This is a genomic window from Acidimicrobiales bacterium (assembly GCA_035540975.1).
Lineage (GTDB): Bacteria > Actinomycetota > Acidimicrobiia > Acidimicrobiales.
This window is the reverse complement of record DATLFN010000146.1, coordinates 1-85589: the sequence shown is the minus strand read 5'-3', so window position 1 is coordinate 85589 and position 85589 is coordinate 1. Positions and strand designations below refer to the sequence as shown.

Genomic DNA, 85589 nt, shown 5'->3' with positions numbered 1-85589 from the left:
CGTAGCCATCGAGCGAAAGGCTGCGTCAACGTGGCTACGTCGCAGGGGATGGTCACCGGCCCCGGACCAGGACATTCCCTCGGACCTGCTCCTTCGCGGTGGGCGCTGAGGGACTCGAACCCCCGACCCCTTCCTTGTAAGGGAAGTGCTCTCGCCATCTGAGCTAAGCGCCCGAGCGTCGCAGGACGCGACGGCCGACCGGTGCCAAGTTACCGGGGTTCCGGCTCGCGGCCTCCGCCCGACCGGCCCTCCACGTCCTCCTCGGAGCACACCGCCACGCCCGCCTCCCGCAGTGCACGGGCGGCCACACCGTCGCCCTTCACCCGTGTCCGGGTGAACGTCCCGTCGTAGACCTCCCCGCAACCGCAGGACGGGGAGCGGGCCTTGAGGACCGCCCGAGTGGCGCCGAACGCCCGGGCCGCAGCCAGGGCGGCGGCCGCGCCTCGCCGGTACTGCTCGGTGACGTCGTTCCCCGACCCGGTGCGGACGGTCCCGTCAGCCTGGACCTCGGCCGCCGGGCGTGGGACGGGCAGGCCACCGGCCACCTCGGGGCAGACCGGCACCAGGTCGGCGCCCGCGGCGAGGCGGGTGACGGCCGCCGACGGGCTGGCGCGGCCCAGGTGGTTGCACGGCACGCCGACCAGGCAGGCGGATACCAGGATCGCGGGCCGGGGGGCGTTACCCTCGGGCACGCGCCCACACTACGGGCCACGTGAGGGGACGACGGATGGCAGGGCGTGGTGACAGGAACGCCGACGACCTCCTCAGGAGGTACCTGGCCGAGATCGGCAGGTTCCCGCTGCTCACGGCCGACGACGAGGTGCGGCTGGCCGCCGACATGGCCGACGGGCGCGCCGCCGAGGCGGCCCTCGGCACGGCGCGCTCGGCGGCGCAGAAGACGGAGCTCCGCCGGCGGATGGCCGCCGGCGACGAGGCCCGCCGCCGGTTCATCTCCTCCAACCTGCGCCTCGTCGTCTCCATCGCCAAGCGCCATCACCGCGCCGGCCTGCCCCTCCTCGACCTCGTGCAGGAGGGCAACCTCGGGCTGATCCGGGCGGTGGAGAAGTTCGACGCCGGCCGCGGCTGCCGGTTCTCCACCTACGCCACATGGTGGATCCGACAGGCCATCGCCCGCGGTGTGGCGGAGAAGGGGCGCACCATTCGCGTGCCGCACCACGTGCTCGACACCGTCCGGGACGTGCACCGCTCGGCCGACCGCCTGAACGAGGCGCTGGGCCGCTCCCCCACCGTCGAGGAGCTGGCGCTCGAGCTCGGCCTTCCCCTGGGCGCGGTCGTCGACGCCCAGCGGCTCATCCCCGACTCCGTGTCGCTGCAGACCCCGGTCGGCCGGTGGGGCGACGAGGGCGAGCTGGCGGACCTGGTCGAGGACCCCGACGGGGAGACCGGCTTCGAGCAGGCGTTCGTCTCGATGCGGAACGAGGCCGTGCGCTCCGCCCTGGACGGCCTCAGCGAGCGCGAGCAACGGGTGCTCACCCTGCGGTTCGGGCTGGCCGGCACCCCTCCCCAGACCCTGGAGGAGGTGGGCCGCGACTTCCGGCTCACCCGCGAGCGCATCCGCCAGATCGAGGCGAAGGCGCTGTCCCGCCTCCGCCACCCGGCGTCGGTCTCGGCCGCCGCCGCCGAGGGGACGACGGACGGCGGCGGCCGGACCTCGGGCGGCCGGTCCGGGGACGGTGGGCGCCGTCCCCGGCCGGCCGGTGCTCAGGCCGTGAGCTGAGCCGAAGCGTTCTTCGGCGGCCGTCCCCGCTTGCGCTTGAACGGCAGGATCTTGCCGTTCAGGAACAGCTGACCGCCCCACACGCCCCACGGCTCCCGGCGGGCGAGGGCGCCTGCCAGGCACGGCTCGCGCACCGGGCACCCGGCGCAGATGCCCTTGGCGCGCGCGATGTCGTCCAGCTGCTCGGAGAAGAACAGCTCCACCAAGGCCCCGGCGCCGGCACGGCACCGGGCCAGCGCCCAGTCGACGGCGGGCCCCTCCTCAGCCTCCAGTCCTGCGATCCACTCGGCGAGCATCTCGCCTCTCCCCTCGTTCGTTCTGCACCCGATCCCTGAGAAACACAAAGGCCGCCGGGAGATCCCGGCGGCCTTTGGGCCCTTCCTTCAGGAGGGAAACCGTCTATCCGGTCTCATCTCCCTCGGGGCCCTCCAGCCGCCCGTCGATGCCGACGGTGACGAACCACGTGCCCTGCTCCGTCACCGCGGACTGCGCGTACTTGCACACCGACGAGTGCAGGGCGGCGCGACGGAGTCGGGCAGGCGCGTGAGCACCGTTGGCGCCCACCGGCTTGCTGTCCATCCGACACATGCCTGCCACCACGACGCTCCTCCTCGGGTCCCGGCGCGTAGCCGGGCGCCTGCAATGGCACCATGGGCCGGCGGAGCGCGTCAACTGGTTTTCCGTCACAGACCGAACGAGGACCGAACTTCCGTCAGCTCCGCATGGAGCTCGGGCGTGGCGGCGGCCACCGGGGTGCGCCGGTCGGTGTGGCCACGGGCCTCCAGCGGCCGGCCCTCGAGGTCGGTGACGACGGCTCCGGCCTCGCGGCAGACGAGCATCCCGCCCAGGTAGTCCCACGGCCCGTGCACGCTGTCGTTGCAGTCGACGTAGGCGTCGACGACGCCGTCGGCGACGGCGCACAGGTCGAGCGCGGCGGCGCCCAGGGCCCGGAACTGGCGCCACCCGAGGTGGCGGGGCGGCAGGCCGGACAGGGCAACGAGGGCGGTGGCGAGCGAGGTGCAGGCGGGAGCGCCCAGCGTGCGCCCGTCGCACCGCGCCCCGCCGCCCCGGACGGCTTCGTAGCGAACGCCGCTGGCCTGGTTGACGACCACCGCCGCACGCGCCCCGTCGGCGTCGAGGACGCAGATGCTGGTGGCGTACCAGGGGATCCGCCGCGACGCGTTGGTGGACCCGTCGACGGGGTCGAGCACCGCCAGCAGCGGGCGGTCCGGGTGGTGGAGGCCGCTCTCCTCGCTGAGCGCCCCGAGCCCCGCCTTCTCGAGCACCTCGACGGCCGCCGCGTCGGCCGCCAGGTCGCTCAGGTACTGGCCGGGCCGGGTACCCGCCGGCCCCCAGTCGTCGAGCGTGCCGAGCACGGCGCGCACGGCGCTCGCCGCATCGTGGAGCACCGCCAGCAGGGTGTCGTCGTCCATCGCCGAGGAACCTACCGGGACCTCCGGCGTCGCCGCCTCCTAGGCTCGTCCCGTGGCCGTCATCGATGTCCCCGGGTTCGTCGCCGACCTCAAGGGCCACGCCGTCGACCACGGCTTCCACGTGCACGACGAGCGCCACTTCGTGGAGACCTATTCGCTCCGCCAGGCGTGGGAGGTCGACCTGCACCCCGAAGAGGGGTGTGGCATGCCCGTCGACCTGCACCTCGCCCTCGAGGTCGACCCCCGGGTCCTGCTCTCCTTCGAGGACCTCGTCGTCGACCTCCCCGAGGACACCGAGCCGCCCGACGACTTCCACTTCCCCATCACCTTCACGTGGGCCCTGCCGCCGCTTCCTTCGGGGCCCGACCTGCTCCAGCTGCACCTCGACCTGGCCGGCGTGGCCGGGCTGGACCTCCCCCTCGAGGTGTCCGCCATCGACTCGTTCCCCTCGGCCACGGACGCCCCCGAGCGCAGCCTCACGATCATCGCCCGCCAGCGCGTCTCGCTGGCCCGCGTCCTGGCCGGCGACGAGCTGCTCTGCGAGACCCTCGACCGGTGCCTGGCGGTCAGCCAGCACCTGCTGGAGGCGGCGCCCCGCTGGATGTCCGAGTCGGGGTGAACCGCCTCAGGCGGCGGTCGGCGCCTCCTCGTAGGTGACCCGGTTCCAGTCCCGCAGCGAGTCCCGGTACAGGCCCCGGACGACCCACAGGAAGTAGAGGCCGGCGGGGATGGAGAGCAGGTCGATGACCAGCCCGTGACCGTCGGCGTGGTACGTGCCCCGCAGGTCGTAGACGATCCACACGGCGTGCATCAGCGCGCAGGTGGGGAACACGCCGGTGAGCGACAGCCCGGACACCGACCACCCCCGGACGACCTTGCGGTTGCGCAGCTGGGTGCACAGCAGGAACCAGCCGATGGCCAGGTAGATCACGACGAGGACGGCGTTGGCCGCGGCCATCAGGCTGAAGCGCAGCCCCAGGCCCGGACCGACGAGCACCCCGGCGACGAGGACGGTGAGGTACATCCCGGCCACCGTCGGCACCGCGCTCAGCCACAGCGGCGTCCCCGGGACGAAGCGGTCCCCACGACCGCCGGCGAACGCCTCGATCCTCAAGTAGAGCCACAGGACGCCGACCGGGAGCCCGACGACCACGGACAGCAGGTCGAGGACACCCCCGTCGCGGCCCTCGAGGCCGACGTGGACGCCGTGGGCCAGGTGGTGCGGCCCGCAGGTGAAGGCCATCAGGATCCACGCCGCGCCGAAGTGGCTGAACCCGAGGGTGCGCCAGTCCCGCTTCATCTCGACCGCGGTCAACACGCCGTAGCAGGTGTACGCCATGCCCAGGACCAGGTTCACGACTGCGACGGCGGCCGTCATCGCTCCCTCCTCGTCGGTACGCCGATCTGGCGCATGAACTCCCGGACGATCGACGACTCCCCGACGCCCGGGACGGGGACGAAGGGCGCCGGCCGAGCCCCCCGGCTGCTGCGGGGCAGCAGGACGGTGAAGGTCGACCCCTTGCCCGGCGCGCTCTTGACGCTCACCCGGCCGCCCATGGACTCCACCAGGGAGCGGACGCTGGACAGGCCGATCCCGGTCCCTCCCCGCCGGTAGGGGGCGCCCGACTCCGACTGCCAGAACTGCTCGAAGCAGCGGGCCACCTCGTCGGCGGTCATGCCGATCCCGAAATCGGCCACGCTGAAGCGGACCCAGCGCCGGCCGGCGCCGGCCGACACCACCACCGGCCGGTCGGGCGGCGAGAACGTCACGGCGTTGTCCAACAGCTGGTCGACGACGGTCGCCACCGCCCGGGTGGCGCCCTCGGCCAGGGGCCGGCCGGGCGGCAGCTGGAGCAGGAACGGCCGGTCGGCCCGCTCCCGCGCCTTCTCGGTCCGCTCGACCAGCACCGCCCGCACGTCCACCGTGGTCGCGGCCTCGTCGGGCGACCTCCGCCACCGGCGGATCTCGTCGCGCGGCCGCGCCGCGCTCCACAAGAACCCTTGGCCGCGGTCGCACCCGAGGGCTCGGAGCACCACCAGCTGCTCCTCCGTCTCGACGCCCTCGGCCACGACGACGAGCCCGAGGGCGTGGGCCAGGTTGACCACGGCGGCCACGATCGCCTCGGCCGCCGGGTCCGTCCCCAGGCCGGCCACGAACGAGCGGTCGACCTTCACGACGTCGACGGGGAAGCGCCGGAGGTAGCTGAGCGAGGAGTAGCCGGTCCCGAAGTCGTCGATGGCGAGCTGCACCCCGAGGGCCCGGAGACCGAGCAGGGCCTCCACCGAGGTCGACACGTCCTCCAGCAGGACGCTCTCGGTGATCTCCAGCCGCAGGCGGGACGCGTCCATCCCCGTCTCGGTCACGAGCTGCCAGACGGTGTCGATGACCCCGGGCTCGACCAGCTGGCGGGCGGAGAGGTTGACGGACACGGTGAGGGACCCGGGGGCGAGCACGGAGAGCGACTCCAGGTCCCGGCACGCCGTGCGCAGCACCTCGGCACCCAGGGGCACGACGAGCCCCGTCTCCTCGGCCACGGCGATGAAGTCGCCCGGGCCGACCAGCCCGTGGTCGGGGTGCTGCCAGCGCGCCAGGGCCTCGACCCCGCACACCGTCTCGTCGCTCAGCCGGATCTCGGGCTGGTAGTGGACCCGGAGCTCACCGTTCTTGAGTGCCCGGTCGAGGGCCGCGGCCTGCTCGATGCGGGCCAGCACGTTGGCCCGCATGTCGTTGTCGAACACCTCGATGCGGTTCCGGCCGCGGTCCTTGGCCTCGTACATGGCCGAGTCGGCGTGGCTGAGGACGTCGTCCGCCGTGCCGTCGCCCCGGCCGGCGAGAGCCACCCCGATGCTGGCGGAGACGAAGGTCTGGCGGCCGTCGTCCAGGACGACGGGCGCGTCGAGGGTCGCCAGCAGCCGCTCGGCGATCTCCACGACGGAGACCTCGTCGACGACGTCGGCGCACAGCACGGTGAACTCGTCGCCGGCGTAGCGGGCGAGCGTGTCCCCGGGCCGCAACGCCGCCCCGAGCCTCCGGGCGACCGTCACCAGGACGTGGTCGCCGGCGCCGTGCCCGAAGCTGTCGTTGACCAGCTTGAAGCGGTCCAGGTCCACGAACAGCACGGCGGCGCGGCCGCCCCGCCGGCCCAGTTGCCGGATGGCCTGCTCCAGCCGGTCGATGAACAGCACCCGGTTGGGCAGGCCGGTGAGCGAGTCGTGGAGCGCCAGCTGCTGGAGGGCCTGCTCGGACGCATGCCGGTCGGTCACGTCCTGGGCCGTCCCCAGGCAGAGGGACCGCCCACCGGCGTCCACCGCGACCTTGCCCCGGCCGTGCACCCAGCGCTCCTCCCCATCGGGCAGCACGATCCGGTGCTCGACGGAGAACGGGCGACCGGACACCAGGGCGTCGGCGACCACCGCGTCCACCCCCTCGCGGTCGTCGGGGTGGAGCATTCTGGACAACAGCTCGAGGGTGGGCTCGGTGCCGGGCGGGACGCCGAAGACGGTGAACATGCCCGCCGACCAGCGCAGGGCGCCCGAGTCGACGTCCCACTGCCAGTGACCCATGCGGGCCAGGCTCTGCGTCTCCACCAGCTGGTGCTCCCGCCTGATCAGCTCGGCCTCCGCCCGCCGGCGGGCCGCCAGCGCGCCCAGTGCCCGGCGGCGGCGCCTGGTCGGGGCCCCCGTGCGAGGCGCGCCGGCCGAGGGCGTGGTCGCCGCGGGCGCGCCGGCGGCGTCCACCGGGGTGACGACGGTCGGCGCCAGCCGGGCGGCAGGCGTCTCGGACGGCTGAGCCACCCGCCCACGACGGCGGGCCGTCGACCGGGCGCCCTCGAGGGGCGCCGGGCGTGTGGCCATTCGGGCCCTCCTGGCGGCGTTCGGCTGCGGACCTGTCCGAGGAGACCTTCGGCATCTCGGCCCCGTTCGTTAGGAACTGCGACCGCCGCCTCCGGGCGTGCGACCATCGCCGGATGGGAGACCCCCGCCCGCCCTTCTCGGAACTGGCGGCGCTGGTGGGCACGGAACACGTCCTGACCGACCCCGACGTGGTCGCCGGCTGGTGCGTCGACTGGACGGGCCGGTTCCGCGGGGCGACGCCCGCCGTCGTGCGGCCGGGCTCGACGGAGGAGGTGGCCGCCGTCGTGGCGTGGTGCCGTCGTCACGGCGTGGCCGTCGTGCCCCAGGGCGGCAACACGGGGCTGGTGGGCGGCGGCGTCCCCCTGGCCGGCGAGGTGGTGCTGAGCCTGCGGCGACTGGCGGCGGTCACCGACGGCGACGCCTTCGCCGGCCAGCTCACCGCCGGCGCGGGCGTGACGCTGGCCGGGCTCCACCGGGTGGCGGCAGCGCTGGGGTGGGCGTACGGCGTCGACATGGGGAGCCGCGACGCCGCCACCGTCGGCGGTTCGGTCGCCACCAACGCCGGGGGGACGCGCGTCCTGCGCCACGGCGACACCCGGGCGCAGCTCCTAGGGCTCGAGGCGGTCCTCGGCGACGGCTCGGTCGTGTCGCACCTGGGCGGCCTGGTGAAGGACAACACCGGCTACCACCTGCCGTCGCTCCTGTGCGGCAGCGAGGGCACGCTGGCGGTGGTCACCGCCGCCCGCCTGCGCCTGGTGCCCCGCACCGACGAGCGGGTCACCGCCCTCCTGGCCTTCGACGGCCTCGACGCGGCGGTGACCGCCGCAGCGGCCCTACGCCGGGCCGTGCCCTCGCTCGACGCGGCGGAGCTGTTCCTCGACGACGGCCTGGCCCTGGTGTGCGCCGTCACCGGCCAGGCCCGGCCGTTCCCGTCCGCCCACCGGGCCTACCTCCTGGTGGAGGCGGCCGGCGTCACCAGCCCGCTCGACGAGCTGGGCGCCGCCGTGGAGTCCGTGGACGGGGTGGCCGACGTGGCGGTGGCCGTCGGCTCGGTCCGGTCGGGCGAGCTGTGGCGCTACCGGGAGGCGCACACCGAGGTGATCGCCACCCTCGGCGCCCCCCACAAGCTGGATGTCACCGTGCCGGCGGGTGCCCTGGCCGGCTTCCTGGAGGACGTTCCCTCCGTCGTCGCCTCCGTGGAACCGGCGGCACGGACGTGGCTGTTCGGCCACGTCTGCGACGGGAACGTCCACGTCAACGTCACGGGGGTGGCCCCCGACGACCCGGCCGTGGACGACGCCGTGCTCCGCCACGTCGCCCGCCTCGGCGGCAGCATCAGCGCCGAGCACGGGATCGGCACCGCCAAGCGGGCGTGGCTCTCCCTCGGCCGCAGCGCCGCCGAGATCGCCGCCTTCCGCGCCGTGAAGAACGCCTTCGACCCCGACGGCATCCTCAACCCCAACGTCCTCCTACCCCCGACCTGACCGTTCCGTGGACGGAGATCGCCGCATACCGGCGCCCGACGTCCAGAGAACCGTTCGGACGGCGATCAGAGGAACTCGACGCCCTGGGCCAGCGGGAGGTCGTCCGAATAGTTGACCGTGGTGGTCTGGCGACGCATGTACGCCTTCCAGGAGTCCGAGCCCGCCTCGCGGCCGCCTCCCGTCTCCTTCTCGCCGCCGAAGGCGCCGCCGATCTCGGCCCCCGAGGGACCGATGTTGACGTTGGCGATCCCGCAGTCGGAGCCGGCGGCCGACACGAAGCGCTCGGCCTCCCGCACGTCGGTCGTGAAGACCGACGAGGACAGCCCGTGGCTCGCCGCGTTGTGCAGGGCCACCGCCTCGTCCCAGTCGTCGTAGGCCAGGACGTGGAGCAGGGGGGCGAAGGTCTCCTGGAGGACCACGGCCGACTGCTGCGGCAGGCACGAGATGGCGGGCCGGACGTAGAACGCCTCGGGGGCCTCGTCCTCCAGCTCCCGCTCGCCCCCGGAGACGACGGTGCCGCCCTCCTCGGCGACGCGGGCGAGCGCCGACACCATCGCCGCGTACGCGGCACCGTCGACCAGCGGGCCGACGAGCGTGGCCTCGTCCAGGGGGCTCCCCACCGGGAGGGTGCGGTAGGCGGCGATCAGCCGCTCGACCAGCTCGTCGTGGCGCGACCGGTGGACGATGAGGCGGCGCAGCGTCGTGCAGCGCTGGCCGGCGGTGCCGGCGGCGGCGAACGCCACCGCCCGCACGGCCAGGTCGAGGTCGGCGGACGGGGCGACGACGGCACCGTTGTTCCCGCTCAGCTCCAGCAGGCACCGCCCGAAGCGGGCCGCCACCCGGGGCGCCACGGCCCGGCCCATGCGGGTGGAACCGGTGGCGGAGACGAGCGGGACGGAGGGCGACGAGGCCAGCCGCTCCCCCACCTCGGGCCCGCCGAGCAGGACCTGGCACAGGCCCTCGGGAGCGCCGGCGGCGACAGCCGCCCGGTCGACCAGCGCGGCGCACGCCAGCGCGGTGAGCGCCGTCTTCTCGGACGGCTTCCACACCACCGGGTCGCCGCAGACCAGGGCGATCGCCGCGTTCCACGCCCACACCGCCACCGGGAAGTTGAACGACGTGATGACCCCGCACACGCCGAGCGGGTGCCACACCTCCGCCATCCGGTGGCCCGGCCGCTCGGACGGCATGGTGAGCCCGTACAGCTGGCGGGAGAGACCGACGGCGAAGTCGCACATGTCGATCATCTCCTGGACCTCGCCCCGCGCCTCGGAGCGGATCTTGCCCGCCTCCAGGGTCACCAGCTCGGCGAGCGGGCCGTGGTGGCGGCGCAGCTGCTCGCCCAGGAGGCGCACGACCTCGCCGCGCCGCGGGGCGGGGACCGCCCGCCACTCGGCGGAGACCTCCGCCGCCCGCTGCACCGCGGTGTCGACGTCGTCGGGCGTCGCGGCGGGAAGGCGGGCGAGCGCTCCGCCGGTGACGGGCGTGCGGGCGACGACGGCCACGACGGCGCCCGCACCGCGCCCATCGGGCCACGGGACGCCCAGCTGGCCGAACGCGGCCCGAGCCGCTTCCACCAGCTCGTCGGTCGGGGGTGGCGCGGCTGGCGGCCCGGCAGAGCGTGCGCCGACGGCCATCGCCCTCCATGATGGCAGTCCCGCCGTCGTCCGGGCCCCCGTGCCGTGGGAACGGCTGCTCGCGTCAGGGGAGGCGGGCACCCGTACCATGGCCGACGTGGGCACGGTGCTCGACCGGGTGGTGGTGATCGGGCTCGGGATAGTCGGCGAGCTGCTCGCGCGCCTCCTGCACGGCGCCGGCCACGGCGTCACCGGCGCCGACCAGTCGCCCCGTCCCGGCATGCCGTTCCCCGTCACGGCGCTCGACGTGGACGACCCCGTGGCCGTGCGCACCGCGCTGGCCGGCGCCGACGCCGTCGTCGCCGCCCTGCCCTACCGGCTCAACCTGCCCGTCGCCCGGGCGGCGGCCGACGTGGGCGCCCACTACTTCGACCTCTCGGAGGACACCACCAGCGCCTCGCGGGTGGCGGAGCTGGCCGACGGGGCCGGCACGGCGTTCGCGCCCTCGTGTGGGCTGGCCCCCGGGCTCATCGCCATCGTGGGCGCCTCGCTGGCCCGTGGCCTGGACCGGGCCCACTCGCTGGAGATGAAGGTGGGCGCCCTTCCCCGCCACCCGAGCGGCCTGCTGGGTTACGCCTTCAACTGGTCGCCCGAGGGCGTGGTGAACGAGTACCTGAACGACTGCGAGGTGATCCGCGACGGAGCCGTCCGACTGGTCCCCGCCATGAGCGACCTGGAGACGGTGTGGATCGGAGGCACCCAGCTGGAGGCGTTCGCCACGTCGGGAGGGCTCGGGACGATGTGCCGCACCTTCGAGGGGCGGGTCGACCACATGGACTACAAGACGCTCCGCTATCCGGGCCACTGCCAGCTCATGCGGTTCTTCTTCGACGAGCTGCACCTGCGCAAGGACCGGGCGCTGGCGGGCCGGATCCTGGTCGACGCCAAGCCGCCCGTCGACGACGACGTCGTCTACCTCTACGTGGCGGCCGAGGGCACGCGGGACGGCCGGTTCGTCCGCGAGCAGTTCGTGCGCTCCTTCGAGCCGCTGACGATCGACGGCCGGCGCTGGCGTGCGATCTCGTGGACGACGGCCGCCTCGGCATGCGCGGTGGTCGAGCTGGTGGCGGCGGGGAAGCTCCCGGCGGCCGGCCTGATCCGCCAGGAGGATGTCGACTACGGCGACTTCCTCGCCACCTCCACCGGCCGGCTCTTCGACGCCTCGGCGATGGCGGCGTGAGCGAGATGGACGGCTCCGCCCTCCACGCGCTGGTCGCCGCCTCGATCGGCGACGACCGGGCGACCGGGCTCCTGCGGGGCATGGTGCTCCACCCCGTCCTCCTCGTCCCACCGGAGGAGGACGGCGCCGTGCCCCGGGTGGTCGTCGCCCAGGCCCTCGCCGTGCTGCTGATGGACGACCTGCTGCACGCCGTCCCCACCGGAGCCGCCTACGTGCACGACAAGCTGGCGGCGCACGACAAGGTGTTCCTGGACCACGGCGCCGTGCGGACGGTGCGTGGTGTCGCATGCGGCGACCTGCCGGAGGGGCAGGAGAGCGTCACCCGGGCCCTCGCCGCCCTGGGCTATGCCCACAGGGACACCTACGAGCTGAACGCCCTGCGCATGACGGGTCGGTCGTGGTGCCACCTCGACCTGCCCGAGGACGTCCCGCAGTACTTCGTCAGCGAGCTGCACGCCGACCGGTTCTCCGCCCCGTTCCAGGAGGCGGCCGCCCGGGTGCTCGCCACGTCGCATGACCCGCTCACCGACGACGACGCGGCCGACCTCGCCGCCCTCGCCACCGACGGTTCGCTGGGCCTCGACCGCGCCCGGGCCCTGCTGCCCTTCCTCCTGGCGTGCTTCCGTCGCCAGCACCGGGCGCCCGCCGTGGCGGACTACGAGCTGCTGCTCGGCGAGTCGGCGGAGATGGCGTGGATCGCCACCGAGGGGACGGTGTTCAACCACGCCACCGACCGGGTGCCCGACGTGGTGGCGCTGGCCGACGCCGAGCGCCGGGCCGGCCGTCCCGTCAAGGACGACGTGGAGGTGTCCCGGTCGGGACGCATCCTCCAGACGGCCCACCGGGCCGCCATCGTCGAGCGGGAGCTCCGGGGTGACGACGGCGCGCCCGTCGTCCGCCACGTACCCGGGTCCTTCTTCGAGTTCATCACCCGCCTGCCGCTGCCCGACGGGTCGGGCGTCGACCTGGCGTTCGACGCCGCCAACGCCCAGCACATCTTCGCCATGACCCGCCGGGCCGAGTCGTAAGCGGCCTGCGCACGCCGATCGTGCGCCGGGCCGGTCCGCCCGGCGTGCGACCCGGCGGTGGTCAACCGCCGTGGCGGTGGATCCGACGGCCGGTGATCTCGCGGGCGACGATGCGGACCCAGTGCGGCTTGGCGTCGGAGGCCCACGAGCGCAGCGGCAGGGCGGCGACCTGCGACCGCTCTTCCGGCGCCGTGACCTCCACCGCCCGGCCCTTCACGAGCACGCTCCAGCCGGTGCAGTCGTCGAGGTTGATCCCGTCGGCCTCGAAGCACACGGCCGGCGTGAGCGCCAGCCCGCGGAGCTTGTTGCCGGCGTCGGTCCGGAAGACGACCGACTGCCGGTCGACCACGTGGTTCACGGGGTAGATCTCCGGCACGCTGTCGACGATGACGCCGACCCGGCCGACGGGGTGCAGCGACAGCAGCTTCCAGCACTCCGCCGGGCCCAGGTACTCGATCCACGGAGGTCGATCGAGGTCCGCCACGGGCATCCCGTCACCCGACCGGGTAGCCCGAGCCGAGCTCGCGGAGTGCGACGAGGTACGGCGAGAGCGACGGGGCTGCCGCCGCCGAGTACCGGCGGTCGACCTCGGCGTCGAGGCGGCGGGCGGCCTGCTCCAGGAAGGCGGTCAGGGACCGGCCGGCCACCCTGCGGCCGGCCAGGCCGTCGCCGAAGCCGCCCAGCGGCCCGAGGGGCACCGTGTACGTCCCCCGCAGCACCAGGGCGGCGGCCTCGCCCTCCTTGCGGGCCTCGAGCACCCCGGCGAACGCCGGGAACATGCGCTCCCAGCCGGCGGCGTGCCAGCGCACGGCGATGGTGGTCCGGTCGACGTCCGCTCGGGCGGTGCCCATCTCGACGACCACCCGCGCTTCGAGCCGGCCGGCGGGACCGAGGTCGATGCCGAGCGTCGTGTTCAGGCGGCGCAGGCGCCGCTCGTCGGGCGTGCTGTCGTCGGTGACCACGCTGGCCGGCTCGGCGACCAGCACCTCGCCAGCGCGGGCCATGGGTGCCCGAAGTCCTGTCGACAGCTCCACCGTCCGTCTCACGAACGCAATCGTGCCCGTCCCGCACCCCCGCCTCCCAGTGCCGAACGTCCCGACGTGGGCGGGCCCGCGCACGGCCGACTCGGGACCTTCGGCCCGCCGGCACCCGGCCGACGCCGCCGAGTGGCCGGATCGGGACGTACGGCCCGGCCCGTCCGGACCAACGGCACTCGAACCGGGCCGCGCTGCGCCCCAGGATGGAGGTGACGAGACGGAGGGGGCGTACCGCCATGAACCCATCGGGCAGGAAGGCGCCGCCCGTCCCCGTCCGCGGGGCGCCGGTCAGACGTTTCGGGCCACCTGTCCCGACCCGTCGACCCGGCGTGCCCCGCTCACGGCGCCGGCCGATGAGCGCCCCGGGTGCCATTGCCCCTGGCACCCCCGCTGCGCTCCGGCCGTCGCCGTGACCGTCGCCGGGCGCGCCGGCGCGCACGCGGGGCCGGCACCGCCGGCGAGGGTGCTGCGGGCGCGGCCCGGGCGCCGGGAGGACCGGCCCGTGGCCGGTTCAGCTCACGAGGCGGCGACGGCGAAGTCGGCGGCGTCCGGGACGTCGACGGGGTGGCCCCCGACCAGGAGTACCGGCACCATGCTGTCCCGGGCCAGTTCCGAAGCCGCGCTGCCGAGGATGGCCTTGGTGATCCCGGCGCCGCGCCTGCCCACGGCGACCAGCTGGTAGCCGTTCTCCACCGCGCATCGGGCGAGAGCGGTCGAGGGATGGCCGTGGAGGATCTCCAGCTCCGGCGCCCGTTGCGGGTTGCGGCGGGCCAGCCGGCGCAGGCGGTCGGTCGCGTCCGTCTCCTGGTCCCTGGCGCCCCCGTACGGCACCACGGTGGCCACCGTCAGTCGGCCGATGCGGTCGCCGAGGAGGGCGACCGCGGCGTCGAGGGCGGCCACCGAGGCCGACGAAGCCGACGAGGCCGACGAGGCCGACGAGGCCGACGAGGCCGGAGAGGCCGACGAGGCCGACGAGGCGTCGTAGCCGACGAGGACGTCGACCGGTCCCGAGCCGGCGGTGCCGGGCTCGCCCACGTGGACGGGCCCGTGCTCGAAGTCCTCGCCGTGGCGCCGGGCGTCGAGGGCGAGCACCACGGCGAGCGGGCCCAGGACCGAGCCGAGCACGAACCAGCCGAAGCTGTTGTGCCCGCGCCGGCCCATGGCGACGGAGAGCGCGACGCCGACGGCGAACCACGTCGCGGCGAGGAACATCAGGTAGCCGAGGCTGTCGGACATGCGAAGCTCCTTTTCCGCCAACGATTCTGTGCCCCCGATGCGGAGGCGGCCCAGTGCCGAAGGTCCTGTGCCGAGCCGACGGAGGGCCCTGGGAGGAAGATCGCAGGCGCGGAACACTTGGTCCGTGGACACCAACCCCCGAATGCTCGCCGGACGGATCGGGCCTTGTCCCACGTGCGGCAACGGCCGACTGTCACCCACCTTCGACGGCGAGGAGACCAACCTGCTCTGCCGCGACTGCGGCTCCTGCTGGCACCTGGCGCTCGGCTGGATCGACCGGGTGAACCCGGCGACCTGCCCGGGCTGCCCGTCGCGGTCGACCTGCGAGCGGGCGCCTACCCGACCGAGCCTGCGACTGGGGACCCCGCGCTGACAGCCGGCCGCCGCGGCGGCCGCCCGACCGTCGCCGGGGCGCCGGCGGCCGGACCGCCTCCCGGGACCCCTCCCTGTCGGACGGCGTCGTGCGACGGCGTCCGCGGCATTCGCGGCATCCATCCACTTGGATAGGGCGTGACCGCAATGTCGACTTGTGTCGTTCAAACCGCCTTGGTACGGTCGCCATTGTCGCAATCCGCCGCCCATTCGCCCCCGGACGCTGGTGGACAGATGAGCGCTGCTCTGGTCCGCGCCAGGGCCGACACGGAAGGTCTCGATGCCGAGAGCCCTGGACGACGCGAGAGGTGCGCCCCGAGCCCGCTCCGACCTCGACCACCGACTTCAGGCGCGGGCCCTCGCCCTGGCGCTGCGGCCCGATGTCAGCGCCGACCTCGCCGCCGACTCACTGGTTGCCATGGCGGGCGCCACGCCGGCCGCCCCCATCGCCGTGCGCCGGGCGCTGGAGCGCCTGGAGACGGCCAACGGCGTTCGCCCGAACGACCTCACGGGTCGGGCGGTCGAGGCGCTCGCCATCGCCCTCGGCCGCGTCGGCAGTCGCCGGCCGCGCCTGGCGGCAGGCGACGCGGCATCTTCCTGAGACGAGGGCGCGAACACCGTCACGCCGGCGGGCGACGCCCAAGCCTCCAGCTACGAGGAGCGACCGATGCCGGCCCGGCGCAGGACGGCGGGCGGCACGCCCGCCGCCCGCCACGCTGAATAGGTGATCCCCCGACGGGCCCCGTAGCCCGGCGCCGCCTTCACGAACGCGTCCTCGAGGGCGCCCAGATCGACGCCGTCGCCGGTCATCCCCGAGAGCTCCTCCTGGAGGTCGATGCGCTCCTGGATGAGATGGAGCCGCCCCAACGGCTCGGCGGCAGCCAGCTGCTCCTCCACCGCGGCCAGGCGCCGCTCCACCGATTCCCGCGTCCGCTTGCGTCCCCGCTTCGGGCGGTTCTGCTCGAGCGCCTCGAGATAACGCCGCACGGCGCGCCCCTGCTCGCGTCCCTCCGCGAGCGCCGCCTTGTGCCGGTCGCTCATACCCGTCCGTCGTGCCGCCGCCTTTGCCGGTGCAGCCTTCTTCGCCATTGTGGTCGCGTGTCCTTGTGGTCGTGGTCGGTCGGTTCCGCGGTCACCCCCGGAATGGGGGAAGTAAACAACTTCGGCAGGACAATACAACGACCGGTTGCCCGGGGGAGGGACATGCAACCCCCCGTTGCCTCACACCTCCATTGTCGCACGCGGCCCGACGCCGTCGCGGGGTTTCCTCGCCAGGGGGATTGTCGCGGCGCCGGTTCCGAGGGACGATGGGCACAGGTCCGCGAGCAGGGAGGTCCGCCCATGAACGTCGTCGGCATCCTCGAGGCGAAGGGCGGCTCGGTCGAGACGATCCGGCCCGACGCGCCGGTCGGGCTCGCCATCCACCGGCTGAGCGACAAGCGCATCGGCGCCCTCGTCGTCTCGCCCGACGGGCGGCGGGTCGACGGCGTCCTCGCCGAGCGTGACGTCGTCCGTGCCCTCGCCCACCACGGCCCCCGGCTGATCGAGATGCCCGTGGCCAAGGTCATGTCCCCGGCGGTGACCTGCCGCCCGGACAGCTCGATCCGTGACGCCATGGCGACGATGACGCGCACCCGTCACCGCCACCTCCCCGTCGTCGACGGGGAGCATCTCGTCGGCCTGGTCAGCATCGGCGACCTGTTGAAGCACCGGCTCGAGGAGATGGAGCTGGAGGCATCGGTGCTCCGCAACGCCTACATCGCCGGCCGCTGACGTCCGCTGACCACGACGACCGGGTCACGAGGCGGGCCCGGCTGGGATCGAACCAGCGACCGAGGGATCATGAGTCCGATCTGAGCCGCTGCGAGCGCTCCTCGCCGCTCCCCTGGTGTCGCAGAACCCATGTGGGAAAAGGACATTGTGAGATTCCACCAGAGAGGTCAAGGACGTTGGCGGACATCGCCGGACGAGTTTGTTGGGCCGGATGTTGGGACACGCGCCGGTGTCGTCCTGAGCGAAGGCCACCACCCCGCAGCCCGGGGGGTCGGAATCCCTAGCTCACCGACCCAGCCGGCCAAGAGGGCTCGAAGTCGGCTCTGCCAGAGCGCGAGCAAGTAGTTGTGGCGGGTGAAGAAGTCGCTGATGTCCAAGGACCATGGAGTAGCTCACGCTCGGCTGTTCTTGCCCCCCGAGAGAATGGTTCCACGATGCCACGCTGATCGAGCACCTTGATGGGGCGGGGAGTGAAGACCCCCGGCTCGTGATCCGTCGACGCCCTGACTGGCGCATCGTTCGACGATGACGACGTCGATCCCCGCCAACGCCAGCTCGCACGCCAACATCAGCCCGGTCGGGCCGCCTCCTGCGATCACCACCGCATGCCGGTCACTGCCCCTCCCCCGCGAACGCTGCATCGGACTGGACGGGTAGGTCGAGCTACAGCCACGGCGCTCGACCGCCGCGGGGCTTGGCCACGCCTCCGACAGTCATGGCCGGGCCGGCGCCAGATGGCGGCTCCTCCGGGGTCATCACCCCTGGTCCGCTCCGGGAACGTCGTTCCCGTCACCGCTGCTGAGGTTCCCTCATGAGGGCTCGACCTCCACCTGCTCGTCGGCCTGCTCGCGGTCCGTGTGGCCGTGCGCCCTTCTCCCGAGGCCCCAGCGGTCGTCAGCAGTGGCGCCGGAGGGGTTCGTGGGATCCGGTCGCGACAGAGCCGACGGGGCCGGTGCCGGCTGGAGGTGGGCCCGGCGACGGTGCCGGGAGACCAGCGTCAGGGCGATCAAGCCGGCCACGAGGATCGCCGCGACGCCGACTGCTGTTCGCGGCGACGATTTAGCGACGGCCGGAGCCCGCTGACCGGTCGATCCCGATGCGGCGGACACGTAGATGGGGATGGTCAGCTCGCGAGGGCGGCCGTCGGTCCCGGTGCCCTTGACCCGGAAGAGGTGCCAGCCTTGCTCGGCATCGCGGGGGATGCGCACCCACACCGCGAAGTGGCCCTGCTGGTCCACGGTCGCGGTGGCCAGCAGCACCGGGACCGACTCGAAGTAGATCGACACCGTGCTCCCCGGCATGAAGCCGTCTCCGGCGACCTGGACCTCCTGACCAGGCTCAGGGGAGGCGTCGGTCACGGTCAGCTGCTGGTCCGACGGCGGGTACTGGGCGGCAGCCGGGGACGCGAGCATCAGCACCGCAGCGAGGCCAACCAGCGTGGTGAGCACTCGGCGAGCAGTCATCGGCCGTCCTTCGCGGTGAGCACCGTGTCGGCGTCGAGCCGCAGGAGTTCGTCGATGATCATGGGACCTCCGTCTGGGGTGGGCCGGGAGGAACTCCCGGTGGGTCTGGAGCGCACCTCGACCTTTACGCGGTCGGGCTCCACCATCGGCTGGCGGAGGATGTCGAGGCGGTAGGGGCCGGGGGCCACCTCGCCTTCCAGCGTGATGCGCACCGCCAGCGTGGCGCCCGGCGGAACGGTGACGTATGCCGAGTACACGTTGCGGCCCCGCTCCCTCCCGACCTCGAGCGGGACGACCTGCCCGTCGGCGGTGGCGGCGCGTGCGCGCAGTGGTGTGTACACCGACAGGTAGACGCGGTTGTCGCCGGGCGGGCCGGGGCCGGCGCCGGGCCCTCCCAGCACGTAGGCGGGGAGGCCGCTGGCCGGCGCCCGGTTCTCGAGGTGAATGTCGGCCACTGCGTCCATCTGGCCGCTGGTCGGGTCGAAGCGGGCACGGTACGAGATCGAGCGCCGGAGGAACCAGTCGACCTTGTTAGCGCCTGCGTTCTGGGTCACCAGGCCGAAGGCGTCGCTCCGCACGGGCTGCAGGGCGCCGGCCGCGCCCAGGCGGCTCAGGGCCCGCTGCTCGGCGGGGCGGGTGCTGTGGAGCAGGATGTGCTTGCCGGCCACCGCAGGGGCCAGGCCGCTGACGACGACAGGCATGGGGGGCATGTCGGCGGCGGCCAGACGAGACCACACCGCCTCGGCGGCGATGCCAAGGAACCTGACGCGTTCGTCGCCCTCGAAGCGGAGGTAGTGGTCGTGGAGCAGGACCGAAACGGCGTTGGCGGCGCTGAGCGGCTCGGGCCAGCCGGGCACCGCCACCGGCCCGGTGAGGGCGAGGAGGGCGGCCAAGCCGGCGGGGTCGACGCTCACCACGCCGTCGACCACCCCGCCGCCCTGGCGACGATAGAGACCCTCGGCCGCCTCGGCCACCGACGGGAAGTGGGGCGACATCGTCACGTTCTGCCACACCCGCTCAGGGGCGAAGCGGGCGTAGCGGGCCCGGAAGTCCGCCGGCCCCTCGAGTGTGGGCTCGGCCGCCGAGGCGGCATCGTTGAGCTCCGAGGTGCGACCGAACCGTTCGATACGCAGGCGGCCGTTCTCCGCCACCAGCACGCCGTAGTTGCCGATGATGCCTCCCGCAGCACGGGCTTCGGCGGGGTTCTGAACGGCCAGGAACCAACGGCGTGGGCCATGCCCACCGAGCAGCGCAGAAGCCAGCTGAGCGGCCCCGGCGGCCCGGTCCGCGTCACGATGGGCCGAGGCCAGGCGAGCCTCGGTCCGGTCGACAGCATTGGCCAGGGGAGGCAGCAGCCACGGCGAGCGAGCCGCGCCCACCCGGGCGTGCTCACGTCCGAGGGTGGCGGCTAGGGCGGCCAGAGGCGCCTCGACCGCTTTGACGCGGTCGAGGTCGAGACGCCCGGCCTGGACCCGGATGCCGGCGGCATCGGCCCCGGCGACGACCCGGGCCTCGGCTGCGGTCTCCTGTCCGGCTCTGGCCACCGCCCGTGCCGCCCGCAGCTGCTGGGCGACGACGGGAACGGCCAGCGCCGGCCGGGCGTACCAGGCATCCAGGGCAACCCGGCCACGCCCGAAGGCCGCTTCGGCGGCACCCAGCGCCTGCTCGGCACCCTCCCGGTCGCCCGACCTGGCGGCGGCCAGCCCCGCTTCGGCGGCCCCGGCGGCGGTGGCAAGGGACGGGCGCGCCGACCACAGGGCCTTGCCGGCACCGGCAGCGGCCAGCGTGGCCGACGCGGTGACCAGTAGGAGGGCCCACACCAGGCGGGCACGGGCGCGTCGGCGACGGGGAGCGGGGCGCGGAAGGGGCGGTGCGGTCATCAAGGGAGGGGCGGCCGCCTGAACGGGGCGCAGAGGTGTTTATCGGTGCGTACCTCGCCGCTCTTGAGTCGTATGCAGGCTTCGCCCGTCTCTGCTGTCATGCTCGGATCGAGAAGTGTGCCGCTGTTGTTCAAGTTGATTTAGGCAGCCTCCGATGCGTAGGTCATGCCCCCCGCCGCTCTGCCTCTTGCCCCGCGCTCCGCCGAGCGGCGTGGCATGCCCCGCGGCAGTCGGCTCGGGGACCACACCAACCGCTCCCGGGCAATTGGAGGCGACCGGCGGCTGGGCCTGGCGGCCAAGCGCGTCTTCGACGTGGTCGTCGCCACCGTCGTCCTCGTCGCTGCCGTACCGCTCCTGCTCCTCATCGCTCTGTTCGTCTGCATCGACAGTCCTGGCGCGGTTCTCTACCGGCAGCGCAGGGTCGGCCTCGACGGGCGGGTGTTCGTGATCCTCAAGTTCCGTTCCATGGTCGTGGGCGCCGACGCCCTACGGGACCTGCTGCAGCCGGCCAACGAGGCTGACGGGCCGCTGTTCAAGCTCGAGAACGACCCCCGGGTGACCGGAGTCGGGCGCTGGCTGCGCAAACTCAGCCTGGACGAGCTGCCCCAGTTGCTCAACGTGGTGGCGGGTGACATGAGCCTGGTCGGGCCCCGTCCGGCCCTGCCGTCGGAGGTGGCCACCTACGACGCGCGCACCGCCGGGCGCCTGTCGGCCAAGCCGGGCATCACCGGCCCCTGGCAGGTGTCCGGCCGCCACAGCTCCTCGTTCGAGGACTACGTGTCGCTGGACCTCGACTACGTCGAAAACCGGTCGTTCGGCGGGGACCTGGTCCTGCTCGCTTGTACCGTCCCCGTCGTCCTCCAGCGCACGGGGGCGTGAGCGGGCGGATACCAGAGGAAGTGCGTGGGCGCCCGAGGCCGTGTCTGTCAGACAGCTGCAGTCACAATCTTCAGGTCCCGGCTGGGCCCCTCTGGTTTCGGCCGGATCGATCGTACGAGTGGCGGCTCATCATGGCCCACTCCATGGGGCCTGGACGGTGCTCGTTCAAAACCCGCCTAGTCGAGACAGTCAGTTCGGCATAGTCATTCGCGCAACGATCTGCTGTGCGCTGGATGCGGCAATCGTGCGTAGCGCCGAAGCGGCGCAGAAGCGTCGGCTTGATCGTCGGATCGATGAAGTCGTGCAGTTCCACGAGATGGTCGGCGTCGAGCAGCCGCGGCTCGAGGTCCGGGTCGAGTAACGCAAGTTCTCCGCCCTCGATGTCCATGATGACCAGCGTCCGACCAGCCGGTATGAGCTTGAGCTCAGCGAGGGTGAACTCCCCGCGGACCTCCACCGTCACCCCGTTCAGCAAAGCCAGCTCGGCGCAGAGAACCCGTCCCTTCTCACTGATCTCGTAGGCGATGACATTGGCTGCGGGTACCCGCCAGGCGAGCCCGACGGCGTAATAACCCTCGGCTGCACCTACGTTGACGATGTTGTCGTACCCAACCGCGATCAACTGCTCGATTGTCGGGTGAAGCTCCTGCTCGTAGGAACCAAGAATCTTCGCGCCAAGATCACCATATGCCTCGACGTAGCGAAGCCCCTTGAACGGGCCGCGCTGCACCCTCCATACGGCAGCCTCCGCGACGGCGCGGCTCGCCGCCAGGTCGAGCCGGTGTTGTCGGCGAGCGCGTACAGCACTCCGTCGCCACCTGTACGCCATCCGCGCCCCAGCGTAGGCCGGCGGGGGCAGCTTGGCTCGGAGCACTTTCTCGAGGTCCACCGTCCTAGCCTGCCAGAACCAGCACCCGAGCGGGCGTGCTTGACCTGGTTATGGTTGACCAAGAGCGCCTTGACGCGGTCCCACCAGGACCTGAAAAAGACCCCCGTCCGATCCGGTGTCGCCCCGCGCGTTAATGGGCCTCCGTGGCAGATGCGGATCGATTTGGGCCTCTCGAGCGGTGCGCACCGAGTGGGCGTCGATCTCTGCCTGTCGCCGGCGCCGTGAATGGTCGGCCGTGCGGGTTGGACATCCGCCGTGGGCCCGCTCGTTCAAGACAGCGCGATGTGCCAGCCAAGGAAGCGGGCTCTTTCAATCTGGCCGGAGCCTCTCAGTCACCCAGTCCTCAACGACCGGGTGCCGAGGGAGGACCCCTTGAACGTCTCGGTGGCCACCTTCCCGCGTCAGTCGAACACTAGCGGTCAGCGTCTTCTTGTGCAGGTCGATAGCCGCTTATCTCTTACCCCCAGGTGCAGCTGCCTCGTTGCCGGTAACCGCATCCTTCTTTGGCCATCACGGCCGCTTTGAGTTGTGTGAACCTCGTCATTCAAGACAGGCTGCTACATCCCGATTCGTGGATCCTCATGGTCGAATTGAAACGCGAGGATCTGAGTGGCGACCTCGACGCAGGAGGTAGCGTCCTGTCGCACGCAGCGTGTAGCGGGGGTTGAGCCGGAGCGCCTCGCTCCATCGGCGCACGAACAGGCCCGCTTCATGGTCGCCGAGGGCCCCACGCGCCTGGTCGAATGCGGACGCGCCCCAGCCCAGTTGGGCCGCCCGGCGCGCCGCTCGAACCGATCTTTCCAGCACCTTGTCGCCACGCCGACGGGCGAGCTCCTCGTGCTGGCGCAGGACGGAGTCGACCCCGGCCGCCATGAGGACAGCATTCCCCGACACGTTGCCGCCGTGCCGACGATACCGGGCGAGTGGGTTGTCGTCGTAGGCGAAGCCTCCGAGCATGCTCAGGCGAAGCCAGAGGTCGAGGTCCTCGGCCGTCCGCTGGAACACGTTCCACCCACCCGCCTCGATCAGGCTGGCTCGGCGCACCATCGCGCTGGAGACCGCGACCCCGTTCCCGAGGAAGAGGTCGGCGTAGCCATCGATCCTGCGTGCGTACGGCCAGCGGCCGATGACACCGCTACGGCTGTCGATGAGCTCGGCGCCGGTATGGCACAGCACGGAACTGGGCTCCGCCTCCAACACCGCCACCTGACGAGCCAGCTTGTCCTCCCTCCAGGCGTCATCTGCATCGAGGAAGGCGACATACCTGCCAGCGGTGGCCGCGACTCCGGCGTTCCTCGCCGCGGCCGGGCCCCGGTTGGGTCGGGAAAGGCGGCAGATCCGCGGGTCCTCCCGGTCCACCCACGAGAGGTCCTCGGAGGAACCGTCATCGACGACCACGCATTCCCAGGCCTGGTAGTCCTGCGCAACCACGGAACGGAGCGCTTCAGCGAGGAAGGGACCGGGGTTGTACGCGGGTATGACCGCCGCGACGACGGGTTCCATCGGGGTCACCCGAACTACCGTGCCTGCGCCGCGTGCCTGGCGAAGCCCAGTCCGCTCGTCCCACCTGCTGTCGACAGCGCCAGCGGTCCGGTCATCGGCGGCGTACGGCCACGCAGTCGAGTTCGATCACCGACAGGTCAGGATTGACCGCAACAGGAAAGAAACCTGACACGGCGAATCCGAGGCTGGCCACTACGGCGAGCGACTCGGTGAAATCCGGCATGCCCTCGTAGACCGGCTGCAGGGACACCTCCGTCTGCATCGACCGCACGAAGGGCATCAGCGTCGCCGCGCCCTCCAGCACTTCGAGGTCGAAGCCCTGCGTGTCCAGCTTCAGATGGATGCGACGGTCTCGCAGGGCAGGCTCCCGCTCGAAGATCTCGTCCAGGGTGGCCACTCGCACGTTCTCGGTTCTCGCCCGGGCTACCGCTCGCAGATGAGGGGCGGACAGTGCCATCTCGGTCGGCGAGAGGAACGAGCTGAAGTCCGAACCCATGGCGACGTTGATGGAGGCCTCTCCAGCCTCGGCTCCGAGCGCCAGGTTGAACACCCGCCAGAGCGGGTCGGAGGCAGCCTTCTCCGCCAATACCTCGTGGCTGATGCTGACCGGCTCAAACGACCAGATCTCACCCCTGTAGCCCATGTCGCGGAGCGACACCGCGTAACGACCGATCTGGGCGCCGACGTCGAGGACGTGGTCGATCTTCTCCTGAGCGAATAGCCGGGACAGGTGCAGCGGCAACAGGGACGCCCGCTCGGCCGCCACGACCTCGATGCCGCGCGCCCTCAGCGCTCGGCGTCCGAGCGCCATCAGCCGGGCTCGTCGCCTCATGAGTCAGCCTCGGCACCATGCAGGGCGAGCGAGAACGTTGCCACCGCTCCGACACGAGACCATGGGGGCCGGGGCAGGCGCGACCGGGCGTACCTGGACCGGCCCAGCGGTACAACGATCGCTCGAGCGCAGCATGGGTGCCCCCTCGGCGGGCACCGCTCGGGCGCCGACGCGAGGGTATGGAACGGCGAAATAGCGACTTCGTCGTGTCTGGTCCTCACGATCCCAAGATCTCCTGATACACCTGCAGGTGGGCTCTCGCGGCCGTGGCCCAGTCGAAGGCCATGGCTCGCTCGCGTCCCGGTGCCGCCAGCCGGTCTGCCTCGTCGGGGTCCGAGAGTACGTCGTCGAGTCCCTCGGCCAGGCCTTCGCCGGTCGGCTCGACGAGGCGGGCCGCCTCCCCGCACACCTCGGGCAGTGCCCCGGCCCTGGCCGCCACGACCGGAGCGCCGGCGGCCATCCCCTCCAGGGCCGGTAGGCCGAAGCCCTCGTAGGTGCTGGGCACCGCCACTGCCGCGGCGCCAGCCATGAGACCTGCAACGGTAAGGGGCGGAAGCCTGCCGGGCATGGCGACCCGAGGCAGCGCCGAAAACAGATCTGTACGGCGACGGTCGGGCGGCCCGCAGAGAACCAGCATCACATCCGGATGTCGTGACGCGAGCATCCGCCATGCGTCGGCGAGCGCGGCGAGGTTCTTGCGTGTGGTCGCACCCGCGGCGTGGACGACGTAGCGTCCGGTGACGCCGAGCCCGGCCAGCTCTGCCTCCGCCAGCGGTGACGGACGACGGAATTCCTCGCTCAGCCCGTAGGGGATCACCCATATCCGCTCGACACCGCAGAGCTGGCGGATCTCCTCCTCGGCGAACCGCGACGGGCAGATCACCCCCGCCGCCCGGCGGGCGCTCCGGATTGCGAACCGCGGGAGGGAACCCTCGTCGGCGAACCTGGCCGGCGGCAGGTCGTGCACGGTGACGACCTCGGGTAGACGCCCCGGCGGTACCCGCAGGTCGAAGCGGTGCATCAGATCCGCCCGTGGGTACAGGGCCCGCCCAGCCAAGGCGGCCACCCCCGCCGGAGCCCGACTGACAAGCCGCATCGGGAGGCGTACGTCAACATTCATCTCGGCGCGGAGCGAGGCGACCGTGGTGCCGGCGAAGTGCCATCCATCCGACGCCAACCGGCGCATCGCCTCTTGGATCTTGCTCTCGTAGTGCTGCTGGCCCATCGGGCTCGAGGTGGCCAGCGACGCCCAGTGGACGCTGGGGCTCATCGGACCCACCGGCTCGGCTCTGCCCGAGCCGGGTCGCGTCGACACCGCTTCGCAGCGTTGCCGAATCGGGGGAACGTCGACGTGTGCCCGTAGGCCGCAGATGCGGCCATCGCCGGTGTCACACCCTCGTCGGGGACGGGGAGACAGGGTCAGCCACCGTAGGCCACCAGCAGCTCCTGGGCCGTCCGGTCCCAGGAATAGCGTTTCGCGGTCTCGCTTTCGCAACCCATTGGCGCGTCGATGGCCGCCAGGATCGCGGCTCGGATCTCCTTCGGGCTGTCGGGGTCCACCACTCGGGCGCAGTCTGCGAAGTACTCCTCCACGCACGGCCCCCTGCCGATCACGACCGGCGTGCCCGCAGCGAGCGCCTCAGCCGTGCTGAGCCCCGTCGTCTCGTAGTGGGACGCCAGCACGTGGACGTCCGCCGCGGCGTAGACGTCGGCCAGCTGCCCCGGCGACAGGTTCGGTATGTGGACCAATGACGGCAGCGCGTGCCGGCAGGCGTCCAGAAACGCCCCGTTGCCGGGTAATACCTCCCCGACGAGGACCAGGCGGCGGGGTACGCCCCGCATGGCGTGGCTGAGAGCCAGCTGGTTCTTTATGGGCTCGGGGCGCCCGACACAGAGCACGAAGGCCCCATGGCCGACCAGGGCGCGCCCCCTCTCGGCCGACCCACCGAAGAAAACCGGTTCGACGCCGCTGTGGACGACCGCCACCGGCGGGACGGGGGTTCCGGGGGTGTAGCGGCCGAGGTCGTCGGAGAGAAGGCGCCCTTCGGCGACGCTGTTGACCACGAGGAGGTCGGCCGTGGCGATCGCCCGTAGCGAGTCGCGAAACCGCTCCCATTGGCTAGCCCGTAGCTTTGGGTGGCGGACCCGGCTCAGCCCATGGTAAAGACGGTTCACGATTGATGCGCCCCTGCCCACCCTGCGCCTGACCGGCCCGAGCCGGACCGTCGCCGGAAAGTAGACCGGGCTCACCACCAGGCGCCCGCGGGGACGTCCCAGGCGAGTCAACTCGGTGGGGTCACCGAAGAAGTGCACGACATCGAATGGTTGTGTGGTCGCCAGGCCGGCACCGCCGATCACCACGTGGACGCCGGTCCGCCGCAACGCCGCCGCCGTTCGCAATTGCTGGGTCTTGTGGCCGCCCTGATGGGTCCACGTGTCCCCGTAGGGGACGATACAGACTTTCATCAGCCGCGGTAGACGTTGGTAATCGGATCACCGATCTTGCGGAACAGCACTATGAGGCTCTCACCTAGTGCACCCGTTCGGAACCGGGAGGAGCGTAGGAGCACCCGGCCGTAGATCTTGGGCACCGGAAGACGTCCGACGTTGTAGGTCACGGCCTCGATGGCCAGCCCAGCCCGCTCGCCGATTCTGCGCAGTTCAGTGAGGCTGACGGGACTGATGTGGCCGTTAGACCTGTAGTCGTTCTCCGAAAATCCCTTGGGGTACCCGCGCGCAAGGTAGCTCAGCCGGGAAGCCACATGCAGAATGTTGGGCGTGGTCACGACCAACCATCCCTGGTTGCGAAGGCACCGGGCTGCTTCGCGGACGAGCAGCAACGGGCGCTCCATGTGCTCGATTATCTCGATGGCGACGACGCCATCGGCTGTTCCCGATGCGAATGGCAGGCACACGTCTAGGTCGCAGATCACGTGTGGAGCCCGGTCGCACCAGAAATTTCCGAGCTTGAACTCGGCCGCTACGGCCCGATAGCCGCCGATCACCAGGCGATCAGTAAAGGAGCCGTGGCCGGCGCCCGCGTCGATTACATAGTGGTCACCGGGCGGGTCGATGAGTTGCGCCACCCGGAGATGCGTGTCAACTCCGGCGCTTGCATCTGGATCGAGGATCTTCGGTGGCAATTGTCTTTCCACGGGTTCAGTGGCCAACCAGCGACGTCAAACGAGCCGCCGCTGATCAACATGCGAGACGCCGCTGAAACTCGCTAGGCGCGTGAAGTCCGGAACGTTGGCAACGAGGTGATCGAACGATCCCATTCCGGCGACCTTGCCGTGTTCCAGGAACAGGATCTGATCGCAGCCGCGCACCGTCGTGAGGCGATGAGCGATGATCACCTTGGTGATGGATCGGTCGAGGGACTCGAGTGTCTCGGCGATGGCGGCCTCCGTCACGAGGTCGAGGGATGAGGTCGCCTCGTCGAGGACGAGCAACGACGGGCGCCGGTAGAGCGCCCGGGCGATGCCGATGCGCTGCCGTTGGCCTCCTGACATGCGGGCGCCCCTCTCGCCGATCATGGTGTCGAGGCCTGCCGGCAGTGAGCGCACGAAGGTGGCGAGCTGAGCCTGCTCCAACGCGCTCCACACCTCGTCGTCGTCGACGGCGAGGCCACGCCCGCCGAAGACAACGTTGTCGCGAATCGAGCCGTCGAGCATGAAGACGTCCTGGGGGACATAGCCGATGATCCGGCGCCAGGCGAGCATGTTCGCCCGATCGAGGGCGACCCCGTCCACCTCGATCGTGCCGTCAGTCGGCTCGAGCAGTCCGAGCAGGAGGTCGACCAGGGTCGTCTTGCCTGCGCCTGAACTCCCCACGATGCCGAGGGACGACCCAAACAGCACCCGCACGGTCACGGCGTCCAGTGCCGGGACATCGGCGGCGCCATAGCTGAAGGACACGGAGCAGAACTCGATTTGCCGCTCGAAGGCCAACGGTGCCTGGCTCACGCCGTCTTCGTGCGTGGTGGGCTGGTGGAGCTCGTCCTGGATCTTCCGCAAACTTACCGAGGCCGAGCGGACGCCGTTAAGGGTGCTCAGGAGCCGGCTCAGCGACGGGAGCGAGCGAAAGGCGATGGCGACGACGAGGCCGAGGGTGGCGATCGCCTCCCCGCTGCGCTGGAGGGTGAAGAGCCCGGCGGCGAGGAGGCCGATCCCAAGCGTCACCGACGTCTCGAGGATCTGACGGCTCGTCGCGGCAAGAAAGACCTTCCGTTGGCGCGCCGATGCGAGCTGGGCCCGGTGGCGGGCGTGCTCGCCGGAGACGACGTCGGTGGCGACGGCCACCTGGAAAGCCTTCACCCCGTGCAATCCCTCCATCATCGCCCGAGTGGTGAAGATGTTCGCTTCCTGCTCGTCGTCGGCGGCCCGGCGGACAGCCGGGGCCAGCCCCATGAGGAGCACGCCGGCGACGAGCCCGAAGTACACGATCATGGCGAGCGCAACGAGCGGCTGCAGGAGGGTCAGCGTAGAGGCGAGAGCGACCAGCATGAGTATGTCGACCGAAGCCAGTGCCGCAGCGCCGACGACATTGGCAGACACGTCGGCCGTGCACCAGCCGAGGACGGAGATGAGTTCTGCCGAGCTGCGCCGGAGGTGCGCGGCGTACGGGTAACGGAGGGCACGCTCGAAAACCCGCGTGGACAGCCATGCATCACTCTCCGCATGCAGGCGCGCCTGCATCTTCGCGGCGAGGAAGCCGAGCCCGCTTCTCAGAAGGAGGAGGAAGAACACAGCCGACGCCGCTCTGACCGTGAACTGGTCCCGGTTCGACGCGGAGACCAGGCCGCTCCAACTCGGTTGCTGTGCTCGATCGTCGACGAGCACGGCTATGACGCTGAAGAGACCACCGATCGCCGCCGCCTCGACGACCGCCAACACGACGGACAGCGCGACGGCAAAGGCCAGCCTGCGGCGGATCGTGCCGGGCAGGAGCCTGATGGCGTCGCGAACGACCGAAGGGATAGAAACAGTCGGGACGGTCATCACCGGCGCCAGCGCCGCGCGAGCGACCGTTCCCGAAGGTGATCCGCCGCCCGCCGGTAGACCTCGTCGTACTCCAGGGCTATGTCCGACCAGTCGACCCGCTCGGCTCGCGCCCGCCCGGCTTCCCCGAGCCTCCGCGCAAGGTCCCGGTCACCGGCGAGCGTTACCAGCGCGGCGGACAACTGGGCGGTGTCACCCGGTGGCACCAGGAGCCCGTTCTCGCCGTCGCCGACCAGTTCGGGGACGCCGCCGACCCGTGTCGCCACCACCGCCCGCCGAGCAGCCATCGCTTCGAGGTTTACGATGCCCATGGGCTCGTGGAGCGACGGCAGCACGAAGAACTCTGACCCCGTGAAGAGCGCGGGGACGTCCTCTCGGCTGGTCGCGCCGAGGAAGGCAACCCTCTTCCGCACGCCAAGATCGCTGACCAGCGCCTGGAGGCTCGCTCGCTCCGAACCGTCCCCGGCCAGGACGAGGTCATACGGGAACCCGTCACGGACGGCGGACGCGAAGGCCCGCACCAGGACATCGAAGCCCTTCTGCGGGACCAGGCGGCCAATCGCGAAGACGTAGGGACGACCGGTGGGCGACCCCGCGGGATGCACGTCGAAGTCGTCGAGCGACACGCCGTTGTAGACCACGCTTCCCCGCCCGCCCAGGTCGATGCCCGACCACTCCTGTGCTTCGGCCAGCGTGGCGGCGGAGCAGGCGGTGACCGCGTCGGCGTCGCGCAGCAGCTCACGCAGCAGTCCGGGGAGCACCCGGGACCACTCGTACACCCTGGAGGCGTCCATGGTGAGCTCGCCCTGAAGGGTGACCACGAGGGGAAGTGCGAGACGGCGGGCGGCGCGGAGTGCGTACCAGCCGTTGATACCCACGCACTGGACATGCACGACCGACGCATCGTGGGATCGGATGTCGGCGGTGACCCGGCGGGCGATGGCGCCGCGGGTCAGCACCGCTCCCAGGAACTGCTTCGGGGGCCGCTCGGCCCCCCGGAACAAGTGCCGGCGGACCTCTATGCCGTCCACCAGGTCGGTCGGCGGCAGGCTCTTGGGCCACCGCATCGTCACCACGAGAGGGCTGGCACCTGAGGCGCGCTGACGCAGCGCCAGCTGCCGGACGGCCTCCTCCACGCCGCCCATGTGCGGGTAGAAGTTGCTCGCCACGATCGCCGGCCTCGGCGACGCAGGCGCCGGTCGCACGTCGCGGGGTGCGGGCGAAGGCTTGTGAGAGCTCACCGACATCAGGCGGCCCCCAAAGGCTCGGACAGGGAAGGGTCGGCATGGCCGAGTGCCGCCCCGTAGGCCTCCATGGTCAGGCGCACCATGCGCTCGACGGAGAATTCCTCCTCCGCTCGCCGGCGGGCGGCCTCACCCATGGCCAGGGTGGCTTCCGGGTCGCCGGCCAGCCGGACCAGCGCGGCTGCGACGGCATCCGGCACCGGCTCGACCAGCAGGCCGGTGCGCTCGTGATCGACCAGGTCGAGCAGGCCGCCGCGGGCCACGGCCACGACGGGCAGGCCGGACGCCATGGCCTCGAGAGCGGCCATCCCGAACGCCTCCGTGGCCGGAGCCAGGTAGGCCCCAGCCCGGCCCAGCTCTGGCGTCACGTCGGCCACCCGGCCGGTGAAGCGGACGCGGTCGCCCATGCCCAGGTCGCGGGCGAGCGCCTCCACCCGGACCCGCTCGGTGCCCTCCCCGACGATGGTCAGCTCGGCGCCCGGAGGAAGCCCCGGAAGGGCGGTGGCGAACCCCCGCAGCGCCAACTCGTGGCCCCGGCTCCGGGAGTCGGCTGCCAGGCGACCCACGGTCACGAACCGCCCGATGGCGTCGGGGCCCCGGAGAGCGACGGAGGAAGGGCGGGCACCATGGGGCACGAGGACGCCCTTCCTCCCTACCCTGGCCAGCACGGCCCGGGACGGGCCGAGCGTACGGGTGACTCCGGCGTCGATGATGCACCGGCGGGCCCGGCCGGCCAGGCGCCGGCAGGAGCCGCGGCCCTCGTGGGCCAGGTCGAGGAAGTGGAACGTCTCGACCACGGGCCGGCGGGCCAGAGCGCCCGCCGCCACCGAGGCGGCAGTGGCATGGGTGAGGTGGGCGTGGAGGAGGTGGAACCGGCGGCTGAGCCTGGCCAGGCGCAGCACCGACCGGGCCGCCGCCCAATCGGTGAGTCGGAGGTGATGGACGGGAACGCCCCGCCCGGCGAGCACGTCGTCGAGCCCCTCCCCGCCCGCCTCGCACACCACCTCAGCCTCGACTCCGGCCGACCGAAGGCCGGCGGCCAGCTCCACCACGTGGCGCTCGGTGCCGGCCAGGCGGGAGGAGGAGACGACGAGCAGCGCTCTCAAGGGGGTCCCCGCGACGGGGCTCATCCTGCCCGCTCCGGCACCGGTTGCTCGCCGATGTGGCGGACCACCCGGGCCGGCGCCCCGACGGCGACGGCCCCGGCGGGGACCTCGCCCCGAACCAGGGCGTGGGCGCCGATGACGGCCCGCCCGCCGATGGTGGACCCCTTCAGGACCGTGACCTTGGAAGCCAGCCACACGTCCGGCCCGATCGTCACCGGCGCCACCCTGGTGGCCCCGGCCGAGGGTGGGAAAGCGGGGTCGTGATCGTGGTCGCGTACCGAGACGAGCTCGGCCAGGAACGTCCCCCGGCCGATGCTGACCGAGCGTCGGCTCGCGATCGTGCAGTGGTGGCCGAGGAAGCACGAGCTCCCGAGGTCGAGGGTGGCGCCGCCGTACACGGCCAGGGTCGTCCCGTCGTCGACCTCGCACCCGTCGCCGATGCTCAGCCGGGCGCCGGGCTCGAGGACGAGGCGGCACCACCTGCCGACCACCGCCCTGCGCCCCACTGTCACGCCTCGCCACCGCATCGCCCACACACGGGCGCGCACCCGCCCAATGACTCTCCGGCGCCGCCGCGCCAGGCTCACCAGCTCGCCACCTTCCCGAGATGCGGCTGCGAGACGGAATGGCTGTGGCGAGTGCCGGCGCCGGCGCGCCTCGGGGCACTGAGCAGGTCGTCGTAGGCGGCCGATGTCGCGGCGGCCACGCGCTCGGGCGAGAAGGCCGCCGCCGTGACCCTGGCCGCCGAGCCCAGGCGGGCCCTTAGCCGGGGGTCCGCCGCCAGCTCGGCCAGGGCCGCGGCCAGGGCGGCGACGTCGCCCGGCGCGAACAGCCTCCCGTCCACCCCGTCGGTCACGACCTCGAGCGGCCCGCCGGCGGCGGCGGCCACGACGGGCAGCCCGGCGGCCATGCCCTCCACCACCACCAGGCCGAACGGCTCGGGCAGGACGGAGGCGTGCACCAGCAGGTCGAGGCGGGCCAGCTCGGCGGGCACGTCGTCGACGAACCCGGTGAACTCGACCCTCCCGCCGATGCCCAGGTGATCGACCGCCGTGCGGAGCTCCTCCTCGTACGAATCCTCGCCGAACAGCGGCGCGCCGATGAGCACCGCGCGATGCTCACCGCCGGGGAAGGCACGGGCGAACGCGTCCAGGAAGAGGTGCTGGCCCTTCCAGCGCGCCAACCGCCCGACCATCCCGACGCGAAGGGCCCGGGTCGGGCGGTGCCCGTTCAGGGAGCGGGAGGGCGCACGGTTCACCATCACGGGGCTCGGCACCACCACGCCGGGCCGGCGGCGGGCGCCGAGGGCAGCCAGCGTGGCCCGGGAGTTGGCGATCACCATGTTGGGTGCCACCCGCAGGACGACGCGTACCACCCGGGCGGCGGTGCCCGGGAGGTAGTCGTCGGCGATCCGGTCACGGACGTGGCACACGACCGGTATGCCGGCCAAGCGGGCGGCCATGCTCCCGTACAGCGCGGCCTTGAGGGAGTTGGTGTGCACGAGGTCGGGACGGAGCTGTCGCAGGCGGGCTCGTACGGCGAGGACGTAGGCGGCGGTGTCCCACAGGCTCAGGAGGGGCACGGCGCCCGGCCGGACCAGGCGGCGGGGAAGCGAGCGGGCCCTCTCCGCCATGGGGAGCACCTCCACGCTGACGGCGGCGGCGCGCAACCTGGCCACCAGCGGTCCGTCCTGGGCCAGGATGACGTGCGCCTCCACCCCCTCCAAGGCCAGCAGCAGGCGCAGCAGCGCCAGCTCCCCGCCGGACAGCTGGGCGCAGTGGTCGAGGTAGACGACGCGCCGGCGCGACGGCTGCCGGTCGTGGCGGGCTCTGCGGGCCTGCTCCAGAGCAACGGCGAAGGCGCCGGCGCGCTGGTCCCACGTCGGGACGTCGGTTGCGGGCAAGCCCGAAGGCGGGTCTTCGAGGGCACGCCGGACCTCGGCGGCGAACGTCTCGGCCGGGCTGGTGCGCACCGGCTCCCCCAGGTCGCCGAAGGCGACCAGCGGGGTGGCGACGGTGGGCGTCCCAATGGCCAGGCACTCGTAGGCCTTGATCGGGTCGAGGCTCTCGGTGAAGGGCGTGACCAGGTGGGGAACGATGACCACGTCGGCGTGCTGCAGGTAGGCGGGGACGGCGTCGTGCGGACGGGCGCCGAGCAGATGGACGTTCGGGACCGCCGCCAGCTGGGCGGTGGAACCGGCGGTCATGGCGTTGGGGCCGACCAGCACCACCTGCAGGTCGGCCAGTTCGGCGGCGAGCTGCTCCACCAGGGACACGTCGAGGCGCTGATCGTGGAGGCTGCCCACGTACACGGCGGTCCGCCCGGCGGGCAGGTCGGCGGGCCGGGGCCGAGGCGACCGGAACCGCTCCACGTCCACGGCGTTGGGCACCAGCACCACCTCGCGGATCGCGCCCCTCGATTCGCGCAGGGCGGGTGAGCAGACCACCACCACGCCGGCCTCGGACAGGAGCTGGCGCTCGTCGTGCTCCCGTCGTCGGCGCTCCCGGGGCCCGACCTCCTCCAGCAACCAGTCGTCGGTGACGTCGTAGAGGCTGGGCCAGCCGGTCTCCCGGCCCAGGGAGGCGTAGGTCGAGTCGTTCACCCACAGCGTGGGCGTGGCGAGGCCCAGGCGTCGGGCTGCACTGCGGACCTGGCGGCGAAGGGACCGGTCGGCGAAGGGGCCGAGCGCCCGGGGCAGGACCTTCACCGGCCGCAGGGCCAGCACCCGGCCGGCGTCGTCCACCCGTCGCAGCCGCGGTCCGCCGGCTCGGGGCCACCTGCCATGGAGCAGATGAGCGGCGACATCGTGGGCCGGTTCCACGAACAGCACCCGCAGGCCGGGATCCCGCGCCAGCAGCTCCCGGACCAGAAACTGGTTCCGCCGCCAGGTTTCGTCCCAGGCCTCGAGCGAGCACACCACCAGCTCGGAACCGGGCGGGCCCGGCGATCGGGATCCTGCCGTGTCGCGGTGGACCCGGGTGGGGTGGCGGGACAGCACGCGGGCCAGGCGGGCGACGATCCGCGCCCGTTCCCGCTTCACGGGCGCCCCCCACCTGCCGGCGGCCAGGAGGGCAACCAGGCGCAGGAGCGAGCCGGTGAGCAGGGCCAGGCGGTAGCCGACGAGGGCGGGGGCGCCAGAGTGCTTGGCCACGAAGTGCTCGGTGCCCCGGCAAAAGTGCTCGAAGACGAGCTCGGGCGCCGCCTCGCCGCTGGCGCCCCCCACGTGCTCGGCCACGGCACCGGCCACGAGGGCCACCTCCCAGCCGGCATCGCGCACCCGCCGGCACAGGTCGGCCTCCTCGCCGTAGAGCCAGAAGCGCTCGTCGAAGCCGCCGAGCTGCTCGAAGACGTCCCGGCGGACGAGGAGGCAGGCGCCGACCACGAAGCCCTCGCGGTGCCGGTCCAGCCGGCCGCCCCCCAGCCGCAGCAGGCCCAGCGCCTCCGCCCACGCCCTCGGTGCCGACGGGAAGGGCCACCACGCCCGCTGCTCCCGCCCATCGGGCGCCACCAGCCGGGGCCCCACGACGGCCCGGGCGGGAGCGGCCCCGAGGTGCTCGATGAGCTCCTCCAGATCCCGGGCCACGATGCTGGCGTCGGGGTTGAGGAACAGGATCAGCTCGCCGTCTCCACGGGCCGCGCCCTGGTTGGCGGCCCGGGCGAAGCCGAGGTTCGCGGTGTTGCGGATCACCGTGGCTCCCTGGGAAGCGGCCACCTCCGCGCTGGCGTCGGTGGAGGCGTTGTCGACCACCACCACCTCGACAGACGGCGGCAGGGCGTCGAGGCAGCGAGGGAGCAGCACGGCCGACTGGTGGGTGACCACGACGACGTCGACCCTCATCCCGACGCTCATGCCACCACCTCGCGGTAGAGCTGGCGGTGGTCCTCGGCGACGGCCGCCCAGGAGTACTGCTGGGCCCGGGCCCGGGCCCGTTCGGCCAGGTTGTTGCGCAGAAAAGGATCGGCGGCGAGGGAGCGGAGGGCCGCCCGGAGGGCAGCCGGGTCGCCGGGAGGGACGATCAGCCCGCCGTCGCCCACCACCTCGGGCAGCGCGCCCGAACGCGACGCCACGACAGGGACCCCCGACGCCATTGCCTCGACGGCCACCCGGCAGAACTGCTCCGTCCAGTCCGTCGTGGGGAGCGACGGGATGACGACCACGTCGAACCGTGGGTAGATGCCCGCCAGAACGGCGTTGGAGGCGAAGCCCGAGAACCGGACGCGGGCCGACAGGCCGAGCTGACCTGCGCGAGCTTCGAGGGCCGGGCGGTAGGGCCCGTCGCCCACTACCTCGAGTGCCATCGAAGGCTCGGTCGACACCGCGTCCAGGATCACCTGGACCCCCTTTCGGTGGTCGAGGCGTCCCACGTACCCCACCACGATCCCGGCCCCCTCATCGGCGGGTGGCGCGACCGCGGCCGGCGCGAACCGGTCGACGTCGACCCCCAGCCCGAGGTGGCGGACGATCCCGCGGAAGCCCTTTCGCCGCAGGACGTGGCCGGCCTCCTGGTTGGCCACGTACACGGCGTCCGCCTCGGCCAGCGCCCGGCGCTCGAACCAGCGGAAGGGGAACGGGTAGCGCTTGTGGATGTTCTCGGCCGAGTACAAGAGCAGGGAGGCGGACCGGCGGTAGCGGCGGCGGAGGAGCCGGAGCTCGGCCACGGCCAGGCTGGCCGGTTCCTCGTGCACGTCGATCACGTCGAAGGCCGTCTGGCGGAGCAGGCGTCGCAGAGGCCTCGGGTCGTAGAGGAAGCGGAAAGGGTGCCGGCCCATCGTCCCGACGGGAACGACGAAGTCGTCGTCGCTCACGTCGAGCGTCACGTCCCTCCCACCCTCGTTCCAGCGGCGCGGGCTGACGACGTGCAGCTCCACCCCCCGGCGGCGCAGCTCGCGGTCGCGCTCCCGCCAGCCCGTGACCACCGCGCTGTGGTAGATGCGCAGGACCCGGAGGCGGCGCTCATGACGGGGGTCAGCGCGCCGCTCCCCCACTCAGCCGGCGTTCCTGGTCGTGCGGAAGAACCGGGAGCGCTCATCCTCACGTACGGAATGGCGCCCACGCGCCTCGCCGTAGCCGTAGCCGTAGCCATAGGTGCCGGAGGCCTCGAAGGTGCCGGGGTCGGCGGCGTTGACGACCACGCCCACCACGGTGGCGCCGGCCTGGGCCAGGCGGGCCCGCAGCTCGTCGAGCAGGCCGGTGCTCACCATCTCGGGGCGCACCACGACGACGATCGCATCGGCTCGGGTGCTCAACACTCCTGCATCGGCAAGGGGCAGGACGGGAGGGCTGTCGACGATCACCAGGTGGCTCTGGCGCAGCGACCCCAGGGCAGCCTCCATCGCCGGCCCGGACAGCGTGCTGGTCGGCTGAGCTTGGGAGGGCCCGGCCGTGAGGCAGCCCAGGGAGCCGCTCAGATGGGCGGTGTCCACCACCCCGGCGACCTCAGCGGGGTGGAGGCGCTGGTCGAGCACGGTGGTCAGGCCCCGCTCGTTGGGCAGGCCCAGCATCCGGTGCAGGCGGGGGCGGCGCAGGTCGGCGTCGACGAGCATGGTGTCGACACCGCTCTCGGCGAAGGCGATGGCCAGGTTGACGGCGACCGTCGACTTCCCCTCGCCGGCCAGGGCGCTGGTCACCAGCAGCACCCGCTGGTCCTCGCCCACCCCGGCGACCGCCAGGTTGGATCGCACGATCCGGTACGCCTCGGCCACCTGGGAGTCGGGCCGGTCGAGCACCGCCAACGGGTCGCGGCGGGCCCTGCGGCCGCCCAATCGCGGCACGACAGCAAGGACCGGGGAGCGCAGGGCGCCCTCCACCTCGCCTGCCGTGCGGACGTGGGCGACGAGGTGCTCCCGGGCCAGGGCCAGGCCGAAGCCGGCGAGCAGGCCCACCAGGCCGGCGATCGCCGCGGCGCGCGCCGGGCGCGGTGACACCGGCGAGCCGGGCACACCGGCGGGGACGAGGATCGAGGTCTCCCAGGCGGGGCTGGCCGCGGTGAGGCGCAGCTCGTGCAGGCGGGCCTTCTGCACGGCCTGGTCGCCGATGACCAGGTCCCGCCGCGACCGCAGTGCCTCGGCCTCGGCGTCCTGACCGGCCGCCTCGGCGGCGGCCAGCTCCCCCACCAGGCGGTCGAGGTCGCCGGTCAACTCGCCGAGGCGGGCGGTGACGGCCGCCGTCTGGCGGGACACGTCCTCCTCGGCCCGCTGGCGGCCGATGTCAAGATAGGCGGTGGCAACGGCGGCGGCCAGGCGCCGGGCCCGGCCGGGGGACCCGTCCCTGGCGGTGATGCGCAGCACGCCCAGGTCCTCCACCTGGCCAGCGCGCACCGCACCGGCCAGGGACGGGCCGGTGGCGCCGCCACCCACGGCCCGGGCCGCCTCGGCCAGCACGGCCGGGCTGGTGGCGATACGCGCCTCGGTGCGCACGCCGACCCCGCTGGCGGCGTCCTCCCCGCCGGTCGTTCTGGCCGAGAACAGCAGGTCGGTGGACGACTGGTACACGGGCGTCTGGCGCTGGGTGACGGCGCTGGCCACGCTCACGGCGACGGCGACGGGTACGAGCAGGGCAAGCTTGCGGCGCCAGAGGAAGCGCAGGTACTGGGCCAGCGAGGACGGCTGGGTGGCGGCAGACGTGATCATGGGGCGCTCGTCATCGTGAGTCGGGGTGGACGGGGGGAAGAGGTGGCGTCACCGTGGCGATGGGCCCACAGCACCAGGCCAGCGCCCATGAACGTGGCCAGCGCGACCCCCCGGGTCCAGAAGATGTCGAACTGGGCATGGGCGAGCGCGGCCACGAAGATGCCCGCTCCGGCCAGGCTGGCGAGATGGGCCTGCCCACCCGCGGCCCACCGGCCCGAGTTCCGTGTCGCCAGCCTCAAGGTGCCCACCACTATGCCGCCCAGCAGTACGACGCCGAACACGCCCGTCTCGGCCCAGGTGAGGAGGAGCAGGTTGTTGGGGTCGCCCTGGCTCCCCCGGCCCTTCACGACGGCCAGGAAATTGCCGGCGCCCACTCCGAGCGCCGGCTGGCGGCGGATTGTGGCCAGTCCGCTCGACCAGGTGAGCACCCGGGTGCCGGCGCTGGTGTCGGGGTCGGGTTCGTGGACGCCCGAGAACACGTTGCCGGGCACGGCGACCAGCACCAGGGCCACGGCCACGGCCGCCACCGAACCGGCCGGCCACGCCAGCGAGGGACGGTTCAATGCGGCGAGCAGTGCCAGAGCGGCGAGGGTCCCGACCCACGCGCCGCGCGACCCGGAGAGCACCAGGCCGGAGGCGATCGACACGGCGGCGGCGGCCATCAGGCCCCGTGGGCGGCGGTGGTCCGTCAGTGCCATGGCAACCACGGCGACGAGCCCGAACGACAGGACGAAGCCGATCCAGTTCTTGTGCATCCCGAGCGCGTAGACGGCGAACCACCGCCCCTGGATGGCGCCGGTGATAGTGGTGGCCGCTCCGAGCGCAGCGGACCCGGCGACGAGTCCCACCACGGCCCGGCGCACCGCCCGGCCGTCGGCCGGCATCGCATGGACGACGGCGACGCCCAGCAGCACCAGGGCGGCCCGCTGGGAAGTCTCCACCAGGACCCGCCCGGGATCGGCGGCCCACGCCGCCGACGCCGCCGTCCACACCACGAACCCCACGGCCGGAACCGCCAAAGGCCCCAGTAGCGGGCCGGGCTGGCGGCCGACGGCCCAGTCCACCAGGAGGACGGCGCCGACCACGAGGAGTAGCCCGTCGCTCAGGCTCACCAGCAGGCCCCCGGCGTTGAGCGCGTACGGCAGTAGGCACAGCGGCAGGAGCAGGGCGGTGGCGGCCGGGCGGTCCCTCGTGGCGGCTACCACCGCCACCAAGGCGGCACCGGCAACAACGGCGATCGGCCCCAACTCGACGCTGGCCAGCGCGCTGATGACGCCGCCGAGGACGCCGGCCGCCACGAAGAGCGCCGGCCGCATCAATGTGCCTCCGCCGTCTCTTGGGCGCCGGCCGCGTCGCCATAGCGGTCGAGGACGGCCTGCATGGGGTAGGGCCCGAGCCCCTCGCCGCCGCAGCGGCGGCACCAGCCCGGAAAGTGCTCCACGAGCAGGCGGAGCTTCCGAGCGAAGGCCTCCTCGGACCAGCCGTCGGCGTGGCGCTGCAGGGCGTCGGCGTCCCACGCCCGCCCGGCGGCAGCGGCCAGGGCCTCGGCCAGGGTGCCGGCGTCGGCGGTGTCCACCAACAGGCCCGTCTCGCCCGGGACCACGGTCTCGAGGGCGCCGCCGCGGGCCAGGCAGACGGCCGGCCGGCCGGCCGAGTTGGCCTCGATGGGCACCAGGCCAAGGTCCTCGTCGCCCGGCATGACCAGGGCTACGCAACGGGCGTACAGGTCGTCGAGCTCGGCGTCGACGACCCGCTCCCGGAACTCGACGCCCGACCCGGCCAGCGCGTGCAGCCGCCCACTGTCGGGCCCCCGGCCGACGACCACCAGCCGGGCCCCGAGCAGCCCGGCGGCCCCGATAGCCGCGTCGATGCCCTTGGAAGGGAGCAGCCGGGACACGACGAGGAAGAAGTCGCCCTGTTCGGCCACCGCCGGCCGCCGGCGAACCGGCGGGGGCAGCACCTCGGCCCAGCGGCCGTAGGTGTCGTAGATCTTGCCCGCGGCGTTGGCCGAACAGGTGACGAACAGGTGCGGGGTGGCGGCCGCCGCCAGGTCGAGTGTCCGCATGCGCCCGAGCAGACGCTTGGCGAGGACGGCCGATCTGGACGCGCCGACGTAGCGGGCCGTGTCCCACAGCCAGTGGGGTGGGCTGTAGAGGTACCCGATGTGACAGCCCTGGGAGCGCATCCCGTGGGCGAACGAGGTGCTCGACGACACCAACACGTCGGCGTCCACAGGGCCCAGCCGGCGCACCGCCCACGGGTACAGCGGCAGGCCGGCCCGGAAGTGGCGCCGGAGGGGGCGCACCCGCTGGAGCGGGCTGGTGCGCACCTCGTGGTCGGCGAACTCGGGGTAGGTGGCCGACGGCTCGTACAGCGTGGTCAGGATGGGGCTCTCCGGGAAGGCACGGGCCATGGCCAGGAACACCCGCTCGGCTCCCCCGCGCTGGGTGAGGAAGTCATGGGCCAGGGCCACCCGTGGTGCACTCACGCTGCCTCCCGAAGGAGGATCGCGGTGAACCTGAGAGCGACCGGGGCGCCGGCCCCGGCGAGCATACGGATGGGAACGATCTCACCGCCTCCGAGCGCTGCGCTGTCGGTGACATGGGAATGACGCAGCCGTGCTCCCGCTCTCTCATTCGCTGCGGGAGACCACCGGATCACTCTGCATGGGGGCCGAACGGCTACGAACCACCTGGGCATGAATGGCGCTCCTCTTCCATTTCGAGACTTGCGCCACCGGGTCCGGGGTAGCTCACCGACCAAGGTGTGCGGTTCGTGCCGACGCTCACACGTCAACCTGGCTAATCCAGCATACTACCCCTTCACGGCGATGAGCTCGAAATAGTCCGGACTTCGTACGGTGGAGATAAGTCAGCGCGCTCACGACGAGCGTTATCCCGCGTCGAAGGGGCAGCCGGCGTCGGCTGCCCCGGGAACCCCTGCGGACGAAACCCCTCTCGGCAGGCCGCTCTCTTCCGCCTGGCCCGCTCGTCGGCTTTCCGGCATTTCTTGCGACCCATACTCATGCGAGCTCCTGCGGTGCGACCGCCCGGTAACACTCAGCGCTCCGACCTGGCCGTCGACCATCCGAGATCGCCCCTGCTCGCCGCCCAGCGTGCCGAGAGCTACCGGTCGGTACTGGTGGTGCTCTGAGGACCGTGCCGAGGCCCGAACCGCTCACTGCCCGGCGCTGATTGGCAAACTGGAACGCGTCGAGCCGAATTCGGCCACACGCCGCAAGCTGCTGTGCCGCTCAGCGCCGGACTTGCTGATGTCGCCGCAACCGTCGTCGACACGGGAGCAGGTCGAAGGCATCGAAGTGTGTGGTCGCAAGTCAGGCTGGGATCGTCGGAGGCGGACTGGCGTCCAGCCGTCCGGCGATGGCAACGAGGCCGAGAAGCAGCTCGTGTCGTGTTTGGTCCCGATCGGCGCGGCCACAAGCAGGCCGGTGTCGACGACGAGCAACTCAGCCGCGCCCGAATCCTTCAGTCAGCATCCCATCGGCATGGGCAGCTCCGCGGCGGGAACCGGAGGCGTCCACGCCGGCAAAGGTGAGCCGCCGGCGGCGGGCCCGGAACTGCCGGGCGAGCACCTCGCCGGTGAGATCGCTCGGGCGCGACACCCTGCTCGGCCGCGGCTTGCACGACCCGTTCAGCCACCTGCTCGTCGATCTCGATCGTCCATCTGGTCATGATCCACCACCGTACGAACAGAGATCCCCCGCGTCGTCGACGAACCACCCCGCGTCAACAACCGACCCGACACAGACTTGCCGTTATCGCAAAGCGACAACGGCGCTGAGCGCTCGCGCGTGTCAACGACGCCCGTCGCGCTTTCGACTGGCATCCAGCACGTGGATACCGGGACACCGACGGACGACAGCGCCACCACGCCAAGCCGCCGTGTCCGGACGCACGAGACAACACGAAGGATGGAACATGCCGATCTCCAGGGACAAGCACAACGCACCGCTCGTGAGCGTCGAGGAGGCGGCTGACATCCTCGGCCAGAGCCGCTCGGCGCTCTACCGGGCCATCGAGCGGGATGACGTCCCCGTGCCCGTGTTCACCATCAACGGCCGCTACCGGATCGCTCGGCGCTCGCTCGAGCGGCTCATCGCCGGTGACCTCCATGGTGGAGCAGACGACAACCCGGAGCCCGCTACGGCCGGAAGCGGACCGCCGAGCGCCGGAGCGGTTCACCACCGTCCGCTGACTCACCCAGCGCCTCGCCGATGTGCTCGGCGGCTCGGCGGTCCTCCTCGGTGATGGCATCGGTGTAGTGGCGGGACATGTGCACGCTGGCCCAACCCATCCGCGCCTGCTTCTGGGCCTCGGAGATGACCGTGTCGAGCCTGGTCGACTGGAAGTGACGGAGCGAGTGGAGGTGAACGTCCGAGGCGACGCCGGCCAGGTCGCGGCAACGGGTGAACGCATGGGTGAAGCTGTCGGGGTTGGGAGGGGCCTCGCCCGAGGGCTCAGTGGAGAAGACGAAGCCCTCGGCCACCACCTCCACTCCGCACGCCTCGGCCACCACGCCGCGTTCGTCCCTGAGCTCGCGCAGCTCGTCAAGGGTGGCCGCGTCGAGCGCCACCACCCGCACGCTGGACCGGTTCTTAGGGCTCTTCACAATGACCCCACCGTCGTCGGCGACGACGGCCTCGTCGATCCGCACCGAAAACCGGTCCCAGTCGACGTCGGACCACCGCAGCGCGCACACTTCGCCACGTCGGGCTCCCGAGGCGGCGACCACGCGGATGAAGGCGGCCACGCGCCGGTCGTAGCCACGAGCGGCGGCGAGCACGGCCCGGACCTCGCCGAGCTCCGGCGCCCGCACATGCTCGGCCTTCTCCGGGAGCGCCCACTCCGGCAGGTCGGTGTCGGCCACCGGGTTCGGGAGGCGGTTGCCGCTCCACTTGCGGGCGAGGCGGCAGGCTCGGTGGAGGATGGCACGGATCTGGTGGACGCTCGACTCGCTCTGGCCCGCCCGCTTGAGCTTTCGCAGGTAGCACTCCACGTCGTACGGGCCGAGCGCCCGGATCTTGCGGCGGCCGATGTCGTCCTTGACGTGGACCTTCCAGATGCTGCGGTACCGCCGGACCGTGCTCGGGCTGAGGTCGTCCCACCCGTTCCGCTGCCAGCCGACGACGGCGTCGTTGATCGTCGTCTCCGGCCCCCAGTCCGGGACGAATGTCGCCGTCGCCGGCGTCCAACTCGGCGACCAGGCGGGCCAGCTCCCGTTCGGCCTGGCGTTTCCCGCCGCGGAAGCGGGCGTGCTTGTGTCGCACCTTGCCGGCCGCATCGCGGCCCAGGTAGACCCGAAGCTCCCACACTCCCGGGCTCTTCTCCCGCAGGCTCCCGGCCACCGCACCCTCCAACACTTGTTGGGCTGCTGTTGGGTTCGAGGGTAGCTCGGCCGAAGCGGCAACACCGGATAGCGCCCTGACCTGCGTTTTCCGGTGGGCCCGGCTGGGATCGAACCAGCGACCGAGGGATTATGAGTCCCCTGCTCTGACCACTGAGCTACGAGCCCGTGCGCCGTCAGCGTGCCGCGATGGGCCGAGGCTACAACCGGCCCGCTACCAGAGGTGCGGGCGTCCCCGGACCTGGGCCTGGAGCCAGCCGACGACGCCGAGGAGCACCAGGGCGATCAGCCCCGCCGCGATCGACGCCATCAGCGTGACGGGGTCCTGCGAGCCGCCCTCACCGCCGCCGAGCTCGGTGTGCAGCCCGGCCGCCTGGATCTGCTCGTCCTCGGCTGTGAACGGCAGGGTCCCCTCGAAGCCGCCCTCCCGGTCCCCACCCTCCACGTCCTCGACGACTGGCGGCGTCGACGCGGCGATCGAGCGCTGGAGCGTGGTGGTGGTGACCCGGCTCCGAGTGCGGGGCGGGACCGGGAGCGTGTTGAAGGTCGTGGTGCGGGTCGTCTTCGGCGCCGGCAGGAGGGTCGGCCCGGGCGAGCCGGGGGCGGCGGTGGGCAGGGGGAGCAGCGCCGTCGTCTCCGTCCCGGGTGCGGTGGACGGGGGGGCCAGCTGCTCGAGGGGCGGCAGCAGTGTCGAGTCCGGCGACGCCGTCGACGGCGGGGCGGTGCTCGACGAGCTCGGGAGCAGCTCGGGGAGCTGCGCCTGCACCGGCGCCGGGCCGTACAGGGCGACGCCCACGACGCCGGCCACGGCCGCCGCGCCGATCCGCCGCGCCCAACGTGACAGGGCGTTCGCGCCCGCGATCGAGGACTGGAGGGTTTCCCGCGTGTCCGCCACGACCGGTCAGTGTACGGGGAACCGCTGCTCGGGAACAGACGGGGGCGGAGCGCGTCAATCCCGGCGAAGGGCCCGAACGGTGGCGACGAGGACGTCGACGGGCGGCCGGTCGGCCGGTCCCGTCGATCGGTGGGCGTAGGCGACGCACCCCTCGGCGTCGACCACGAAGTCGCCGCCGAGCTGCAGCGTGTCCTCCACCGGGCGCCGCGCCCGCTGCCCCCGGCGGAGCAGCCGCAGGTAGGCCCGCCACGTCGCCGGGCCCCAGACGCGCCACCACGGCCCCCGGCCGAGCCCGTAGGCGCGATAGGCCACCCGCTGTTCGTCGGCCAGGACGACGTACGGCAGGGCCAGGCGCCCACGGTAGCCCCGGAGGTTGCGCTGGAGCGTGAACGTGACCAGGGCGACGGTCGCCCCCTCCAGCTCGTCGAGCCGGTCGCGCACGGCGACGGCGTGCTCCTGGCACGGGAGTCAGGCGAGGTGGCGGTGGAACAGCAGCACCACGGCGGCACCCCGGTGGTCGGACAACCGCCACCGGTCGCCGACGGAGTCGGGCAGGTCGATCTCCGGGGCGCGATCCCCGACGTCCACCGGCCCGGCCACGGACCGCCCAGATCGCACGTGTCGCCGGAACGCCATGCGCCCACTCTTCCACCGACGAAGGCGAGTGCCAGACTCCCCGGGTGAGCGACTTCGACGCCTTCGAGGCGGCCGGGTGGGAGGAGCGGGCGCACGCGTACCACCGCTTCTTCTCGCCGGTCACCGGGCAGGTGGCCGGCGCCCTGCTCGACGCCGCCCGGGTCGGTGCCGGCCATCGCCTGCTCGACGTGGGCTCCGGGCCGGGAGTCGTCGCCGGTGCCGCCGTCGCTCGCGGCGCCACGGTCGTCGGCGTCGATCTCGCCGAGCAGATGCTGGCCCTGGCCCGCCGCTCGCATCCCGCGGTCGAGTTCCGCCGGGCCGACGCCCACGACCTCCCCTTCCCGGACGGGTCGTTCGATGCCGCCGTCGCCAACTTCGTCGTCCTCCACCTGGGCCGCCCGGAGGACGCGGCGGGCGAGTTGTTCCGCGTGGTCGTCCCGGGTGGGCACACCGCGCTGTCCGCCTGGGATTCCCCCGAGCGTGGGCGCCTTCCGGGCCTCTTCGCCGAAGCCGTGTCCGCAGCCGGCGCCTCGCCGCCGCCTGGCGTCCCCGACGGCCCGCCGTTCTTCCGCTTCTCCGACGACGCCGAGTTCACGGCGCTGCTGGCCGGGGCGGGCTTCACCGAGGTGTCCGTCGCCACGCACTCGTTCGCGCACCGGGTGCCGAGCCCCGACGACCTGTGGCACGGCGTGCTCGAGGGAACGGTGCGGACCCGGGCGACCGTGCTCGGCCAACCCGAGGAGGTGCGTACGCGGGTGCGGGCGGAGTTCGACCGCCTCGTCGCCTGCTACGCCGACGGCGACGGGTACGCGATCCCGGTCGCCGTCAAGGTGGCGTCGGGCGCCAGGCCGGTCTGAAGCGACCGGCCTACCGACCGCCCTCGACGATGCGCCGCAGGGCGGCCAGCTGCGTCTCGGTGCCGATGGCGATGAGCACCTCGCCGGCGGCCATGACGTCGGACGGGTCGGGGTTGGTCCGGAACTCGCCGTCGGCGCTTCGCAGCGCCAGCACGAGGGCACCCGTGGCGTCACGCAGGTGCGAGTCCCGCAGCGACTGGCCGACGACCGGCGAGTGGGCCGCCACCGAGAGCTCGGCCAGGCGGAACTCGAGGCCGGCGTTGTGCATGGCGACGTCGAGGAAGTCCGCCACGTGGGGCTGCTCCACCAACGCCGCCATGCGCGAGCCTCCCAGGGCCTGCGGGTTCACCACCCGGTTGGCGCCCGCCTGCATGAGCAGGGGCTCCGCCGCCTCGGTGTGCGCCCTCGCCACGATGAACAGGTCGGGCCGCACCCGCCGGGCGGACAGGGTGACGTAGACGTTGTCGGCGTCCTCCGGCAGGGCGACGACCAGCGCCCGGCAGCGGTCGACGCCGGCTCGGCGCAGCACCCCGTCGTCGGTCGCGTCGCCGTCGACGAACAACCGGGGCACGGCGCCGGCCAGGACGGCGTCCCGCTCGATCACCACGACGGGGGTCCCGTCTCCTCGGGCGAGCGCCGCGCCGATCGCCTGCCCCACCCGCCCCCAGCCGCACACCACGACGTGGTCTCGGAGCTCGGCCAGCTCACGTTCCATCCGTCTCCTTTCGAACTGCTCCGAGATCCGTCCCTCGACCAGCGCCTCGAACAGCACCCCCAGGGCGTAGAGCACCGTGCCGACCCCGACCAGGAGGAGCACGATGGTGAACCAGCGGAACGCCGCCGTCGGCTCGCCCACTTCCCGGAACCCCACCGTCAGCACGGTCGTGACGGACTGGTAGAGGGCGTCCAGGGGCGACAGGCCGAGGGCGAGGTAACCACCCGTGCCCACGGCCAGCACGCCGGACAGGAGGGCCACCGCTCGCAGCACGTTGGTCCACCGCGGGTCGGCCGGGCGACCGCGATGGCGGCGGAACCCCAGGGTCAACCGGACACCCGCTCGCTCACTGGCGGGCGAGCGTAGCGGGGGCGGCCCAGCGTCCTCGCTTCGCGGAAGGGCATCCGGTCGCCATTTCCCTGAAAACAGCCCCTCCATCGCGCCGAAAGGTCCGAACCCACCAGGGTGAGGGGCGCCCCCGAGAAGCAAATCCCCCTCTGCTCCGCCGACACGCAGAAGATGTCGCGAACACGTATTGCGCGCCGGCTGGGCGAACGGTACCGTTCGCGGCAACTGGCGGAACACGTACGGCGGACCAGCAACGCGAGACCGGGGAGGGCGTGCGGCAAAAGCCGCTCGCGACGTCGACTCGCCTCGCGCCAATGCAACGGGCCCGTCCGTACCGGAACGACCCATGTGCGCGCGCACGGGTCCTCGAAAGGAGCAACATGGCGGGACAGAAGACGAGGCGGCGGCTGCTCGCCGCCACCGCACTGGGCGTGAGCCTCCTCGGGCTCGGCGCCGGGCCGACGGCGGCGACGCTGTACCTGCCCGGTGGTACCACCGTGGCCAAGGTCCTGGGGACCGCCTCGGTGGACACCAGGACGGTCTGCAAGACGGTGTACGTAATCGGCGCCACCACGCCGACCGTGAAGGTCACCCTCGGCGGCAAGACCCACACGATCGACGTGAGCGCCTTCGCCAAGGCCGCGGTCAAGGTCTGCGTCGACATCGGCGTGGATGCCGCCGTCGTGGTGAACGCCAGCGTCGACACCCACGACGTGCTGTGCCCGGTCGTCAGGGGCAACGTGTTCGTCGGTGCCTCGGTGAGCTCCGGCCGGATCTTCGTTTCGGTCTCCGGGGTCGACCACCACGGCCTCCCCCACAAGGTCGACACCGACGCGCTGCACCTGCTGCCCGCCGGCACCTCGGTCGACGTGCCGCTGCTGCTCGTCGTCTGCGACCCGTGATCCGCACGCAGTAGGGCATCCCTCGGCGAGCGGCCGGGCCGGCGGGCCCGGCCGCTCCCGCGTCCGCCTCAGGGGTTCCTCGGGTTCGAGGGAGGGGGCGAGCGCCGCCGTGCCGCTCGCCCCCCCCGGTCAGCGCAGGGCGAGGCCCCAGGCCGTCGTGTGACGCTCGCCCGGGTCCAGGACGACCAGGCCGTCGCCCGAGTTCAGCGCGTCGGGAGCGCACGTCATCGGCTCGAGGGCGAGCGTCGTGCGCCTCCACCACTCGGGCAGGGCGTCGCCCGTGAACACCTGCCACCACCGCACCGACTCGTCCCCCCAGACCACCGCCGTCCTCCCGTCGCGCCCCTTCACCGTCGCCTCCACCCGCCCACCCCCACCGCGGCCGAGGTCGGTGAAGGCGGTGTCGGCGCGCCGGGAGCCCACCGGCGCGTCGTCGACGAAGTCGAACGGCGTGCCTCTCGTCGGCCGGCGGGCGACCGGGATCAGCCGGTCGTCGGTCTCCAGCCACGTCGCCGCCTCGAGGTGGAGGACGGCGTCGTCCACCCCTCCGCCGGACAGCGCCAGGTAGGGGTGGAAGGCGGCGCCGTAGGGGCACGGCTCCCGGCCGATGTTGGTGGCCGTCAACGCGCACGACAGGCCGTCGGCATCGAGGGCGTACCGCATGGAGGCGAGGATCGGGAACGGCCAGCCCGGGTGCGCCAGCAGGAGGACCTCCAGCGCCAGGCGGTCGGCGTGGTGCTCGACGACGCTCCACGTGAGCGACCGCACCAGGCCGTGGAGCGCGTGCCCGCGTTCGGGCTCGGTGAGCGACAGCTGCCGGGTGTCGCCCCGCCACGTCCAGCGGCCGTCGGCCACCCGGTTGGGCCACGGTGCCAGGACCTCTCCCTGGCACCCGACGACGGGCGCCTCCGGCCGGTCGAACGGCTCCACCACCGCCCGCCCACCCACCTCGTAGCACCGCAGCGTCGCGCCCGACTCGGTGACGACCACCCGCTGGTCCCCGGACGAGATCTCCATGGCCCGCCCCGGCGGGGCCAGGCGGTCGAAGGCTATCCGCCACGTTGGCACAGGCCCGTCGGCGACGAGGCGCCGTCAGATCTCCACGATCAGGGTCACCGGGCCGTCGTTGACCAGCTCCACCTCCATGGCCGCCCCGAACACGCCCGTCTCCACGTGCAGGCCGACCGCCCGGAGCCCGTCGACGACCGCGTCCACCAGCGGCTCGGCCACCGGTCCGGGTGCCGCCGCCGACCAGGAGGGACGCCGGCCCCGCCCGGCCTCCCCGTAGAGGGTGAACTGGCTCACGACCAGGACCGAGCCACCCACCTCGACGACCGACCGGTTCATCCCGCCGGCGTCGTCGCCGAACAACCGGACCGCAGCCAGCTTGGCCGCCATCCGTGCGGCCGCCGCCGCCGTGTCGTCGTGGGTGACGCCGACCAGCACGCACAGACCGGGCCCGATCCGGCCGACCACCGCCCCGCCGACCCGCACCCGGGCCGAGGTGACCCGCTGGACGACGGCTCGCACGGCCGCATTCCACCAGACGTCCTGGTAGGAACGCGGGAGGAAATCCTCGCCGGATGTCGATCGGGGCGGTGCCCGTTCGTCGTGGTGGTGAGGGACCGGCACGGGGCCGGCCGTCGAGAGGGGAGATCGAGATGACGCAGTACCTGCTTTCCGTGCACATCGACGAGAGCGCCGAGCCGCCGCCGCCGGAGGTCATGGAGAAGGCGTACAAGGACGTGGACGCCATCAACCAGCAGCTCAAGGACGCCGGCGCCTGGGTGTTCGCGGGGGGCCTCCACCCCTCGAGCACCGCCACCACCGTGCGGGTGCGCGGCGGCGAGGTCGTCACCACCGACGGCCCCTTCGCCGAGACGAAGGAACAGCTGGGCGGGTTCTGGGTCCTCGACCTGCCCGACCTCGACGCCGCCCTGGAGTGGGCCCGCAGGTGCACCGTCGCCTGCCTGGCCCCCGTCGAGGTCCGGCCCTTCCAGGACGACGCCGGGTAGCCGCGCCGGTGCCCGAGGTCGAGACGTCGGCCGTCGGCGAGGTCTTCCGGCGGGAGTCGGGCCGCGCCGTCGCCACCCTGGTCCGCCTCTTCGGCGACATCGACATCGCCGAGGAGGCGGTCCAGGAGGCGTTCGCGGTGGCGGTGGAGCGGTGGCCGAGGTCCGGCCTGCCCCCCAACCCGGGGGCGTGGATCACGGCCACTGCTCGCAACCGCGCCATCGACCGGCTCCGGCGCGAGTCGTCGCGCCCCGACCGCCATGCCCAGGCCGCACTGCTGCACGCCGAGCGGGAACCGCTACTCGAGGTGGGACCGGTGACCGACGACCGGCTCCGGCTCATCTTCACCTGTTGCCACCCGGCACTGGCCCCCGCGGCGCGAGTGGCCCTCACGCTGCGCCTGCTCGGCGGCCTCGAGACCCCCGAGATCGCCCGCGCCTTCCTGGTCCCCGAGGCGACCATGGCCCAGCGCCTGGTCCGGGCCAAGCGCAAGATCGCCGCCGCCCGGATCCCCTACCGCGTGCCCCGACAGGCCGAGCTGCCCGACCGCCTGCACTCCGTGCTCGCCGTCGTCTACCTGGTGTTCAACGAGGGGTACGCGGCGGCAGCGGGCGACGACCTCGTCCGCCGCGAGCTGTGCGACGAGGCCGTCCGACTGGCCCGCCTGCTCGCCTCGCTCATGCCCGACGAGCCCGAGGTCGCGGGCCTGCTCGGCCTGCTCCTGCTGACCGACGCCCGCCGCCCCGCCCGCACGGCGCCCGACGGGTCGCTGGTCCTCCTCGCCGACCAGGACCGGTCGCTCTGGGACCGCGAGCTGATCGCCGAGGGGCACGCGCTGGTGCGGGCCTGCCTGCGGCGCAACCAGCCCGGCCCGTACCAGGTCCAGGCCGCCGTCGCCGCCGTGCACTGCGACGCCGCCGTCGCCGCGGACACGGACTGGTGCCAGATCGTGGCGCTCTACGACCAGCTCCTGGCGCTGGCGCCCACGCCCGTGGTGGCGCTGAACCGGGCGGTGGCGGCGGCCGAGGCCGACGGGCCGGCCGCCGCGCTGGCCGCCGTCGACGAGCTCGGCGGCGACCTCGCCCGCTACCACCTCTTCCACGCCACCCGGGCCGACCTGCTGCGCCGGCTCGGCCGCGACGCCTCAGCGGACGAGGCCTACGCCGCGGCGATCTCGCTGGCGACCAACGCCGCCGAGCGCTCGTTCCTCGAGCGGCGACGGACGGCGCTCGCCGGCTGAAGCGCCCGTCACGCAGGCCGCGCCTCAGATCGGGAAGCGCTCCCGCAACCAGTCGGCCAGGAGGGGGTCGACCACGCGCAGGCCGGCGTCGGTGTCCACCAGGTCGCCGCTGTCGAGAAGGGCCCGCCGGGCGTGGGTGGCCGTGCCCGTCGAGAGCTCGAGCAGCCCCGCCTCGGCGCCGTAGATGCTGCCGCCCCGCGCCACGGCCCGCAGCACCGATCGCTCGCCCCGCTCGAACCCCGAGTACAGCCGCTCCATGCCCTCGGCGGTGGACCGGCGCACCTCGTCGAGGGCCGCGCTCCACGTCGTCGGGCCGGCGGTGCCGCCGGGCGGTGTGTGGCGCCAGCAGGCGTCGGCCAGCTGCATCGTCCGCTGGGGGTGCCCGGCGGTGAACGAGGCGATGAGGCCTGCGACATGGCCGGCGTCGCGCCCGGTGGCCGCGAACCCCGAGCCCACGATCCCGGACACGGCCGCGGCGTCCAGGGCGCCGATCTCCACCAGGTCGGCCTGGCCGTAGAAGGGCTCGGCCCGCGACGTGAACAGCGTCCGCATCATCGAGGGGTGCGAGCCGGCGAAGACGATGCCCAGCTCCCGGTAGTGGTGCTGCACGGCGGTCCGCAGGGCGCCCGCCGCGCCTTTCACCCGGGCGATCGAGGAGAACTCGTCGACCACGAGGAGCGTGGGCTCCTCGGCCGCGGTCGCCACCAGGACGTCCAGCAGGCGGTGGAAGGTGAGGTCGGCGTCGGGCCGGCTGCGGGCCGGGCCGGTGAGCTCGACCTTGACGGCGCCGAGGTTGAGGGCCAGCCCGGCCGACACGTGGCGGGCGGCCCTCGCGAACCGCCCGGTGGTGGCGGCCAGGGCGTCGTCGAAGCGCACCGCCACATCGGGCATGGACGTCACCTCGTACAGGTCGACCCACACCGTCGTCGTCCCGGTCAGCTCGGCGGCCACCCGGCGCAGGACGCTCGTCTTCCCGTAGCGCCGGGGGCCGAGGAGGGCGGTCACCCGGCGGCTCCCGACCCGCTCGATCAGGTCGCTGACAAGTTCGTCGCGGCCCTGGACCTGGGCCGGCTCGAGGGGGCCGTGGTACGGGAACGGCGAAGGCGCCACACCCCAGAGGCTACTGTAAAGCGGAGGGTTTTTCCTTCTGGCCTACAGAACCTCTTGCCCGGGGCGGCGCCCCCGTGCCGGCCCGGCGGCCCAACTCCGCCGGCCCCGACAACTCCCGACACCAGCGTCGAAGTGCTCCTTGACATGACTAGTCACCGTCTCCACACTCGGGGCGGCGGCGCTCTTGCAAGCCTGGAGAGCGCTACGGCGTTCAGCGATTCGGCGGCTGGTCGTGGGGGATGGATCGGGGTTCCGGCCCGCTACTTCTCGCGCCTCGTCTCGCCGCGAGGAGGAATGACCATGGCAAGGACGAGGAGCAGGCGTCTGCTGGCGGCCACCGTCGCGTTGGCGGCACTGGGCTCGGTGCTCGCGGCCGGCCCGGCCGGGGCCAAGAAGCCGGGAACGGGCGGCGGCGGCACCACCACGGTGGGCACCCCGAACGGCACGTTCAGCTGCCGCGCCGCGCTGGCCCGCCTGGAGGGTGCCGGCCTCCTCGACGGCGTCGACGCCGAGCTGTTCACGGCCAACGCCGCCCAGGACCCGTGCCAGACGGACTTCGCCGGCATCCTCGCCAAGCTCAACGTGTCGGCCAACCTGTACGACCGGCACCTGCTGACGACGCCGCTTCTCCGCGCCGATCTCAAGGTGCTCTACGGCGGCACGCAACTGCTCGAGGACTTCAAGGTGTCCCCGGCGCTCGCCCGCAAGGCGACGGCCGAGGCGGGCGTCGCCCGGCTCGACATCGCCGTGCTGGGCAACCGCATCGAGGTCGCGGTCCTGACCTCCAACGCCAAGGCGAAGTGCTCCACCTCGGCCACCCCGTACCTCGACGGGCACTCGCAGGTCGTCGGCCTCCGTGTGAACGGGCTCGTCGTCGAGCTGGTCCCCGGTCACGAGCACGTGTCGCTCTACGCCACCGTGCAGGCGTCGCTCGAGGTCAAGGCGTTGTTCAAGGGGCTCGTGCTGGACGCGGACCTCGACGTCCTGCTGCGGGAGGCGCTGACGCTCCACCTCAACCACCAGAGCGTCTCCACCGGTCCCGGGTACGGCGTGCTTACCCAGCGGGCGCTGTGGCTGGAGAGCCGCCTGCTCGGGAACGTCATCGTCGCCGAGTCGATCGCCGACTACCACGGCAACCCGTGCACCACGACCACGGGGCCGCCCCCGCCCCCGCCGCCGCCGTCGCCGGCCAAGGGCTGGATGACCGGGGGCGGGCGCATAACCCCCGCCGCCGGCGCGGTGACCCACGGCTTCCGCCTCGAGTGCACCCCCTCCAACGGGCCGAACAACCTCCAGGTGAACTGGGGCCCGGGTCAGAGCTTCCACCTCGAGTCGGTGATCTCGGCCTCGTGCAGCGACAACCGCAAGCTCGACCCCGGCAACCCGACGGCCGGCTTCGACACCCTGGTGGGCTCGGCGACGGGCCGCTGCAACAACGGCGGCAGTGCGACGGCGACGTACACGCTCACCGATGACGGGGAGCCGGGCTCGGGTGACCTGCTGAAGATCTCCATCAGCGGCGACTGCAACCTGGCGCAGTCGACCGGCCATCTGGACCGGGGCAACCACCAGGCCCACGGGCGCTTCTGACCCGAGGGGCACCGCTCCCAGGCGGACCGTGCCGGCAGTCGCCGAGCACGGTCCGCCTCAGGCGCGTCCCGCCCGATCTGCGTACACTCACCGGCGGGATCCCCCTCCTCCGGGCGACCTGGGACGGGGGCGTTGGGGCGCAAGGCCGCGGGAGGGGACGATGCCCAACTTCAACAGCGACGTCGTCATCGAGGCGCACGACCTCCGCCTCGTCGACGCCAACGGGGACGAGGTGGCGCGCCTCGACCAGGACGGCAACCTGGTGGTGCGACGGGAGTTCCTCGGCGCGCTGCACGCCATCCTCGACTTCGCCGGCTCGGCGGCCCAGCTGTCGGTCGGGGCGGCGGCGGTACCGGGGATCGTGCGTGTGCTCAGCAGCGCCGGCGAGGCGATCGTGCTGCGCGCCAGCGACGCCACGGTCATGCTGGGCGGCGGCGGCGAGGCGGGCGACCTCGTCGTGAACGACGCCACGGGGCAGCCGGTCGTCACCGCTCATGCCGCCAGCGCGACGGTCAACGTCGGCACCTTCGGCAACGACGGCGACGTCAGCGTCAACGACTCCGCCGGGCGGGCCGTGATCCGGCTGCGGAGCGCCAACGCCGCCATCTACGCCGGCGCCAGCGGCAACGAGGGCGACGTCATCGTCGTCGACACGGGCGGCCGTGAGGTCATCCACGCCGACGGCGGCAGTGCGGCGCTGTACGTCGGCACCGAGGGCAACGAGGGCGACATCATCGTCCGCGACGGCCGGGGCAGCGACGTCATGCACATGGACGGCAACAACGCCGCCCTCTACCTCGGCGCCAGCGGCAACGAGGGCGACCTGTTCGTCCGCGACAGCGGAGGGCGGCAGGTCTTCCACCTCGACGGCCACAGCGCCGCCCTCTACATCGGGGCCAACGGCAACGAGGGCGACGTCCGGGTCCGGGACAGCGGCGGCCGGGACGTGTTCACCATGGACGGCGCCACGGCGGCGGCGTACCTCGGCGCCGACGGCAACGAGGGCGACCTGTTCGTCCGCGACGGCGACGGCCGCAACGTCATCCACCTCAACGGCAGCAACGCCGCGCTGTACGTCGGTGCCAGCGGCAACGAGGGCGACGTGATCGTGCGCAACTCCGCCGGCACCGACACCATCCACCTCGACGGCAACTCCGGGGACATCCGGTTGATGGGCGCCGACCTGGCCGAGGAGTTCGCGGCCACCACCGAGATCGAAGCCGGCTCGGTCCTCGTGGCGGTGGGCCCCGACGAGGTCGAGGTGTCCCACACGGCTCGCGACCGGCGCGTCATCGGCGTCGCCTCCGGCGCCGGGGGCCTGCGGCCCGCCCTTCGCCTGGCCAGCCGCCCCGGGGCACCGCCCGTTCCCGGTGAGCCCCGCGTGCCGGTCGCCATGGTCGGCCGGGTGTACTGCAAGGCCGACGCCGCGCACGGCGCCATCGCCGCCGGCGACCTCCTCACCAGCTCCGACGTCGCCGGCCACGCCATGCGGGTCCAGGATCCCGCCGCCGCCGCCGGGGCGATCATGGGCAAGGCGCTCGGTCCACTGGAGAGCGGTCGAGGGCTCATCCCCGTCGTGCTCACCCTGCAGTAGCCCGACGATGGCCACGCTCAGCGTCCGCCAGATCGCCCAGAGCTGCTTGGGCAGGACCGGCGACCTGTCGGTCAACAGCGACGTGTACGGCTACATCTTCCGCGACACCGACGGGTCGGTCTTCGGCACCCTCGGCGGCAACGACACCCTGCCCGGCAGCGGCCAGCCGACCACGCGGTCGCTGCGCCGCCATCTCGAGACCATCTCCGGCGACGCCACCGACCTCGTCATCATCCTCGTCGGCCACGAGAACGACTTCTCGGGGTCCGTCAGCGTCGACGACGTGACCAAGGTGCAGTACTGCATCCAGGTCACCCGTGACCTGTACGCCCAGGTCGACGTGGGCGTGCGCCGGCTCAACTGGCAGCGCATCCCGTCCGCCGACGCCGGTGGCTACGTCAACATCAGCGACGGCTCGGAGGCGGAGGACCTGACCGACGACTGGAACGGCCCGAACGGCGGCATCGACGTGTTCTGGGTGCAGAGCATCGGCGACGCCGGCGGGTGGTCCAACGTGCAGGGACCGTGCGACAAGGACTCGAAGGACGGTCGCACGGGCGCCGTCCTCGAGCTCTCGGGCTCCCGCCGGTTCACCGGCGTGCTGCTCGGACACGAGGTCGGCCACTACCTCGGGCTGAGCCACACCAACTCGACTGCCAACATGATGGGCGACGACTCCGACGGCGACGGCATCGGCTCCATCAACAGCAACAGCACCGCCATCTCCGCCGCCGAGGGCACGACGATGCGTGGCCACTGCTCCGTGCACGGGCCGTGCTGAGGAGTGGACATGCCTAGCCGCGGCCGACCGAGACTGACCCCGAAGGTCGCTGCGCTGGTCGCCACCGACCGGCTGCGCCGTCCTCCCCTCGGCCGGCTCACGCCCGCCCAGGCCGCCCAGCTGCTCGAGGTCGCCCGCGGCGGGGAGTTCGACGAGCCGGTGAGCGTCCCCCGGGCGATCGTCGCCCTCGCCGCGGGGCGGCCGGAGACCGCCATGCCGCTGCTGGAGGAGGTGTCGGGCGACGCCGCCCGCCCCGCCGCCCACCGGCGGGCGGCGGCCGAGGGGCTCGGCCACGTGGCGTCGCCCGAGGCCCAGCGCCTGCTCCTCAGCATCGTGCGCGACGGCGATCCGCGGGTCCAGCAGGCGGCGTTCAAGGCCCTCGGCCTCTTCGGGGGCCCCGAGGTCGCGCGCGAGCTCGCCAAGGTCCAGGCCCGTGACGCCCACGCACGCCGCCAGCTCGACTTCGCGCAGTCGCTGGTGGCGCACCGCCACGGGCTGCCCGACGGGCCGTTCCTGCCCGAGCCGCCGCCCGGGCGGACCCGGCTCACGGCGCGCTCGCGCACGACCGACCTCTCGCTGACCGAGATGTCACCGCAGGAGACGAGCGACGAGCGGGCCCGGTTGCACGGCCCCACGTACGGCATCTCGCCGGCGGAACGGGGCCTGGCACTGCGGTGCGGGCGCAACGAGTGGACGGTGTTCCTCAACGACGAGCTGGGGCCGACGTTCCGGGCGCTGACCAGGCTCGCCGACAGGCCGTGGATCGCCGCGCTGCTGGCGCTGCGCTACCCGGTCGGTCTCCGGGCGGCGACGCAGTACGCCGTCCTGGCGCGGCCCGATGCCGGCGGCGTGCACCTCGACGTCGTGCGCGCCGACGGCGAGGCCGTCTACACCGGCCGGGCGACGGTCGAACGGGCGGTGACCAGCTTCTCCATCTCCGAGGTGGACCGGCCCGGGACCGCTCCGGTGCGACTCGCCGGGCGCATCAGCGCCAAGGGCATCGAGCTCGACTTGGCCCGTGCCGCGCCTCGCCGGATCGGCACCCCGACCACGGCCGACGCCGCTCGCTGACCACAGGGTCGCCGCTGCGACCGCGAGCAACGCGATGCCACTGCGAATCGGCCTACTCGGTCGAGGGACGCAAAGGAGGTATAGATGACGATCCCCTTGACATCGTCCTGGCCCTCTGCGAGCCTCAAGACGACCAGCAAACCTCGAATTTGTCGGCTCGGGGCCGGCGATGACGGTGTTCGGGAGATGTGCCATGTGCGGTCGGCGTGTAGCACAAGAGAGTGCTGACGCGGTCGACGCCCGGCGTGTCGCTTGCCGCACCGGCCCCGGCTCGACAGCCCTCGGACCGCTCGGCGAAGCCGAGCGCAGCTTCCGGCGGACCAAGGGCAGCAAGGAGATTCCCACCCTCGTCGCGCTGTTCGCCTCTGGGCCGGCGGGCGCACGGCGAGAACCGACGAACGTTGCCGTCACGCGCCAGCGGTACCACCAGGTGACCTGAAGGGAACTGCGCCCCGTCACCCCGATTCCCAAAACGGGCGGGACGTCGTCTGCGGATGTCCATGTATCACCAGGGGTCGGCCACGGCTCTTCGTCGTTGCCGAACGTCGCCCGTGCCGGCGCAACCCCGCCTAGAGCAAAGGGGCCATAGGGATGTCGGAACGCTATGTCATCACCCACCGCACCGCGGTCGACAGACCGATCGTCGAAGCCGACGTCGTCGGCGTCGGCGTCGTGAGTGCGCTGGACCGCGGCTTCGTCGTCGACGCCGATGAGTCTCAGGTCGAGCGCCTCGAGAATGCGGGGTGGCGTGTCAAAGCCGTGCGCGACCCGCACACCATCCGGCTCTTCACCTACGAGATCGACACCGCCGAAGGGGGACTCCCCCCGACGCCGCCCGGCTTCGCAGGTGTCGAAGCCGCCGACGGCGTGAACCACCTGATCCAGCTCGTCGGCCCGGTTCAGGAGTCGTGGCTCGCGACACTCGCCGAGCGGGGCATCCGGCTCGTCGAAGCGGTCAGCCCGCACGCGTACTACGTGCGCGCCGACGCCGAGACGGTGGCATCCGCCACCACGCTCCCCTTCGTCGAGTGGACGGGCCCGCTGGCGCCGGCCCTCAAGGTCAACCCGGAGCTGCTGAGCGGTGATCCGGAGGCCGGCACCGATCTCGGCCTCGGGCCCATCGAGGCGGTAGACATCGGCGTATTCGCCGAGGGCGACGTCGACGGTGTTGCGACGCTCGTGATCACGCTCGGCGGGAACGTGCTGGCCGTCGCACCCGAGTCGCTCGACGCGTTCCGGAGCGTCACCGCGCAGGTGCCCACCGAGGCGCTGCCGACGCTCGCCGCCCATGACGACGTGCGCTGGATCGACGCCGTGCATGCGCCCGTGCTCGAGGACGAGCGCAGTTCGCAGATCGTCATGGAAGACCTCGACGCCGCGGCGGCGCCCAACACGCTGCCGAACACGGGGTACGCCGCCAACCTGACGGCGCTCGGAGTCAACGGGAACGGCGTCACGGTCGCGGTGTGCGACACCGGCATCGACACCAACGATCCCATGACGGTCCACGCCGATCTCGCCGGCCGGCTCGCGTTCGTCGTCGACTCCGCAGGCGCGGCTGTCGTCGGCGCCGACACGGACGGGCACGGCACCCATGTCGCCGGCATCGTCGCGGGCGACGGCGACTCGAGCGACGTCGACCCGCAGGGGTTCCTGCTCGGGCAGGGTGTGGCGCCCAGCGCCGATGTGGGGCTCATCGCGCTGGGTGGAACGGTCGCCGCGCGGGTGCAGCAGGCGGCGCTCCAGGGTGCCGACGTCATGAACAACTCGTGGGCGATGAACGGCCCGAACTACTCCGCCGACGATCGCACCGTCGACCTGGGCGTCCGCGACGCCGACCCGACCGCCACCGACCAGACGCCGCTCGTCATCGTCTTCTCCGCCGGGAACAGCGGCTCGGGCCCCGGCACGGTCACGAAGAACCCGAAGAACGCGATCCTCGTGGGCAACTCGCTGAACGGGCGCCCGGGCGAGATGAACCCGAACGACGACATCCGCGGGCTCGCGACGGGCTCGTCGCGTGGTCCTGCGACCGATGGCCGGATGCTGCCGACCGTCGTCGCACCGGGGACCGACATCATCTCGACCTACAGCCCCGTGGGGTTCCGCAGCGGGCCCTACACCGACACGGGCGGCACGCTGCACCCGGTCCACGCGCCCATGTCGGGGACGTCGATGGCGTCACCGCACGTGGCGGGCAGTGCCGCGCTGCTGATCGACTGGTGGCGCCAGACCCGCAACGGCAAGACGCCGAGCCCCGCGCTACTCAAGGCGTTGATGGTCTCGAGCACCGAGCCGGTCGCCGGGGGCACGGACGGCGCCGGCGGGGCGATCGCCGCCGGTCCGAACAACAACGTCGGCTGGGGTCGCGTCTCGGTCGAGAACGCGCTGCTCCAGGCGCCCGCCGCCGACCGTGGGCCCAAGATCTTCGTCGATCAGCGGCAGGCGTTCTCGGCGACGGGCCAGGAGTACACGATCCGCGTGGCCGCCGCCGATGCCACGCTCCCCCTGCGCGTCGCGCTGTCGTGGTCGGATGCCGCGGGCGCCGTCGGCGCAAACCCCGCGCTCGTGAACGACCTCGATCTCGAGGTCCGTCACGTCGACACGGGCCAGCTGTTCCGCGGCAACGTGTTCGCGGGCGCGTTCTCGACGACCGGCGGAGTCGCCGACGACCTCAACAACACCGAGGTCGCCGTCATCCAGAACCCCACTGGGGTGTACGAGGTCACCGTCGTCGCGGCCAACGTCGCAGCATCCGCTCGTACCGACATCGCCGGAACCTGGCAGGACTTCGCCCTGGTGATCGACAACGCCGAGGTGCCTGCGGCCGACCCGGTCAGCGTCGTAACCGTGCTCGACCGGTCGGGCTCGATGCAGGTCTTCGGATACGTCGACGTCACGAGGCAGACGTCTCGGCAGTTCATCGACCTCATGGGCGTCGACGACTCCATCGGGGTGGTGAGCTTCGGTGACTCGGGCGATGAGGAGTATCCAGGAACGGGCGCTCCCCAGCAGATCGTGGACCAGTCGACGAGGGATGCCGCCACCGCCGCGGTCGACGGCATCGGGTTCGGCGGTTGCACCTTCATGGGCGCTGGCATCCAGGAGGCGGGCGGCATGCTCGCCGGCGCCGGCTCCCGCCGGGCCTTGGTGCTCCTTTCCGACGGGTACGACAACAAGGGCTGCGACGAGGGCAACCCGGCCAAGCCGTGGGCGGTCGACGCCGCGGCGGCGCTCCCCGCGGACCTGCCGATCTACAGCTGCGCAATGGGCCCGGCATCGGACCAGACCCTGCTCGCACAGCTGGCAGACGACACCGACGGCCGGTACTACTTCATGCCGACGATCGACGATCTGTTCGAGATCTACAACTACATCCGAGGCCAGGTGACGGGTGACGGCGTCATCGTCAACGAGTCGTCGGCGGCGTCGGTGTCGCACGTGTCGGGCTGGGTCGACGGATGCGCCGAGTCGGTGCTGTTCACCGTCGCGTGGCACGACCGGTCACTGCGGTACGTCCCACGGGCTCCGAAGGGCGCGGGCGAGATCGGGGTGCGGCTGCGCTCGCCCGGCGGCCGTTGGCTGCCTCGGTCGGCGACCGAGTTCGTGCGCAATGCCGGCGACGGCTATGTCAGCTTCACGATCCAGGACCCTGAGCCGGGACTGTGGACGATCGAAGTCGCCACCGACCGTCATCAGCACACGCCCTACACCGTCGGCGGCTTCGTCCGCTCGCCGCTCAAGCTGGTGCTCGACGTTCCGACGCTCGTCCGCGTCGGCGACGTCATCGGCGTGAAGACGTCGGTCGGCGACCGTCGCGGCGGCATCGACGGCGCCAAGGTCCGGGCCGCGGTTGCCGCTCCCGTCGCGTCGAGTGCAGACCTCATCGACAAGTACCGTGGGAGGCTTTCGCGCATCAAGCTGCCACGGGACTTCGTCGCCGATGGCAAACCCGACAAGGCACGCATGCACCTCGCTCAGCTCGTACTGCTGCGGGATCAGCTGGTGGCCGCCAAGGGCGACGACATCCTCGCGCCGCGGATCGACGAGCTCGCACTCGGTGCCACGACGCTCAAGCCGACGCGTCTGCCCAAATTCGCCGCGACGCCCTCGGGGCTCGCGCCGCGACTCGAAGCGTCGACGGTCGCCGGCGGCGGCCGGATTCCGGGCCCCGTCGTGGGCGGGGGCGGCTCGGGCGCCAGCACCGGCACGCCGATCGGCGGCGGAGCGGGCGGGGCGACCGGCGTGGGCCCCGGCCGCGTCGCGGTGATCGACCCACGGCTCGTGCTGCGTCCCAGGCAGGTCGGCGTCCTGACCGGTCGCTACGCGCGGACGAAGGTCCCCGGCAGCTACTCCGTCACCGTGACGGCGACCGGTTTCAGCCCTACCTGCAACACCCGGTTCGTTCGCAAGGACTTCGCGAGCGTCGCGGTGGTCGACAAGGAGTAGGGCTGTCGACGTGCGAGCCGAGCTCCGTTCGCTCAGGAACTTGCGACCACGTCGCGGATGATCTCGCTGTAGGGGGAGGCGAGTGCCACTCGCACAGGCTGTCGCGAGGCCTCCGCGTCGCGCAGGCTCCGGAGGAGCTGGTCGAAGCCCGGACAGTCGTTCGGGAGCCGGTAGATGCGCGCCGACTCCAGGAAGAGGACCTCGACGTGGTCGGCGCCGTCCCGTGTCCGGATTCGGGCGACAGTCAGATCGCGGTCGGCTGGCCCCTCGTGTTGATGCGGCTCGGCTCGTTCCATCGCGTCCGTTGCCTCACGGGCATGTCGTCAGGTTCTGATAGTTCGTCAAGGTGGTGTGCGTCTGAGCGTACGTGGGGTCCGTGGCGAAGAGCGTGCCTGCGTAGTTCGCCGGCGTGTAGGCGGAGCCGGGCTGGACCGAGTACATCGACAGGTTCGCGTTGCTGGCACACGCGGTGTACTCCTGGGCCGACAGCCAGGTGCTGAGCAGCACCGGCTTGTCGAACATGCCCGGGTCGATGACCATCGCCAGCGTGAGCTCGAACGTCCCGAACGGGAGCTTGATCCTGACCCGGACGCGGACGAGCGGGGCGACGTGGTACCACCACGTGACGCAGCAGCCTCCCCACTTGCCAGCCCTGACGGCGAGGGTGTCGTTGTCCTGGTTGGCGAAGCTGAAGACCTTCTCGCAGCAGAACCGGTACTGCTCTTCGATGATCTGCCGCATCTTGTGGGCACGGGCGTAGCAGCCGTCCCGAACGTACTGGAACGGGATGCAGTGCGAGATGGCCGGCGGCCCCGGCAGGTGGCAGGACTGCGCCGCGCAGAAGCCGAAGATCTCCCTGGCGACCTTGTAGCTCGGAATGGTGCGGCGACAGAGCTTGAACGCGGGGAAGTCCAGGTAGTAGTCGACGATGTTGAACGTCGTCGGGTCGACGGACGGGACGTGGATGCGTCTGGCCCGGTCGGGGTTGTCGAGGAGCGGGCGCGCCGCGTGGAACTCCCGCCGCTCTCCCTCGTCAGGCGGTTCGGCCCGCTCGACGACCCCCCTCCGAGGGTTCAGCACCGCCCGCACAGGAGCGCCGCGGTCGAGTGCCTCCCGCAGAGCATCGACCACGGCGTCGCGCCGCTTCGCCTGCCCGGTGACCGAGAAGATCTGCTGGCGCTCGTTGAAGAGGCACTCGATCGCCTGGCTGCCCTCCCGTGGCTCGCGGACGGCCGCGACCGTGAGAACCTCGATCTCCTTGGTGGGTCGCATCGCCTCTGTCGGCCTCCTTCGGACCGCCCGAACGTGATCCCTCGATGAGGATCGCGCGCCGGCTCGAGGGCATTATTGCTCTGGAGAACGGGCCGTGCCGCCCGGTCCTCCCGTCGGGCGGCGATCCCAGGAGCAGGGTCAAACCTGTGGCCGACCGGCCTTCCGACGCGAAGGGTCCGCATCGTCGAGCCGTGGGCGATCTCGGCCTGGACTGGCGGCACCTGCGACCGGTGCAGCCATCTGCCTCAGTCCGGATCTCCCGCCGGCGCTGAGTCACGGCGACGCAGGAGTGGACACGAGCTCCTCCAGCAGGGCTCGGACCCGGGCGTCGATCTCGTCGATGATGGGCCGCACCGCGTCGACGCTGCGCCCGGCGGGGTCGTCGAGCTGCCAGTCGAGGTACCGCTTGCCGGGATAGATGGGGCAGGCGTCGCCACAGCCCATCGTCACCACCACGTCGGCCGCCCGTACGACCTCGTCGGTCAAGGGCTTGGGGTACTCGGTGGCGATGTCGATGCCGCGCTCGGCCAGGACGGCCACCACCGCCTCGTTCACCTTCTCCCCCGGGGCCGAGCCGGCGGAGCGGACGTGGACGCGGCCCTGGGCGTGGTGGTCGAGCAGGGCCATGGCCGCCTGCGAGCGGCCGGCATTGTGGACGCAGACGAACAGGACCTCGGGCACGTCCTTCATGAACGATCCTTCCAGCTGTCCGAGCGCCCGGAGGCGCTCACGGGCGAACTTGCGGGTGAGAACACTGAGGTAGGTGTGGACGTTGGAGGTGCGGGCGAGATCGCGGTAGCTCTGGAACACGAACCGCTCGACCGTCTGGGCGCTGAACACACCGCGGAACTCGGCGCACATCTCTCCGGCGATGGCTGACAACGCTTCGCTCGGTTCGCGGGTCTCGGTCACGACGACGGACCTCCTCGGGTGGAACGTGCGGGCGGCGGCGCACCACCGTTGGCCCGCCCGCCAGTTCCGGATGGCTGGTCGACACCGGGCACCACCACATCGGTGGCCACGGCGGCGAGGCCGGGGTACAGCGCTCGCACCGTCAACACGGCCACCGCACCGCCGACGAGCTGGAAGGCGACGAAGGCCGGCACCGAGGACGGGGCGATGCCGGCGAACGTGTCGGTGAACATGCGCCCGACGGACACCGCCGGGTTGGCGAAGCTGGTCGAGGCGGTGAAGAAGTACGCAGCGCCGATGTAGGCGCCCACGGCGAATGGCGCCGCGCCCACCCGCCCCGAGCGCACCACGCCGAAGATCACGACCAGCAGCCCGAGGGTGGCCACCACTTCGGCCAGCCACAACCCGGAGCCGGACCGACCGGTGGTCGACCACTCCACCGCCGGCAGCTCGAACATCAGGTTCGCCACCATCGACCCGCTGACGGCGCCGGCCAGCTGGGCGGCGAGGTAGGAGGCGACCTCGCGACGCGCCAGGCCGCCGAAGGCGGCGTCGGCGATCGACACCACCGGGTTGAAGTGGGCTCCGGACACCGGCCCGAGGGCCACGATCAGGGCCGCGAGGGCAGCGGCGGTGGCGGCCGCGTTCTCGAACAGCTGCAGTCCGACATCGGAAGGGCTCAGCCTCTGGGCGGCGATGCCGGAGCCGACCACCACGGCGACCAGGAAGCCGGTGCCGACGTACTCGGCCAGCAGGCGCCGCCAGAGGTCCGGGCGGGCCTGCGTCATCTCAACAGCACGGCCGACGGCGCTCACCGGGCGCAGGCGGCGGCGAGACCAGGCGCTCCAGGCGGTCCCGGAGGGGCGCCAGCGCGCCGGGGCGCAGGCGGTAGTAGGTCCAGTAGCGGTAGCGCTCCGTATCGACCAGCCCGGCGTCGCGCAGGACGCGCAGGTGGTGGCTCACCAAAGGCTGCGCCACCTCCAGCTCCTCGACGATGTGGCACACGCACAGCTCCTCGACGGCCAGCAGCTCGACGATCCGCCACCGCAGGGGCTCGCTCAGCGCCCGCAGGGCGGCCACGGCCTCGATCTCCGTATCAACCGTCATCTACATGGAGCTTTGCTGATCCAGTCCCCGCCAGTCAAGACGCAGCACCTCGGGGCCGCCGCGGTCGGGCATGCTGCCTACAGGGCACCCCGGGCCCACGGACCGCGGATGGCCACCGTCATCCCGCTGCCGGCCGTGCCGTCGCCGAAGATGTTCACGAACAGGGTCCTGCCGTCGGGTGAGAAGCAGGCACCGGCCAGCTCGCTGTCGTTGAAGCGGTTGACGGCGAACTCGAAGGCCTCGCCCGAGCGGGTGAGGCCCACCAGGCGGTTGACGTCGGCGATGCCGGGGGCGAGCGGGTGGGTGTCGCCGTCGCTGGAGGCGTCGTCCTCGCACAACAACAGCCCGCCGCGGGGGGTGACGACCAGGTTGTCGGGCGAGTCGAGGACGTCGGCCCCGGGCGACTGGTAGAGCAGCACCAGCTGGCCGGACCGGGGCCGGAACTCCCAGATCTGGCCGTAGCCCTCGCGGTACCCGTCGGAGTTGGGTGCCTCCGGGCTCTTGGCGTCGCCGCCGCTGGTGGAAGCGAAGAAGATGCTGCCGTCGCCGTACCAGATGCCCTCCAGGCGGTTGAACTTGGCGCCCCCCTTGGCGTAGCCCTCGGCGAAGGGGCCGCTGGTGCCCGAGGCCAGGCCGTCGGCGTTGGTGGCGGTCAGCGGGTTGGCGTCCGGAGCCTCGATCTCGACCCAGGTGACGGCCATGGCGGCACCGGGCGACTCGCCGTCGCGCAGGTCCGCCTTGGGCCGGCCGGTCACGGCCAGCATCTGGAGTCGGCCGCCGGCCAGCAGGTCGGTGGGGCTGTCGGGCAGGTAGCGATAGAAGCCGCTGCCCCGTCCCGAGCCGGCGTCCTCGGTCTGGTAGACGATCCCCGACGCCGGATCGGTGGCCACCGCCTCGTGGGCGAAGCGACCCATGGCCACGAGGGGCTGGGTGAGCGCCGGGCCGCTGCGGGCGAGGGGGACCTCGAAGTTGTAGCCGTGCTTCCTGCCCCCGATGGTGGTGATGATCTCCTCGCCGGTGATCCAGCTGCGATCGCCCAGGCCCTTGCCGCCCGCGCAGTTGACGACCGTGCCGTTCAGGCTCACGAAGTCGCGCACCAGCTGCCGCCGGTGCGGGTCGTAGTCGAGGGTGGTGGTGCCGCCGCCGGCGGCGGCGTCGTAGCGGGTCCCCACCGGCCCGCCCACCTGCACCTGGCCGGCGGAACGGATCTCGTGGTTGCGGATGAGGCGCACCGTCCCACCGGGGCCGGAGAAGGCGGCCATGCCGTCGAGCTGGGCGGGCGTCACGTTCCCGTCGCTCATGGGATCGCCGATGCGCGACAGCACCACGTAGCCGAACCCGTCGGGAAGCGCCAGGTGGGCAAAGCCTCCCCGCTCGTTCTCGGCCGCCACCGGCCGCAGCCGCCCGTAGCCGCCCTTCCTCTCCTGGCCCGGGGCGGCGCCGGGGGTGGCGCCCGCCAGTCGGGCGGTGAGGGTCTGCAGCGAGCCCGACGCCAGCAGGCTTCCTCCGGCCAAAGCCGCGCCGCGGCTCAGAAACGACCGCCGGTCCATCCCTGTCATCACGCCTCCGTCTGCATCGGGTCCGATCGATCCGGACCCTACGGAGCGCGGGTAGCGGAGAATCGACGCCGCGACGTACCGGTGGTGAACTTCCGGACAATTGGGGGATGGCGCGCCGCCACGCGGACGAACCCCGGGAAGTCCAGCCGTCGCCGTGGCCGGGGCAGCCCGGCGGATCGCTGTCGCGCATGGCCGACCGAGGAGGGCACCGGTGAAACCAACCCGGTGCCCTCCTCGACGACCGTCAGCGCGAGGTCACAGCCGGGCGCACTGGTCCTCCTTGTTGCCCTGCACGACGTTGCCCCCACCCGTGGGCGGCGGTGAGTTCTCCTTGCACTGGAGGTTGCCGTCGACGCGATTGCCGCTGATGGCGAGCCCACCGGTGTTCTTGAACGCCTGCACGTTGCCTCCGACCACATTGCGGTCGGCCCGCAGGGCGCTCCGGTTCTCGTCGTAGAGGATGTCGCCGTCGACGCGCGTATCCGTCACGGTGGCGGCCCGGCCCTGCTTGACCTGGACGCTGCCGCCGACCGTCGATCCTCCTGCGACACCGACCGATACCGCGTTCTCGCCCTGCACGTTGCCCACGACGCGGACGCCCTCGGCCCGCAGGGTGGCGTCGCGCTCCACCTTGACCGTTCCCTTGACGTAGGTACCGTTGAGGCTGCACGTCGCTCCCTCGGGCACCCGGAGGTTGTCCACCGTCACCTGGCCGAGGCTGCCTCGGCAGGTGGTCTCCTCGGCCGCCGCCGGGCCCGCTCCCAAGCCGGCCACCGCGGATCCCGCCGCGGCCAGCGCCAGCAATGCCATTCCTGGTCTCATGCCATCTCCTTTGTAGGACGTGGGTGCATCGCCGCAGTTCTGCGCTGCTGTCGTTGGCGGGCGATGAGACCGGGATGAGACTTCCTTCATCCCATGTCCCGGCACGGCCCAAGGCGGTGGGCCACCGGGATGAGAGCTCTCTCAGCACCGCTTCACGGTGGGCTCAGGACAGGCGACGACCGTGGGCCGATGGCCCAGCGACGAGCAGCTCAGGACGTCCCCGCCCTCGCCGACCCCTCCCTCCCGGCCGACGCCCTGCTCGGCCCCGGCGCGCCCGCCCTCCTGGCGGCGGCGGTGGCGGCTGGAGGAGGGGAGCTCCGCTCACTCACCGCTCGACAGACGACCTACCACCCGGGACGGTCGCTGACGGTGCGTTACGACGCCGCGGTGCGCTGGCGGGGCGGTCCCGTCACCAACGAAATGCTGGTGGCCTCGGCCGGCGGCCGCCTTCCCGGTGGCGGCCTCGTGCTCGACGACGGCAACCATCAGGTGGCGGTGTGGCGGGTGCCGAGCGACCCATACCTGCCGGGGCTCGCGCCGGCCCTCGACCCGGCCGCCGTCCGCCGGCTGCTGCACGATCTCGGCGCTCCGGTCGCCCAATGCACCCCACGCCTGCGCGCCTACCGCCCCGGGCGACGGGCGGTGATCGAGGTCGCCGCTCCGGGTGCCCGGTTGTTCCTCAAGGTCGTACGCCCCCGTTCCGCCGGCGCGCTCCACGACCGTCACCGCCTGCTGGCCGACCACGTGCCAGTGCCGCGTTCGCTGGGCTGGTCGGGCGAGCTGGGACTGGTGGCCCTCCAGGCCGTGGGGGGCGTCACCCTGCGTCGTGCCCTGGACCAGCACCGGGGGCTGCCGGACGGGTCGGCCCTGCTCAGCCTGCTCGACCGCCTCCCCGAACCGGGAAGTGGCACGCCGCGGGCGAACGGGTGGGACACCGGGCGCTTCGCCGCCCTCATCTCGGCGGTGGCGCCCGAGCTGGCGGCGCGGGTGGGCGCCGTCAGCGAGGTGCTGGCGGGGGCCGAGGCCACGGCGGAGGTGCCGGCGGTGCCGGTGCACGGCGACTTCCACGAGGCGCAGCTCCTCGTCGAGGGCGGCCGCATCACCGGGCTGCTCGACGTCGACACCTTCGGCCTCGGCCGTCGGGTGGACGACCTGGCCACCCTGATCGGCCATCTCTCCACCCTGGCCGTCACCTCGCCCCGGCGGTGGGCCATCGAGCGTTACGCGGCGAACCTGCTCTCCACCTTCGACCGCAGGGTCGACCCCGTGCTGTTGCGCCAGGCCGTGGCCGCCGTGGTCCTCGGTCTGGCCACCGGCCCGTTCCGGGTGTTGGAGCCCGCCTGGCGCACGACCACGGCCCGGCGCCTCCGCCTGGCCGAGCGCTGGCTGGCCAGCGCCGAGCGCCTGGCCGGTAGCCCGATCGCCTGAGAGAAGTCTCACCGCCGCCTCACCGCCGCCTCAGGGCGAGATGCGACCGTGACCATCGACACAAGTCATCGACCGAAAGCGAGGAGTGACGATGGAGCTCACCAGGCAGTGGAAGATCGCCGGGGCGACGGCGGCGGTGGCGGGGCTGAGCCTCGGCGGGATCCTGTCGGCCGGAGCGGACGAACCGGGTCCCGCAGGCCGACGTGGCATCGAGCTGCGCGACGCCGCCGCCATGGCCGACGCCCAGCCCCCCGTCCCGGTGGAGTCGGCCGTCGACGACGACCTGCAGGCTTCGCCGGACGGCGAGTCCCTCGACTCGCCGCTGCAGTCGGCTGACGACTCCCCCGACGGCGCTGACTCGCTCGACAGCCCGGGCCAGTCGCCCGACGGCGAGTCGGTGGACTCGCCGGCCGCCTCCGCCGACGACAGCTTCGACGGACAGTCGTCGGTCGACAGTCCCGAACCGGCTGCGGCCGCGGCCCCCGCCGCCCCTCCGGCGTCGTTCGACAGCCCCGACGACTCCCCCGACCGGGCGCCGGCGCCGGCGCGCCCCCCGGCTCCGGCCGACGACAGCGCCGACAGTCCCGATGGCGGGAGCACGGACAGCGCCGACTGACCGCCCTCGACGGCAGGAGATCGGGCCCCCGGACCTCGGACCGGGGGCCCGATCGCGCCCGTCAGGGTGTCCTGCGGGCAACGCCGGCGGCCTGCCCGCACAGGGTTCCTCACCTGGCCAGTCGGTAGCCCATCCCCCTGGCCGTCTCGATGACGGAGTCGCCGAGCTTCTTGCGCAGATAGCGGATGTAGACCTCGACCACGTTCGAGCCCGGGTCGAAGTCGTAGCCCCACACCATCGACAGCAGCTGCTCGCGCGAAAGGACCTGGCCCGGATGACGCAGGAAGGCCTCGAGCAGGGAGTACTCGCGGGCGGTGAGCTCGACCGTGTCCGGCCCGACGGTGGCCCGCCGGGTGCGAAGGTCGAGGCTCACGTCGCCCGCCCGCAGGACCGTCGTCTCGTGACCTGCCTGAGCGCGCAGGCGCACCCGGATGCGGGCCAGGAGCTCCTCGAACCGGAACGGCTTGGTGACGTAGTCGTCGGCGCCGGTCTCGAAGCCGGCCACCGTGATCGACGACTCGTTTCTGGCGGTGAGGATGATGACCGGCAGCCGCTCGCCCCGCCGGCGGATCCGGGACAGCGCCTCCATGCCGCCGACGCCCGGCAGGCCGAGGTCCAACACCACGAGATCGAAGTCGCCGTCGCGGGCGAGCGAGGCCGCCTGCCTCCCGTCATCGACGCTCACGGTGGTGTACCCGTTCGCCCGCAGCCCCTTCTCGAGGAAGGTGGCGATGCGGGGCTCGTCCTCGGCGATCAGGATGCGGGCCATTGCCTCGTCGTCTCCACCACGTGGATCTCCCTGGTGTCGTCGTCGGGCCCCGGTGCCGATGGCCCTGGGGGCGGACCGGCGCTGGCGGGGGGTGGCCGGTCGAGCTCCTCCGGTCGGTCGCCGCCAGTGGCGGGGAACACCACGGTGAAGGTGGCGCCCAGGCCAGCCCGACTGTGCAACTCGACCCGCCCGTGATGACCCTCGGCCACGGCACGCACGATGGCCAGGCCCAGGCCGGCGCCGTCGGACCGGCGGGAGCCGCTGCGGCCGCGGGCGAAGCGGTCGAAGATGCGGTCCCGGTCGTGGGGATCGACGCCCGCACCGGTGTCGCGCACCCAAATGCGGGCCTCGTCGCCCTCCAGGGCACTTCCGAGGCCGATCTCGGCACCCGCCGTCGTGTGCTCGACGGCGTTGCGGGCCAGGTTGAACATGGCCTGGGCCAGGCGCTGGGCGTCCCCCCGCACGACGCCCTCGGCGCAGGCGTCGAGGCGCCAGTCCCGATCGCCCAGGGCCCGCGCCTTGACCACCAGCTCGGTGGTGAGGTCGCTCAGCTCGATGAGCTGCGGCCGCACGAAGTCAGGCTGCTCGGCCTTGGCCAACAAGAGCAGGTCCTCGACGATGCGGGCCATGCGGTCCAGCTCGTCGGTCACCAGGGCCACCGTCTCCTCCCGGTCCTGGGGGTCGTCGCCCATCAGCTCCAGATGGCCCCGGATGATGGTGATCGGGGTCCGCAGCTCGTGGCCGGCGTCGTCCACGAAGGCCCGCTGGGCGGCAAACGCTCCGGCCAGGCGATCGAGCATGTCGTTGAAGGTCCGGGTGAGCTCGGCGATCTCGTCGTTGCCCTCGACCGGGATGCGCCGCGACAGATCGGTCTCCGAGATGCTCCGGGCGCTGTCGGTGAGCTGGCGCACCGGACGCAGCAGCCGCCCGGCGATCACCCACGCCAGTCCGGTGGCCACCACCAGGACCATCCCGGCCACGCCGGCCGCCACCCTGATGCCCGCCTCGACCTCCTCCCGCTCGGCGCGCAGGAAGTTGGCGACCACGAACACGCCGGCGGTGCGGCCCTGGGTGCGCAGCGGCACGGCCAGGTAGCGCACCGGGCCGGCGTCGGTGTGGATCTCGCCCTCGCTTCCCTCGGTGAGGTTCGCCCACCGCTCGACCAGCGCCGGCACCCGATCGAGGCGCACCGGGGCGGGGGTGGTGGCGTAGGGGCGCCCCTCGACGAGGGTCAGGTACACCTCGCCCTCGATGGGGACGTTGCGATGCATGAAGGTGTCGAAGATGGCCCGCACGTCGCCCTCGAAGGGCTGACCGGTGGCCGGGTTGCGGCCGCCGGCCAGGCGCTGCATCTCCTCGCGCTCCTGTTCCAGCGACGCCGCCACCTCGGCATCCAGCCGCCGCAAGAGCACGGCCCGCTGCACCACGAGCCCCACCACGATGGCGCCGGCCAGCAACGCGGCGGAGAAGCCCAGGACCCGGGCACGGAAGCCGAGGTGGGAGCGGCGCCCGTCAGTCATCGTCGAGCTCGTCGGTTCGTTCGTGGTCGTCCTCCCCGTCGTCGACATCATCGCCGTCGTCGGGACGTGCGGGCGGGAGGGATGCCGGGGGCAGAGGACCGGGCGGCACCGAGGCGACGGACGCCGGCGGCCCTGGGGCGACCGACGACGGCACGGGGACTGCCCGCCCCGGGGGCGGCGAGGCGGCGGGCAGTGTCGGCGGAGGCACCACGGTGGCTTCCCCACCCGCGGGCCGGGCGCCAGGCGCGGGACCGGGGTCGGTCCCGCCGTGGAGCTCGATCGGGGCAACCCGAGCGTCACCGCCACCATCGAGGGCGTCGGCGCCGATGTAGCCGACGACGAACGCAAGGAGGCCGATGGCACCGAACACCGCCGCCCGCGACGCCCACATCCGGCCCACTCTGAGCCCGACGGCCGAGCGCTGGATGAGACGGACATGAGAGTTCTCTCATATGGAAGTCCGACACCCGCCGACCACACCGCGCGACAACAATGACAAGAGGAGGGGGTGACATGCCCACCAGGATCAACGACAGGCTCATCTCCTGGGCCAGCGACATCGACCCCGGCACCGTCCGCCAGGCCGAGAAGACGGCCCGGCTGCCCGTCGTGGAGGGCCACGTCGCCCTCATGCCCGACGCGCATGTCGGCATCGGCGCGACCGTCGGCTCGGTGATCCCCACCCGCAACGCGGTGATCCCCTCGGCTGTGGGCGTCGACATCGGCTGCGGCATGATCGCCGCCGAGCTCGACGTCACCGAGGACCGCCTTCCCGACGACCTGGAGCCCCTGCTGGGGCACATCGAGCGAGCCATCCCCGCCGGCGTGGGCAAGGGCCACGGCGACGTCGGCCGCAAGGCCGACGCCTGGCTGTCGGCCCACCGCCCGGCCACCGAGCTGGGCACCGATCGCTCGGTGAAGGCGGCCAGGCAGTTCGGCACCCTGGGCTCGGGAAATCACTTCTTCGAGCTGTGCGTCGACGAGCGGGGACGGGTGTGGGTCGTCCTCCACTCGGGGAGCAGGGGCGTCGGGAACCAGCTGGCCCAGATGCACATCGCCAAGGCGCGGCGCCTGGCCAAGGACCTCCAGCTGCGCCTGGAGGACCCCGACCTGGCCTGGTTCGCCGAGGGCACGCCCGAGTTCGGCGCCTACGTCGCCGACATGCTGTGGGCCCAGGACTACGCGGCGGCCAACCGGGCCCAGATGATGGACAACGCCATGGCCGAGGTTTTCGGCTTCTTCGGCTTCGGCACCGAGACCCGGCGTATCAACTGCCACCACAACTTCACCGCCCGCGAGGTCCACAACGGCCAGGAGCTGTGGATCACCCGGAAGGGCGCCATCAAGGCCGACGTCGGCGACCTCGGCGTCATCCCGGGCTCCATGGGCACCCGCAGCTACATCGTGGCCGGCAAGGGCAACCAGGCCAGCTGGACGTCGTGCTCGCACGGCGCCGGCCGCCGCCACAGCCGCACGCAGGCCAAGAAGCTGTTCACCAAGGCCGACCTGGCCGAACAGATGAAGGGCAAGGTGTGGCTGGCGGGCCGGGCCGAGTCGCTGGTGGACGAGATCCCCTCGTCCTACAAGGACATCGACCAGGTGATGGCCGACCAGGCCGACCTGGTGGAGGTCCGCCACACGCTGCGTCAGGTCCTCAACTACAAGGGCACGTGAGGTTGCACCGTCGCTCCTCACCGTTGGCCAGTCGCTGGCTGAACAGGGCGGCGAAGTCGGCGAGTCGGCGAAGTCGGGTGCCGGCGCTTCGCAGGTGCGTACCCTGGTCGCCGTGGCGGCGACGCGGCTGCCACCGGGAACGAGAGGGAGGTACCGAGAATGGCGCGATTGATGCTCGTTGGCACCGCCGGCTCCGACGATCCCACCCGAGCGGCCCTGCCGCTGTTGAACGCCCGAGCGGCGGTGAACGCCGGCCACGACACCGAGGTCTTCCTCGTCGGCGAGGCCGTCTACCTGATGAAGACGGCGGTAGCCGACGCCACCAATCCGGTCGGATGGCCCAACGTCGGCGAGTTGATCCGCGACGTCGTCGGCAAGGGCGGCACCTTCTACATCTGAGGCGGCTGCAGCACCGCCCGTGGGGTGGTGGAAGCAGATCTCAACGGCAAGAACGCCCGGTTCACGAACCCCGACGAGTTCCTCGAGCACGCCTTGGCGGCAGACAAGGTACTCACCACGTGACGCCGCGTCCCTGCCCGGACTGAGTTCGGAGGACGACGAAGGGCGCACCCGGCCGTCACGGCGATGAAGCGGTCCTCCGGGCGGCTGATCGGAGCGTCCTCGTCCGCGCCGACCGTCGGCGGCGTCACCCCAGCGTGGGCGTCTCCTGTGGGACGCCACCGGGCGCCACCGGGATGAGACACTGGTTGCGTGGCACTCACGCCGCCTTCGGTCCGCGGCTCGCTGCTGTTGGGCTGTACCCGGCGGCTGCAACGCGACCAGCTCGGCACCTACGCAGAGGCCATGGCCGCGCACGGCGACATCGCCCGCTTCCGCGTGGGCCCGCCCCGTGTGGGTTTCGAGTTCGACGCCGTGTTCTCGCCCGAGGGCGCCCACCGGGTGTTGGCGGGCGACGCCGGTCACTACCTCAAGGACGCGCCCGTCATCGGCGAGTTTCGCCACTTCCTGGGCGACGGGCTCCTCGTGAGCCGGGGTGAGCGCTGGTTGAGTCACCGGCGCATCGCCCAGCCGCTGTTCACCCGGCGAGCGGTCACGTCCCATCTGGAGGCCATCGCCGCCGCCACCGGTGACCTCCTGTCGTGGTGCGAGGCAGATGCCGCCGCCGGCGCTGCCGTCGACCTCCACGCCCTGTCGATGCGGTATGCGCTCTCCGCCCTGGGTCGCAGCGTGTTCGGCAAGGACATCGTCCAGGTGGCACCGACGCTGCGCGAGGTCCTACCGCCCCTCGGCGACCACCTCAAGCACCGCGCCCTCACCCCGGTGCGGACTCCGCACTGGTTCCCTTCGCCGGCCAACCGCCGTGGGGAGCGCATCCGCAAGGTGGTGTGGGACCTGGCCGACGCCCTCATCGCCGAGCGCAGGGCGACCGGGGCAGAGGGGACGGACCTGCTGAGCCGGCTGCTCAACGCCCGCGACCCGCACACGGGCGAGGCGCTGAGCGATGCGGATGTGCGCGACGAAGTCATCATCTTCCTGATCGCCGGCCACGAGACCACCGGCAGCGCCCTCGCCTTCACGCTGCAGCTCCTGGGTCGCCACGAGGACGTTCAGGAACGGGTTCGCGCCGAAGTAGCCGAGGCCGCCCAGTCACCCGGAAACGGGGCGCCTCGCATTCGTGACCCGGAGCAGCTGCCGTACACGGTCCGGGTCGTAAACGAGGCCATGCGCCTGTACCCACCCGCCCACACCGTCGTCCGCCGCGCCGACGCCGACACCGAGCTGCTGGGTTACCCAGTGCAGAAAGGTCGCATCGTGGCGGTGAGCATCTGGGGTGTCCACCACCGGCCCACGGTCTGGTCGGAACCCTTCGCCTTTTCGCCGGAGCGCCAGGAGATCGCAGCGGCAAGGGGCGACGCCACTCGGACGTCAACCGGCTACCGGCAGTTCCCGTTCGGCGGAGGGCCGAGGAAGTGCATCGGCGAGCACCTGGCCATGGCGGAGTTGACGGCCGCCGTGGCCGCCCTCGTGGAGCGGTACCGCCTGGCGTCACTTCTCGAGACCCCCGACGTGGAGGTCGACCTGGCTCTGCGGCCCCGTGGGGCCCTTCCGTGCCGGTTGGAGCCGGTGTCCTGACGGCCGACCGCCGAGTTCACGAGTTCAGCGATCACGGGCAACTCCCGCATGCAGACCCACCGTTCGACCGCTCCCGCGCCTCAGGCCGTTCGGCGGTCGTGCTTGGGCCTATTGCTGCGCGTAGGTTCGGAGTGCTATGAAAAGGCCGTCCGACTGCATTGCGTGGCCGGGTGGCAGTCCCAACGGAAACCGAGGGGTTCCTGTGAAGATTCGACCACGCATCGTGGTTTCCGTGGCCGTGCCGTTGCTGGCGTGGCTGGCAGCCGTCACTCCACCGGCCGGCGCGTTCGGTTCCTCGGATCCGCCCCCTCTGCCCTCGGTCAGCGCAGGCGGCTACATGACCTGCGCGGTGCAGGCCGATGGGACCGCGGCGTGCTGGGGCGAGAACGCCGTCCCAGCGAACGACGTGCTGAACGTGGGCCCCGGAGGGGCGGCGACGCCGCCGGCCGGCGTGAGGTTCCTCGAGGTGAACGCCGGCTACGCCACCGCATGCGGGATCACCACCGATCGAACGATCGTCTGCTGGGGCAACGACCGGTTCAACAAGCTCCAGGAGCCGGCGGGAACGTTCACCCACGTGGTGCCTGGCCTCAACTACATCTGCGCCCTGCGCAACGACGGCACGGTCGTCTGCTGGGGCGGGGACGACCCGGCCGCTCCCGGGGCCGACCCCCTCCAGCGGGTCGTGCGCGACGTGCCCACCGGCCAGTTCACCCAGGTCAGCGTGGGCATCCGCCACGCCTGCGCCCTCCGCGCCGACGGCACCATCGTGTGCTGGGGGCACAACGCCGACGGGCAGACCAACGTGCCGCCCGGAACGTACAGCTACGTCAACGTGGGGAACTTCACCTCCTGCGCGCTCCGCACCGACGGCACACCGGTCTGCTGGGGAAGGAACCAGGGCGGCCAGCAGACCTACCCCGGTGGGACGTTCACCGAGCTGAGCGTCGGCTTCGCCCACGTCTGCGGGCTTCGCCCGGACGGGACCATCACCTGCTGGGGTCGCAACGCCGAGGGCCAGACGACCGCGCCCGCAGGTACGTACACCCACGTCAGCGCCGGCACGTTCCACAGCTGCGCCATGCCCACCAGCGGTCCCCCGGCGGTCTGCTGGGGGAACAACCAGGCGGGCCGGGCCCAGCCGAGCATGAGCAACACCCCGCCGCCGCCGGCGATCGCCACCAGCCCCTACAGCTTCCAGCTCACGATGGTCACCCATCTCTCTCCGGCGCCGACCTACTCGTTGGTGTCCGGGGAGCTGCCTCCCGGTGTGACGCTCAGCCCGACTGGCCTCCTCTCGGGGACGCCGACCGAACCGGGCGCCTACACCTTCCAGGTGCAGGCGGTCAGCAACCGGCTGTCCCCGCCTGACTGCGTTGGCCCTGTCACCGGCAGCCTCCCGTGCACCCCGGGCGACACGAGCTCCATGGCCACCGCCACCAGGACGTTCACCATCACCGTGGGCGCCGGCTGCGGGGGGAGGGCGGCCACCATCGTGGGCACCGAGGAGGGCGACGAGCTGGTGGGCACCGAGGGGGACGATGTCATCTCCGGGCTCGGCGGCGACGACCGCATCAGCGGCCTCGGCGGCGACGACGTCCTCTGCGGCGATGCCGGCGATGACACGATCGACGCCGGCAGCGGCGATGACCAGGTCTACGGCGGCTCTGGCGACGACAAGCTGCGCGGCGGCTCGGGCGACGACACCCTCTCCGGGGACGACGGATCCGACCATGTGGTCGGCGGAGGCGGCGCCGACGTCCTCTCGGGCGGGTCTGGAGCCCCCGACCACTGCGTGGGCAGCGGCAAGACCGGCACTTTGGGCCCCGATCACGGCTGCGAGAAGTTCAGCCGCGGCCCCTGAGGCGCCTTGATGGCGGACCCGTGAGCTCGTGAAGCGCTCCGTGCCCGATGAGACGAGGACCGAGCGAGGTCTGCGGCGGCCCGCACGCCGTTGCGGTCGCCGGGCTGATGGGGCGGACCCAAGGCCCGGAGAGTCAGGGGACTCACTTGGATCCGGTGAAGTCCGTCGAGAAGAACGGAACCAGGCCACCTTCGAGGCCCTGACGGCCTGGCTGGGCGGGGCCGGGGCCGACGGGTTGGAGCACGCCGAGCTGGCGCACCGGCTGAGCAACGACGGCCGGGACCTGCTGCGCCATCTCCTCCAGGACCACACCGACCTGCGGTCCTCCCGAGAGCGCCGGTGCGACGTCGTCGACGCCGACGGGGATGCCCACACCCGGGTGGAGGCGGGACATGAGCGGGGGCTGGCCACGGTCGTCGGCGAGGTCCGGGTCCGCCGCCTCGCCTACCGCCGGGCCGGCCACGCCAATCTGCACCCCGCCGACGCCGGTGCGATGGCGTTCGGAGCGGCCGATATGCATGCGCCCCGTCGTATCTTGGGAGATGACGTTGTCGATCATCGCCCACGACAAGCTCGGTGATCTGCTGGGGGCTGCTGTCACGAGTTGCGTCCTCGCCGCCGGCCGTCGAGTTCTGCACGTTCGCCCGGGCATCGGTGCCATCGCCACTCAGGCGCACTCGGAGATCACATGGGGTGACGACATCCTCGACACGCTCGCGTGCGGCGAGACCCCTGAAGCCGCGATCGCTCCGTACCACCGGGACGACGTCCAGATCGCAGCGATCAACGACTCCGGTGTGTCGGCCGTCTACACCGGGCAGGCCTGTGACGGTCATGCAGGTCACCGGAGTGGTGACGGCGCCACTGCGCAGGCCAACACGGCTCGGCTGCCCGATGCCGCCCAGCGGATGCTCGACGCCTTCCAGGCGACGAAGAAACCTCTCGCCGAACGCCTCGTGGCCGCCCTCGCCGCGTCCGGTGGCGACGCGCGCGGGAGACAGTCAGCAGCCGTCCTCGTCACCGGCCGAGGGCCGCTGCGGGGTGACGCTGACGAACCCCATGTCGACCTGCGGGTCGACGACCACCGCGATCCCGTTGAGGAGCTCAGCCGGCTGCTCTTGCTCCACCGAGCGCATTGCCGCATGCGCCAGATGCTGGCGGGCGCACTACCCGTCGATGAGGCGGAGGTGGCCGACCTCCTGGCGATCCATCCCGAGGATCCCTTCTTGAGGCGAGCCAGCACCCGTCTCCAATGACCGCCCCGACGCAGCGCGCTACGCGCCGTTCGGTACGGCTGCACGCGCGGCCACCGCCGCGTTATCGAACGGCCGATATGTAGCGTCGTGACCGGCACCTACGGGGCGGGGTCTCGGTGCGAGGCAGGATGTGGTCGTGGGGCGACCGGGCGACATCAGGCTCTCGTTCAACGAAGCAGCGGAGATCTACGACCGGGTCCGCCCCTCATATCCCGCTGCCATGTTCGACACGCTCTTCGAGATGCTGCCGCCCAGGCCGGCGATCGTCGAGGTCGGTCCGGGAACGGGCCAGGCAACGAAGGACCTCCTTGCCCGAGGGGCATCAGTTCACGCCATCGAGATCGGCCCGGTGATGGCGGCGAAGTTGCGGTCGAACCTCCCCTCCGATCGGCTTGACGTCACCATCGGCGACTTCGAGGTGGTGAACATCACGCCCGCCTCAGCTGACGCGGTCTTCTCGGCCACCGCGTACCACTGGATCTCTCGACAAGCGCAGGCTGATCGGCCCGGCAGGATCCTCCGACCTGGTGGCGTCGTGGCGATCGTCGACGTGATCCAAGTCGACTCGCCCGACGACGCCGGCTTTTTCGCCGCCAACCAGCCGATCTACGAGCGATACGGACAGGGCCACACCGGGCCGCCGGCCCCGACACGTGATGCTGTCGACCCGGAGATACGCCAAGTGCTTGAGGCGGATGGTCGCTTCGACTCCGTCGCCGTCCGCCGGTGCGACTGGAACCAGACGTACACCGCGTCGGAGTATCGGCAACTGATGCTCTCGTACTCAGGTACGGAGATGATGAACGAGTCCGACCAAACGGGCCTCCTCAACGACATGGAGGCCTTCATCCGGGAGCATTTCGGCGGCCTCATCACCAGGCCGCTCGTCGTCACGCTCACGACGGCCATCCTGACTTGACGGCCACCGGCCGTGGCGAACGCCTCGCTGAACGCCGGCTCCGGGACGCGCTCCAGACGCGCCGTTCGGCTCGCGGCGCGTCAACTCCGGGTGGGGAATCTGGAGCGCGCGTTCTGGGCGAGCGAGGACCACCGCGTTCTCGATCGGTCGCAGTTCGCAGCCAAGAAGGCGCGGCGTCAGCGAGGGGACGTACTCAGTAGAGGCTCACCGCGACGCGAGGACCGCGGCGGACACCTCCGCGCCGGACGGCGTCGTTCCTGTCGCCGCGATCCGGTCTGCGACGAACTGCCGCGCGGCACCGCTCGACCTCCAGCCGACGACATCCCAGGCGCGGTGCCCGCCGTCCGGATCAACGGCATCGACGGTCCATGGCCGGCGGAACAGGACCCGGCCGACGATCCCCGACAGAGCAAGGAGAACGATCAACAACAGCTCTCCCAACGCGATCAAGAACGGGATCCCGATGAAGATCAGGAACAGAACCACCACGATGAGAACGATGAACACCGCGATCCCCTCCGCGATGTCTGGTGCACAGCCCGGGTCCGGAACGTCCGCCGCGTCCGCGGTCCGTCTACGCACCTTCCGAGTCCGGTCGACGAATCGAGCCCAGATCGTTTGAGAGCCGAGGTGCCGAGGTGCCCATCGCCTCCGCACGTGCCACACACCCGCCGTCGAATCGACCTTCACTTCAACATCATCGTCTGCGCGTCGGCTTGCGGTCCTTCGGCGCCGCCGGTCGCCATCGCTCGCGACGCGCCGTTCGGCGCCGAGTGCCGGCGCCGGACCAACGCGTTCGGGAACGCGCGTCCGGTACTTGCGACGAGGAGGACTTCCCGGCCGAATGGCGTCGCCCGTGTCAGTCTCTTGGAGGTGGGGATGGTCGAGGCGGACGACGGCGTCGAGCTGTGGGTTGAGGTCACCGGCTCGGATGACCGGGTCCCGGTGGTGCTGTGCCACGGTGGGCCCGGGCTGTGGGACAACCTGGTGTACTTGCGGCGCTGCTGGATCAGGACCGTCGTGTCATTCGCTGGGACCAGCGCGGCTGTGGACGCTCCGCGGGAGCCGACGGGCCGTTCTCGCTCAGCCAGTCGCTCGCGGACCTCGACGCCATCCGCCGACATCTGGGCATCGGACGCTGGATCGTCGGCGGACACTCCTGGGGTGCGTCCCTTGCGCTTCGCGCTGTCCTCTCGAATCCGGCGGTCGCCGCCGGCTTGCTCTACCTGTCGGGCACCGGACTCGGCCGAACGTGGCACGCGGCGTACAAGGCGGCACTCGCCGAGCGATCGACGCCAGCGCAGCTCGCTCGGTGCGAAGTGCTCGACTCGATGGCGAACCGCACTCGGGACGAGGAGATCGAGTGGCGCACGCTGCGGTGGGCTCCAGATTTCGCCGACCGGAGTCGCGCGATCGAGCTCGCATCAATCGACGCCAGCGCTCCCTGGGCGGTGAACCTCGCGTGCAACGCGGCCATCAACGCCGAGTGCAAGACCTGGGACTTCGATGCGATCCGCACACAGTGCGAGTCACTCGACATCCCAGCGCTTCTCGTCCATGGTGCACAGGACCCGCGAGCGCCGTACGCGATCGATCATCTCGCCACCGCGCTTCCAGACGCAGAGGTCACGGTCATCGACCGCGCCGGCCACGTCCCATGGCTGGAGCGCCCCGGGGCGGTTGCTGCCGCGCTCCGGGCATGGCTCAGCGCCACGTCCTGACGCCTTCGCCCCCCTCGCGAAGCGCCGTTAGCGGACACGTGGCGAGAGGGCGGCATCACGCGTTATGGAGCGCGCATTCGGAGCCCCTTCCGGCCGCGTTGAATCGGGATCTCCACCAACCTCGTGTATCGGTGGTCGGCAGGCCGGTGATGGCCGTGCGTAGAGCGGGTCAATTAGCCCAGGTTTGGCAGCGTGGGTAGCGCCCCGTCACGCGGTCGCAGCGATCGGACGTGGTGCGCCCGGTCCAGCCAGGCGAGACGGTCCGCCCAATGTCGCGCCGAGCCGTTCGTGTCAACCCGTCGACGCGCGTACCGGGACGCACCGACGTCCGGAGCCGGGGTGTTGACTGCTGCCATGGCCTCTCTGGCCTGGACAGCCCGGCTCGCCGTGCACGCTCGTTGCCGAATGGTCCGCGTCTAGGCGCCGATTCGTCCGGTTTCGTGCGCCCACATGGCGATCTCCACCCGATTCCGGGCGCCGAGCTTGTTCATCAAGCTGCCGAGATGGGTCTTGACCGTGCTCAGGCTGATGAAGAGCTCGGTGGCGATCTCGGCGTTGGTGCGGCCCCGTGCGACGGACACCAGCACCTGTTCCTCCCGGTCGGTCAGTGGGGCGACGGGCTGCGCCGGAGGCGTGCCGTCGCGTCGGTGGGCGAACGTGGCGAGCAACCGGGCGGTGACGCTCGGTGCGATGAGCGCATCGCCGTTGGCGGCGGCCTTGATTGCCTGCACGAGCAGCTCGGGACCGGCGTCCTTCAGCAGGAACCCCCGCGCGCCGGCCTTGAGGGCGCCATGGACGTACTCGTCGAGATCGAAGGTGGTGATGACGACCACGGCCTGCGGATCGGCGACGTCGGGCCCGGCGAGCTGGCGGGTTGCTTCGATCCCGTCGAGGCCGGGCATGCGGATGTCGAACAGGCAGACGTCCGGCCGCAGCTGCTTGGCCAGCGTGACGGCTTCGGCGCCGTCGGCGGCTTCGCCGACGACCTCGATGTCCGGCTGGGCGTTCAGGATCATCCGGAGCCCGGTCCGGATGATCTCCTGGTCGTCCGCGAGCAGGACGCTGATGCTCACGGTCGGGCGTCCCGCGGGAGGACAGCCGTGACGGTCCATCCGTTCCGGGTGGGGCCTGCTTCGAGGGTGCCGCCGAGCAGCTTCGCCCGTTCGGCCATCCCGACCAGCCCGAACCCGGTCGCCGTCCGGGGATCGAACGGTCCCGGATCGCCGTCGTCGTGCACCGTCATGCGGACACAGTCGGGCTCGCCCCGCACCGCCACCTGGACGCGGGTGGCGTGGCGGGCGTGGCGAACGGCGTTGGTGATCGACTCCTGGGCCAGGCGGAAGATGGCGGCATCGACGGAAGGTCGCAGCCCGTCGAGATCTCCGGAGAGCTCGACGTCGACCCGCGGCCGTTCGCCGGGGCCGGTGGAGAGGTCCTCGACCTGGGCGACGCCGCGCTGCGGTGTGAGGTCCGGTTCCTCTCCCTGCCGGAGGGCGCCGACCATCGTGCGCATCTCCGCGAGCGTCCGAGAGGCCTCCTGCTCGATGACGGCGAGTGCCTCCACCGCGGCGGACGGATCCGTGGAGGCCATGACACGGCCGGCCTGGGCCCGGATGGCGATGGCCGAGACGTGGTGGGCGACGGTGTCGTGGAGCTCGCGCGCCAGCTGCTCTCGCTCGAGGAGCTTCACCTGATCCATCCCCCGGCGACGGGCCTTGTCCGCGTAGCGGACCGAGGCACCGACCGCCGCCACCAGGAGCACGAACAAGGCACCCTCAGCGACCTCGCTCAGCGGGACCTCGTCGGCGCCCGAGTGCATCTGGGCGTCGACGGCGTGCAGCAGCACCGGGATCGACACGACCGCCAGCCCGATCACGGCGTCACGACCGGAGCCCCAGCGGAACAGCGCGTACACCAACAAGATCACGAAGACGGTGGCATCCAGGCCCCGCCAGTCGTCGCCGAGGATGAGCGAGGCGACCTGCACCACCGCGACGAGGCCGAAGGCGGCGGCGACGGACTGGAGCGGGTGCGTCCTTCGCCACAGCAACGTCGGGAGCAGAGCCAGGGCGACGGTCATGGAGAGCGCCCGCCACACCAGGTCCTCCCGGAACACTCCCTCGAGGACCACCACGGGCACCAGCGCCGAGACGAGCGCCCAGTCCCGCCAGACCGGCCCGGGCGCATCGGGAACGCGGGGCTCGGCCCACAACGAACGAGCCGCGTCCCGGAGCATGACCCCACTCTAAGGAAGTCCGCCAGCCGGCGGATCGGCCGAAAGTACGAGAAGCCAACCGTCCGATCGGCGGGTCTCGAATGGCTGGACGCCCGATGTGGCGAGCGCCGGACATCACGACCATGGGCTCATGCCCACCTCAGCAGCAACCCCACGCCCAACGTCGCTCCTCGGCCGGGTCGCCGGCTGGTGCTTCGATCACCGGATCAAGGCCCTCGGGCTCTGGCTCGTCGCCTTCGTCGCCATCTTCGGCGCGGCTGGCACGGTCGGCTCGCAGTTCAGCGGCAACGCCCAGGTGCCCGGCTCCGGCAGCGCCGCCGGGTTCGCCGCGCTGGCTGAGCACTTCCCCGAGCTCGGCACCGGCGGGCAGACGGGCACGATCGTGTTCAGGGCAGCCCAAGGCATCGACGACCCCGAGGTCCGGGCCGCCATGGAAGGACTGTTCGCAACGGTCGACGCCGGGTTCCCCGACGGCGGCGGTGAGCCGCAGCACCCGGGTGCGACCGTGGTCTCGCCCTACGCCGAGCGCGGCCAAAGCCAGATCGCCCGGGATGGGCCCCTGGCCGGCGGCGTCGCCTACGCCCAGGTCAACTTGTCCTCCGACGTCGACGACGCCGAATCGGGCCTGCTGGGCAAGGCGATCAGCGAGCACGCGCCTGTGATCGACGGCCTCCAGGTCTTCGCGGGCGGCCAGTACCTGGCCGTGATCGAGCCCCCGCAGACCGAGCTCCTCGGCCTCGCCTTCGCCATGATCGTCCTGATCTTGGCATTCGGGTCGGTGCTCGCCATGGGCCTCCCGATCGCCGTCGCACTCGGCGGCGTCGCCGCCGGCATGGGCGTGACCCTGCTCCTCAGCAACGTCTTCACCATCCCCACCGACGCCACCGTCCTCGGGATCATGATCGGGCTCGGCGTCGGCATCGATTACGCCCTCTTCATCGTCTCCCGCTACCGGGAAGGCCTCCACGCCGGGCGCTCCGCCCGTGCGTCCACCGTGATCGCCATGGAGTCCGCCGGGCGAGCCGTGATCTTCGCCGGCACCACCGTGATGATCTCGATGCTCGGCCTGCTCCTCGTGGGCGTCGGATCTGTCGGCGGCATGGGCATCGGTGTCTCCGCCACCGTGCTCGCCACCATGTTCACGTCCACCACGCTGCTCCCGGCGCTGCTCGGCTTCGCCCGTGAGCGGGTCGAGCTCACCCGCTGGCGCGGCCTGATCGCCGCCGGCTTCACGTCCGTCGCCCTGCTCGGGCTCGGCATCGGGTTCGCGCCGCTCACCGCCTTCGGCGGCGCCTTCGCCCTCCTCACCCTGCTCGCCAGCCTGGCCGTCCGGCCGCTGCGGCGCGCCGTCCCTCGACGGGTTGCGAAGCCAGTGGATGCGACGCTCGCCTACCGGTGGAGCCGCACCATCCAGCACAACCCGCTCCGCTGGCTGGTCGGCGCGAGCGTCGTGCTGGTCCTCCTCGCTGCGCCGGTCGCCAGCCTCCGCCTCGGCTGGGCCGACGATGGGAACTTCCCCGAGGGCACCGACACCAGGCAGGCCTATGACCTGCTTGCCGAGGGGTTCGGCGACGGGTTCAACGGCCCGTTCCTCATCACCGTCGTCGGCGAGTCCGCCGACTCGGTCGCCGCCCTCCACGCCGCCCTGGTGCGCACCGACGGCGTCGCCGCCGTCACCGCCCCGATCCCCAACGACCCGGCCCAGCCGGGTGCCCACCTCATGAGCCTCGTCGCCACCACCGCTCCCCAGGACGAAGCCACCGCCGCACTCGTCCGCCGGCTCCGCGCCGACGTCATCCCCGCCGCGACGGCCGGCACCGGCCTCGACGTCGAGGTCACCGGAGGCGCCGCCATCGCCATCGACATCACCGACTACCTCGCCAAGAGGATGCTCCTCTTCTTCGGCGCCGTGCTGGCCTTGTCGTTCGTGCTGCTGCTGATCGTCTTCCGGTCACTGCTGGTGCCGCTCAAGGCCGTCCTCATGAACGTCCTCACCATCGGCGCCGCCTACGGCATCGTCGTCGCCGTCTTCCAGTGGGGATGGGCCGGCGGGCTC

At 72.2% G+C, this 85589-nt stretch carries 77 protein-coding genes and 2 tRNA genes; 28 read left to right on the top strand and 51 right to left on the bottom strand.

Translation table 11 applies throughout. The features are described from left to right. Positions 1–99: 99 nt before the first annotated feature. Both VM242_14930 and VM242_14925 read right to left on the bottom strand, forming a co-directional pair. Positions 100–173 (bottom strand) — tRNA-Val (locus tag VM242_14930). A gap of 36 nt (positions 174–209) precedes the next feature. Further along, positions 210–692 (bottom strand): DUF523 domain-containing protein, encoded by a 483-nt coding sequence (locus tag VM242_14925; GenBank protein ID HVM06458.1) that lies wholly within the window; start codon positions 690–692, stop codon positions 210–212. Between the two features lie 35 nt (positions 693–727). Here VM242_14925 and VM242_14920 point away from each other — a divergent pair, with 35 nt between their 5' ends. Further along, a complete protein-coding gene (locus VM242_14920; protein ID HVM06457.1) occupies positions 728–1738 on the top strand; it encodes a sigma-70 family RNA polymerase sigma factor in 1011 nt (336 codons plus the stop codon). Here VM242_14920 and VM242_14915 read toward each other — a convergent pair. From VM242_14915 to VM242_14905, 3 genes are all read right to left on the bottom strand, one after another. Beyond that, positions 1723–2034, bottom strand: coding sequence for a WhiB family transcriptional regulator (locus tag VM242_14915; GenBank protein HVM06456.1), 312 nt, complete (start codon positions 2032–2034; stop codon positions 1723–1725). The genes VM242_14920 and VM242_14915 overlap by 16 nt on opposite strands. Positions 2035–2137: 103 nt before the next feature. After that, on the bottom strand, positions 2138–2335 hold the full coding sequence (locus tag VM242_14910; protein ID HVM06455.1) for a hypothetical protein: 198 nt from the start codon (positions 2333–2335) through the stop codon (positions 2138–2140). 86 nt (positions 2336–2421) lie between these two features. Then, on the bottom strand, positions 2422–3171 hold the full coding sequence (locus VM242_14905; protein ID HVM06454.1) for an inositol monophosphatase: 750 nt from the start codon (positions 3169–3171) through the stop codon (positions 2422–2424). A 52-nt stretch (positions 3172–3223) separates the two neighbouring features. On the opposite strand from VM242_14905, the gene VM242_14900 reads away from it, so the two are divergent. Further along, the gene (locus VM242_14900) at positions 3224–3790 is read left to right on the top strand and encodes a hypothetical protein (protein HVM06453.1); all 567 of its coding nucleotides are present in this window, start codon (positions 3224–3226) and stop codon (positions 3788–3790) included. Positions 3791–3796: 6 nt separating this feature from the next. Here the strand turns inward: VM242_14900 and VM242_14895 are convergent, their stop codons facing one another. Beyond that, a complete protein-coding gene (locus VM242_14895; protein HVM06452.1) occupies positions 3797–4549 on the bottom strand; it encodes a hypothetical protein in 753 nt (250 codons plus the stop codon). Then, the gene (locus tag VM242_14890) at positions 4546–7026 is read right to left on the bottom strand and encodes an EAL domain-containing protein (GenBank protein ID HVM06451.1); all 2481 of its coding nucleotides are present in this window, start codon (positions 7024–7026) and stop codon (positions 4546–4548) included. Before VM242_14890 ends, VM242_14895 begins: the two co-directional genes overlap by 4 nt. 113 nt (positions 7027–7139) lie before the next feature. Here VM242_14890 and VM242_14885 point away from each other — a divergent pair, with 113 nt between their 5' ends. After that, positions 7140–8510, top strand: a complete 1371-nt coding sequence (locus tag VM242_14885) for an FAD-binding oxidoreductase (protein ID HVM06450.1) — start codon at positions 7140–7142, stop codon at positions 8508–8510. A gap of 65 nt (positions 8511–8575) precedes the next feature. Here the strand turns inward: VM242_14885 and VM242_14880 are convergent, their stop codons facing one another. Further along, positions 8576–10147: an aldehyde dehydrogenase family protein gene (locus VM242_14880; protein ID HVM06449.1), complete on the bottom strand. Its 1572-nt coding sequence runs from the start codon at positions 10145–10147 to the stop codon at positions 8576–8578. Positions 10148–10244: 97 nt separating this feature from the next. Here VM242_14880 and VM242_14875 point away from each other — a divergent pair, with 97 nt between their 5' ends. Together VM242_14875 and VM242_14870 are read left to right on the top strand one after the other, a co-directional pair. Continuing rightward, positions 10245–11327 (top strand): saccharopine dehydrogenase C-terminal domain-containing protein, encoded by a 1083-nt coding sequence (locus VM242_14875; GenBank protein ID HVM06448.1) that lies wholly within the window; start codon positions 10245–10247, stop codon positions 11325–11327. 5 nt (positions 11328–11332) lie between these two features. After that, positions 11333–12355: a DUF1338 family protein gene (locus VM242_14870; protein HVM06447.1), complete on the top strand. Its 1023-nt coding sequence runs from the start codon at positions 11333–11335 to the stop codon at positions 12353–12355. Positions 12356–12416: 61 nt separating this feature from the next. Here VM242_14870 and VM242_14865 read toward each other — a convergent pair whose 3' ends face one another. The 3 genes from VM242_14865 to VM242_14855 form a co-directional block, all read right to left on the bottom strand. Beyond that, on the bottom strand, positions 12417–12845 hold the full coding sequence (locus VM242_14865) for a pyridoxamine 5'-phosphate oxidase family protein (GenBank protein ID HVM06446.1): 429 nt from the start codon (positions 12843–12845) through the stop codon (positions 12417–12419). A 4-nt stretch (positions 12846–12849) separates the two neighbouring features. Further along, a complete protein-coding gene (locus VM242_14860; GenBank protein HVM06445.1) occupies positions 12850–13401 on the bottom strand; it encodes a hypothetical protein in 552 nt (183 codons plus the stop codon). A 507-nt stretch (positions 13402–13908) separates the two neighbouring features. Continuing rightward, entirely contained in the window at positions 13909–14628 is a 720-nt protein-coding gene (locus VM242_14855; GenBank protein HVM06444.1) for a universal stress protein, read from the bottom strand. 652 nt (positions 14629–15280) lie between these two features. Between VM242_14855 and VM242_14850 the strand changes: the two genes are divergently transcribed. Next, the gene (locus tag VM242_14850; GenBank protein HVM06443.1) at positions 15281–15601 is read left to right on the top strand and encodes a hypothetical protein; all 321 of its coding nucleotides are present in this window, start codon (positions 15281–15283) and stop codon (positions 15599–15601) included. Between the two features lie 50 nt (positions 15602–15651). Here VM242_14850 and VM242_14845 read toward each other — a convergent pair whose 3' ends face one another. Continuing rightward, positions 15652–16041, bottom strand: coding sequence for a hypothetical protein (locus VM242_14845; protein HVM06442.1), 390 nt, complete (start codon positions 16039–16041; stop codon positions 15652–15654). Between the two features lie 300 nt (positions 16042–16341). Here VM242_14845 and VM242_14840 point away from each other — a divergent pair, with 300 nt between their 5' ends. Together VM242_14840 and VM242_14835 are read left to right on the top strand one after the other, a co-directional pair. Next, entirely contained in the window at positions 16342–16773 is a 432-nt protein-coding gene (locus tag VM242_14840) for a CBS domain-containing protein (GenBank protein ID HVM06441.1), read from the top strand. Positions 16774–17298: 525 nt separating this feature from the next. Continuing rightward, complete coding sequence (locus tag VM242_14835) at positions 17299–17430, top strand: hypothetical protein (GenBank protein ID HVM06440.1); 132 nt, start codon at positions 17299–17301, stop codon at positions 17428–17430. Between the two features lie 152 nt (positions 17431–17582). On the opposite strand, the gene VM242_14830 is transcribed toward VM242_14835, so the two are convergent. Continuing rightward, positions 17583–18236, bottom strand: coding sequence for a hypothetical protein (locus tag VM242_14830; protein ID HVM06439.1), 654 nt, complete (start codon positions 18234–18236; stop codon positions 17583–17585). Beyond that, on the bottom strand, positions 18233–20116 hold the full coding sequence (locus VM242_14825) for a DUF4012 domain-containing protein (protein HVM06438.1): 1884 nt from the start codon (positions 20114–20116) through the stop codon (positions 18233–18235). Before VM242_14825 ends, VM242_14830 begins: the two co-directional genes overlap by 4 nt. A gap of 216 nt (positions 20117–20332) precedes the next feature. Here VM242_14825 and VM242_14820 point away from each other — a divergent pair, with 216 nt between their 5' ends. Further along, a complete protein-coding gene (locus VM242_14820) occupies positions 20333–20995 on the top strand; it encodes a sugar transferase (GenBank protein ID HVM06437.1) in 663 nt (220 codons plus the stop codon). A gap of 70 nt (positions 20996–21065) precedes the next feature. Here VM242_14820 and VM242_14815 read toward each other — a convergent pair whose 3' ends face one another. The 20 genes from VM242_14815 to VM242_14720 form a co-directional block, all read right to left on the bottom strand. After that, a complete protein-coding gene (locus VM242_14815) occupies positions 21066–21884 on the bottom strand; it encodes a hypothetical protein (GenBank protein ID HVM06436.1) in 819 nt (272 codons plus the stop codon). Between the two features lie 579 nt (positions 21885–22463). Beyond that, positions 22464–23387 (bottom strand): glycosyltransferase, encoded by a 924-nt coding sequence (locus VM242_14810; protein ID HVM06435.1) that lies wholly within the window; start codon positions 23385–23387, stop codon positions 22464–22466. A gap of 91 nt (positions 23388–23478) precedes the next feature. After that, positions 23479–24198 carry an FkbM family methyltransferase gene (locus tag VM242_14805; GenBank protein ID HVM06434.1) on the bottom strand — a complete coding sequence of 240 codons (720 nt, stop codon included), beginning with the start codon at positions 24196–24198 and terminating at the stop codon, positions 23479–23481. A gap of 238 nt (positions 24199–24436) precedes the next feature. Further along, entirely contained in the window at positions 24437–25489 is a 1053-nt protein-coding gene (locus VM242_14800) for a glycosyltransferase family 1 protein (GenBank protein HVM06433.1), read from the bottom strand. A gap of 149 nt (positions 25490–25638) precedes the next feature. Then, on the bottom strand, positions 25639–26580 hold the full coding sequence (locus VM242_14795; protein HVM06432.1) for a glycosyltransferase: 942 nt from the start codon (positions 26578–26580) through the stop codon (positions 25639–25641). 104 nt (positions 26581–26684) lie between these two features. Next, a complete protein-coding gene (locus VM242_14790) occupies positions 26685–27374 on the bottom strand; it encodes a class I SAM-dependent methyltransferase (GenBank protein ID HVM06431.1) in 690 nt (229 codons plus the stop codon). A 24-nt stretch (positions 27375–27398) separates the two neighbouring features. Continuing rightward, positions 27399–29219, bottom strand: coding sequence for an ABC transporter ATP-binding protein (locus VM242_14785; GenBank protein ID HVM06430.1), 1821 nt, complete (start codon positions 29217–29219; stop codon positions 27399–27401). Continuing rightward, on the bottom strand, positions 29219–30388 hold the full coding sequence (locus VM242_14780; GenBank protein ID HVM06429.1) for a glycosyltransferase family 4 protein: 1170 nt from the start codon (positions 30386–30388) through the stop codon (positions 29219–29221). Before VM242_14780 ends, VM242_14785 begins: the two co-directional genes overlap by 1 nt. Before the next feature lie 77 nt (positions 30389–30465). Then, the gene (locus VM242_14775) at positions 30466–31593 is read right to left on the bottom strand and encodes a glycosyltransferase family 4 protein (protein ID HVM06428.1); all 1128 of its coding nucleotides are present in this window, start codon (positions 31591–31593) and stop codon (positions 30466–30468) included. Further along, a complete protein-coding gene (locus VM242_14770; GenBank protein ID HVM06427.1) occupies positions 31590–32081 on the bottom strand; it encodes an acyltransferase in 492 nt (163 codons plus the stop codon). Before VM242_14770 ends, VM242_14775 begins: the two co-directional genes overlap by 4 nt. 71 nt (positions 32082–32152) lie before the next feature. Next, complete coding sequence (locus tag VM242_14765) at positions 32153–35419, bottom strand: glycosyltransferase (GenBank protein ID HVM06426.1); 3267 nt, start codon at positions 35417–35419, stop codon at positions 32153–32155. Continuing rightward, the gene (locus VM242_14760; protein ID HVM06425.1) at positions 35416–36555 is read right to left on the bottom strand and encodes a glycosyltransferase family 4 protein; all 1140 of its coding nucleotides are present in this window, start codon (positions 36553–36555) and stop codon (positions 35416–35418) included. Before VM242_14760 ends, VM242_14765 begins: the two co-directional genes overlap by 4 nt. Continuing rightward, complete coding sequence (locus VM242_14755) at positions 36556–38199, bottom strand: polysaccharide biosynthesis tyrosine autokinase (protein ID HVM06424.1); 1644 nt, start codon at positions 38197–38199, stop codon at positions 36556–36558. Further along, positions 38196–39515, bottom strand: coding sequence for an O-antigen ligase family protein (locus tag VM242_14750; GenBank protein ID HVM06423.1), 1320 nt, complete (start codon positions 39513–39515; stop codon positions 38196–38198). The genes VM242_14755 and VM242_14750 overlap by 4 nt, the downstream gene beginning before the upstream one ends. Next, positions 39515–40687, bottom strand: coding sequence for a glycosyltransferase (locus VM242_14745; GenBank protein ID HVM06422.1), 1173 nt, complete (start codon positions 40685–40687; stop codon positions 39515–39517). Before VM242_14745 ends, VM242_14750 begins: the two co-directional genes overlap by 1 nt. A 1673-nt stretch (positions 40688–42360) precedes the next feature. After that, positions 42361–43500: a site-specific integrase gene (locus tag VM242_14740; GenBank protein ID HVM06421.1), complete on the bottom strand. Its 1140-nt coding sequence runs from the start codon at positions 43498–43500 to the stop codon at positions 42361–42363. A 158-nt stretch (positions 43501–43658) separates the two neighbouring features. After that, positions 43659–43731 (bottom strand) — tRNA-Ile (locus VM242_14735). A 46-nt stretch (positions 43732–43777) separates the two neighbouring features. Next, the gene (locus VM242_14730) at positions 43778–44458 is read right to left on the bottom strand and encodes a hypothetical protein (GenBank protein ID HVM06420.1); all 681 of its coding nucleotides are present in this window, start codon (positions 44456–44458) and stop codon (positions 43778–43780) included. A 54-nt stretch (positions 44459–44512) separates the two neighbouring features. Beyond that, positions 44513–44899, bottom strand: coding sequence for an AhpC/TSA family protein (locus VM242_14725; protein HVM06419.1), 387 nt, complete (start codon positions 44897–44899; stop codon positions 44513–44515). A 27-nt stretch (positions 44900–44926) separates the two neighbouring features. Next, the gene (locus tag VM242_14720; protein ID HVM06418.1) at positions 44927–45094 is read right to left on the bottom strand and encodes a hypothetical protein; all 168 of its coding nucleotides are present in this window, start codon (positions 45092–45094) and stop codon (positions 44927–44929) included. Between the two features lie 44 nt (positions 45095–45138). Here VM242_14720 and VM242_14715 point away from each other — a divergent pair, with 44 nt between their 5' ends. Next, a complete protein-coding gene (locus VM242_14715; GenBank protein HVM06417.1) occupies positions 45139–45951 on the top strand; it encodes a class I SAM-dependent methyltransferase in 813 nt (270 codons plus the stop codon). Positions 45952–45961: 10 nt separating this feature from the next. Here VM242_14715 and VM242_14710 read toward each other — a convergent pair whose 3' ends face one another. After that, positions 45962–46996 carry a potassium channel protein gene (locus tag VM242_14710; GenBank protein HVM06416.1) on the bottom strand — a complete coding sequence of 345 codons (1035 nt, stop codon included), beginning with the start codon at positions 46994–46996 and terminating at the stop codon, positions 45962–45964. 398 nt (positions 46997–47394) lie between these two features. Here VM242_14710 and VM242_14705 point away from each other — a divergent pair, with 398 nt between their 5' ends. Continuing rightward, positions 47395–47916 (top strand): hypothetical protein, encoded by a 522-nt coding sequence (locus VM242_14705; GenBank protein HVM06415.1) that lies wholly within the window; start codon positions 47395–47397, stop codon positions 47914–47916. Positions 47917–48045: 129 nt separating this feature from the next. On the opposite strand, the gene VM242_14700 is transcribed toward VM242_14705, so the two are convergent. Together VM242_14700 and dtd are read right to left on the bottom strand one after the other, a co-directional pair. Beyond that, positions 48046–48933, bottom strand: a complete 888-nt coding sequence (locus VM242_14700; protein ID HVM06414.1) for an aldose 1-epimerase family protein — start codon at positions 48931–48933, stop codon at positions 48046–48048. 75 nt (positions 48934–49008) lie between these two features. After that, the gene (gene dtd / locus VM242_14695; GenBank protein HVM06413.1) at positions 49009–49446 is read right to left on the bottom strand and encodes a D-aminoacyl-tRNA deacylase; all 438 of its coding nucleotides are present in this window, start codon (positions 49444–49446) and stop codon (positions 49009–49011) included. Positions 49447–49577: 131 nt separating this feature from the next. Between dtd and VM242_14690 the strand changes: the two genes are divergently transcribed. Then, positions 49578–49931, top strand: a complete 354-nt coding sequence (locus VM242_14690; protein HVM06412.1) for a YciI family protein — start codon at positions 49578–49580, stop codon at positions 49929–49931. An 8-nt stretch (positions 49932–49939) separates the two neighbouring features. After that, positions 49940–51169, top strand: a complete 1230-nt coding sequence (locus VM242_14685) for an RNA polymerase sigma factor (protein ID HVM06411.1) — start codon at positions 49940–49942, stop codon at positions 51167–51169. Positions 51170–51193: 24 nt separating this feature from the next. On the opposite strand, the gene VM242_14680 is transcribed toward VM242_14685, so the two are convergent. Beyond that, positions 51194–52279, bottom strand: a complete 1086-nt coding sequence (locus VM242_14680; GenBank protein HVM06410.1) for an ATP-binding protein — start codon at positions 52277–52279, stop codon at positions 51194–51196. A 300-nt stretch (positions 52280–52579) separates the two neighbouring features. Between VM242_14680 and VM242_14675 the strand changes: the two genes are divergently transcribed. The 5 genes from VM242_14675 (at position 52580) to VM242_14655 (ending at position 61764) form a co-directional block, all read left to right on the top strand. Then, positions 52580–53869 (top strand): hypothetical protein, encoded by a 1290-nt coding sequence (locus tag VM242_14675; GenBank protein HVM06409.1) that lies wholly within the window; start codon positions 52580–52582, stop codon positions 53867–53869. 160 nt (positions 53870–54029) lie between these two features. Continuing rightward, positions 54030–55463, top strand: coding sequence for a hypothetical protein (locus tag VM242_14670; protein ID HVM06408.1), 1434 nt, complete (start codon positions 54030–54032; stop codon positions 55461–55463). Between the two features lie 7 nt (positions 55464–55470). After that, complete coding sequence (locus VM242_14665) at positions 55471–56244, top strand: hypothetical protein (protein ID HVM06407.1); 774 nt, start codon at positions 55471–55473, stop codon at positions 56242–56244. 9 nt (positions 56245–56253) lie between these two features. After that, entirely contained in the window at positions 56254–57315 is a 1062-nt protein-coding gene (locus tag VM242_14660) for a HEAT repeat domain-containing protein (GenBank protein ID HVM06406.1), read from the top strand. A gap of 591 nt (positions 57316–57906) precedes the next feature. Further along, entirely contained in the window at positions 57907–61764 is a 3858-nt protein-coding gene (locus VM242_14655; protein HVM06405.1) for a S8 family serine peptidase, read from the top strand. Between the two features lie 32 nt (positions 61765–61796). Here VM242_14655 and VM242_14650 read toward each other — a convergent pair whose 3' ends face one another. The 7 genes from VM242_14650 to VM242_14620 form a co-directional block, all read right to left on the bottom strand. Further along, positions 61797–62060 (bottom strand): hypothetical protein, encoded by a 264-nt coding sequence (locus VM242_14650; GenBank protein HVM06404.1) that lies wholly within the window; start codon positions 62058–62060, stop codon positions 61797–61799. 13 nt (positions 62061–62073) lie between these two features. Continuing rightward, the gene (locus tag VM242_14645) at positions 62074–63036 is read right to left on the bottom strand and encodes a protein-glutamine glutaminase family protein (protein ID HVM06403.1); all 963 of its coding nucleotides are present in this window, start codon (positions 63034–63036) and stop codon (positions 62074–62076) included. A 273-nt stretch (positions 63037–63309) separates the two neighbouring features. Further along, positions 63310–63948, bottom strand: coding sequence for an arsenate reductase ArsC (locus VM242_14640; GenBank protein HVM06402.1), 639 nt, complete (start codon positions 63946–63948; stop codon positions 63310–63312). Beyond that, positions 63945–64763, bottom strand: coding sequence for an MIP/aquaporin family protein (locus VM242_14635; protein ID HVM06401.1), 819 nt, complete (start codon positions 64761–64763; stop codon positions 63945–63947). Before VM242_14635 ends, VM242_14640 begins: the two co-directional genes overlap by 4 nt. Next, entirely contained in the window at positions 64738–65055 is a 318-nt protein-coding gene (locus VM242_14630) for a metalloregulator ArsR/SmtB family transcription factor (GenBank protein HVM06400.1), read from the bottom strand. The genes VM242_14635 and VM242_14630 overlap by 26 nt, the downstream gene beginning before the upstream one ends. Positions 65056–65132: 77 nt before the next feature. Beyond that, entirely contained in the window at positions 65133–66569 is a 1437-nt protein-coding gene (locus VM242_14625; protein ID HVM06399.1) for an alkaline phosphatase PhoX, read from the bottom strand. A 300-nt stretch (positions 66570–66869) separates the two neighbouring features. Beyond that, positions 66870–67436 carry a hypothetical protein gene (locus VM242_14620; GenBank protein ID HVM06398.1) on the bottom strand — a complete coding sequence of 189 codons (567 nt, stop codon included), beginning with the start codon at positions 67434–67436 and terminating at the stop codon, positions 66870–66872. Between the two features lie 189 nt (positions 67437–67625). On the opposite strand from VM242_14620, the gene VM242_14615 reads away from it, so the two are divergent. Continuing rightward, positions 67626–68864: a phosphotransferase gene (locus VM242_14615; protein ID HVM06397.1), complete on the top strand. Its 1239-nt coding sequence runs from the start codon at positions 67626–67628 to the stop codon at positions 68862–68864. Between the two features lie 91 nt (positions 68865–68955). Beyond that, complete coding sequence (locus VM242_14610) at positions 68956–69480, top strand: hypothetical protein (GenBank protein HVM06396.1); 525 nt, start codon at positions 68956–68958, stop codon at positions 69478–69480. Positions 69481–69589: 109 nt separating this feature from the next. On the opposite strand, the gene VM242_14605 is transcribed toward VM242_14610, so the two are convergent. Together VM242_14605 and VM242_14600 are read right to left on the bottom strand one after the other, a co-directional pair. Further along, a complete protein-coding gene (locus tag VM242_14605; protein ID HVM06395.1) occupies positions 69590–70249 on the bottom strand; it encodes a response regulator transcription factor in 660 nt (219 codons plus the stop codon). Beyond that, positions 70234–71769, bottom strand: a complete 1536-nt coding sequence (locus VM242_14600; GenBank protein HVM06394.1) for an ATP-binding protein — start codon at positions 71767–71769, stop codon at positions 70234–70236. The genes VM242_14605 and VM242_14600 overlap by 16 nt, the downstream gene beginning before the upstream one ends. A 513-nt stretch (positions 71770–72282) precedes the next feature. Here VM242_14600 and VM242_14595 point away from each other — a divergent pair. From VM242_14595 to VM242_14580, 4 genes are all read left to right on the top strand, one after another. Then, positions 72283–73443, top strand: a complete 1161-nt coding sequence (locus tag VM242_14595; GenBank protein HVM06393.1) for an RtcB family protein — start codon at positions 72283–72285, stop codon at positions 73441–73443. Between the two features lie 171 nt (positions 73444–73614). Next, complete coding sequence (locus VM242_14590; GenBank protein ID HVM06392.1) at positions 73615–73842, top strand: DsrE family protein; 228 nt, start codon at positions 73615–73617, stop codon at positions 73840–73842. A gap of 312 nt (positions 73843–74154) precedes the next feature. Further along, entirely contained in the window at positions 74155–75537 is a 1383-nt protein-coding gene (locus tag VM242_14585) for a cytochrome P450 (protein HVM06391.1), read from the top strand. 232 nt (positions 75538–75769) lie between these two features. Continuing rightward, positions 75770–77401, top strand: coding sequence for a hypothetical protein (locus VM242_14580; GenBank protein HVM06390.1), 1632 nt, complete (start codon positions 75770–75772; stop codon positions 77399–77401). 142 nt (positions 77402–77543) lie between these two features. Here the strand turns inward: VM242_14580 and VM242_14575 are convergent, their stop codons facing one another. Further along, positions 77544–77960, bottom strand: coding sequence for a hypothetical protein (locus VM242_14575; protein ID HVM06389.1), 417 nt, complete (start codon positions 77958–77960; stop codon positions 77544–77546). Between VM242_14575 and VM242_14570 the strand changes: the two genes are divergently transcribed. Then, a complete protein-coding gene (locus tag VM242_14570; GenBank protein HVM06388.1) occupies positions 77944–78657 on the top strand; it encodes a DUF1028 domain-containing protein in 714 nt (237 codons plus the stop codon). The two genes, VM242_14575 and VM242_14570, sit on opposite strands and share 17 nt — an antisense overlap. Before the next feature lie 220 nt (positions 78658–78877). Then, positions 78878–79576 carry a class I SAM-dependent methyltransferase gene (locus VM242_14565; protein HVM06387.1) on the top strand — a complete coding sequence of 233 codons (699 nt, stop codon included), beginning with the start codon at positions 78878–78880 and terminating at the stop codon, positions 79574–79576. A gap of 204 nt (positions 79577–79780) precedes the next feature. On the opposite strand, the gene VM242_14560 is transcribed toward VM242_14565, so the two are convergent. Continuing rightward, positions 79781–80083: a hypothetical protein gene (locus tag VM242_14560; GenBank protein HVM06386.1), complete on the bottom strand. Its 303-nt coding sequence runs from the start codon at positions 80081–80083 to the stop codon at positions 79781–79783. 467 nt (positions 80084–80550) lie between these two features. Here VM242_14560 and VM242_14555 point away from each other — a divergent pair, with 467 nt between their 5' ends. After that, positions 80551–81297 (top strand): alpha/beta hydrolase, encoded by a 747-nt coding sequence (locus tag VM242_14555; protein HVM06385.1) that lies wholly within the window; start codon positions 80551–80553, stop codon positions 81295–81297. A gap of 416 nt (positions 81298–81713) precedes the next feature. Here VM242_14555 and VM242_14550 read toward each other — a convergent pair whose 3' ends face one another. Next, complete coding sequence (locus VM242_14550) at positions 81714–82370, bottom strand: response regulator transcription factor (GenBank protein ID HVM06384.1); 657 nt, start codon at positions 82368–82370, stop codon at positions 81714–81716. Next, positions 82367–83533, bottom strand: coding sequence for a histidine kinase (locus VM242_14545; GenBank protein ID HVM06383.1), 1167 nt, complete (start codon positions 83531–83533; stop codon positions 82367–82369). The genes VM242_14550 and VM242_14545 overlap by 4 nt, the downstream gene beginning before the upstream one ends. Positions 83534–83663: 130 nt before the next feature. On the opposite strand from VM242_14545, the gene VM242_14540 reads away from it, so the two are divergent. After that, on the top strand, positions 83664–85589 hold a 1926-nt coding region (locus VM242_14540), incomplete at its 3' end, for an MMPL family transporter (GenBank protein ID HVM06382.1).

Bases quoted from the DNA above. Each gene is read 5' to 3' on its own strand.
- VM242_14920 (HVM06457.1), top strand. From the start codon at position 728: ATGGCAGGGCGTGGTGACAGGAACGCCGACGACCTCCTCAGGAGGTAC.
- VM242_14915 (HVM06456.1), bottom strand. From the start codon at position 2,034: ATGCTCGCCGAGTGGATCGCAGGACTGGAGGCTGAGGAGGGGCCCGCC.
- VM242_14905 (HVM06454.1), bottom strand. From the start codon at position 3,171: ATGGACGACGACACCCTGCTGGCGGTGCTCCACGATGCGGCGAGCGCC.
- VM242_14895 (HVM06452.1), bottom strand. From the start codon at position 4,549: ATGACGGCCGCCGTCGCAGTCGTGAACCTGGTCCTGGGCATGGCGTAC.
- VM242_14890 (HVM06451.1), bottom strand. From the start codon at position 7,026: ATGGCCACACGCCCGGCGCCCCTCGAGGGCGCCCGGTCGACGGCCCGC.
- VM242_14885 (HVM06450.1), top strand. From the start codon at position 7,140: ATGGGAGACCCCCGCCCGCCCTTCTCGGAACTGGCGGCGCTGGTGGGC.
- VM242_14880 (HVM06449.1), bottom strand. From the start codon at position 10,147: ATGGCCGTCGGCGCACGCTCTGCCGGGCCGCCAGCCGCGCCACCCCCG.
- VM242_14870 (HVM06447.1), top strand. From the start codon at position 11,333: ATGGACGGCTCCGCCCTCCACGCGCTGGTCGCCGCCTCGATCGGCGAC.
- VM242_14865 (HVM06446.1), bottom strand. From the start codon at position 12,845: ATGCCCGTGGCGGACCTCGATCGACCTCCGTGGATCGAGTACCTGGGC.
- VM242_14855 (HVM06444.1), bottom strand. From the start codon at position 14,628: ATGTCCGACAGCCTCGGCTACCTGATGTTCCTCGCCGCGACGTGGTTC.
- VM242_14850 (HVM06443.1), top strand. From the start codon at position 15,281: ATGCCGAGAGCCCTGGACGACGCGAGAGGTGCGCCCCGAGCCCGCTCC.
- VM242_14845 (HVM06442.1), bottom strand. From the start codon at position 16,041: ATGAGCGACCGGCACAAGGCGGCGCTCGCGGAGGGACGCGAGCAGGGG.
- VM242_14840 (HVM06441.1), top strand. From the start codon at position 16,342: ATGAACGTCGTCGGCATCCTCGAGGCGAAGGGCGGCTCGGTCGAGACG.
- VM242_14835 (HVM06440.1), top strand. From the start codon at position 17,299: ATGACGACGTCGATCCCCGCCAACGCCAGCTCGCACGCCAACATCAGC.
- VM242_14830 (HVM06439.1), bottom strand. From the start codon at position 18,236: ATGACTGCTCGCCGAGTGCTCACCACGCTGGTTGGCCTCGCTGCGGTG.
- VM242_14825 (HVM06438.1), bottom strand. From the start codon at position 20,116: ATGACCGCACCGCCCCTTCCGCGCCCCGCTCCCCGTCGCCGACGCGCC.
- VM242_14820 (HVM06437.1), top strand. From the start codon at position 20,333: ATGCCCCGCGGCAGTCGGCTCGGGGACCACACCAACCGCTCCCGGGCA.
- VM242_14810 (HVM06435.1), bottom strand. From the start codon at position 23,387: ATGGAACCCGTCGTCGCGGCGGTCATACCCGCGTACAACCCCGGTCCC.
- VM242_14805 (HVM06434.1), bottom strand. From the start codon at position 24,198: ATGGCGCTCGGACGCCGAGCGCTGAGGGCGCGCGGCATCGAGGTCGTG.
- VM242_14800 (HVM06433.1), bottom strand. From the start codon at position 25,489: ATGAGCCCCAGCGTCCACTGGGCGTCGCTGGCCACCTCGAGCCCGATG.
- VM242_14785 (HVM06430.1), bottom strand. From the start codon at position 29,219: ATGACCGTCCCGACTGTTTCTATCCCTTCGGTCGTTCGCGACGCCATC.
- VM242_14775 (HVM06428.1), bottom strand. From the start codon at position 31,593: ATGAGCCCCGTCGCGGGGACCCCCTTGAGAGCGCTGCTCGTCGTCTCC.
- VM242_14765 (HVM06426.1), bottom strand. From the start codon at position 35,419: ATGAGCGTCGGGATGAGGGTCGACGTCGTCGTGGTCACCCACCAGTCG.
- VM242_14755 (HVM06424.1), bottom strand. From the start codon at position 38,199: ATGATCACGTCTGCCGCCACCCAGCCGTCCTCGCTGGCCCAGTACCTG.
- VM242_14750 (HVM06423.1), bottom strand. From the start codon at position 39,515: ATGCGGCCGGCGCTCTTCGTGGCGGCCGGCGTCCTCGGCGGCGTCATC.
- VM242_14740 (HVM06421.1), bottom strand. From the start codon at position 43,500: ATGCGGCCGGCAAGGTGCGACACAAGCACGCCCGCTTCCGCGGCGGGA.
- VM242_14720 (HVM06418.1), bottom strand. From the start codon at position 45,094: ATGGCGTTCCGGCGACACGTGCGATCTGGGCGGTCCGTGGCCGGGCCG.
- VM242_14705 (HVM06415.1), top strand. From the start codon at position 47,395: ATGGCGGGACAGAAGACGAGGCGGCGGCTGCTCGCCGCCACCGCACTG.
- VM242_14700 (HVM06414.1), bottom strand. From the start codon at position 48,933: ATGGAGATCTCGTCCGGGGACCAGCGGGTGGTCGTCACCGAGTCGGGC.
- VM242_14690 (HVM06412.1), top strand. From the start codon at position 49,578: ATGACGCAGTACCTGCTTTCCGTGCACATCGACGAGAGCGCCGAGCCG.
- VM242_14675 (HVM06409.1), top strand. From the start codon at position 52,580: ATGGCAAGGACGAGGAGCAGGCGTCTGCTGGCGGCCACCGTCGCGTTG.
- VM242_14670 (HVM06408.1), top strand. From the start codon at position 54,030: ATGCCCAACTTCAACAGCGACGTCGTCATCGAGGCGCACGACCTCCGC.
- VM242_14665 (HVM06407.1), top strand. From the start codon at position 55,471: ATGGCCACGCTCAGCGTCCGCCAGATCGCCCAGAGCTGCTTGGGCAGG.
- VM242_14660 (HVM06406.1), top strand. From the start codon at position 56,254: ATGCCTAGCCGCGGCCGACCGAGACTGACCCCGAAGGTCGCTGCGCTG.
- VM242_14655 (HVM06405.1), top strand. From the start codon at position 57,907: ATGTCGGAACGCTATGTCATCACCCACCGCACCGCGGTCGACAGACCG.
- VM242_14650 (HVM06404.1), bottom strand. From the start codon at position 62,060: ATGGAACGAGCCGAGCCGCATCAACACGAGGGGCCAGCCGACCGCGAT.
- VM242_14645 (HVM06403.1), bottom strand. From the start codon at position 63,036: ATGCGACCCACCAAGGAGATCGAGGTTCTCACGGTCGCGGCCGTCCGC.
- VM242_14630 (HVM06400.1), bottom strand. From the start codon at position 65,055: ATGACGGTTGATACGGAGATCGAGGCCGTGGCCGCCCTGCGGGCGCTG.
- VM242_14620 (HVM06398.1), bottom strand. From the start codon at position 67,436: ATGAGACCAGGAATGGCATTGCTGGCGCTGGCCGCGGCGGGATCCGCG.
- VM242_14615 (HVM06397.1), top strand. From the start codon at position 67,626: ATGGCCCAGCGACGAGCAGCTCAGGACGTCCCCGCCCTCGCCGACCCC.
- VM242_14610 (HVM06396.1), top strand. From the start codon at position 68,956: ATGGAGCTCACCAGGCAGTGGAAGATCGCCGGGGCGACGGCGGCGGTG.
- VM242_14605 (HVM06395.1), bottom strand. From the start codon at position 70,249: ATGGCCCGCATCCTGATCGCCGAGGACGAGCCCCGCATCGCCACCTTC.
- VM242_14600 (HVM06394.1), bottom strand. From the start codon at position 71,769: ATGACTGACGGGCGCCGCTCCCACCTCGGCTTCCGTGCCCGGGTCCTG.
- VM242_14595 (HVM06393.1), top strand. From the start codon at position 72,283: ATGCCCACCAGGATCAACGACAGGCTCATCTCCTGGGCCAGCGACATC.
- VM242_14590 (HVM06392.1), top strand. From the start codon at position 73,615: ATGCTCGTTGGCACCGCCGGCTCCGACGATCCCACCCGAGCGGCCCTG.
- VM242_14570 (HVM06388.1), top strand. From the start codon at position 77,944: ATGACGTTGTCGATCATCGCCCACGACAAGCTCGGTGATCTGCTGGGG.
- VM242_14575 (HVM06389.1), bottom strand. From the start codon at position 77,960: ATGATCGACAACGTCATCTCCCAAGATACGACGGGGCGCATGCATATC.
- VM242_14565 (HVM06387.1), top strand. From the start codon at position 78,878: ATGTTCGACACGCTCTTCGAGATGCTGCCGCCCAGGCCGGCGATCGTC.
- VM242_14545 (HVM06383.1), bottom strand. From the start codon at position 83,533: ATGCTCCGGGACGCGGCTCGTTCGTTGTGGGCCGAGCCCCGCGTTCCC.